Origin of the sequence: Providencia sp. PROV236 (assembly GCF_033676985.1) — a bacterium.
GTDB classification, from domain to species: Bacteria; Pseudomonadota; Gammaproteobacteria; order Enterobacterales; family Enterobacteriaceae; genus Providencia; species Providencia manganoxydans.
This window is the reverse complement of sequence record NZ_CP096297.1, coordinates 4,148,303-4,263,645: the sequence shown is the minus strand read 5'-3', so window position 1 is coordinate 4,263,645 and position 115,343 is coordinate 4,148,303. Positions and strand designations below refer to the sequence as shown.

At 41.8% G+C, this 115,343-nt stretch carries 100 protein-coding genes, 10 tRNA genes and 3 rRNA genes (2 of these 113 running past the window's edge); 82 read left to right on the top strand and 31 right to left on the bottom strand.

Going from position 1 to position 115,343, the window contains the following annotated elements:
- From secY to M1E96_RS19760, 9 genes are all read left to right on the top strand, one after another.
- Positions 1–550, top strand: the 3' portion of a protein-coding gene (secY, locus tag M1E96_RS19800) for a preprotein translocase subunit SecY (protein ID WP_070928787.1). Its footprint begins 776 nt before the window's first position; only the last 550 of its 1,326 coding nucleotides appear in the window; its start codon lies beyond the left edge, outside the window; the stop codon is at positions 548–550.
- Between the two features lie 47 nt (positions 551–597).
- The gene (gene rpmJ, locus M1E96_RS19795; RefSeq protein WP_004265484.1) at positions 598–714 is read left to right on the top strand and encodes a 50S ribosomal protein L36; all 117 of its coding nucleotides are present in this window, start codon (positions 598–600) and stop codon (positions 712–714) included.
- Between the two features lie 145 nt (positions 715–859).
- On the top strand, positions 860–1,216 hold the full coding sequence (gene rpsM / locus M1E96_RS19790; protein WP_004907144.1) for a 30S ribosomal protein S13: 357 nt from the start codon (positions 860–862) through the stop codon (positions 1,214–1,216).
- A 16-nt stretch (positions 1,217–1,232) separates the two neighbouring features.
- Entirely contained in the window at positions 1,233–1,622 is a 390-nt protein-coding gene (gene rpsK, locus M1E96_RS19785; RefSeq protein ID WP_002919257.1) for a 30S ribosomal protein S11, read from the top strand.
- A gap of 37 nt (positions 1,623–1,659) precedes the next feature.
- Positions 1,660–2,280, top strand: a complete 621-nt coding sequence (gene rpsD / locus M1E96_RS19780) for a 30S ribosomal protein S4 (protein ID WP_004265487.1) — start codon at positions 1,660–1,662, stop codon at positions 2,278–2,280.
- 25 nt (positions 2,281–2,305) lie between these two features.
- A complete protein-coding gene (gene rpoA, locus M1E96_RS19775) occupies positions 2,306–3,295 on the top strand; it encodes a DNA-directed RNA polymerase subunit alpha (RefSeq protein ID WP_004926425.1) in 990 nt (329 codons plus the stop codon).
- A 37-nt stretch (positions 3,296–3,332) separates the two neighbouring features.
- A complete protein-coding gene (gene rplQ, locus M1E96_RS19770; protein ID WP_004907152.1) occupies positions 3,333–3,719 on the top strand; it encodes a 50S ribosomal protein L17 in 387 nt (128 codons plus the stop codon).
- Positions 3,720–3,859: 140 nt separating this feature from the next.
- Positions 3,860–4,276, top strand: a complete 417-nt coding sequence (gene zntR, locus M1E96_RS19765; RefSeq protein ID WP_070928797.1) for a Zn(2+)-responsive transcriptional regulator — start codon at positions 3,860–3,862, stop codon at positions 4,274–4,276.
- Positions 4,277–4,293: 17 nt separating this feature from the next.
- Positions 4,294–4,494, top strand: a complete 201-nt coding sequence (locus tag M1E96_RS19760; RefSeq protein WP_070928785.1) for an alternative ribosome-rescue factor A — start codon at positions 4,294–4,296, stop codon at positions 4,492–4,494.
- 3 nt (positions 4,495–4,497) lie between these two features.
- Here the strand turns inward: M1E96_RS19760 and mscL are convergent, their stop codons facing one another.
- The 5 genes from mscL to def all read right to left on the bottom strand — a co-directional run bounded on the left by mscL (position 4,498) and on the right by def (position 9,283).
- A complete protein-coding gene (gene mscL / locus M1E96_RS19755; protein ID WP_070928784.1) occupies positions 4,498–4,908 on the bottom strand; it encodes a large-conductance mechanosensitive channel protein MscL in 411 nt (136 codons plus the stop codon).
- 109 nt (positions 4,909–5,017) lie between these two features.
- Positions 5,018–6,394 (bottom strand): Trk system potassium transporter TrkA, encoded by a 1,377-nt coding sequence (gene trkA / locus M1E96_RS19750; RefSeq protein ID WP_070928783.1) that lies wholly within the window; start codon positions 6,392–6,394, stop codon positions 5,018–5,020.
- Between the two features lie 33 nt (positions 6,395–6,427).
- Positions 6,428–7,714: a 16S rRNA (cytosine(967)-C(5))-methyltransferase RsmB gene (gene rsmB, locus M1E96_RS19745; protein WP_283126825.1), complete on the bottom strand. Its 1,287-nt coding sequence runs from the start codon at positions 7,712–7,714 to the stop codon at positions 6,428–6,430.
- A gap of 72 nt (positions 7,715–7,786) precedes the next feature.
- On the bottom strand, positions 7,787–8,734 hold the full coding sequence (gene fmt, locus M1E96_RS19740; protein WP_272581379.1) for a methionyl-tRNA formyltransferase: 948 nt from the start codon (positions 8,732–8,734) through the stop codon (positions 7,787–7,789).
- 24 nt (positions 8,735–8,758) lie between these two features.
- Positions 8,759–9,283 carry a peptide deformylase gene (gene def / locus M1E96_RS19735; RefSeq protein WP_070928780.1) on the bottom strand — a complete coding sequence of 175 codons (525 nt, stop codon included), beginning with the start codon at positions 9,281–9,283 and terminating at the stop codon, positions 8,759–8,761.
- A 132-nt stretch (positions 9,284–9,415) separates the two neighbouring features.
- Between def and dprA the strand changes: the two genes are divergently transcribed.
- From dprA to M1E96_RS19710, 5 genes are read left to right on the top strand one after another with little or no spacing between them, the layout of a single operon-like run.
- Positions 9,416–10,495 (top strand): DNA-processing protein DprA, encoded by a 1,080-nt coding sequence (dprA, locus tag M1E96_RS19730; RefSeq protein WP_070928779.1) that lies wholly within the window; start codon positions 9,416–9,418, stop codon positions 10,493–10,495.
- 17 nt (positions 10,496–10,512) lie between these two features.
- Positions 10,513–11,052: a type I DNA topoisomerase gene (locus M1E96_RS19725; protein ID WP_272581378.1), complete on the top strand. Its 540-nt coding sequence runs from the start codon at positions 10,513–10,515 to the stop codon at positions 11,050–11,052.
- A gap of 15 nt (positions 11,053–11,067) precedes the next feature.
- Positions 11,068–11,637 carry an L-threonylcarbamoyladenylate synthase type 1 TsaC gene (gene tsaC / locus M1E96_RS19720; protein WP_272581377.1) on the top strand — a complete coding sequence of 190 codons (570 nt, stop codon included), beginning with the start codon at positions 11,068–11,070 and terminating at the stop codon, positions 11,635–11,637.
- 8 nt (positions 11,638–11,645) lie between these two features.
- Positions 11,646–12,464 carry a shikimate dehydrogenase gene (gene aroE, locus M1E96_RS19715; RefSeq protein ID WP_272581376.1) on the top strand — a complete coding sequence of 273 codons (819 nt, stop codon included), beginning with the start codon at positions 11,646–11,648 and terminating at the stop codon, positions 12,462–12,464.
- The gene (locus M1E96_RS19710; RefSeq protein ID WP_272581375.1) at positions 12,461–12,718 is read left to right on the top strand and encodes a DUF1488 domain-containing protein; all 258 of its coding nucleotides are present in this window, start codon (positions 12,461–12,463) and stop codon (positions 12,716–12,718) included. Before aroE ends, M1E96_RS19710 begins: the two co-directional genes overlap by 4 nt.
- On the opposite strand, the gene M1E96_RS19705 is transcribed toward M1E96_RS19710, so the two are convergent.
- Positions 12,694–13,239: a gamma carbonic anhydrase family protein gene (locus M1E96_RS19705; RefSeq protein WP_272581374.1), complete on the bottom strand. Its 546-nt coding sequence runs from the start codon at positions 13,237–13,239 to the stop codon at positions 12,694–12,696. The genes M1E96_RS19710 and M1E96_RS19705 overlap by 25 nt on opposite strands.
- Before the next feature lie 581 nt (positions 13,240–13,820).
- Here M1E96_RS19705 and M1E96_RS19700 point away from each other — a divergent pair.
- The 6 genes from M1E96_RS19700 (at position 13,821) to M1E96_RS19675 (ending at position 19,140) form a co-directional block, all read left to right on the top strand.
- A 16S ribosomal RNA gene (locus M1E96_RS19700) occupies positions 13,821–15,360 on the top strand.
- Positions 15,361–15,445: 85 nt separating this feature from the next.
- A tRNA-Glu gene (locus M1E96_RS19695) sits at positions 15,446–15,521 on the top strand.
- 242 nt (positions 15,522–15,763) lie between these two features.
- Positions 15,764–18,668: ribosomal RNA gene (locus M1E96_RS19690) — 23S ribosomal RNA — on the top strand.
- A gap of 139 nt (positions 18,669–18,807) precedes the next feature.
- Positions 18,808–18,923: ribosomal RNA gene (rrf, locus tag M1E96_RS19685) — 5S ribosomal RNA — on the top strand.
- The 16S, 23S and 5S rRNA genes sit together here with 3 tRNA genes alongside, the layout of an rRNA operon.
- Before the next feature lie 56 nt (positions 18,924–18,979).
- Positions 18,980–19,056, top strand: a tRNA-Asp gene (locus M1E96_RS19680).
- Between the two features lie 8 nt (positions 19,057–19,064).
- A tRNA-Trp gene (locus tag M1E96_RS19675) sits at positions 19,065–19,140 on the top strand.
- 280 nt (positions 19,141–19,420) lie between these two features.
- Here the strand turns inward: M1E96_RS19675 and hdfR are convergent.
- The gene (gene hdfR / locus M1E96_RS19670; RefSeq protein ID WP_319068957.1) at positions 19,421–20,266 is read right to left on the bottom strand and encodes an HTH-type transcriptional regulator HdfR; all 846 of its coding nucleotides are present in this window, start codon (positions 20,264–20,266) and stop codon (positions 19,421–19,423) included.
- Positions 20,267–20,377: 111 nt separating this feature from the next.
- On the opposite strand from hdfR, the gene M1E96_RS19665 reads away from it, so the two are divergent.
- Positions 20,378–20,716 (top strand): DUF413 domain-containing protein, encoded by a 339-nt coding sequence (locus M1E96_RS19665; RefSeq protein WP_070928533.1) that lies wholly within the window; start codon positions 20,378–20,380, stop codon positions 20,714–20,716.
- A gap of 233 nt (positions 20,717–20,949) precedes the next feature.
- Here the strand turns inward: M1E96_RS19665 and M1E96_RS19660 are convergent, their stop codons facing one another.
- Positions 20,950–22,476, bottom strand: coding sequence for a YifB family Mg chelatase-like AAA ATPase (locus M1E96_RS19660; protein WP_319068959.1), 1,527 nt, complete (start codon positions 22,474–22,476; stop codon positions 20,950–20,952).
- Positions 22,477–22,957: 481 nt separating this feature from the next.
- Between M1E96_RS19660 and ilvL the strand changes: the two genes are divergently transcribed.
- The 6 genes from ilvL to ilvA all read left to right on the top strand — a co-directional run bounded on the left by ilvL (position 22,958) and on the right by ilvA (position 29,537).
- Positions 22,958–23,059 carry an ilv operon leader peptide gene (ilvL, locus tag M1E96_RS19655; protein WP_081335957.1) on the top strand — a complete coding sequence of 34 codons (102 nt, stop codon included), beginning with the start codon at positions 22,958–22,960 and terminating at the stop codon, positions 23,057–23,059.
- Between the two features lie 132 nt (positions 23,060–23,191).
- Complete coding sequence (gene ilvG, locus M1E96_RS19650; protein WP_070928537.1) at positions 23,192–24,838, top strand: acetolactate synthase 2 catalytic subunit; 1,647 nt, start codon at positions 23,192–23,194, stop codon at positions 24,836–24,838.
- Positions 24,835–25,104 (top strand): acetolactate synthase 2 small subunit, encoded by a 270-nt coding sequence (ilvM, locus tag M1E96_RS19645; protein ID WP_319068966.1) that lies wholly within the window; start codon positions 24,835–24,837, stop codon positions 25,102–25,104. Before ilvG ends, ilvM begins: the two co-directional genes overlap by 4 nt.
- 11 nt (positions 25,105–25,115) lie before the next feature.
- Positions 25,116–26,045 (top strand): branched-chain amino acid transaminase, encoded by a 930-nt coding sequence (locus M1E96_RS19640; protein WP_070928541.1) that lies wholly within the window; start codon positions 25,116–25,118, stop codon positions 26,043–26,045.
- 64 nt (positions 26,046–26,109) lie between these two features.
- Positions 26,110–27,960 (top strand): dihydroxy-acid dehydratase, encoded by a 1,851-nt coding sequence (ilvD, locus tag M1E96_RS19635; protein WP_070928543.1) that lies wholly within the window; start codon positions 26,110–26,112, stop codon positions 27,958–27,960.
- A 2-nt stretch (positions 27,961–27,962) separates the two neighbouring features.
- Entirely contained in the window at positions 27,963–29,537 is a 1,575-nt protein-coding gene (gene ilvA, locus M1E96_RS19630) for a threonine ammonia-lyase, biosynthetic (RefSeq protein ID WP_318707225.1), read from the top strand.
- On the opposite strand, the gene ilvY is transcribed toward ilvA, so the two are convergent.
- Entirely contained in the window at positions 29,534–30,430 is an 897-nt protein-coding gene (gene ilvY / locus M1E96_RS19625) for an HTH-type transcriptional activator IlvY (protein ID WP_070928545.1), read from the bottom strand. The genes ilvA and ilvY overlap by 4 nt on opposite strands.
- A 182-nt stretch (positions 30,431–30,612) precedes the next feature.
- On the opposite strand from ilvY, the gene ilvC reads away from it, so the two are divergent.
- Together ilvC and rep are read left to right on the top strand one after the other, a co-directional pair.
- Positions 30,613–32,088, top strand: a complete 1,476-nt coding sequence (ilvC, locus tag M1E96_RS19620; RefSeq protein WP_319068969.1) for a ketol-acid reductoisomerase — start codon at positions 30,613–30,615, stop codon at positions 32,086–32,088.
- Positions 32,089–32,549: 461 nt separating this feature from the next.
- A complete protein-coding gene (gene rep, locus M1E96_RS19615; protein WP_070928549.1) occupies positions 32,550–34,571 on the top strand; it encodes a DNA helicase Rep in 2,022 nt (673 codons plus the stop codon).
- A gap of 177 nt (positions 34,572–34,748) precedes the next feature.
- On the opposite strand, the gene gppA is transcribed toward rep, so the two are convergent.
- Both gppA and rhlB read right to left on the bottom strand, forming a co-directional pair.
- Complete coding sequence (gppA, locus tag M1E96_RS19610) at positions 34,749–36,254, bottom strand: guanosine-5'-triphosphate,3'-diphosphate diphosphatase (RefSeq protein WP_070928551.1); 1,506 nt, start codon at positions 36,252–36,254, stop codon at positions 34,749–34,751.
- A gap of 11 nt (positions 36,255–36,265) precedes the next feature.
- Positions 36,266–37,552 (bottom strand): ATP-dependent RNA helicase RhlB, encoded by a 1,287-nt coding sequence (gene rhlB / locus M1E96_RS19605; protein WP_070928553.1) that lies wholly within the window; start codon positions 37,550–37,552, stop codon positions 36,266–36,268.
- Between the two features lie 117 nt (positions 37,553–37,669).
- Between rhlB and trxA the strand changes: the two genes are divergently transcribed.
- From trxA to M1E96_RS19510, 19 genes are all read left to right on the top strand, one after another.
- Positions 37,670–37,996, top strand: coding sequence for a thioredoxin TrxA (gene trxA, locus M1E96_RS19600; protein WP_070928555.1), 327 nt, complete (start codon positions 37,670–37,672; stop codon positions 37,994–37,996).
- Positions 37,997–38,799: 803 nt separating this feature from the next.
- The gene (rho, locus tag M1E96_RS19595) at positions 38,800–40,059 is read left to right on the top strand and encodes a transcription termination factor Rho (protein ID WP_140182136.1); all 1,260 of its coding nucleotides are present in this window, start codon (positions 38,800–38,802) and stop codon (positions 40,057–40,059) included.
- Positions 40,060–41,557: 1,498 nt separating this feature from the next.
- Positions 41,558–42,643: a UDP-N-acetylglucosamine--undecaprenyl-phosphate N-acetylglucosaminephosphotransferase gene (wecA, locus tag M1E96_RS19590; protein ID WP_070928557.1), complete on the top strand. Its 1,086-nt coding sequence runs from the start codon at positions 41,558–41,560 to the stop codon at positions 42,641–42,643.
- Between the two features lie 31 nt (positions 42,644–42,674).
- Complete coding sequence (gene wzzE, locus M1E96_RS19585) at positions 42,675–43,733, top strand: ECA polysaccharide chain length modulation protein (RefSeq protein ID WP_319068972.1); 1,059 nt, start codon at positions 42,675–42,677, stop codon at positions 43,731–43,733.
- A 96-nt stretch (positions 43,734–43,829) separates the two neighbouring features.
- Positions 43,830–44,960: a non-hydrolyzing UDP-N-acetylglucosamine 2-epimerase gene (gene wecB, locus M1E96_RS19580; protein WP_070928559.1), complete on the top strand. Its 1,131-nt coding sequence runs from the start codon at positions 43,830–43,832 to the stop codon at positions 44,958–44,960.
- Positions 44,957–46,219: a UDP-N-acetyl-D-mannosamine dehydrogenase gene (gene wecC, locus M1E96_RS19575; protein ID WP_140182133.1), complete on the top strand. Its 1,263-nt coding sequence runs from the start codon at positions 44,957–44,959 to the stop codon at positions 46,217–46,219. The genes wecB and wecC overlap by 4 nt, the downstream gene beginning before the upstream one ends.
- Positions 46,216–47,283, top strand: coding sequence for a dTDP-glucose 4,6-dehydratase (gene rffG / locus M1E96_RS19570; RefSeq protein ID WP_369095990.1), 1,068 nt, complete (start codon positions 46,216–46,218; stop codon positions 47,281–47,283). The genes wecC and rffG overlap by 4 nt, the downstream gene beginning before the upstream one ends.
- 9 nt (positions 47,284–47,292) lie before the next feature.
- On the top strand, positions 47,293–48,174 hold the full coding sequence (gene rfbA / locus M1E96_RS19565; protein ID WP_070928568.1) for a glucose-1-phosphate thymidylyltransferase RfbA: 882 nt from the start codon (positions 47,293–47,295) through the stop codon (positions 48,172–48,174).
- Entirely contained in the window at positions 48,152–48,892 is a 741-nt protein-coding gene (rffC, locus tag M1E96_RS19560) for a dTDP-4-amino-4,6-dideoxy-D-galactose acyltransferase (RefSeq protein WP_319068977.1), read from the top strand. The genes rfbA and rffC overlap by 23 nt, the downstream gene beginning before the upstream one ends.
- Positions 48,879–50,009, top strand: coding sequence for a dTDP-4-amino-4,6-dideoxygalactose transaminase (gene rffA / locus M1E96_RS19555; RefSeq protein WP_140182127.1), 1,131 nt, complete (start codon positions 48,879–48,881; stop codon positions 50,007–50,009). Before rffC ends, rffA begins: the two co-directional genes overlap by 14 nt.
- Entirely contained in the window at positions 50,009–51,259 is a 1,251-nt protein-coding gene (wzxE, locus tag M1E96_RS19550; protein ID WP_369427292.1) for a lipid III flippase WzxE, read from the top strand. Before rffA ends, wzxE begins: the two co-directional genes overlap by 1 nt.
- Positions 51,256–52,338 (top strand): TDP-N-acetylfucosamine:lipid II N-acetylfucosaminyltransferase, encoded by a 1,083-nt coding sequence (locus tag M1E96_RS19545; RefSeq protein ID WP_319068981.1) that lies wholly within the window; start codon positions 51,256–51,258, stop codon positions 52,336–52,338. Before wzxE ends, M1E96_RS19545 begins: the two co-directional genes overlap by 4 nt.
- Positions 52,335–53,690, top strand: coding sequence for an ECA oligosaccharide polymerase (gene wzyE / locus M1E96_RS19540; RefSeq protein WP_319068982.1), 1,356 nt, complete (start codon positions 52,335–52,337; stop codon positions 53,688–53,690). The genes M1E96_RS19545 and wzyE overlap by 4 nt, the downstream gene beginning before the upstream one ends.
- A gap of 9 nt (positions 53,691–53,699) precedes the next feature.
- Positions 53,700–54,437: a lipopolysaccharide N-acetylmannosaminouronosyltransferase gene (gene wecG / locus M1E96_RS19535; RefSeq protein WP_319068984.1), complete on the top strand. Its 738-nt coding sequence runs from the start codon at positions 53,700–53,702 to the stop codon at positions 54,435–54,437.
- A gap of 378 nt (positions 54,438–54,815) precedes the next feature.
- On the top strand, positions 54,816–56,207 hold the full coding sequence (locus tag M1E96_RS19530; protein WP_319068986.1) for an amino acid permease: 1,392 nt from the start codon (positions 54,816–54,818) through the stop codon (positions 56,205–56,207).
- A gap of 153 nt (positions 56,208–56,360) precedes the next feature.
- Positions 56,361–56,437 (top strand) — tRNA-Arg (locus tag M1E96_RS19525).
- An 81-nt stretch (positions 56,438–56,518) separates the two neighbouring features.
- Positions 56,519–56,594, top strand: a tRNA-His gene (locus M1E96_RS19520).
- A gap of 15 nt (positions 56,595–56,609) precedes the next feature.
- Positions 56,610–56,695: transfer RNA gene (locus M1E96_RS19515), tRNA-Leu, on the top strand.
- Positions 56,696–56,735: 40 nt separating this feature from the next.
- A tRNA-Pro gene (locus M1E96_RS19510) sits at positions 56,736–56,812 on the top strand.
- A gap of 1,598 nt (positions 56,813–58,410) precedes the next feature.
- On the opposite strand, the gene hemY is transcribed toward M1E96_RS19510, so the two are convergent.
- From hemY to hemC, 4 genes are read right to left on the bottom strand one after another with little or no spacing between them, the layout of a single operon-like run.
- Positions 58,411–59,604: a protoheme IX biogenesis protein HemY gene (gene hemY, locus M1E96_RS19505; protein WP_319068987.1), complete on the bottom strand. Its 1,194-nt coding sequence runs from the start codon at positions 59,602–59,604 to the stop codon at positions 58,411–58,413.
- A gap of 2 nt (positions 59,605–59,606) precedes the next feature.
- A complete protein-coding gene (gene hemX, locus M1E96_RS19500) occupies positions 59,607–60,833 on the bottom strand; it encodes a uroporphyrinogen-III C-methyltransferase (RefSeq protein ID WP_369427291.1) in 1,227 nt (408 codons plus the stop codon).
- 2 nt (positions 60,834–60,835) lie between these two features.
- Positions 60,836–61,591, bottom strand: coding sequence for a uroporphyrinogen-III synthase (locus tag M1E96_RS19495; RefSeq protein WP_319068992.1), 756 nt, complete (start codon positions 61,589–61,591; stop codon positions 60,836–60,838).
- Positions 61,588–62,532: a hydroxymethylbilane synthase gene (hemC, locus tag M1E96_RS19490; protein ID WP_319068995.1), complete on the bottom strand. Its 945-nt coding sequence runs from the start codon at positions 62,530–62,532 to the stop codon at positions 61,588–61,590. Before hemC ends, M1E96_RS19495 begins: the two co-directional genes overlap by 4 nt.
- 602 nt (positions 62,533–63,134) lie before the next feature.
- On the opposite strand from hemC, the gene M1E96_RS19485 reads away from it, so the two are divergent.
- Positions 63,135–65,711 carry a class I adenylate cyclase gene (locus tag M1E96_RS19485; protein ID WP_319068997.1) on the top strand — a complete coding sequence of 859 codons (2,577 nt, stop codon included), beginning with the start codon at positions 63,135–63,137 and terminating at the stop codon, positions 65,709–65,711.
- A gap of 3 nt (positions 65,712–65,714) precedes the next feature.
- Here M1E96_RS19485 and cyaY read toward each other — a convergent pair whose 3' ends face one another.
- Complete coding sequence (gene cyaY / locus M1E96_RS19480) at positions 65,715–66,032, bottom strand: iron donor protein CyaY (protein WP_070927845.1); 318 nt, start codon at positions 66,030–66,032, stop codon at positions 65,715–65,717.
- 296 nt (positions 66,033–66,328) lie between these two features.
- On the opposite strand from cyaY, the gene M1E96_RS19475 reads away from it, so the two are divergent.
- From M1E96_RS19475 to M1E96_RS19435, 9 genes are all read left to right on the top strand, one after another.
- Positions 66,329–66,517 carry a lipoprotein gene (locus M1E96_RS19475; protein WP_070927843.1) on the top strand — a complete coding sequence of 63 codons (189 nt, stop codon included), beginning with the start codon at positions 66,329–66,331 and terminating at the stop codon, positions 66,515–66,517.
- A gap of 21 nt (positions 66,518–66,538) precedes the next feature.
- Positions 66,539–67,363 carry a diaminopimelate epimerase gene (gene dapF, locus M1E96_RS19470; protein ID WP_070927841.1) on the top strand — a complete coding sequence of 275 codons (825 nt, stop codon included), beginning with the start codon at positions 66,539–66,541 and terminating at the stop codon, positions 67,361–67,363.
- Positions 67,364–67,379: 16 nt separating this feature from the next.
- Entirely contained in the window at positions 67,380–68,084 is a 705-nt protein-coding gene (locus M1E96_RS19465; protein ID WP_070927840.1) for a DUF484 domain-containing protein, read from the top strand.
- Positions 68,066–68,995, top strand: coding sequence for a tyrosine recombinase XerC (gene xerC / locus M1E96_RS19460; RefSeq protein ID WP_319068999.1), 930 nt, complete (start codon positions 68,066–68,068; stop codon positions 68,993–68,995). The genes M1E96_RS19465 and xerC overlap by 19 nt, the downstream gene beginning before the upstream one ends.
- Positions 68,995–69,711, top strand: coding sequence for a 5-amino-6-(5-phospho-D-ribitylamino)uracil phosphatase YigB (gene yigB, locus M1E96_RS19455; RefSeq protein WP_140182107.1), 717 nt, complete (start codon positions 68,995–68,997; stop codon positions 69,709–69,711). The genes xerC and yigB overlap by 1 nt, the downstream gene beginning before the upstream one ends.
- Before the next feature lie 68 nt (positions 69,712–69,779).
- A complete protein-coding gene (uvrD, locus tag M1E96_RS19450; protein ID WP_140182105.1) occupies positions 69,780–71,942 on the top strand; it encodes a DNA helicase II in 2,163 nt (720 codons plus the stop codon).
- 438 nt (positions 71,943–72,380) lie between these two features.
- Positions 72,381–73,307: a hypothetical protein gene (locus tag M1E96_RS19445; RefSeq protein ID WP_319069002.1), complete on the top strand. Its 927-nt coding sequence runs from the start codon at positions 72,381–72,383 to the stop codon at positions 73,305–73,307.
- 186 nt (positions 73,308–73,493) lie between these two features.
- Positions 73,494–74,081, top strand: a complete 588-nt coding sequence (locus M1E96_RS19440) for a 2OG-Fe(II) oxygenase (RefSeq protein WP_319069004.1) — start codon at positions 73,494–73,496, stop codon at positions 74,079–74,081.
- 226 nt (positions 74,082–74,307) lie between these two features.
- Complete coding sequence (locus M1E96_RS19435) at positions 74,308–75,204, top strand: hypothetical protein (RefSeq protein ID WP_319069007.1); 897 nt, start codon at positions 74,308–74,310, stop codon at positions 75,202–75,204.
- A 210-nt stretch (positions 75,205–75,414) separates the two neighbouring features.
- Here M1E96_RS19435 and prfH read toward each other — a convergent pair whose 3' ends face one another.
- From prfH to M1E96_RS19405, 6 genes are all read right to left on the bottom strand, one after another.
- On the bottom strand, positions 75,415–76,026 hold the full coding sequence (gene prfH, locus M1E96_RS19430; RefSeq protein WP_319069009.1) for a peptide chain release factor H: 612 nt from the start codon (positions 76,024–76,026) through the stop codon (positions 75,415–75,417).
- Positions 76,026–77,162: an RNA ligase RtcB family protein gene (locus M1E96_RS19425; protein WP_319069011.1), complete on the bottom strand. Its 1,137-nt coding sequence runs from the start codon at positions 77,160–77,162 to the stop codon at positions 76,026–76,028. The genes prfH and M1E96_RS19425 overlap by 1 nt, the downstream gene beginning before the upstream one ends.
- 289 nt (positions 77,163–77,451) lie before the next feature.
- The gene (locus tag M1E96_RS19420; RefSeq protein WP_070927825.1) at positions 77,452–79,173 is read right to left on the bottom strand and encodes an amidohydrolase; all 1,722 of its coding nucleotides are present in this window, start codon (positions 79,171–79,173) and stop codon (positions 77,452–77,454) included.
- Positions 79,174–79,310: 137 nt separating this feature from the next.
- Positions 79,311–80,663: an APC family permease gene (locus tag M1E96_RS19415; RefSeq protein WP_140182095.1), complete on the bottom strand. Its 1,353-nt coding sequence runs from the start codon at positions 80,661–80,663 to the stop codon at positions 79,311–79,313.
- A 1,026-nt stretch (positions 80,664–81,689) separates the two neighbouring features.
- Entirely contained in the window at positions 81,690–82,586 is an 897-nt protein-coding gene (gene rarD / locus M1E96_RS19410; RefSeq protein ID WP_140187570.1) for an EamA family transporter RarD, read from the bottom strand.
- Positions 82,587–82,889: 303 nt separating this feature from the next.
- Positions 82,890–83,360: a thioesterase family protein gene (locus tag M1E96_RS19405; protein WP_070927821.1), complete on the bottom strand. Its 471-nt coding sequence runs from the start codon at positions 83,358–83,360 to the stop codon at positions 82,890–82,892.
- A gap of 244 nt (positions 83,361–83,604) precedes the next feature.
- Here M1E96_RS19405 and pldA point away from each other — a divergent pair, with 244 nt between their 5' ends.
- The 4 genes from pldA (at position 83,605) to yigL (ending at position 88,374) form a co-directional block, all read left to right on the top strand.
- Positions 83,605–84,498 carry a phospholipase A gene (pldA, locus tag M1E96_RS19400; RefSeq protein ID WP_070927819.1) on the top strand — a complete coding sequence of 298 codons (894 nt, stop codon included), beginning with the start codon at positions 83,605–83,607 and terminating at the stop codon, positions 84,496–84,498.
- Positions 84,499–84,710: 212 nt separating this feature from the next.
- A complete protein-coding gene (gene recQ, locus M1E96_RS19395; RefSeq protein ID WP_319069015.1) occupies positions 84,711–86,537 on the top strand; it encodes an ATP-dependent DNA helicase RecQ in 1,827 nt (608 codons plus the stop codon).
- 18 nt (positions 86,538–86,555) lie between these two features.
- A complete protein-coding gene (gene pldB / locus M1E96_RS19390) occupies positions 86,556–87,551 on the top strand; it encodes a lysophospholipase L2 (RefSeq protein WP_070927815.1) in 996 nt (331 codons plus the stop codon).
- A gap of 13 nt (positions 87,552–87,564) precedes the next feature.
- The gene (gene yigL / locus M1E96_RS19385; RefSeq protein ID WP_070927814.1) at positions 87,565–88,374 is read left to right on the top strand and encodes a sugar/pyridoxal phosphate phosphatase YigL; all 810 of its coding nucleotides are present in this window, start codon (positions 87,565–87,567) and stop codon (positions 88,372–88,374) included.
- 103 nt (positions 88,375–88,477) lie between these two features.
- Here the strand turns inward: yigL and M1E96_RS19380 are convergent, their stop codons facing one another.
- The gene (locus M1E96_RS19380; RefSeq protein WP_369427535.1) at positions 88,478–88,687 is read right to left on the bottom strand and encodes a helix-turn-helix domain-containing protein; all 210 of its coding nucleotides are present in this window, start codon (positions 88,685–88,687) and stop codon (positions 88,478–88,480) included.
- Between the two features lie 429 nt (positions 88,688–89,116).
- Here M1E96_RS19380 and M1E96_RS19375 point away from each other — a divergent pair, with 429 nt between their 5' ends.
- The 4 genes from M1E96_RS19375 (at position 89,117) to M1E96_RS19360 (ending at position 93,094) form a co-directional block, all read left to right on the top strand.
- A complete protein-coding gene (locus M1E96_RS19375) occupies positions 89,117–89,893 on the top strand; it encodes a hypothetical protein (protein WP_319069018.1) in 777 nt (258 codons plus the stop codon).
- Positions 89,894–90,102: 209 nt separating this feature from the next.
- Entirely contained in the window at positions 90,103–91,266 is a 1,164-nt protein-coding gene (locus M1E96_RS19370) for an MFS transporter (RefSeq protein WP_369427290.1), read from the top strand.
- 13 nt (positions 91,267–91,279) lie between these two features.
- Complete coding sequence (locus tag M1E96_RS19365; protein ID WP_319069023.1) at positions 91,280–92,056, top strand: hypothetical protein; 777 nt, start codon at positions 91,280–91,282, stop codon at positions 92,054–92,056.
- Positions 92,057–92,302: 246 nt separating this feature from the next.
- Positions 92,303–93,094: a tetratricopeptide repeat protein gene (locus M1E96_RS19360; RefSeq protein WP_070927804.1), complete on the top strand. Its 792-nt coding sequence runs from the start codon at positions 92,303–92,305 to the stop codon at positions 93,092–93,094.
- 13 nt (positions 93,095–93,107) lie between these two features.
- Here the strand turns inward: M1E96_RS19360 and M1E96_RS19355 are convergent, their stop codons facing one another.
- From M1E96_RS19355 to rsgA, 4 genes are all read right to left on the bottom strand, one after another.
- Positions 93,108–93,437, bottom strand: coding sequence for a hypothetical protein (locus M1E96_RS19355; RefSeq protein ID WP_369427289.1), 330 nt, complete (start codon positions 93,435–93,437; stop codon positions 93,108–93,110).
- Positions 93,434–96,775 carry a miniconductance mechanosensitive channel MscM gene (mscM, locus tag M1E96_RS19350; protein WP_337979633.1) on the bottom strand — a complete coding sequence of 1,114 codons (3,342 nt, stop codon included), beginning with the start codon at positions 96,773–96,775 and terminating at the stop codon, positions 93,434–93,436. The genes M1E96_RS19355 and mscM overlap by 4 nt, the downstream gene beginning before the upstream one ends.
- 33 nt (positions 96,776–96,808) lie before the next feature.
- Positions 96,809–97,720, bottom strand: a complete 912-nt coding sequence (asd, locus tag M1E96_RS19345; RefSeq protein WP_070927797.1) for an archaetidylserine decarboxylase — start codon at positions 97,718–97,720, stop codon at positions 96,809–96,811.
- Between the two features lie 256 nt (positions 97,721–97,976).
- Positions 97,977–99,029: a small ribosomal subunit biogenesis GTPase RsgA gene (rsgA, locus tag M1E96_RS19340; protein WP_319069030.1), complete on the bottom strand. Its 1,053-nt coding sequence runs from the start codon at positions 99,027–99,029 to the stop codon at positions 97,977–97,979.
- 111 nt (positions 99,030–99,140) lie between these two features.
- Between rsgA and orn the strand changes: the two genes are divergently transcribed.
- The 7 genes from orn to M1E96_RS19305 all read left to right on the top strand — a co-directional run bounded on the left by orn (position 99,141) and on the right by M1E96_RS19305 (position 101,507).
- A complete protein-coding gene (gene orn / locus M1E96_RS19335; RefSeq protein ID WP_319069031.1) occupies positions 99,141–99,683 on the top strand; it encodes an oligoribonuclease in 543 nt (180 codons plus the stop codon).
- Positions 99,684–99,800: 117 nt separating this feature from the next.
- Complete coding sequence (locus M1E96_RS19330; protein ID WP_140187679.1) at positions 99,801–100,058, top strand: type II toxin-antitoxin system HicA family toxin; 258 nt, start codon at positions 99,801–99,803, stop codon at positions 100,056–100,058.
- Positions 100,052–100,405 carry a type II toxin-antitoxin system HicB family antitoxin gene (locus M1E96_RS19325; RefSeq protein ID WP_319069033.1) on the top strand — a complete coding sequence of 118 codons (354 nt, stop codon included), beginning with the start codon at positions 100,052–100,054 and terminating at the stop codon, positions 100,403–100,405. Before M1E96_RS19330 ends, M1E96_RS19325 begins: the two co-directional genes overlap by 7 nt.
- 248 nt (positions 100,406–100,653) lie before the next feature.
- Positions 100,654–100,866, top strand: coding sequence for a DUF1471 domain-containing protein (locus tag M1E96_RS19320; protein WP_070927787.1), 213 nt, complete (start codon positions 100,654–100,656; stop codon positions 100,864–100,866).
- 336 nt (positions 100,867–101,202) lie between these two features.
- A tRNA-Gly gene (locus M1E96_RS19315) sits at positions 101,203–101,278 on the top strand.
- Between the two features lie 40 nt (positions 101,279–101,318).
- A tRNA-Gly gene (locus M1E96_RS19310) sits at positions 101,319–101,394 on the top strand.
- Positions 101,395–101,431: 37 nt separating this feature from the next.
- A tRNA-Gly gene (locus tag M1E96_RS19305) sits at positions 101,432–101,507 on the top strand.
- A 129-nt stretch (positions 101,508–101,636) separates the two neighbouring features.
- Here M1E96_RS19305 and M1E96_RS19300 read toward each other — a convergent pair.
- Together M1E96_RS19300 and queG are read right to left on the bottom strand one after the other, a co-directional pair.
- On the bottom strand, positions 101,637–102,296 hold the full coding sequence (locus M1E96_RS19300; protein ID WP_319067361.1) for a JAB domain-containing protein: 660 nt from the start codon (positions 102,294–102,296) through the stop codon (positions 101,637–101,639).
- Between the two features lie 851 nt (positions 102,297–103,147).
- Positions 103,148–104,305 carry a tRNA epoxyqueuosine(34) reductase QueG gene (gene queG / locus M1E96_RS19295; RefSeq protein ID WP_369427288.1) on the bottom strand — a complete coding sequence of 386 codons (1,158 nt, stop codon included), beginning with the start codon at positions 104,303–104,305 and terminating at the stop codon, positions 103,148–103,150.
- Positions 104,306–104,621: 316 nt separating this feature from the next.
- Here queG and tsaE point away from each other — a divergent pair, with 316 nt between their 5' ends.
- The 8 genes from tsaE to hflC all read left to right on the top strand — a co-directional run bounded on the left by tsaE (position 104,622) and on the right by hflC (position 113,579).
- Positions 104,622–105,086, top strand: a complete 465-nt coding sequence (gene tsaE / locus M1E96_RS19290; RefSeq protein ID WP_319067359.1) for a tRNA (adenosine(37)-N6)-threonylcarbamoyltransferase complex ATPase subunit type 1 TsaE — start codon at positions 104,622–104,624, stop codon at positions 105,084–105,086.
- A gap of 14 nt (positions 105,087–105,100) precedes the next feature.
- The gene (gene amiB / locus M1E96_RS19285) at positions 105,101–106,387 is read left to right on the top strand and encodes an N-acetylmuramoyl-L-alanine amidase AmiB (protein WP_070925665.1); all 1,287 of its coding nucleotides are present in this window, start codon (positions 105,101–105,103) and stop codon (positions 106,385–106,387) included.
- A gap of 11 nt (positions 106,388–106,398) precedes the next feature.
- Positions 106,399–108,327 (top strand): DNA mismatch repair endonuclease MutL, encoded by a 1,929-nt coding sequence (gene mutL, locus M1E96_RS19280; protein ID WP_319067358.1) that lies wholly within the window; start codon positions 106,399–106,401, stop codon positions 108,325–108,327.
- On the top strand, positions 108,320–109,258 hold the full coding sequence (gene miaA / locus M1E96_RS19275; protein ID WP_070925663.1) for a tRNA (adenosine(37)-N6)-dimethylallyltransferase MiaA: 939 nt from the start codon (positions 108,320–108,322) through the stop codon (positions 109,256–109,258). Before mutL ends, miaA begins: the two co-directional genes overlap by 8 nt.
- A 349-nt stretch (positions 109,259–109,607) precedes the next feature.
- Positions 109,608–109,904, top strand: a complete 297-nt coding sequence (gene hfq, locus M1E96_RS19270) for an RNA chaperone Hfq (protein WP_070925661.1) — start codon at positions 109,608–109,610, stop codon at positions 109,902–109,904.
- Between the two features lie 101 nt (positions 109,905–110,005).
- Positions 110,006–111,286 carry a ribosome rescue GTPase HflX gene (gene hflX, locus M1E96_RS19265; protein ID WP_070925659.1) on the top strand — a complete coding sequence of 427 codons (1,281 nt, stop codon included), beginning with the start codon at positions 110,006–110,008 and terminating at the stop codon, positions 111,284–111,286.
- 86 nt (positions 111,287–111,372) lie between these two features.
- Positions 111,373–112,575 (top strand): FtsH protease activity modulator HflK, encoded by a 1,203-nt coding sequence (hflK, locus tag M1E96_RS19260; RefSeq protein WP_070925657.1) that lies wholly within the window; start codon positions 111,373–111,375, stop codon positions 112,573–112,575.
- A gap of 2 nt (positions 112,576–112,577) precedes the next feature.
- Positions 112,578–113,579 carry a protease modulator HflC gene (gene hflC / locus M1E96_RS19255; protein ID WP_140181090.1) on the top strand — a complete coding sequence of 334 codons (1,002 nt, stop codon included), beginning with the start codon at positions 112,578–112,580 and terminating at the stop codon, positions 113,577–113,579.
- A 46-nt stretch (positions 113,580–113,625) separates the two neighbouring features.
- Here the strand turns inward: hflC and M1E96_RS19250 are convergent, their stop codons facing one another.
- Positions 113,626–113,763, bottom strand: a complete 138-nt coding sequence (locus M1E96_RS19250) for a hypothetical protein (protein ID WP_319067355.1) — start codon at positions 113,761–113,763, stop codon at positions 113,626–113,628.
- A gap of 104 nt (positions 113,764–113,867) precedes the next feature.
- Between M1E96_RS19250 and M1E96_RS19245 the strand changes: the two genes are divergently transcribed.
- Positions 113,868–115,166, top strand: a complete 1,299-nt coding sequence (locus M1E96_RS19245) for an adenylosuccinate synthase (protein WP_070925653.1) — start codon at positions 113,868–113,870, stop codon at positions 115,164–115,166.
- Between the two features lie 92 nt (positions 115,167–115,258).
- Here M1E96_RS19245 and M1E96_RS19240 read toward each other — a convergent pair whose 3' ends face one another.
- A protein-coding gene (locus M1E96_RS19240; protein WP_319067353.1) for a mechanosensitive ion channel family protein crosses the window boundary here: on the bottom strand, positions 115,259–115,343 show its 3' end. Its footprint extends 1,118 nt past the window's final position; 85 of the gene's 1,203 nt are visible here — the last part of the coding sequence; its start codon lies beyond the right edge, outside the window — the gene reads right to left on this strand; its stop codon occupies positions 115,259–115,261.

The window sequence follows — 115,343 nt, the reverse complement described above, 5'->3', positions numbered from 1 at the left end:
GGCACAAAGCACACATTTACCACTAAAAGTGAATATGGCGGGTGTAATTCCTGCAATTTTTGCTTCCAGTATCATACTGTTCCCGGGTACAATAGCGTCTTGGTTCGGTGATGGAACTGGCTGGGACTGGCTGACAACTATTTCTATGTATTTGCAGCCTGGTCAACCATTGTATGTGTTGCTTTATGCTTCTGCGATCATCTTCTTCTGTTTCTTCTATACGGCGTTGGTTTTCAACCCAAGAGAAACAGCAGATAACCTGAAGAAGTCCGGTGCATTTGTACCAGGAATTCGTCCGGGAGAGCAAACGGCCAAGTACATTGATAAGGTAATGACTCGCTTAACTTTAGTTGGTGCATTATACATTACCTTCATCTGCCTAATCCCGGAGTTCATGCGTGACGCAATGAAAGTACCTTTCTACTTTGGTGGTACTTCCCTCTTAATCGTGGTTGTCGTTATCATGGACTTTATGGCTCAAGTGCAAACTCTGATGATGTCAAGTCAGTATGAGTCTGCATTGAAGAAAGCAAATCTCAAAGGTAAGTAATCACTCTGTGTGATTATGGTTTGCTTAAGAAGTTACGGAGAGTAAAAATGAAAGTTCGTGCTTCCGTCAAGAAATTATGCCGTAACTGTAAAATTATCCGTCGCAATGGTAGCGTTCGTGTAATTTGCAGTGTTGAACCAAGACATAAACAACGTCAAGGTTAAGAAAAAGCATTTTTTTCTTGCAAAGTTGGGTTGAGCTGGCTAAATTAGCCAGCCAATCTTTTTTATCGAAGATACATTATTGTTTGAGTATCCTGAAAACGGGCTTTTCAGCACAGTAATGTATATTTTAACTTAGGAGTGCATAGTGGCCCGTATAGCAGGCATTAACATTCCTGATCATAAACATACCGTAATCGCTTTAACATCGATTTTCGGAATCGGCAAAACACGTTCACAGGCTATCTGTGAAGCAACTGGTATTGCTGAAAATGTTAAGATCAGTGAGCTGTCTGAAGAACAAATCGACAAGCTGCGTGACGAAGTTGCCAAGTATGTGGTAGAAGGTGACCTACGTCGTGAAATTACCCTGAGCATCAAGCGTCTGATGGACCTTGGATGTTACCGTGGTTTACGTCATCGTCGTGGTCTTCCTGTGCGCGGACAGCGTACTAAGACTAACGCTCGTACCCGCAAGGGTCCGCGTAAGCCGATCAAGAAATAAGTCGGGGTACTGAATAATGGCAAAGGCACCAATTCGTGCACGTAAGCGTGTAAGAAAACAAGTCTCAGACGGTGTGGCTCATATCCATGCTTCTTTCAACAACACAATCGTTACTATTACTGATCGTCAGGGTAACGCATTAGGTTGGGCAACTGCCGGTGGTTCCGGTTTCCGTGGTTCTCGCAAATCCACTCCGTTTGCAGCTCAGGTTGCAGCAGAGCGTTGCGCAGAAGCCGTGAAAGAATACGGTATCAAGAACCTAGAAGTTATGGTTAAGGGACCGGGTCCAGGTCGCGAATCAACAATTCGTGCTCTGAACGCCGCAGGTTTCCGCATCACTAATATTACTGATGTGACTCCTATCCCTCATAACGGTTGTCGCCCACCGAAAAAACGCCGCGTTTAATACGTTTCGTTTTTTTTAGGACTGTTGGAGAAAGAAAATGGCTAGATATTTGGGTCCTAAGCTCAAGCTGAGCCGTCGCGAAGGAACAGACCTCTTCCTGAAGTCTGGTGTTCGCGCGATTGACACCAAGTGTAAATTAGAACAGGCACCTGGCCAGCACGGAGCGCGTAAACCGCGTCTGTCTGACTACGGTGTTCAGTTACGTGAGAAACAAAAAGTTCGTCGTATTTACGGTGTTCTGGAACGTCAATTCCGTAACTATTACAAAGAAGCAACACGTCTGAAAGGCAACACAGGTGAAAACCTGCTGACTTTGCTGGAAGGCCGTCTTGATAACGTCGTTTATCGTATGGGCTTTGGCGCAACTCGCGCAGAAGCACGTCAAATGGTTAGCCATAAAGCTATCATGGTAAATGGCCGTGTAGTTAACATCGCTTCTTATCAGGTTTCCCCGAATGACGTTATCAGCGTTCGTGAGAAAGCGAAAAAACAGTCTCGTATCAAGGCTGCTTTAGAGCTGGCTGAACAGCGTGAGAAGCCAACTTGGCTGGAAGTTGATGCTGCTAAGATGGAAGGTGTGTTCAAACGTATTCCTGAACGTACTGACCTGTCTGCGGACATTAACGAACACCTGATCGTCGAGCTTTACTCTAAGTAAAGCTTAGCACCAAAGAGAGGACACAATGCAGGGTTCTGTGACAGAGTTTCTAAAACCGCGCCTGGTAGATATCGAGCAAGTGAGTTCGACGCACGCCAAGGTGACCCTTGAGCCTTTAGAGCGTGGCTTCGGTCATACTCTTGGTAACGCACTGCGCCGTATTCTGCTTTCGTCTATGCCGGGTTGTGCGGTGACAGAGGTTGAGATTGATGGTGTACTGCACGAGTACAGCACCAAAGAAGGTGTACAGGAAGATATCCTGGAGATTCTCCTCAACCTGAAAGGGCTGGCGGTAAAAGTTCAGGGTAAAGATGAAGTTATTCTAACCTTGAATAAATCTGGCATTGGCCCTGTGACCGCAGCCGACATCGTCCATGATGGCGATGTCGAAATCGTCAAGCCGCAGCACGTTATCTGCCACCTGACTGACGAAAGCGCATCAATTAATATGCGTATCAAAGTTCAGCGTGGTCGTGGTTATGTGCCGGCTTCTGCCCGAGTACATTCGGAAGAAGATGAGCGCCCAATCGGTCGTTTGCTGGTCGATGCTTGCTATAGCCCTGTAGAGCGTATTGCCTATAATGTTGAAGCAGCTCGTGTTGAGCAACGTACGGACTTGGATAAGTTAGTTATCGAAATGGAAACTAACGGTACAATCGATCCTGAAGAGGCGATTCGCCGTGCAGCGACTATTCTGGCTGAACAGCTTGAAGCTTTTGTTGACTTACGTGATGTTCGTCAGCCAGAAGTTAAAGAAGAGAAACCAGAGTTCGATCCTATCTTACTGCGCCCAGTTGACGATCTGGAATTGACTGTCCGCTCTGCTAACTGCCTTAAAGCAGAAGCTATCCACTACATCGGTGATCTGGTACAGCGTACTGAAGTTGAGTTGCTTAAAACGCCTAACCTTGGTAAGAAATCTCTTACTGAAATTAAGGACGTCTTGGCATCTCGTGGTCTTTCTCTGGGCATGCGCTTAGAAAATTGGCCACCAGCAAGTATTGCTGATGATTAGGATCACAGGTTAAGGTTTTACTGAGAAGGATAAGGTCATGCGCCATCGTAAGAGTGGTCGTCAATTGAACCGCAACAGCAGCCACCGCCAAGCTATGTTCCGTAACATGGCAGGTTCTTTAGTTCGTCATGAAATCATCAAGACGACTCTGCCTAAAGCGAAAGAACTGCGTCGCGTCGTTGAGCCGCTGATTACTCTTGCCAAGACCGACAGCGTAGCTAATCGTCGTCTGGCATTCGCCCGTACTCGTGATAACGAGATCGTGGCAAAATTGTTTAATGAACTGGGACCTCGCTTTGCAGCTCGTGCGGGCGGTTACACTCGTATTCTTAAGTGTGGCTACCGTACAGGTGACAATGCTCCGATGGCTTACATCGAGCTTGTTGACCGTGCTGTTGAGTCTCAAGAAGCAGCAGCAGAGTAATTTGCCTGCTTTCAAGAAAACCGGGTATATTTGCCCGGTTTTTTTGTACCTGCTATTCTATCCTTGATTATATTCCCCTTAACTTGAATTTTTTCATTTAAACCCTATTTACTCTATGAGTGGAGTATGACTTTATGAATATGTATAAAATAGGCCAAATAGCACGCCTTGCTGATGTGACCCCGGATACAATTCGTTTTTATGAAAAACAAGGATTGATGGGGCATAAAGTAAGAACAGAAGGTGGTTATAGATTGTTTACTGACCAAGATTTACAGCGTCTCAGGTTTATTCGTTATGCGAAGCAGTTGGGATTTACTTTAGAGGCAATAACCGAGCTGTTGTCTATAAGAGTCGATCCTGAACACCATACTTGCCAAGAGTCGAAACAAATTGTTGATCTACGATTAGCAGAGGTAGAAAGGAGGATCCAAGAACTGATTATTATGCGTGATTCATTAAAAATGTTGAGTTCGGCTTGCTGTGGTGAAGAGCATACATCGACATATTGTTCTATAATGGAAATCCTTGAAAAAGGTGCATCAAAAGTTTATTAACTTATAAAGGGTATATTATGAGCCAGTATCAACACAAACGTGGAAAAATTAAAGATAATGCGATTGAAGCATTATTGCATGATCCATTATTTAGGCAGAGAGTTGAAAAAAATAAAAAAGGTAAGGGAAGCTATAACAGAAAAGAAAAACATAATAAAGGTGGTAACTGGGAGGCCAGTGGTAAGCAGTTTTTTAACTTATTACCACTGGCTTTTTAGTTATTACTTTTTATTTTGTTCTTTCAATAAATCACGAATTTCAGAGAGCAATACTTCTTCTTTAGTTGGAGCAGGTGGAGCTTCTGGCGCAGCTTCTTTTTCGCGACGAACTTTATTCATAACTTTAATTGCCATAAAAATAGCAAAAGCGACAATTACAAAGTCAAATACAGTTTGTATAAACATACCATAATTAAGGACAACTGCCGGTATATCACCTTCTGCGGCCCTTAATATGACACTAAATTGTTTAAAGTCGACCCCACCAATTAATAAACCAAGTGGTGGCATAATAATATCTGCAACTAATGATGAGACGATTTTACCGAATGCCGCACCAATAATGATACCGACAGCCATATCGACAACATTGCCCTTCATTGCAAATTCACGAAACTCTTTTAAAAAACTCATTTGACCCCCCTAAGTAAAAATACTTTGCTAAAAAATAAATATTTAGTTAATAAATTATAGTATCTAGATCAATTAAGCTACAAATAGAACATGCTTTTTATTTTGTAATTTATAAAAAGAAAGGACTTGGCTGAAATAGTTTTTCTACATCAGGAACGTATTTTTTATCAGTGATAAACATGATTACATGATCACCTTGTTCAATAATATGGTAGTCACTAGCAATAATAACTTCATCTTCCCGAACTAATGCTCCAATAATAGTTCCTGGAGGGAGTTTTATTTCGGAAATTTTCTTTCCAACAACTTTAGATGTATTTTCGTCACCGTGAGCAATAGCTTCGATGGCTTCTGCTACACCTCTTCTTAATGAAGACACACTGACAATATCAGCTTTGCGAACGTGTCCTAAAAGGGCGGATATTGTTGCTTGTTGTGGTGAAACCGCAATATCAATAACACCACCTTGTACCAACTCAACGTAAGCAGTGCGTTGAATGAGCACCATTGCTTTTTTGGCTCCCATTTTTTTTGCTAGCATAGCTGACATAATGTTAGCTTCATCATCATTGGTCAACGCGATAAACACATCCATCTGTTCAATGTGTTCTTCAGTTAGCAATTCTTGGTCTGATGCATCACCATAAAAAACAATAGTATCGTGTAGCAGTTCGGCGAGCTCTGTAGCTCTTTGCTGGTTTCGTTCGATTAATTTCACGCTATAATCTTTTTCAAGCCGTTTGGCTAAACCAGCGCCAACATTTCCTCCACCTACAATCATAAGCCGTTTATAGGGTTTTTCTAGTCGTTGCAGCTCACTCATGACCGCTCGAATATGTTGTGTAGATGCAACGAAAAATACTTCATCGCCTGCTTCTATGATAGTGGAACCTTGAGGGCGGATTGGGCGATCTTGGCGAAATATAGCAACTACTCTGGCATCAATATGTGGCATATGCTCACGTAAACTAGAGAGCGCGTTACCCACTAATGAGCCACCATAATAGGCTTTAACAGCAACGATGCTTACCTTACCTTCAGCAAAATTAACAACCTGTAACGCACCAGGGTACTGAATAAGTTTATAGATATAATCAATGACTAATTGTTCAGGGGATATCAAATAATCAATAGGGATCTGTTCTGGTAAAAACAGTTTATCCGCTTCACGAATATATTCGGTAGCCCTGATCCGTGCGATTTTATTGGGGGTATTGAAAAGGCTGTATGCTATTTGGCATGCGATCATGTTAGTTTCGTCAGAGTTAGTAACGGCAACTAACATATCTGCATCTTCCGCACCTGCATCACGAAGTACGCGAGGGTGGGAACCATGCCCATTAACGACGCGTAGATCAAATTGATCTTGTAATTGGCGTAAACGATCGGCATTGGTGTCAACGACAGTAATATCATTGTTTTCATCGACTAGATTTTCAGCAAGCGTACCGCCAACTTGTCCAGCACCTAAGATAATGATTTTCATTGATTATTCCTATCTCAGACAAAGTTCATATAGTTAAATGGCTTGTTTTACTAAACGTGCATAAAAAAAGCCATCACCGCCTGCTGCACTTGGTAGTATTTGTAAACCTGCTTCGGTTCCATCGTTGAGTATAGCTTCAGGATGTTTTGCTAAAAAGTTTTTTACTTGAAGGCTATTTTCTTCTGGCATCACTGAGCATGTTGCATAAACAAGTGTTCCACCAACTTTTAAGTAAGGCCAAATTGATTCAAGTATTTGAGACTGAAGCGTAGTTAATTCGTTAATATCAGAATCACGCCTTAGCCATTTGATATCAGGGTGGCGGCGTATTACACCTGTCGCTGAACACGGTGCATCAAGCAGAATGCGATCAAACAGTTGTGCATCTGCCCATTGCTCAGGTTTCGTACCATCGCCTTGGACTACAGCTGCTTGCTGTTTGAGTCGTAACAGATTTTCTTTTACCCGTTTAAGACGATGTTCATCAATGTCGACTGCTAGTACATGGGCTTTAGGGGCGAGCTCTAATATATGTGTTGTTTTACCGCCGGGTGCTGCACATAGATCAAGAATAGAATCACCATTTTGGGGGTCAAGTAATTCAGCGCAGCCTTGGGCTGAAACGTCTTGTACTGTTGACCAACCATCTTCAAAGCCAGGTAACTTTGTTACTGATATGGGTTCAGCTAATCTTATTGCAGAAGGATGTAATGGGTGTAGCTCAGCATTAATTCCTTCATTCGCTAATAATTCTTGGTATTGCTTAGCATTATGATGTTGTGAGTTAACTCTTAACCACATAGGAGGACGCAAATTATTTGCTTCCACAATAGATTGCCAGTCTTGTGGGTATGCGCTTTGTAGACGTTTTAATAGCCAACTAGGATGAAGATATTGGCTAGCATTGCCTGTACTACGTTCTTCGAGTTGAGCTTGTTGTCTTTGAAATGATCTGAGTACCCCGTTGACTAAGCCTTTTAATTGGGGACGTTTGAGTGCAACAGCGCCATTCACCGTTTCTGCTAGTGCTGCGTGAGCAGGGATACGAGTATAGAGTAGTTGATAGATCCCAACCATAATCAGGTAATGCAATGTTCTTTGTTTACCTGTTAATGGTTTTTCCATTAGTTGACTGACGAACCATTCCAACTTAGGTAAATAGCGTAGTACACCAAAGCAAATCTCTTGTAATAGAGGTTTATCTTTATCATTTATATTTTTTTGTAATTCAGGTAATACCGCGCTAAGAGATTGTCCACCATCGATGACTTGGCCGATGGCTACCGCTGCGATACTACGCAAGTTATATGTATTTTTCATAAGTGAGGATGAATTCATTAGTCACTAAAATAAATTTGCCTAATTATAGTATCAGGCAAATTTATTGGTGTTTTAATTAATTTGCTGGCCCGGTACGAACCATTCACGGCGAGAGTTGAGCAAATCTTGGGCGCTCATTGCTTTTTTACCTGGAGGCTGCAATTGAGTGATATTTAGCAGCCCATTGGCAGTCGCTATGCATATGCCATTTTTATCAGCGCTAATGATGGTACCTGGTTTTTCATTATGCTCTCTAGCAATGACTTCAGCGTTCCAAACTTTGATCAGTTGTTCTTGGATCGTAAAATAGCTCATTGGCCAGGGGTTAAAGGCTCTAATACAACGCTCAATTTGTTCTGCTGATAATTTCCAGTCAATTTTAGCTTCTTCTTTCGACAGTTTTTCTGCGTAATTTGCCAGTGAGTCGTCTTGTTTTTCTGGTGCACATTGATGTTTAGAAATAAGATCTAAAGTAGCTATCAATGCTTCAGGGCCGATAACAGCCAATTTGTCATAAAGTGTTGCACTAGTATCTTCAGGCATAATTGGACATTTTGCTTTATAAAGCATGTCACCTGTATCTAGCCCTTCATCCATTTGCATAATGGTTACGCCACTTTCTGCATCACCAGCCCAAATGGAACGTTGAATTGGTGCCGCACCTCGCCAACGAGGGAGTAAAGAGCCGTGAACATTCAGGCAGCCGAGGCGAGGAATGTCTAACACCGCTTTTGGTAAAATAAAACCATAAGCGACAACAATCATCAAATCAGCATCATGCTCTTTAATCCATTGATGATTTTCTTCCTTTTTCAATGTGGTTGGCTGAAAAACGGGTATTTGATGTTCTTCCGCTAATATTTTTACTGGGCTAGGCGTCAATTTTTTTCCTCGCCCCGCAGGCTTATCTGGGGGAGTTAGAACGCCGACAACTTGATGATGAGTTTTAAGTAAAGCAGCCAAATGGCCAGCAGCAAATTCAGGCGTGCCTGCAAAGATAATTTTTAGCGATTCTGACACTGTTATTTCCCTGTATGAAATCTGTTAGTTAGCCGTTTTTGCTTCTTTTGCTCTCATTCTATCCAGCTTTTCAACCTTTTGGCGAATACGCTGACGTTTTAATGGAGATAGATAATCAACAAACAATTTACCAACAAGATGATCCATTTCATGTTGAATACAAATTGCGAGTAAGCCATCTGCTTCAAGTTCAAATACTTCTCCGTTATAGTCAAGAGCACGTACTTTAACGTTTTCTGCTCGTGGAACGAAGCCGTGTTGTTCTGGTATAGAGAGGCAACCTTCTTCAATACCTGTTTCACCTGATTTATCTAATAATTCAGGGTTAATAAGTACGAGGCGCTGATCGCGAGTCTCAGAAACATCAATAACGATAATACGCTGGTGGATGTTTACTTGGGTCGCAGCAAGACCAATACCTTCTTCTTCGTACATCGTTTCGAACATATCATCGATAATACGTTGAATTTCGGCATTAACTATTTCTACTGGCTTAGCGATTGTGCGTAAGCGTTCGTCTGGATAATGTAATACATTTAATACTGACATAAGTTTTTCGAGCAGCGTCCAAAAAGTGAATAGGAATTAATGCCTATTCTAGACATTTCTTGGCCATATTGACAGTATTGGTTATGAATTGTTCACTGATGAACATATTTGCCATAAAGTCAGGGAGATACCATGGAAACCCAAGAAATTTGGTTAAGGATGTCTCAGGTCAGTCGGCTTTCGCCGAGTAGTGCATCAAAAATTATTAATGAACTCATACTATTGGGTAATATAAATATAGCTACCTTGCAGCGGTGTGGGTTGAGTGAGCTGCAAAGTCTACAGTTCATACATTTCCCATCAGTAAAGATAACTCAAGCACGAAAGTGGTTAGAGAAAGAAGAAAATCAATTGATTACTTTTAGTAGTGGCTTATATCCATTTCTTCTAGCCCAAATCGCGAGCCCGCCGTTAGTGCTTTTTACAATTGGGCGCTGTGAATTGATGACGTTAGCCCAAATAGCAATAGTTGGTAGCCGACAAACAAGTGAGTACGGGCGCAAATGGGCTGAGAAGTTTGCAAGTGCATTTGTTAGTTACAAATTGGCGATTACCAGTGGACTTGCTTTTGGTATTGATGCTATTAGTCACCGAGCTGCTCTTGATTCAAATGGCAATACGCTAGCGGTTTTAGGTAGTGGACTAGCGAATATTTATCCTAAACAGCATACTGCTCTAGCTGAACAAATAAAGGAAAATGGGGTTTTAATCTCAGAATATTTTCCTGATGCGCCGCCATTAGCCAAGCAATTTCCGCGGCGAAATCGTATTATTAGTGGCTTATGTAAAGCAACAGTTGTTATCGAAGCTGGGTTGAAAAGCGGTTCTCTCATTACAGCACGTTACGCCATTGAGCAAAATAGAGATCTTTTTACGATACCAGCTCCGTTAGGCCATCCTGCTTTTAGTGGTAATCATTGGCTATTACAGCAAGGAGCATATCCATTAACTGCTCCTGAAGATATTAAACATCACATTGATATTGGTTTAAATTGGTTACCATTAGAGCCATTATCTGAAGAAAAAATGAGTGTTAAGTTTAATCAAGTAGAATGCGAGGTATTAAGCGTACTTGAATATCAACCGACATCTATAGATGTGGTTGCGGAGCGTATGCAAAAATCAATCGCAGAGGTTGCTTCTATTTTGACTGAATTAGAAATAGAAGGTGTAATTGCTTCTGTCGCTGGTGGATATATCAAATTGAGTTAGTTGTCTAAGAGAGAGTCATGTCGAATCAATTGCCTTTTGCAACAGAAAAAAATGAAGTTTGTCCTGAGTGCGGTGCACCGCTCGTGATCCGTAATGGCACACATGGGCCTTTTTTTGCCTGTTCCACATATCCTCAGTGCCATTATATTAAACCTATGCGTCCTTCCACAGAAAACCCTATTATCAAGGTTTTAGAAGGACAGGCGTGTCCTCAATGTGGGCACGATTTGGTTTTGAAGCAAGGCCGATTTGGTATGTTTATTGGCTGTAGTAATTACCCTGAATGTGAGCATATAGAACTTATTGATAAACCTGACGAAACAAAAGTATCTTGCCCTCAGTGCAATACAGGGCACCTTTTACAACGTAAGTCTAGGTTTGGAAAGACTTTTTATGCATGTGACAGCTATCCGACTTGCCAGTTTATTATTAACAATAAACCTATCGCTGGTGAGTGTGAATTTTGTCATTATCCATTACTTATGGAAAAAAAGGGGACTCAAGGAGTAAGATTGTGTTGTGCAAGTAAACGTTGTGGTAAACCACAAAAAGAATAATGATGAGTTAAAAATATGCAAACTAAAGCTACACCTGCAATTGAAAATATTATCGCTTTCCTTAATCAAGAAGAAGTGATTGCTTATCCAACTGAAGCGGTTTTTGGGCTAGGTTGTGATCCTGATAGTGAAAAAGCAGTTAATAAACTACTTGAGTTAAAACAACGCTCTTGGGAAAAAGGGTTGATCCTCATCGCAGATAGTTATGAACAACTAAAAAACTATGTTGATGATAGCCAACTGACAGATAAACAAAAACAAGTCATGCTTGATAGCTGGCCAGGGCCCGTTACATGGGTGATCCCCGCAAAAGAATCAACGCCAAAATGGTTAACAGGACGTTTTGATACATTAGCGGTAAGGGTTACAGATCATAATTTAGTTAAATTACTTTGTCAGCAATATGGTAAGCCGCTAGTATCGACGAGTGCTAATTTAAGTGGGCAAGAGCCTTGTAGAACAACTAGTGAAGTTATTGAACAGTTTCAAGGAAGTATTCCTGTACTTGATGGCGTAGTTGGCGGGCGCTTAAATCCTTCAGAAATTCGGGATGCTAAAACTGGGCAATTATATCGTAAAGGATAATGTATTTTATGGGGTTATATGCGGTTTTTGGTCATCCAATAGAACACAGTAAATCACCAATTATTCACCAAATGTTTGCGGAACAGGTAGGGATCCCGCTGAAATATGAGCGAGTATTGGCGCCATTAACGGGTTTTGAGCAGGCACTGTCTGATTTTTTTTCAATGGGAGGAAAAGGGGCTAATGTAACGCTTCCTTTCAAAGAAAGAGCTTACCAAATGGTTTCGGAATTGACGGATAGAGCGCAATCATGTGGTGCTGTAAATACAGTAATGAAACTCGATGGTGATCGGCTATTAGGCGATAATACCGATGGTGTTGGATTACTATTAGATTTGGAACGACTCAATTTTATTAGTCGCAATAGCCGCATATTGATCATAGGGGCTGGTGGTGCAACAAGAGGGGCTCTATTACCTCTTTTGGAATATGGCTGTCAAATTACGCTAACAAATCGAACTTTTTCTAAGGTAGAAGAATTAGTTAAACAATTTATAAGTTTTGGCAGCATAAAAGGAGTGCAGATCGATCAGATCAGATCTGCTGATTTTGATCTGATCATCAATGCGACCTCTTCGGGTGTCAATGGTGACATCCCTGCGGTTCATCCAAGTGTATTTTCAACACATGTTGCTTGCTATGACCTGTTCTATCAGCGCTCGCTAACACCATTTTTAGCTTTTGCAAGTGCACATCAAGTAAATAGGCTGGCTGATGGTTTGGGCATGTTAGTTGGGCAGGCCGCTTTTGCTTTTAAATTATGGCACGGTATCCTTCCCGAAATAGAGCCAGTCCTTTTAGCATTACAAAAGGAACAAAGAAAGTGAATCAGGCAATACAGTTTCCAGATCGAGAGGAATGGGATGATACAGCTAAGGTTGTACGTTTTCCTGTAATGGTTAATGGGATGCTAGCTGAATGTGTGATATCTGATGCGCTGCTGTATCGCCGTTATGGGCACAATGCTCAACCGATAAGTTTGTTTCAAAATAACCGTTGGGATATAGAAGAAGAGTTTGAAGCCTTGATTGCTCAAGGCCATGGAGTTGATAGCGTTTATTCGCTACCAGAAGAAAGATAATCATTCTTCCACTGAACATAATTATTAGCTGAGTAGCGTAAATGTTCTAATTCATCCTTTGTGAGTTTACGTGCCGCTTTTGCTGGGCTGCCTACATATAGGTAGCCACTTTCTAGAGTTTTACCTTGAGTGACTAAACTATTAGCACCTATAACAACATCACTTCCAATAGTTGCGCCATCTAAGATAATCGAGCCCATACCAATTAACACACGATCGCCTATAGTGCAGCCATGTAGCATAACTTTATGGCCAACAGTGACATCTTCACCAATAATGAGTGGATTTCCTTCGGGGTTATTTTGTGATTTATGCGTAACATGAAGGACTGAGCCATCTTGTATATTGGTTCTGGCACCGATTTGAATATAGTTTACATCACCGCGTAATACCGATAATGGCCAAATGCTAACGTCATCAGAGATCCGTACATCCCCGATGACTACAGAAGAAGGGTCGATAAACACACTAGAACCCGTTGTTGGGTAAATACCTAGATAAGATCTCAAATGTTTGTTCATAGTAATGCCATTGTTTTTAATGAAGTGGACAGATCGTACCACGTATTTGTTAAATAAAGGTGTAGGATCACTCAATGTGAGAAATATTGAAGATACTTTTTATTAGCTTGTTTTGTACTCATTATGCTAGAAAAAAAAGCATAATGATGATTTTATCTTCAAACAGTTATTTTTTTCAAAAAAAGGGTTGCCAGAATTTTCTGACTCCCTATAATGCGCATCCGTTGTCACGACAAACCGCTCCGGTGGTAAGGTTAGAAAAGAAACCTAGTGATGACAGAGGTGAAAAAGAAAGAAAAAGTTAAAAATAATTACTTGACTTTCTGATAGAAAAACGTAGTATACGACACCTCGCGACAACAACCTAAACGGTTAATATCGAAAGATAAAGTCGCAACGCTCTTTAACAATTTATCAGACAATCTGTGTGGGCACTCACAAGACACTATCAAAAAAATATTTGATTTTAAAGTCTTGAAGAGTGACTAACACGTTAATTCATATACATATGAACTAATAGGTAATCTGGTTTCTTCGGAAATCAGGCGACAGTAAAACATTCTTTGAGCATCAAACACTTTTAATTGAAGAGTTTGATCATGGCTCAGATTGAACGCTGGCGGCAGGCCTAACACATGCAAGTCGAGCGGTAACAGGAGAAGCTTGCTTCTCGCTGACGAGCGGCGGACGGGTGAGTAATGTATGGGGATCTGCCCGATAGAGGGGGATAACTACTGGAAACGGTGGCTAATACCGCATAATCTCTTAGGAGCAAAGCAGGGGAACTTCGGTCCTTGCGCTATCGGATGAACCCATATGGGATTAGCTAGTAGGTGGGGTAATGGCTCACCTAGGCGACGATCCCTAGCTGGTCTGAGAGGATGATCAGCCACACTGGGACTGAGACACGGCCCAGACTCCTACGGGAGGCAGCAGTGGGGAATATTGCACAATGGGCGCAAGCCTGATGCAGCCATGCCGCGTGTATGAAGAAGGCCCTAGGGTTGTAAAGTACTTTCAGTCGGGAGGAAGGCGTTGATGCTAATATCATCAACGATTGACGTTACCGACAGAAGAAGCACCGGCTAACTCCGTGCCAGCAGCCGCGGTAATACGGAGGGTGCAAGCGTTAATCGGAATTACTGGGCGTAAAGCGCACGCAGGCGGTTGATTAAGTTAGATGTGAAATCCCCGGGCTTAACCTGGGAATGGCATCTAAGACTGGTCAGCTAGAGTCTTGTAGAGGGGGGTAGAATTCCATGTGTAGCGGTGAAATGCGTAGAGATGTGGAGGAATACCGGTGGCGAAGGCGGCCCCCTGGACAAAGACTGACGCTCAGGTGCGAAAGCGTGGGGAGCAAACAGGATTAGATACCCTGGTAGTCCACGCTGTAAACGATGTCGATTTGGAGGTTGTGCCCTTGAGGCGTGGCTTCCGGAGCTAACGCGTTAAATCGACCGCCTGGGGAGTACGGCCGCAAGGTTAAAACTCAAATGAATTGACGGGGGCCCGCACAAGCGGTGGAGCATGTGGTTTAATTCGATGCAACGCGAAGAACCTTACCTACTCTTGACATCCAGAGAACTTAGCAGAGATGCTTTGGTGCCTTCGGGAACTCTGAGACAGGTGCTGCATGGCTGTCGTCAGCTCGTGTTGTGAAATGTTGGGTTAAGTCCCGCAACGAGCGCAACCCTTATCCTTTGTTGCCAGCGATTCGGTCGGGAACTCAAAGGAGACTGCCGGTGATAAACCGGAGGAAGGTGGGGATGACGTCAAGTCATCATGGCCCTTACGAGTAGGGCTACACACGTGCTACAATGGCGTATACAAAGAGAAGCGACCTCGCGAGAGCAAGCGGAACTCATAAAGTACGTCGTAGTCCGGATTGGAGTCTGCAACTCGACTCCATGAAGTCGGAATCGCTAGTAATCGTAGATCAGAATGCTACGGTGAATACGTTCCCGGGCCTTGTACACACCGCCCGTCACACCATGGGAGTGGGTTGCAAAAGAAGTAGGTAGCTTAACCTTCGGGAGGGCGCTTACCACTTTGTGATTCATGACTGGGGTGAAGTCGTAACAAGGTAACCGTAGGGGAACCTGCGGTTGGATCACCTCCTTACCATTGAAGTGTTTTTGTGAAGTGCTCACACAGATTGTCTGATAGAAAGTAGAGCAGCAAGCGCGTCTGCGAAGCAGAGACTGATGTCCCCTTCGTCTAGAGGCCTAGGACACCGCCCTTTCACGGCGGTAACAGGGGTTCGAATCCCCTAGGGGACGCCAATGCGCCGGTCATCGAGTGAAAGGCGATACCCCAATAATGATTAAGCCCATTACAGTGTAGTGGGTTTAACAATTATGCTCTTTAACAATCTGGAACAAGCTGAAAATTGAAAACAACGCACATTGTTTATCGCTTAAACAATGTGAGAGTCTCTCAAAAATCTCAACTTGAAGATGTCGTCAACAGACAGAAACCGTCGGGTTTCGTGTCGACTGACAAAAAAGACACCTTCGGGTTGTGAGGTTAAGCGACTAAGCGTACACGGTGGATGCCTAGGCAATCAGAGGCGATGAAGGACGTGCTAATCTGCGATAAGCGTCGGTAAGGTGATATGAACCGTTATACCCGACGATTTCCGAATGGGGAAACCCAGTGCAATTCGTTGCACTATCGTTTGATGAATACATAGTCAAACGAAGCGAACCGGGGGAACTGAAACATCTCAGTACCCCGAGGAAAAGAAATCAACCGAGATTCCCCTAGTAGCGGCGAGCGAACGGGGAGCAGCCCAGAGTCTTAATCAGCATCAGCATCAGGAGAACGGTCTGGAAAGTCCGGCAGTAAAGGGTGATAGCCCCGTATCCGAAGGTGTTGGTGTTGTGAACTCGACGAGTAGGGCGGGACACGTGTTATCCTGTCTGAATATGGGGGGACCATCCTCCAAGGCTAAATACTCCTGATTGACCGATAGTGAACCAGTACCGTGAGGGAAAGGCGAAAAGAACCCCGGCGAGGGGAGTGAAATAGAACCTGAAACCGTGTACGTACAAGCAGTGGGAGCACCTTCGGGTGTGACTGCGTACCTTTTGTATAATGGGTCAGCGACTTATATTCTGTAGCAAGGTTAACCGTATAGGGGAGCCGTAGGGAAACCGAGTCTTAACTGGGCGAATGAGTTGCAGGGTATAGACCCGAAACCCGGTGATCTAGCCATGGGCAGGTTGAAGGTTGGGTAACACTAACTGGAGGACCGAACCGACTAATGTTGAAAAATTAGCGGATGACTTGTGGCTGGGGGTGAAAGGCCAATCAAACCGGGAGATAGCTGGTTCTCCCCGAAAGCTATTTAGGTAGCGCCTCGTGAACTCATCTTCGGGGGTAGAGCACTGTTTCGACTAGGGGGTCATCCCGACTTACCAACTCGATGCAAACTACGAATACCGAAGAATGTTATCACGGGAGACACACGGCGGGTGCTAACGTTCGTCGTGAAGAGGGAAACAACCCAGACCGCCAGCTAAGGTCCCAAAGTCATGGTTAAGTGGGAAACGAAGTGGGAAGGCTCAGACAGCCAGGATGTTGGCTTAGAAGCAGCCATCATTTAAAGAAAGCGTAATAGCTCACTGGTCGAGTCGGCCTGCGCGGAAGATGTAACGGGGCTAAACCATGCACCGAAGCTGCGGCAGCGACATTTAGATGTTGTTGGGTAGGGGAGCGTTCTGTAAGCCTGCGAAGGTGTGCTGTGAGGCATGCTGGAGGTATCAGAAGTGCGAATGCTGACATAAGTAACGATAATGCGGGTGAAAAACCCGCACGCCGGAAGACCAAGGGTTCCTGTCCAACGTTAATCGGGGCAGGGTGAGTCGACCCCTAAGGCGAGGCAGAAATGCGTAGTCGATGGGAAACAGGTTAATATTCCTGTACTGGTGATAATTGCGATGGGGGGACGGAGAAGGCTAGGCTATCCGGGCGACGGTTGTCCCGGTTTAAGGATGTAGGCAGGTGAATTAGGCAAATCCGGTTCACTCCATGCTGAGGTCTGATGACGAGTCACTACGGTGATGAAGTAGCTCATGCCCCGCTTCCAGGAAAAGCCTCTAAGCTCTAGATTATCATTAATCGTACCCCAAACCGACACAGGTGGTCAGGTAGAGAATACTCAGGCGCTTGAGAGAACTCGGGTGAAGGAACTAGGCAAAATGGTGCCGTAACTTCGGGAGAAGGCACGCTGGCGCTAGGTGAAGTGGTTTACCCATGGAGCTGAAGCCAGTCGCAGATACCAGCTGGCTGCAACTGTTTATTAAAAACACAGCACTGTGCAAACACGAAAGTGGACGTATACGGTGTGACGCCTGCCCGGTGCTGGAAGGTTAATTGATGGGGTTATCCGTAAGGAGAAGCTCTTGATCGAAGCCCCAGTAAACGGCGGCCGTAACTATAACGGTCCTAAGGTAGCGAAATTCCTTGTCGGGTAAGTTCCGACCTGCACGAATGGCGTAATGATGGCCAGGCTGTCTCCACCCGAGACTCAGTGAAATTGAACTCGCTGTGAAGATGCAGTGTACCCGCGGCAAGACGGAAAGACCCCGTGAACCTTTACTATAGCTTGACACTGAACATTGAGCCTTGATGTGTAGGATAGGTGGGAGGCTTTGAAGTGTGGACGCCAGTCTGCATGGAGCCAACCTTGAAATACCACCCTTTAATGTTTGATGTTCTAACGTTGCCCCGTGATCCGGGGTGCGGACAGTGTCTGGTGGGTAGTTTGACTGGGGCGGTCTCCTCCCAAAGAGTAACGGAGGAGCACGAAGGTTGGCTAAGCATGGTCGGACATCATGCGGTTAGTGCAAAGGCATAAGCCAGCTTGACTGCGAGAGTGACGGCTCGAGCAGGTACGAAAGTAGGTCTTAGTGATCCGGTGGTTCTGAATGGAAGGGCCATCGCTCAACGGATAAAAGGTACTCCGGGGATAACAGGCTGATACCGCCCAAGAGTTCATATCGACGGCGGTGTTTGGCACCTCGATGTCGGCTCATCACATCCTGGGGCTGAAGTAGGTCCCAAGGGTATGGCTGTTCGCCATTTAAAGTGGTACGCGAGCTGGGTTTAGAACGTCGTGAGACAGTTCGGTCCCTATCTGCCGTGGGCGTTGGAAGATTGAAAGGGGCTGCTCCTAGTACGAGAGGACCGGAGTGGACGCACCACTGGTGTTCGGGTTGTCATGCCAATGGCATTGCCCGGTAGCTAAGTGCGGAAGAGATAACCGCTGAAAGCATCTAAGCGGGAAACTTGCCTTGAGATGAGTCTTCCCTGACTCTTTAAGGGTCCTAAAGGAACGTTTAAGACTAAGACGTTGATAGGCTGGGTGTGTAAGCGTAGCGATACGTTGAGCTAACCAGTACTAATGAACCGTGAGGCTTAACCTGACAACACCGAAGGTGTTTTAGAGAGATTGAGTTGTTTTTGCGTAGTGAGAAGCCGAAAGGTGAAGGACACGCAGCTTGTTTGAGATTGAGGTTCTGGTTTGCGTTGAGATAACTGCAAACGGGAACGAAACAGAATTTGTCTGGCGGCAATAGCGCGGTGGTCCCACCTGACCCCATGCCGAACTCAGCAGTGAAACGCCGTAGCGCCGATGGTAGTGTGGGGTCTCCCCATGTGAGAGTAGGGAACTGCCAGACATTAAATTAAAGACTTATTGCAATGTGATAAGCAGCCGAAAGGCAAAAGAATAAGTGGAGCGGTAGTTCAGTTGGTTAGAATACCTGCCTGTCACGCAGGGGGTCGCGGGTTCGAGTCCCGTCCGTTCCGCCACTTAATTTAGGGGCGTAGTTCAATTGGTAGAGCACCGGTCTCCAAAACCGGGTGTTGGGAGTTCGAGCCTCTCCGCCCCTGCCAGTTACCAATTAAGTAAAAATAAAAGAAGTATCTTATTGATAACCCGATTATTTTAATCGGGTTTTTCTTTTTTTGGCTAGTTTTCTGTTAGTTTTTCTATTTCTTTCCTTCCTATTTTCCCAATTCTAGTATTGCTCCAATCAGTAATTATTCACTGATCGCTTCATGGGCATTTCAAATGAGTTAGTTGTACCTTTAAAATTATTTATTACACATAGAACTGATAAATAAAAACGCTCAATAGGATTTATTGAGCGTTCAAGTTCAGCGAACGGATATTTTAAATGGGGGCGCTGAGTTGAGCATTTTGAATAGGCGTTTTTATTAATTGGTTAATTAGTGCCTGCTGATCATTTCTTTGTAGCCATACCGCGTAAATGGGCTTTGTAATAACGGCCTCTGAGAGCGTTTTTAGTCCAGGGTATTGGGTACTCCAATGTGCGGGTAAAAACGCGGCAGAAAGTGATACAGACAGTAATTGGCGGGCAATATGTGCAGATGTCGTTATCATAACAGGCGTATCATCAGGAGTAAGCATAGGCTCATTTTTGGGATGAAAGTCCGCACTCCATTCAAGTTTAATAAAATTATAATTTGTTAACGCAATATTCTTTTGAGAAGCCATGAGTTGTAGTTCTATTGAGCCAATAATTGTGCTTTCAAATTCATCCATTTTTGGTGGTTCAGTAGCTATTAATAAATCTAATTCTCTAGAGTGTAGCTGCTTTACTAAGGATTGGCGGGTTGAAACTCTAGCTTCAAGGCGAAGTTCATCATGTTGCTCATATAAAGATTGCATCCAATCTGTTAAATAGCCTTCCCACAATGACGAGGTGGCGCCTATTGATAGCTCTGTATGTTGGGATGCGTGCGATATTTCTTTTTTCGCCTGTAGCCATGTGTTCATTAAAGACTCAGCATAAGGAACTAAACGCTCTCCAGCGGCGGTGAGTCGAATATTATTACGGTGTCGAGTAAATAGATTAGTACCAAGCTGCGTCTCTAGCTGTCTTATGCGAAAGCTAACAGCAGATTGTGTTAAATAGAGTGATTCTGCGGCTCGGCCGAAGTGTCTGGTTCTACTGACTTCCAAAAAAGTTTTCAATAACTCAGTATCCACATACATCTCCAATAATTTTTGTCGTGATGATTTAAATGTTTTGTTTTACAGATTGTCAATGCTGTCTAATACTCCGCGCCATAACGAGTTGACAGTAATAAGTTAGGAGTGTGTCAGATGGCAGAAAGCTTCATCACGACTAATCGTTTTTTTGATAATAAACATTACCCACGTGGCTTTTCTCGTCATGGTGATTTCACCATCAAGGAAGCTCAATTGCTCGAACGCTATGGACAAGCTTTTAATGAGCTTGATTCAGGTAAGCGCGCTGCACAAACTGACGAAGAAAAGCTTTTCGTCGCTGTTTGTCGCGGTGAACGTGAACCAGCAACTCCCGAAGAAAAAGTGTGGGCGAAATATTCTAGCCGTATAAATCGTCCTAAACGCTTTCATACTCTTTCTGGCGGTAAACCTCAGATTGACCCCTCAGAAGACTATACAGACACGGATGATTAATATCATCAACATATTTAGAGGGGCTGCGGCCCCTTAATTTATAGTTGCCATATTTTAAATTTAAGTGTTATTGGCAATGATCGTTCGTGTTAGTAGTATATACTTATGTGTTTTAAGTGCGTTATCTTGACAGATTGCTAATACGCTATCTTAGCTACAAAGGCTCTGATGGCATTTTATGTCAGGTTTTATCCATTGTTAGTAACACCACTATTTTGTCACTTCTGCTGTGCTCAGCTTACTTGTTTTTGTAAATGAAGCAATAACTTATCCATTGCTCGGTAGCTTAGTGCCTCAAGAAGATGCTGTTTATCTATCTGTGGTGTATTTTGCATATCTGCAAGAGTTTGTGCGACCCTCAATACTCTGTGCCACGCTCGTATTGATAGCCCCAGTTTATTTAGTGCACTTTCTAAAAAAAGGGCATCTTTAGGGGAGAGTTGGCAGAGCTTTGTTGTTTCTCTGCCTGTTAATTGGCTATTGAGCTTTCCGCTTCTTTCTAGTTGCCTATTTCTTGCGCTAATGACACGTGCTCGTATGAGTTCACTGTTTTCACTTTGATATTTTTGGCTACTAAGTGAGCCTAGTGGCAGTAAGGGAATATCAATCGAAAGATCAAATCGGTCAAGGAAAGGGCCTGAAATACGGGAAAGATAACGTAATATTTTCGCGGGTGAGCTACGGCTGTTCTCTCCTTGATAGTGGCCGGTTGGGCTTGGATTCAATGCTGCTACAAGTTGAAAATTTGCTGGGAAACAAACCTTGGCTTTAGCTCTAGAAATCACGATTTGCCTTGCTTCAAGGGGTTCACGTAATGCGTCGAGTACAGAGCGGCTAAACTCAGGTAATTCATCAAGAAATAAAATACCATTGTGGGCGAGCGATATTTCTCCCGGCTTTGGCAGACTACCTCCACCGATTAAAGCGACCATTGAAGCACTATGGTGTGGTGTTCTAAATGGCCTTTCAGGCCACACCTGATTGTGATTTGATAAATGACATAAACTACGTAGCGCAGCCACTTCTAAGGCTTCTTGTGGTGTTAGAGAGGGTAACAGAGTTTGCAATCGACTCGCTAGCATGGTTTTACCTGTCCCCGGTGGGCCTAAAAGTAATAAGTTGTGTCCTCCACTTGCACTAATTTCTAGTGCTCTTTTCCCTTGTTCTTGACCAATAATATCATTGATATTGTGTTCATAATCAGGTGCTGTTGGTGCACCTGTTGGATAAATATTACTGGGTAATGTCCCTTTTTCATGCAAAAAATGGCAAAGTTCTAATAACGTTTGGGTTAGTTTTACACTATTGTCGGGTAATAAATTGAGTTCATGTTGGCTTTCTAGTGAAAGTATTAATTGTCTTTTTTGCTTTAATGCTGCTAGGGCAGCGGGAATGGCTCCATTGGCATATCTAATATAGCCAGATAGGGCAAGCTCCCCAATAAATTCAAAGTAATGAATTGTTTTTGTTGGTATTTGTCCAGAAGACGCTAATATTGCGATCGCAATAGCGAGATCATATCGGCCACCTTCTTTGGGTAAATCTGCAGGTGCTAAGTTTATGGTTATCTTTTTTGCGGGATACTCGAAGCCGCTATTTATTAAAGCACTACGAACCCTGTCTCTTGCTTCTTTGACGGCAATTTCGGGTAAACCGACAAGTGTCAAACCGGGAAGCCCATTACTGATATGTGCTTCAACGGTAACAAGTGGTGCATCCATACCAATTGATGCTCTCGTATAAACAATCGCTAATGTCATATTCCCTCCCTTTACATAAACAGACTAATATTCTGTTCTTAGGGAAGAAGCTACAACTGAACTTTTGAAGTGTACGAAAACGCTCGAAAACTAATATGTAAGGCAGCTTGTTTGCATCTGTTTTTTGCGATGTCGCACGTAACTTAATGTTTAATCTTAATATTAAAATTTTGTTAGAGACAAGAACTTGATATGAATATTGCAAACAGCGGTAACTGAATAACGTGGGAATTATAATTATTATCAGCAATATTATTTTTTTTAGGTGGAGTATTGGGCTAATTATTCGGCCATTTATAATTGTATTTACTGTTTTTTTAGCAAAACCGCAGTGGATTACTCTGTTTTTATTCTATCTGCATGATTTATAATGAAATATATATTTTGATAATAAAAAAACAAAATAAAAGTTGTCAAAATAATTTTAAAATGATAACTCTTAAATATAGACAATGAACAATAATAGTGAAAATAGATATTCATGAACACATTCTTCCGAGTGATTAGCCTAATTATTATTAGCGTGGTGGTGATTATTATCCCACCGTGCGGGGCTGCACTTGGACGACGAAGGCTAAATTAGTAGCCAGATCTTACGAGAACCCCGCACCGAAAGGCGCGGGGTTTTTTTTGACACTAAGTTTGCCAACATCATTAAATCTAAAAAAACAGAATAAATACAAATAGATAACTAAGTTAAGGACAGGAGAGCGACATGAATGGGGCACAATGGTTAGTTCAAGCATTGCGAACGCAGGGAGTTGATACTGTTTTTGGTTACCCTGGTGGGGCGATCATGCCAGTTTATGATGCGTTGTATGACGGTGGTGTTGAGCATTTGTTATGTCGTCATGAGCAAGGTGCGGTCATTGCTGCGATTGGTTATGCGCGGTCAACATCAAAAACTGGGGTGTGTATCGCCACCTCTGGTCCGGGCGCAACAAACTTGATCACGGGTTTAGCTGATGCCTTGTTAGATTCTGTACCTGTTGTGGCTATTACGGGACAAGTGAGTTCTGAGTTTATTGGCACTGATGCTTTCCAAGAAATAGATGTATTGGGATTGTCGCTTGCTTGTACCAAACATAGCTTTTTAGTGGAGAGTATTGACGATTTACCTCGCATTGTTGCTGAAGCTTTCGCAATCGCAAATAGTGGTCGTCCGGGACCTGTACTGATTGATATTCCGAAAGATATTCAGCTACAGAAAGCAGATTTAGCCCCTTTTTTCATGCCTGTAGAATCTGATTTACCAATACAGAGAGATGCGATTAATCAAGCTAGAGAGTTGCTAACGTTGTCTCATAAACCAATGTTATACATTGGTGGTGGTGTGGGAATGTCAGGGGCTGTTGATGAGCTAAGGCATTTTATCGCGCAGACTGGCATACCTTCTGTCGTGACGCTTAAAGGGCTTGGTGCAGTTGAGCCATCAGAACCTCATTATCTTGGAATGTTAGGTATGCATGGTACTAAAGCTGCAAACCTAGCAGTACAGCGTTGTGATTTATTGATCGCTGTTGGTGCTCGTTTTGATGATCGTGTGACGGGTAAGTTGAACACATTCGCCCCTAACGCAAAAGTTATCCATATTGATATTGACCATGTCGAACTGGATAAACTACGCCAAGCTCATGTGGGGCTATTAGGCGATGCGAAAGTGTTGTTACCCGCATTGATGATGGAAAAAGATATTTCATCATGGCAGCAAGAAATACAGCAGCTAAAGCATGATTTTAACTGGCGATATGATCATCCAGGTGAAGCAATTTATGCTCCTTTGTTATTAAAACAATTATCTGATCGTATTGATGCTAACACGGTTGTGACTACCGATGTTGGTCAGCATCAAATGTGGTCAGCTCAACATATCTCGGTGGCATCACCAGAAAATTTTATAACGTCGAGTGGCTTGGGAACGATGGGTTTTGGTATTCCAGCCGCCATAGGTGCTCAAGTTGCACGCCCTGAGGATACAGTCATTTGTGTTTCTGGTGATGGTTCCTTCATGATGAATGTGCAAGAACTTGGCACAATCAAGCGTAAAAAATTACCAGTTAAAATTTTACTGTTAGATAACCAACGCTTAGGTATGGTTCGCCAATGGCAAGAGCTATTTTTTGAGCAACGTTATAGTGAAACTATTTTGACTGATAACCCTGATTTTGTTGCTTTGGCACGAGCATTTGACATTCCTGGGCGCCGTATTACCACCAAATCTGAGGTTGATTCTGCATTAGATGAGTTACTCAATAGCGAAGGTGCTTTCATCTTGCAGGTATCAATAAACGAATTAGAAAACGTCTGGCCGTTGGTTCCTCCAGGGGCGAGCAATGAAAAAATGATGGAGAAACCGTTATGATGCAACATCAAATTGCCATACAAGCCCGTTTCCGCCCTGAGGTTTTAGAGCGTATATTGCGTGTCACCCGTCATCGTGGATTCCAAATTAGTTCAATGACTATGGATCACATGCTAGATGGTGATAATGTAAATATAGCGATGACTGTAAATAGCCAGCGGCCGTTAGCGCAGCTTTATGCTCAGTTAACTAAACTGCCTGATATTTCAGAAGTTGAGATAAAAGAAATAGAATCACGACTATTACGCACACAAAGTGCAATGTAAGGAATTATAAAATGACTAAGAAAGCTGACTATATTTGGTTTAACGGTGAAATGACGCCATGGGCTGATGCAAAAGTTCATGTTATGTCTCATGCTTTGCATTACGGAACCTCCGTATTTGAGGGTGTCCGTTGCTATGATTCACATAAAGGGCCTGTTGTTTTTCGCCATCGCGAGCATATGCAGCGCCTGCGTGATTCTGCAAAAATTTACCGTATGCCAGTCAGCTACAGTGTTGAAGAGTTAATGGAAGCTTGTCGTGCAACGCTGCGTAAAAATAACTTAGTCAGCGCATATATTCGCCCACTTGTTTTCATTGGTGATGTTGGTATGGGGGTTAACCCGCCTGATGGTTATAACACGGATGTTATTATGGCCGCTTTTCCTTGGGGTGCATACCTAGGGGAAGAAGCTTTAGATCAAGGTATCGATGCGATGGTTTCTTCTTGGAATCGTGTTGCGGCAAATACTATTCCTACGGGCGCGAAAGCAGGTGGTAACTATCTGTCATCTCTACTGGTTGGTAGTGAAGCTCGCCGTCATGGTTATCAGGAAGGTATTGCGTTAGATGTTCATGGTTACCTATCTGAAGGTGCTGGCGAAAATATTTTTGAAGTTAAGGATGGTATTTTATTTACCCCTCCGTTTACTTCTTCTGCGCTTCCAGGGATCACTCGCGATGCAATTTTGACCTTAGCTAAAGATATGGGTATTGAAGTGCGTGAACAAACATTGTCACGTGAGTCATTGTATCTTGCTGATGAAGTCTTTATGACTGGAACAGCCGCAGAAATTACCCCAGTGCGTAGTGTAGATGGTATCGAAATTGGTATTGGCCGCTGTGGTCCTGTGACTAAAAAGATCCAGCAAGCATTCTTTGGCCTGTTTGATGGAACAACAGAAGACAAATGGGGTTGGTTGGATCCAGTTAACCCTCAATAATAAATACAGCTTGATTTACAGGCGGTCGTTCCCCGCCTGTTTTTAAAAACACGGGAGTAAAGATATGCCTAAGTACCGTTCAGCAACAACCACTCATGGTCGTAATATGGCAGGAGCTCGCGCATTATGGCGCGCTACGGGGATGACTGACGCTGATTTTGGAAAACCGATTATTGCGGTTGTTAACTCATTTACCCAATTTGTACCTGGTCACGTTCATTTGCGCGACTTGGGTAAACTCGTTGCCGAACAAATTGAAGCTGCGGGTGGTGTCGCAAAAGAGTTTAATACGATTGCTGTTGATGATGGTATTGCGATGGGGCATGGTGGAATGCTGTACTCCTTACCTTCTCGTGAGTTAATTGCAGATTCTGTTGAATACATGGTAAATGCACATTGCGCAGATGCAATGGTCTGTATTTCTAACTGCGATAAAATTACTCCAGGTATGCTAATGGCTGCCTTGCGCCTAAACATTCCAGTTATTTTTGTGTCAGGTGGCCCAATGGAAGCGGGTAAAACCAAGCTTTCAGATCAAATCATTAAATTAGATTTAGTTGATGCGATGATCCAAGGTGCTAACCCGAACGTGAGTGATGCTGATAGCGAGCAAATTGAGCGTTCAGCTTGCCCTACATGTGGCTCTTGCTCCGGTATGTTTACTGCAAACTCAATGAACTGCTTAACAGAAGCTTTGGGTTTATCGCAGCCGGGTAATGGCTCTCTTTTAGCGACTCATGCTGACCGTAAAGAGCTGTTTATCAACGCAGGTAAGCGAATTGTTGAGCTGACTAAGCGTTATTATGAACAAGACGATGAGAGTGCATTACCACGTAATATCGCTAACAAAGCGGCATTTGAAAATGCGATGACATTAGATATCGCGATGGGTGGTTCAACGAATACAGTTCTGCACTTATTAGCGGCGGCTCAAGAAGCTGATGTTGATTTTACCATGACCGATATTGATCGTCTGTCACGTAAAGTTCCACATTTATGTAAGGTTGCTCCAAGTACACAAAAATACCATATGGAAGATGTCCACCGTGCTGGTGGTGTTATCGGTATTTTAGGTGAGTTAAGTCGCGCAGGTTTGTTACAAGAAGATGTTAAAAATATCCTTGGACTGACTTTTAAGCAGACTCTCGAACAGTACGATGTGATGCTAACAAAAGATGAAGCTGTGAAATCGATGTTTTCAGCAGGGCCTGCGGGGATCCGTACTACTCAAGCATTTTCTCAAAGTTGCCGTTGGCCATCGCTAGATACTGACCGTGAAAATGGTTGTATCCGCAATATTGAGCATGCTTATAGCTTAGATGGTGGATTGGCCGTTCTAGCCGGTAATATCGCAGAAGATGGATGTATCGTAAAAACAGCTGGTGTCGATGAAGGTAGCTTAACATTCCGTGGTCCAGCAAAAGTTTTCGAGAGTCAAGACGATGCGGTAGAAGCAATTCTAGGCGGTAAAGTCGTTGAAGGTGATGTAGTGGTTATCCGCTATGAAGGACCGAAAGGTGGTCCTGGAATGCAGGAAATGTTGTATCCAACCTCCTATCTAAAATCCATGGGATTGGGTAAGAGCTGCGCTTTGATCACCGATGGGCGTTTTTCTGGTGGTAGTTCAGGGCTTTCAATTGGTCATATTTCCCCTGAAGCGGCGAGTGGTGGTTTGTTAGCGCTGGTACAAGATGGTGACATTATTGACATCGATATTCCTAAGCGAACGATGGTACTTGATGTCAATGAAAGCGAATTGAACAAGCGCCGTGATGCGGAATTGGCACGTGGTGATAAAGCCTATACTCCACGTAACCGTCAACGAGAAGTGTCTTATGCGCTTCGTGCTTATGCCTCGCTTGCGACCAGTGCAGATAAGGGCGCTGTACGCGACAAATCTAAACTGGGAGGCTAATTGTGGCCGCTGCAAAACCATTACCCTCAGCGCCTTCTGGTGCTGATTACCTAAAAGCGGCGCTAAGTGCGCCGGTTTATGAAGTCGCCCAAGTTACCCCTTTGCAAGCAATGAGTAAGATTTCTGCTCGGGTAGGCAATACGGTATTAGTTAAACGTGAAGATAGGCAGCCTGTTCATAGTTTTAAACTACGTGGCGCTTACGCCATGATTGCCAGTTTAAGTGATGAACAAAAAGCCAAAGGGGTAGTAACGGCTTCTGCTGGTAATCATGCCCAAGGGGTTGCTTTATCTGCAAGCCGCGTTGGGGTGAAAGCAAAAATTGTGATGCCTATAGCAACCGCTGATATCAAGGTTGATGCGGTACGCGGTTTTGGTGGTGAAGCCATCCTATTCGGTGCAAATTTTGATGAGGCAAAAGCAAAAGCGATTGAAATGGCGGCACAAGAGGGCTACACCTTTGTTCCCCCGTTTGACCATCCATCAGTGATTGCGGGCCAAGCAACTATCGCATTGGAGCTATTACAGCAAGATGCTCATCTTGATCGCATTTTCATTCCAGTTGGTGGTGGTGGTTTAATTGCGGGCGTTGCTGTTTTAATCAAGCAACTAATGCCTGAAATCAAAATCATTGGGGTTGAAGCGGAAGAGGCTGCTTGTTTAAAAGCGGCGTTGGCGGCTGGGCATCCAGTTGATTTAACACGTGTCGGTTTATTTGCTGAAGGTGTCGCAGTAAAACGTATTGGTGATGAGACATTCAGGCTGTGCCAACAATACGTTGATGATGTGATCACCGTCGATAGTGATGAAATTTGTGCGGCATTGAAAGATATTTTTGAGGACGTACGAGCAATAGCCGAGCCTTCAGGGGCTTTAGCATTAGCAGGGCTAAAAAAATATGTTCAGCAACATAACATTAAAGGCGAACGTTTAGCTCATGTGTTATCTGGTGCGAACATGAATTTTCATGGTTTGCGTTATGTTTCTGAGCGCTGTGAAATCGGTGAGAAACGAGAGGCTTTACTCGCGGTCACAATTCCTGAGCAAAAAGGCAGCTTTTTGCGATTCTGTCAATTATTAGGCCAACGCTCAGTGACTGAATTTAACTATCGTTATACGGATGCTGATCCTGAGCGCGCATGTATTTTTGTTGGCGTAAGGCTAAACGGTGGCGAAAACGAACGGGTTGAAATTGTTCAAGAGTTGAAACAACATGGCTATGAAGTGGCTGATCTTTCTGATGATGAGATGGCAAAGCTGCATGTTCGTTATATGATAGGGGGCCGCCCATCTAAGCCATTGAATGAACGCCTATATAGCTTTGAATTCCCTGAGTCACCAGGTGCGTTATTGAAGTTTTTAGAAACGTTAGGTACCTATTGGAATATCACGCTATTTCATTATCGTAGCCATGGCACGGATTATGGTCGTGTATTGGCCGCTTTTGAGCTTTCTGGCCCTGAAGTTCGTTTTGATAGGCATCTTGAAGCGCTTGGTTATGAATATCATGACGAAACTGGAAATCCATCGTTCCGTTTCTTTTTAGCGCCTCAAGATACACCACAGACATTAGATTAGATTAGATTTTCAGGTAGCAACTGCCAAAACGATTTAATCAATGGCTCATTTAGGCGTTTGCTAAGTAAGCAGACGCCTAACTCGAATGGCTCAACTAGCGAAACATTATCAAGCTGTAAGATACGGCTACGGACAGGCTCAGGGCTGTTATCAACAACCACACTGGGTATCAGCGCAATACCACAACCTAGTGCCACCATTGAGACGATTGCTTCATGGCCAGAAACGGTTGCATAAATAACAGGGTTGTTAATATTGTAACGACGAAACCATAACTCGATACGTTTTCTGGAAGGACCATGTTCAGGCAAGATAAAGGGAATAGAAGACCAATCAGGATGTTCTTCTGTTGCCATGCTACGAACAGCACAAGGTAGCGCTGGCGCTATTAGGACTAAGGGGATTTCACCGATTTTGGTAAATCTGACATTATCAGGTAGCCGCTCTGGTTTACCGGCTATCCCGAGGTCTGCCTCCTTAGTTTCGACTTTATCGACGGCATCGGCAGCATCGCCAGTGGTGAGTTTTATTTCTACGAGTGGGTGTAATGCTCTAAATTTATCGAGTACCTGCGGTAAATGGCTATAGGCTGCGGTAACGGAACAAAAAAGACGTAGTTCCCCAGTTAAAGATGGACTTTGTTGGTTTAGCACATGTTGTAATTGCTGATATTGCAATAGTGTTTGCTGAGCAAATTGTTTTAAATGTTCACCTGCTTGAGTGAGTTTTACCGAGCGATTATCTCTAATAAATAATGGATGCCCTAATTGTTCTTCTAAGCGTTGTATTTGTCGAGATAGCGTAGATGGGCTGACATACATAGCTTTAGATGTTCTACCAAAATGGCAGCTTTCTGCTAAGTGTAGAAATAGTTTTAAATCTCGGATATCCATTTAGTGGCTCCACTGGGTGGCATAAAAAATAGTGTTGCATAAACTGCAACATTGTATTGTTAATATATCAATTTAAGCAATGCAAATCATCGCATATAGTAAAACCATAATCGCTTGAGAAAAGCGGCAGGCAACATTGATTGCTTGAAATAACGAACACAACAGAACAATGGAGTAAGACAATGACGAATTATTTTAATACTTTGAATCTGCGTCAGCAGTTAGAGCAGTTAGGCAAGTGTCGTTTCATGAAACGTGAAGAATTTGCTGATGAAGCAGGGTACCTGAAAGGTAAAAAAATCGTCATCGTCGGTTGTGGTGCTCAAGGTCTAAACCAAGGCTTGAATATGCGTGATTCAGGTTTAGATATTGCTTATGCATTGCGTGCAGAAGCTATCGCTGAGAAACGTGCATCATGGCGTAAAGCGACTGAGAATGGCTTTAAAGTGGGTACCTATGAAGAATTGATCCCTCACGCAGATTTAGTGATTAACTTAACGCCAGACAAACAGCACTCAGCAGTTGTTCGTGCGGTTCAGCCAATGATGAAGCAAGGCGCTGCATTAGGTTATTCGCATGGTTTTAACATTGTTGAAGTTGGTGAAGAAATTCGTAAAGACATTACTGTTGTGATGGTTGCTCCAAAATGCCCAGGTACTGAAGTTCGCGAAGAGTATAAGCGTGGTTTCGGTGTTCCAACATTGATCGCAGTTCATCCTGAAAATGACCCGAAAGGTGAGGGAATGGCAATTGCGAAAGCTTGGGCTGCTGCAACAGGTGGTCACCGCGCGGGTGTTCTGGAATCATCATTCGTTGCTGAAGTTAAATCAGACCTGATGGGTGAACAAACTATTCTGTGTGGTATGTTGCAAGCAGGTGCTTTGCTAAGCTACGACAAAATGGTCGCTGATGGCGTTGAGCCGGGCTACGCAGGTAAGTTGATTCAGTTTGGTTGGGAAACGATCACCGAGGCACTGAAACAAGGTGGTATCACATTGATGATGGATCGCCTGTCTAACCCTGCCAAACTGCGTGCATTTGCACTGTCTGAGCAGCTGAAGACGATTATGGCGCCATTGTTCCAAAAACATATGGATGACATCATTTCAGGTGAGTTCTCTAGAACAATGATGGCTGACTGGGCAAATGATGATAAAAACTTACTGACTTGGCGTGAAGAAACCGGTAAGACTCCATTTGAGAATTACCCTGAGTACTCAGGTAAAATCGCAGAGCAAGAGTATTTTGACCATGGTGTTCTGTTGGTTGCAATGGTTAAAGCAGGGGTTGAGTTGGCATTTGATACCATGCTGGAAGCCGGTATTCTTGAAGAATCAGCTTATTATGAATCTCTGCATGAATTACCGCTGATTGCGAATACTATTGCGCGTAAACGTCTGTATGAAATGAACGTGGTTATTTCAGATACAGCGGAGTATGGTAACTATCTGTTCTCATTTGCAGTTGTTCCGATGCTGAAAGACTTTATGACTAAGTTACAAGCGGGCGATTTAGCGAAACCTGTTGCAGACAACGGTACTGATAATGCGCAATTACGTGATGTTAATGAAGCTATCCGTAATCATCCTATCGAGAAAATCGGTAAGACTCTGCGTGGGTATATGACGGATATGAAGAAGATTTCTAGTGCACAATAATTTTTCGTCACTCTTCGCGTGATAGGTGCGTTGGCTTCACTCGGTTACCCAAGTCACATACTAATGTATGCTCCTTGGGATAACCTAATTTTTCGTCACTCTTCGCGTGATAGGTGCGTTGGCTTCACTCGGTTACCCAAGTCACATACTAATGTATGCTCCTTGGGATAACCTAATTTTTCGTCACTCTTCGCGTGATAGGTGCGTTGGCTTCACTCGGTTACCCAAGTCACATACTTAATGTATGCTCCTTGGGATAACCTCCTTTGCCGCCTTCCTCTAACGCGAATAGTTTAGAAAAATGTATTGATGTTATAAAAGAAAAAGAACAAAACCACATCGTTCTAATGAATGATGTGGTTTTTTGCTTTTATAAAGGATCGTTGCTCAAGAGTTGGCTAGGTTTCTGCTACAATCCGTAGTGAGTTCCATTTTGAATAACTAAGCGATGTAGAGAAACCATGCGATTAAATCCAAGCCAACAGCAGGCTGTTGAATTTGTGGATGGCCCATGCCTTGTACTGGCGGGTGCCGGTTCGGGAAAAACCCGTGTTATTACCAACAAAATAGCGCATTTGATCCGCCATTGTGGCTATCAACCTCGTCAAATTGCAGCGGTAACTTTTACCAATAAAGCCGCGCGTGAGATGAAAGAGCGTGTCGCTCAGACGCTAGGTAAAAAAGAAGCACGTGGATTGATTATCTCGACATTCCATACGCTTGGCTTGGAGATCATCAAGCGTGAATATAAAGCGCTAGGTATCAAGGCTAATTTTTCTTTGTTTGATGATCAGGACCAAATGGCTCTATTAAAAGAGCTTACCTTTGATTTGCTGGAAGAAGATAAAGACCTGCTACAGCAACTTATCTCCTCGATCTCGAATTGGAAAAATGATCTATTATCGCCAGAGCAGGTCATTGGGCGTGCGAGAAGCGAAAAGGAACATCATTTTGCAGAATGTTATCGTCGTTACGAGTTACATTTAAAAAGCTGTAACGTACTGGATTTTGATGATCTGATCAGCAAGCCCACAATACTATTATCTCAAAATGAGGAAGTTCGTGAGCGTTGGCAGCACAAGATCCGTTATTTGCTGGTGGATGAATATCAAGATACTAATACGAGCCAATACCAATTGGTTAAACTACTTGTCGGTCAGCGGGCGCGTTTTACCGTTGTCGGTGATGATGACCAATCTATTTATTCGTGGCGCGGAGCTAGGCCGCAAAATTTAGTATTGTTAAGTGAAGATTTCCCAAAACTGAATGTGATTAAGTTAGAACAGAATTACCGTTCATCTGAGCGAATCTTAAAAGCAGCAAATATCTTGATTGCCAATAATCCACATGTATTTGAAAAGCAATTATTTTCAACCTTGGGTTATGGTGCTCCGTTAAAAGTGATCACCGCAAATAATGAAGATCATGAAGCGGAAAGAGTGATCGGGGAATTAATTGCACATCACTTTATCAATAAAACGCAATATAAAGATTATGCGATCTTATATCGAGGGAATCATCAGTCACGTATTTTTGAAAAAATGCTGATGCAAAACCGAATTCCTTATCGAATTTCGGGAGGCACTTCATTCTTTTCACGTCCTGAGATTAAAGATCTATTAGCTTATTTGCGCGTACTGACTAACCCAGAAGATGACAGTGCTTTTTTACGTATTGTAAATACTCCTCGCCGTGAAATTGGCCCTAAAACAATCCAAAAACTTGGGGAATGGGCAAATCAACGTGGTAAAAGCCTTTATCAGGCTAGCTTTGATTTAGGTTTAGAGCAAACTCTTACAGGTAAAGGGTTAACTGCATTACAACAATTTACCCATTGGATGGATAAAATTGTACAGCAGTCAGAACGTGAACCGCTATTAGCTGTTCGTGATTTGTTACGGGAAATGGACTACGAAAGCTGGCTCTACGAAACATCGGCGAGTACTAAAGCTGCTGAGATGCGGATGAAAAACGTCAATCAATTATTTACGTGGATGAGCGAAATGGTTGAGGGGGATGAATTGAATGAGCCAATGTCATTAAGCCAAGTGGTGACCCGTTTTACTTTGCGCGACATGATGGAGCGTGGGGAAGATGACGAAGGATCCGATCAAGTGCAATTAATGACATTGCACGCATCAAAAGGATTAGAGTTTCCGTATGTCTTCCTCGTGGGTATGGAAGAAGGTTTATTACCTCATCAAAGCAGTATTGATGAAGATAATATTGATGAAGAGCGTCGCTTGGCCTATGTCGGGATCACCCGTGCCCAAAAAGAATTATTTTTCACACATTGTCGTGAACGTCGGCAATATGGAGAGTTAATTCGCCCTGAGCTAAGTCGTTTTTTATTAGAATTGCCGCAAGATGATTTAGAGTGGGAGCAGCAACGCAAGGTTGTGACTGCGGAAGAACGAATGCAAAAAGGGCAATCTGCACTTGCTGATATCAAGGCCCGTTTAGGGCTAAATAAGAAAGGATAGGCAAATATATACTCTAAATGATCCGAGGTGCAGCTAGGCGGCAAGTGAACGAATCACTAGGCGCAGAGAAAACACTGTGACTGGTATGAGTGTATCTTAATGAAAAGCGTTGCAATTTGAAATATGACGAGTATCGTTATTCCCCACACTGATGTGGTAAGTGTGGGGAATAATTGTTTAACTATTAGAGCTATTACGCTCTTCAAGAGTGATAGGCCAATTTACATAACCTTGCCACTGTACTTCCTGTTGCAAATTTTCTGAGCGTAGCGGATGCTCCGCTAGCCAGCGGTATGGCAACATAATCGTCAGAGATGTTGATTCTGCATGGAGCCTCAATGCAGGCAAGGTATCATCACGTCGACGGCTAGCAAAAATAATCGCTAATCGTAACAGACGACATAAATAATAAGCTTGTTGTATTGGCAATGCATTTTGTTGGCTAAGAGTAGCAAGGTCAACAGGGCCTTGCTGATTACGTAATAATGCAGCAAGCAAGCGTTTTTGTGCAGGGGTGAAACCGGGTAAATCAAGATTTGTAATTAAGTATCCCGCATGTTCTGGCCCTTTGCGAAAATCAACGCTTAAACCAATTTCGTGCAGCATACAGGCAGCTATTAATAAATCACGACACCGAGAATCTAAGTTCCAGTCTTTGGAGACCTGCAAAAAGAAATGCTCTGCGAGTTGGCTCACTCGCGAGGCTTGTTCAATATCAACCTGAAAGCGTCGTTGGATGTTACGTAGTGTGCGTGCGCGAATATCTTGCTCAATAGGTAGTTCAAGCATGCCATAAACTAACCCTTCACGTAACGCGCCACCTGCCAATGTCATATTATCAATAGACAGCGCTTCAAAAATAGCAATTAGGATTGATAAGCCACTTGGGAATACCAAGGCTCTTTCAAAAGTCAGCCCTTCAATTTCGAGCTCTTCAAGTTTATGGCACTGAATGGCTTTATATTTGAGCTGTTGGAGCTTATCGAGGGTAATCAGCTCATCCATCCCTTGTGCGATCATGATCTCTTGAATGGCTTGAACGGTACCGGATGCGCCAACGCAAATTTTCCAATCGTGCTGTTTTAAAGCATCAGCGATTGGGGCAACGACTGCGTGAGCGGCTTTTTCTGCTTGAGCAAAATTTTCTTCAGTTAGAGAGCGATCACTGAAATATCTTTCAAGCCAAGTCACACAGCCCATTTCTAGGCTAAACAATTGTTCTGCTTTTGCTCCAGTACCTGTGACGAGTTCTGTACTGCCCCCACCAATATCAACGACTAGGCGTTGATCTGGGCCGCCAGTTGTGTGGGCAACACCTTGGTAGATCAATCGAGCTTCTTCTTCCCCCTGAATAACCTTGACGGTATTGCCGAGGATCTCACTGGCTTTTTGCACGAAAATATCCGCATTTTTAGCCAGACGCAGCGTTGCAGTAGCAACTACTCGTATCTGATTATTTGGTATATCTTGTAAGTGTTCTGAGAAGAGACGTAGACATTGCCATCCACGCTCCATTGCTTGCTCTGACAGCATGTTATTGCTATCTAAACCCGCAGCAAGGCGCACTTTACGTTTCACTCTAGAAATAATCTGAATGCTACCAGCAACCTCACGCACGACCAACATATGAAAGCTGTTCGAGCCTAAATCAATTGCTGCATAGAGAGAAGAGGATTTCAGCATATCGTTATCACTCAGCCTGAACGTTTATGGTTATTACGTGGGCCATTATGGCGACGTGGCGAATTTGAATTACGACGAGGCCCTCCAGGGCGCGGACGATGGCGACGTTTTGGCGCAGGGAGATCAGTTAGCAGTGCTTCGCTATTATATTTACTGACAGGAATAGAATGTTGAATGTATTCCTCAATAGCAGGTAAATTCAATGCATACTCTTCACAAGCGAGACTGATTGAATTACCACTTTCACCTGCTCGTCCAGTACGGCCGATACGGTGCACATAGTCTTCACAATCATCAGGTAAGTCATAGTTAAACACATGCGTTACTGATGGGATATGTAACCCACGAGCCGCGACATCGGTTGCAACTAAAATATCAAGATTACCTTGAGTGAATTCCTCTAAAATGCGTAAACGTTTCTTTTGTGCAACATCACCTGTTAATAATCCGACACGATGCCCATCGGCAGCGAGGTGCGCCCAAATATCATCACAACGATGTTTGGTATTAGCGAAAATAATGCAGCGTTCAGGCCACTCTTCTTCGAGTAATGTTTGCAATAAACGCATCTTTTCTTCATTTGATGGGTAAAACAGCTCCTCTTTAATACGATGACCTGTTCTCTGCAAAGGCTCTACTTCGATATATTCAGGGTTATTCATTTGCTCAAATGCCAGCTCTCTTACACGATAAGAAAGTGTTGCGGAGAAGAGTAGGTTTAGTCTCTCAGTGACCGCAGGCATACGGCGGAATAACCAGCGAATATCTTTAATAAAGCCAAGATCATACATGCGATCAGCTTCATCAAGTACGACAACTTGGATAGCGCCGAGATCAACATGACCTTGTTTCGCATAGTCAATTAAACGGCCAGTTGTACCGATAAGGATATCAACGCCATTTTGCAGTACTTTTAATTGCTCATCATAGCCATCGCCACCATAAGCAAGCCCCATTTTTAAGCCAGTATACTCAGCCAGCTCTTTTGCATCAGAGTAGATTTGCACGGCAAGTTCACGTGTTGGAGCCATGAGCAATGCGCGTGGTTGATTGGCTTTTTTCCCTTCAATAGCGGGATGTGTTAGTAAGTAATGGAATGTCGACGTTAAAAAAGCTAACGTTTTACCTGTACCAGTTTGCGCTTGCCCCGCAACATCTTTGCCTTCGACAGTGAAAGGCAAGGTTGACGCCTGGATTGGCGTACAAAAATTGAAGCCTTTTTTATTAAGTGCTTCAATGACTTTTGGGTGCAAGGCGAAGTCGGAAAACTTCTTTTCTGTCAAGTGTGCTTTACTCATAGTATGGTAGAATATCAGTTAACGGTTGGTTTACGAAAGTGTATCTTTTGAAATAAAGCATACTGATGCCAATTAATGTTACACTAAGACGGTAAAAATGATCCATTGGAGTACAACATGAGCGACAAAATTATACATATAACTGATGCAAGCTTTGAGACCGCAGTACTAAAAGCAAGTTCACCTGTTCTCGTCGATTTCTGGGCTGCATGGTGTGGTCCTTGTAAAATGATCGCGCCAATTCTTGATGAAGTTTCTGAAGAATATACAGGCAAACTGACCATCGCAAAACTGAATATTGATGATAACCCAGCAACGGCACCAAAATATGGTATTCGTGGTATCCCAACGCTTCTACTATTCAAAAATGGTGAAGTAGCGGCAACAAAAGTGGGTGCATTATCTAAATCTCAGTTAAAAGATTTTCTAGACGAAAATCTGTAAGTTATAGCTGATATTTAAGTCAAAACGTTTAGCGGTATATCTATTTTATATAGAGGACCGCTAGACGTCCTCTCTGAAGCATGATAAGTTATCTGCATCCTCGTATAGTATCCGTATGGCTTGCTTTATAATCCGTTGTTCTTATCATAAATATCTGGTTTATCAGTTCAGTTGTGGTTCATTTATTGTGATCTAGGGCTGATAGTGTATTGATTTCAAAAAATTATTAATTTGAATACTGATTGCTCGCGCTTGCAATATTCAGTCATCTCATTTGTGATATTTTGTTATATCAATTTAAGATAGTTATGTTGAAGTATGTTGTTGGTGCTAATTCAAGTCACAGTTGCGTAATGAGTCTTTAATTTGTGTTTTAGTGCTTTGAATGCGGCAAATTTGCTATATTGGGATCAATGTTGTCTTAAATGCACAAAAAAACTATTGCTAATATTGTTTGTGTTTCTAATAATAGGTCGCGCATCATTCTGATGATTCGACGCTAAATGTTAGTGCAGTCTTAGCAGTAACAAGCGCAAGAATTTTTACGCATTGTTAATCTTGTAGTTTGTAGTTATTAACAGGGCGTTATAAAGTTAAACTGACACTATGTATACTCTAATAATTCGAGAGTACAGCTAGGTGGCGAGTGAGCGAGTTGATAGTTGCATAGAAATCTATGTCTCTAATACCCGTGAACATAACCAACAATGCGGTGGCTTGGAATAGGCGAGTATAATATATATAGTTGTCTTCAATTTACGTTCATAGTTCGAGAAATACCCCGAGTTAAAGAACCCACCATTATGAATCTTACCGAATTAAAAAATACGCCAGTATCAGAACTGATTACGTTAGGCGAAAACATGGGGCTAGAAAATTTAGCCCGTATGAGAAAACAGGATATTATCTTCTCGATTTTGAAGCAGCATGCTAAAAGCGGGGAAGATATCTTCGGCGATGGCGTACTGGAGATATTGCAGGATGGGTTTGGTTTCCTCCGTTCCGCAGACAGTTCTTACCTCGCAGGTCCCGATGATATCTACGTTTCTCCTAGCCAAATCCGCCGCTTCAACCTTCGCACTGGCGATACCATTTCAGGAAAAATTCGTCCTCCTAAAGAAGGTGAACGCTATTTTGCGTTATTAAAAGTTAATGAAGTTAACTTTGATAAACCTGAAAACGCCCGCAGCAAAATCCTCTTTGAAAACTTAACCCCATTACATGCAAATAATCGCCTTCGTATGGAACGTGGTAACGGTTCAACTGAAGATTTGACCGCGCGCGTATTGGATCTGGCAGCGCCAATTGGTCGTGGTCAACGTGGTCTGATTGTCGCTCCGCCAAAAGCAGGTAAAACAATGTTGCTGCAAAATATCGCGGCGAATATTGCTCACAATTATCCAGACTGCGTTTTGATGGTTCTGCTGATTGATGAACGTCCTGAAGAAGTGACAGAGATGCAACGTTTGGTTAAAGGGGAAGTAATTGCTTCAACTTTTGATGAGCCTGCTGCGCGTCACGTTCAGGTTGCTGAAATGGTTATCGAAAAAGCAAAACGCCTTGTTGAGCATAAAAAAGACGTTATTATTTTACTTGATTCGATTACACGTCTTGCGCGTGCATACAACACCGTTGTACCTTCATCAGGTAAAGTTTTAACGGGTGGTGTGGATGCAAACGCATTACATCGTCCTAAGCGTTTCTTTGGTGCTGCACGTAACGTTGAAGAAGGTGGTAGTTTAACCATTATTGCGACTGCTCTTGTAGATACTGGTTCTAAAATGGACGAAGTTATTTACGAAGAGTTTAAAGGTACAGGTAATATGGAATTACACCTGTCTCGTAAGATCGCAGAAAAACGTGTCTTCCCAGCTATCGACTATAACCGTTCAGGTACACGTAAAGAAGAGCTGCTCACTTCGCAAGAAGAATTACAGAAAATGTGGATCCTCCGTAAGATTATTCACCCGATGGGCGAAATTGATGCGATGGAATTCCTTATCAGTAAATTAGCAATGACGAAAACTAACGAAGAGTTTTTCGATTTTATGAAACGTTCATAGTCGATAAGCTTTCAGTATTGCTGGTTCGCATAAGCGCTGTTGATAACAGCGCTTTTTTTATATCAGTTTATTGCTTATTTTTCGATTGTGCATACAGGTGATATTGATTTATAAAATCGTATAAGGCCTATCAGGACTAGGAGTGTTCTACTATGGTATATCAATAGTTAAAACAAATTTGAAAGAAAGAAGTATGTAACGTTTGTAAAATATTCGATTTATTTATTTATTGATTTTGCGTGTTAAATGACATTTTAAACTATGGGATCTATACGAGTTTCAATTTTATCCTTCTAAAATAAAATATCGATGATTAAATATCATGTTTACCACGAGTACCCAAACTAAAATGTATTTTGTAAAAACGCCAATAATAATCGCTTAAAATTAGTGAGTTTTGATACGAAACACAAATATATTTCCTGTTAGCAGGATTATTTGTTGTTAAGTATATTGAAGTGAATAATTTCATCAGCTTTATTCTAATGTAATGGTCATAAATGGCTCAGATGATTTATTATCATACAAAATCAATAAGTACACGCTTAGCTCGTGTGAAAGTGTATAACATTATCTATTAACAGTATTTTTCTTGTGTATTATATGAATGATTTGAGATACTACTTTAATCTTTCTGTTTGTTTAAATTAGTTTTGTGAAAGACAGGGGCATTTTTATGTAGGGATACTAAAATCCATGTTTAACACTGCGAATGAAGGCGAGCAACGGAAAGTTGAGAACTGAAAAGTAAGGAAAACATCATACAAGCGTATAGACATGATGGTTATCAATAAAATAATAATTATTGTATTGGATTTTTTCTATCATAAAACGGAGAATCGATTTGTTAAGTAAAATAATTTTTGTTTTATTTGTATGCTGATTAATTGTATATGATACATGCTATTGGTGTATTTATTAACAGAGAATATCATTTGCGCATTGTCTTTTTTTGATTTATCAAAAAAGGTGCAATAATTAAACAAAAAAAAGCCTAAAATTATAATGCTAAAGAGTGACTGGTTTTTATGGCATGTATATTGCTTTATTTGGCATAAGATACATAAATAGGATGTTGTCGTATCCTTGTTATCTACAAAATAGTTTGAAGTGCAGCTGGGTAGCAATAATATCAATCATTGGGTGGGTAAGCCTGTATGATGAGTGTGATTGAAAGTGATGCTGCTATTTGAAGTATAATAGGGATACGGTAATAACCTTATGGGACTAATTTTTAATATATACTCGTCATCTTTCAAGTTGTAGGAGCGTTGACTACGTTCAGCTAGCCGAGTCATAGAGTTTATCTATGCTCCCCGTCTATCTTCGCTTGTCGCCTACCTACAACTCGAATTACTTAGAGTATAGTTATTAAAGACTCGTCTTATAGCGCTTATCTATTTTGAGATGATAATGCATGTGCTGTCGCCCGTGGCTTTGTATGGGAACAAATATTTTAGTTTTAGGTTAGTTAGATAAAAAGATAAGAGAGTGACTCGTGGACACCGCACAATTTTTTGCTAGTCTGTTTTACGTTTTTTTGTTCACGTTAGTATTTATTTTTATCGCTCGTGTTGTAGCAACCAAAATCGGGCTGGTAGATAAACCTAACTTTAGAAAAAAACACGTAGGATTGGTCCCTTTAGTTGGGGGGATAACGGTCTTTTTTGGTATCTGTTTTGCGTTTGTCATTACTGAGGAATATATTCCTCATAAATGGTTATACCTTGTTTGTGCCGGCTTGCTGGTATTTATCGGTGCTTTAGATGATCGATTCGATATTAGCGTTAAATTAAGGGCGGGCGTGCAGGCAATGGTTGCTGTTGCCATGATGATGATTGCTGATCTTAAATTAGAATCGTTAGGTCATGCATTTGGACCATGGGAGTTAGTCCTTGGGCCATTCGGTTATATTGTCACTCTATTTGCTGTCTGGGCTGCGATCAATGCCTTTAATATGGTTGATGGTATTGATGGGCTTTTAGGTGGGCTATCTTGTGTTTCGTTTGGGGCGCTAGGCTTTTTGTTATATCAAAGTGGTAACTACGCGTTAGCATTTTGGTGTTTTGCCTTTATTGCAGCTATTCTTCCTTATATCTTCTTAAACTTAGGCATATTGGGCCGCCGCTTTAAAGTATTTATGGGGGATGCGGGAAGTACCTTGATCGGTTTTACCATTATTTGGATCCTTGTGGAATCGACCCAAGAAACGATACATCCAATTAACCCTGTCACTGCGTTATGGATTATTGCAATTCCACTAATGGACATGGTAGCGATTATGTATCGTCGTATTCGCAAAGGTATGAGCCCATTTTCACCTGACCGCCAACATATTCACCATTTGATTATGCGTTCAGGTTTTACCCCAAGAGGCGCTTTTGTGCTGATCACATTGTCGGCCGCGTTTTTAGCATGCGTAGGAATTATTGGTGAACGTCTAACATTTATACCTGAATGGGTAATGTTGGCACTCTTTTTGCTTGTCTTCTTTATGTATGGTTACTGCATCAAACGAGCGTGGAAAGTGGCTCGTTTTATTAAACGCGTCAGACGTCGTATGCGTAGAGGTGCAGTACGGTAACGACAAACGGAAATAATAGAGGTTCTGTGCAGTGAAAAACTCAGAAACACAACCTAATCAGTATCAGCCGCCGATAGAACCGGAATTGGATATCCGTGGTTTGTGCCGTTCTTTATGGCAAGGTAAAATTTGGATCGTGGCAGTTGCTGTGTTATTCGCAGCAATTGCATTGGGAGCCTCCTATTTTATGCAGCAGAAATGGAGCTCAACGGCGATCACTGACTTGCCAACCGTGAATAATTTGGGTAGTTACTATTCGCAACAACAGTTTTTACGTAATCTGGATTCTCGAATCAATTCGACGGGTCAAGAAGGTCAACTACCCACGATTGCCAATGAAGCATACCAAGAGTTTATTAAGCAGGTAGGTGCTTATGATACTCGACGTCAATTTTGGTTAACAACGGATTATTATAAGCAGCGCTTAGAGAATGATCAGAAGGCAGATGCCGCACTTTTGGATGAGTTGATCGACAATATTCAATTTACGCCATCCGATAAACTTAAAAATACCAATGACAGCATTAAGTTAATTGCTGAAACCTCGAAAGATGCTAACCAGTTATTACGTGAATATGTTCAGTTTGCTAATCAACGCGCAACGGCAAATCTGAATGATGAAATCAAAGGGACTTGGGCGACTAAATTGCAGTCTATGAAAGCGTTAGTAAAACGTGAAGATATGGTTGCTGAATCCGCTTATGAAAGACGTTTAAATGTTCTTCAGCAAGCACTGAAAGTCGCAGAAAAACAAGGTATTTCACGTAATCAAAGTACTGCACCAGTTGATGAAATCCCAGATTCAAAAATGTTTATGCTAGGGGTTCCACTACTGGAAGCTCAGATTGAAACGCTGAAAGCGACAGGGCCTGATCATGATACTGATTATGATCAAAACATCGCAATGTTATCGACATTGAGTGTAGGGCCAACTCTCCAAGACCATTTTCAGGCTTACCGTTACCTACGGACACCTGAAGATCCCGTCAAACGTGATAGTCCACGCAGAGCCTTTATGATGGTTCTATGGGGTGCTATTGGTGCGTTGGTTGGTGCAGGCGTTGTGCTTGCTCGCCGTCGTCCATCCTGATTTGTATAAGTGGCTGGCATCAGGTCAGCCACTGCATTAAGTCATTATAATTAAATAAAAGCAGCTAACTGCATAGATAAATATAAGAGAGTCACTGTGAAAGTATTGACTGTATTCGGCACTCGACCGGAAGCCATTAAGATGGCCCCACTGGTGCATGCACTTGCTAATGATACGGCTTTTGAAGCTAAAGTATGTGTAACGGCCCAGCACCGAGAAATGCTCGATCAGGTACTGAAGCTATTTGAGATCACACCTGATTATGATCTCAATATTATGAAGCCGGGGCAAGATTTAACCGATATTACCTGTCGTATCCTAGAAGGGCTAAAAAGCGTATTTGCTGATTTTCAGCCTGATGTTGTGTTAGTGCATGGTGATACCGCAACCACGATGGCTACTAGCCTCGCTGCATTTTATCATCGCATTCCTGTTGGGCATGTAGAAGCAGGGCTGCGTACCGGCAACCTGTATTCCCCTTGGCCGGAAGAAGCAAACCGCAAAATTGCGGGGCATTTGGCAATGTACCATTTCGCACCAACGGAAAATTCTCGCCAAAATCTACTGAAAGAGTCACTCCCAGATAACCATATTTTTGTAACGGGCAATACGGTTATTGATGCGCTGTTGTGGGTGCGTGATAAGGTGATGAGTGACCAATATATGGTCGAAAAATTGGCTGCAAATTACCCATTCATAGATGCAAACAAAAAAATGGTTTTAGTGACGGGTCATCGTCGAGAAAGTTTTGGCGGTGGTTTCGAACGTATTTGCCATGCATTGGCTGAAATTGCCCAAAGCCACCCTGATGTTCAGGTAGTTTATCCTGTGCATTTGAATCCAAATGTCAGTGAGCCTGTCAAACGTATTTTGCATGGTATTGATAATATTATTCTTATTAGCCCTCAAGAGTATTTGCCTTTTGTCTATTTGATGAATCATTCTTACTTGATTTTGACGGATTCAGGTGGGATCCAAGAAGAAGCGCCATCACTAGGCAAGCCAGTTTTAGTCATGAGGGACACAACTGAACGCCCAGAAGCTGTCGATGCAGGCACCGTACGCCTTGTTGGTACAGACACACAAAAAATTGTTGCAGAAGTTAACCGGTTACTGACAGATGAAGCGGAATATCATGCAATGAGCCGCGCTCATAACCCATATGGGGATGGTCATGCTTGTCAGCGTATTCTTGAAGCACTAAAAAGCAATCAGGTGAAATTATGAGTTTTGAAACTATTTCTGTTATCGGCCTTGGTTATATTGGTTTACCAACAGCAGCCGCATTTGCCTCGCGCAAAAAGCAAGTTGTTGGCGTTGATGTCAACCAACATGCGGTTGATACCATTAATCAGGGTAAAATCCATATTGTTGAGCCAGAACTCGACAACGTCGTTAAAGCGGCTGTTGAAGCAGGTCATCTGAAAGCCTTTACTAAGCCGCAACCGGCAGATGCATACTTGATCGCGGTTCCAACGCCATTTAAAGGGGAACATGAGCCTGACCTGACTTATGTGAAGGCAGCTGCCGAGTCGATTGCGCCTGTGTTGAAAAAGGGTGATTTGGTGATTTTAGAATCCACCTCGCCTGTTGGTACCACTGAGCAAATGTCAGAGTGGATGGCACAAGCGCGTCCTGACTTAACGTTCCCACACCAAACTGGTGAGCAAGCCGATATTGATGTGGCGTACTGCCCTGAGCGTGTATTACCGGGTCAGGTGATGGTCGAGTTGATTAAAAATGACCGTGTTGTTGGGGGTATGAACCCGAAATCGTCATTACGTGCGAGTGAGCTATATAATATTTTCCTTGAAGGTGAATGTGTTATCACTAACTCAAGAACCGCAGAAATGTGTAAGCTGACTGAAAATAGCTTCCGTGATGTGAACATTGCCTTCGCTAACGAATTATCCCTGATCTGTGCCGAACAAAATATTAATGTTTGGGAGCTGATCAGCTTGGCAAACCGCCATCCTCGCGTCAATATCTTGCAACCAGGTCCAGGTGTTGGTGGACACTGTATTGCCGTTGACCCATGGTTTATTGTGGCACAAAATCCACAACAATCACGTTTGATCCACACTGCACGCTTAGTCAATGATGGCAAACCAATTTGGGTGGTTGATCAAGTTAAAGCGGCAGTTGCAGATTGCTTAGCTGAAACAGGTAAAACTGCCAGCGAAGTAACAATTGCTTGCTTCGGCTTGTCATTTAAACCAAACATTGATGACCTACGTGAAAGTCCAGCGATGCATATCACTAAGATGATCGCTAACTGGAACAAAGGTAAAACCTATGCGGTTGAGCCTCACATTCATGAATTGCCAACATCATTAAAAGGTATCGTTGAGCTCGCTTCAATTGAAGATGCGGTGACAGATGCAGACATCATTTTAATGCTTGTTGATCATAACCAATTCAAAGCGATTCAAGGTTCATTAATTAAACAAAAATGGGTTGTTGATACCAAAGGAGTTTGGCGTTGAAACGCATTTTAATTACAGGCGGAGCCGGTTTTATCGGCTCTGCGGTCGTTCGTCATATTATTGAAAACACCAGCGATAGCGCAATTGTTGTGGATTGTTTGACCTATGCAGGTAACTTAGAGTCATTAAGCGAAGTTTCAGGCAGTGAGCGCTATGCTTTTGAGCAAGTCAATATTTGCGACCGTGCGGAGTTAGACCGCGTCTTTACTAAATATCAACCTGATGTAGTGATGCACTTGGCAGCAGAAAGCCATGTTGACCGCTCTATTGATGGGCCAGCTGCCTTTATTGAAACGAATATTGTTGGTACTTACACCTTGTTAGAGGCTGCTCGCAGTTATTGGATGACGCTAGACGAATCGAAAAAAGGCCAGTTTCGTTTCCACCATATTTCAACTGATGAAGTGTATGGTGATTTGGAAGGGCCAGATGGATTCTTTACTGAAACAACGCCATATGCGCCAAGCAGCCCTTATTCGGCCTCTAAAGCATCCAGTGACCATTTAGTGCGAGCGTGGCAGCGTACCTATGGTTTGCCAACTATGATCACCAACTGTTCAAATAATTATGGTCCTTATCATTTTCCTGAGAAACTGATCCCGCTGATTATTTTGAATGCGCTAGCAGGCAAGCCTCTTCCTGTTTATGGCAAAGGCGAGCAGATCCGCGATTGGTTATTTGTTGAAGATCATGCACGTGCGTTGCACTTGGTAGCTACAACAGCACTACCGGGTAGTACCTATAATATTGGTGGTCATAATGAGCGCCGTAATATTGATGTCGTTGAAACGATTTGTGGATTGCTTGAAGAGCTATGTCCACAAAAGCCACAAGGTGTTGCACATTATCGTGATTTGATTACTTATGTGACTGACAGACCTGGTCATGATATGCGCTATGCTATTGATGCAGATAAGATTGCCAATGAATTAGGATGGACACCACAGGAAACATTTGAGTCCGGTATTCGTAAAACGGTGTTGTGGTATTTGAATAATGAAACATGGTGGCGTCGTGTTCAAGATGGTTCCTATTCGGGGGAACGTCTAGGTCTGAACCGTTAAGGAGGGATCATGAAAGGTATAATACTTGCTGGTGGGTCGGGAACGCGTTTGCATCCGATTACACGAGGTATCTCGAAGCAGTTGTTACCCATCTATGATAAGCCGATGATCTATTATCCGCTATCAGTACTCATGCTTGCGGGTATCCGCGAAATTTTAATCATTTCTACACCTGATGATTTACCTATGTTTAAGCGGTTGTTAGGTGATGGTCATGAGTTTGGTATTGAATTGAACTACGCAGAACAAGCTTCTCCTGATGGCCTCGCACAAGCCTTTATTATTGGTGAAGAATTTATCGGTAATGACGCGTGTTGCTTAGTATTGGGCGATAATATCTTTTTCGGTCATTCATTTAGCCCGAAACTGAAATCGGTTGCAGCGAGAACCAAAGGCGCCACTGTGTTTGGCTATCAAGTGATGGATCCTGAGCGTTTTGGTGTGGTTGAGTTTGACGATGACTTTAAAGTACTGTCCATCGAAGAAAAACCAAAGAAACCGCTATCAAATTGGGCGGTAACAGGTCTGTATTTCTATGACAATCAAGTGGTTGAATTTGCCAAGCAAGTTAAACCATCAGAACGTGGCGAACTCGAAATCACCTCAATCAATCAAATGTATTTAGAGCGTGGTGAATTGAATGTTGAGCTGTTAGGTCGTGGTTTTGCTTGGTTGGATACAGGGACTCACGATAGCTTGATTGAAGCCGGCACTTTTGTTCAAACCGTTGAAAAACGCCAAGGTTTTAAGGTTGCTTGTTTAGAAGAGATTGCATGGCGTAATGGCTGGTTGACCGATGAACAGGTCCAGAAGTCAGCGAAGCAACTCAGTAAAACAGGTTATGGCCAGTATTTAGAGGATTTACTTCGTGTCCGTCCGCGCCAATATTGATCACCTGCAATGGGAGTCTGATTTTTTCGGACGTTCTACTGCCAAGTTGGACTTCACAGCACAACAAACTGAGATTATCCTTGAAAGTCAATTAGATGACTATGCTATTACTCAGGCAAAAATCTCAGCGGGTGATATTGAACGACTTGATGGGTTATCTCAACTTGGTTTTTCCTTAGTTGAAGGTGAAGTGGATTTTGCTCTGACTATTGGCACAGAAAATGCTTATTTGAACAGTGGCTTATTGGTAACAGAGCGAGTCGATATTGCTGTTGCCGATGAAATCCCTGCATTGCGTCAGGCGGCTGAACAGGTGTTTAGTCAAAGCCGTTTTCGTGCCCCTTGGTACTGTAACGGTGACAGTGGGCGTTTTTATGCATTATGGATAGAAAAAGCGGTTTTAGGCACTTTTGACCACACATGTTTGTTAGTTAAAGAGGCATCAGGGGCGATTTTAGGCTTTGTGAGTTTAAGGCACCTTGATGATGACACTGCACGTATTGGCCTTCTGGCTGTGATGCCTGGAGCGAACGGGCGAGGGATTGGCCGTAAATTGATGTCAGCAGCGTGGGTATGGTGTAAGCAACACCAAAAAAGACAGCTAAATGTTGCCACGCAAATCAGCAATATTGCTGCATTGAATCTTTATTCACGTAGCGGTGCTGCGGTTGCTAGCACTGCGTATTGGTTATATAGGGGACAACATGATTCCATTTAATAAGCCACCCGTTGTAGGAACTGAATTAGCGTATATGAAGCAAGCCATGGATAGCGGCAAGCTGTGTGGTGATGGTGGTTTTACCAAACGCTGTGAAGAGTGGATGGAAAAGCGCTTTGATTGCCCTAAAGTCCAATTAACGCCTTCTTGTACCGCATCATTAGAAATGGCGGCGATCCTCATTAACATTAAGCCAGGCGATGAAGTGATCATGCCTAGCTTTACCTTTGTTTCAACATCCAATGCGTTTGTGCTCAGAGGCGCGACCATTGTATTTGTGGATATCCGTCCTGATACCATGAACATTGATGAAACAAAAATCGAAGCGGCGATCACAGAGCGCACTCGTGCGATTGTCCCGGTTCATTACGCAGGCGTCGCTTGTGAAATGGACACGATTATGGCAATTGCTGAAAAGCATAATCTGTTTGTCATTGAAGATGCGGCACAAGGGGTAATGTCCACCTATAAAGGCCGAGCTTTGGGAACGATTGGTCATATTGGTGCATACAGTTTTCACGAAACCAAAAACTACTCTTCAGGTGGTGAAGGTGGCGCAACATTGGTCAATGATAAGTCACTGATTAATCGTGCTGAAGTGATCCGTGAAAAAGGCACCAATCGCAGTCAATTCTTCCGTGGCCAAGTTGATAAGTACACATGGCGTGACATTGGTTCAAGTTATTTGATGTCTGACCTACAAGCCGCTTATCTATGGGCGCAGCTAGAAGAAGCGGAAAAAATTAATGAACGCCGTTTGCTATTGTGGCAGCGCTATTACGATGCATTAACGCCTTTAGCGCAAGCGGGTAAACTTGCATTGCCTATCGTGCCGGAAGGTTTAAAACACAATGCACACATGTTCTACATTAAGTTAAAAGATGTCGAACAACGCACTGAGTTTAATGACTACATGAAATCCCACGGTATTTTGACAGTGTTCCACTATGTTGCACTGCACACTAGCCCTGCGGGTGAAGAGTTCGGTCGTTTTGACGGTGAAGATCGCTACACGACTAGTGAAAGTGACCGTTTAGTCCGTTTGCCGATGTTCTACAATATGACTGATGAAGAACAGCAAACCGTTATTGATACGATTAAAGCGTTTTTTGCCTAATGTCATTAGCAAGAGCTTCTATTTGGACAGCTGGGTCTACCCTGATAAAAATTGGGGCGGGCCTACTGATTGTAAAACTATTAGCGGTCTCTTTTGGCCCTAGTGGTGTCGGGTTGGCGGGAAACTTTCGCCAGCTCATCACTGTTCTTGGTGTGCTATCAGGGGCAGGGATTTTTAATGGAGTCACTAAATATGTTGCTGAACACCATGAAAATCCTGAAAAGCTACGCGCCGTATTAGGAACGTCATCCACTCTGATCCTAGCATTTTCGACACTACTCGCGTTGATTTTCTTACTATTTAGTGGCTCGATTAGTGAAGGACTGTTTGACAGTAAAGATTACCAGCGAGTTATCCAAGCGGTGGCTTTCATTCAGATGGGGATTGCGTATGCCAATTACTTTTTAGCAATCTTAAAAGGCTATCGAGACGCGTCTGGCAATGCTCAGTCTATTATTTTCGGTAGTATAATTGGCGTTGTTGCTTATTATTTATGCTATACCATAGGTGGCTATGATGGCGCCTTAGCAGGATTAGCATTGGTACCGGCACTTGTCGTGCTACCAGCGGCTTTGATGATTGTACGCCGTAAGCGATTTGCATTATCCATGTTAAAACCCGCTTGGGATAAAGCGATCGCGACAAATTTAGGTAAGTTTACCGTCATGGCGTTAATTACGTCGGTGACGTTACCTGTCGCATACATCATGATGCGAAATCTATTAGCTGCAAAATACAGTTGGGATGATGTAGGCCTATGGACAGGGGTGAGCACCATTTCTGATGCTTATCTGCAATTTATTACGGCAACATTTTCTGTGTATTTGCTACCTACGTTGTCTCGGCTACAACATAAACATGAAATCTCAGCAGAGATCATTAAAACCTTAAAATTTGTCTTGCCCGCCGTTGCTGTCGCCAGCTTTATGGTGTGGTTACTGCGTGATTTTGCGATTTGGTTACTGTTTTCCGATAAATTTTATGGCATGCGTGATTTGTTTGCATGGCAATTAGTGGGTGATGTTTTGAAAGTTGGAGCCTATGTCTTTGGCTATTTGGTCATTGCAAAGGCAGCTTTACGTTTTTATATTTTGACTGAGGTGAGTCAGTTTATCCTCTTGATGGGCTTTTCCCATTGGCTGATACCTGCACACGGTGCTGTAGGGGCAACGCAGGCTTATATGGCGACCTATATCGTGTATTTTCTCCTCTGTTGTTGTGTATTTTTGATCTACCGTAGGCGAGTATGACAACCTTAATACATGTACTGGGATCTGACCTCCCCCACCATAATCAAACGGTGCTGACATTCTTTAATAATGTGATCTGCAAAGAAAATGCAGAGTCACCAAAGCCGCATTTTATGGTGGTTAGCCTTGATACACAGTTGGCGGATGCCTATCCACAGTTGGATATTGAGGTCTTCGAAAGTAAAAAATTGATTGCTGATGCCGTGATCCGTCGTGCAACGGCTGACCGTCGGGAGCGTTTTTTCTTCCATGGGCAATTTAATGCGCCTATTTGGTTGGCGCTGCTATTTGGTAAAATTAAGTCACATCAATTTTGGTGGCACATTTGGGGGGCAGATCTGTATGAAGACTCCACTTCCCTAAAATTTAAATTGTTTTATATCTTACGCCGATTGGCACAAAAGAAAGTGGGACATGTTTGCGCGACACGGGGGGATTTGTGCTATTTCCAGCAATCAAACCCACGAGTCCCTGCATCAGTCCTGTATTTTCCTACACGTATGGATCCAAGCTTGACCGTTAATACGCCTCCAGTGCGTCAGGGCGAGAGTTTAACTATCTTACTGGGTAACTCAGGTGACCGTTCAAATCGCCACATAGAGGCGCTGGGGGCGATTAAACAGCAGTTTGGTGAACAGGTTAACGTGATTGTGCCTATGGGCTACCCAGCTAATAACCAAACGTACATCCAGCAGGTTGAACAAACTGCGCAATCACTGTTTACATCGGGTCAAGTCAACATCCTGAAAGAACGCATGGAATTTAGTGATTATCTGAATTTACTGAAAACCTGTGATCTCGGTTATTTTATTTTTAATCGTCAGCAGGGCGTGGGAACAGTGTGTTTGCTGATCCAGTTCGGTATTCCTTTTGTTATCAGCCGCCAAAATACATTTTGGCAGGATCTGACTGCGCAAAATGTTCCGGTGTTCTTCTATGGTGATGAACTCTCTGTGGGTTTGGTTGAAGAAGCACAACGCCAAATGGCGCTATTAGATAAGCAGCACATTGATTTCTTCGCACCGAATTTTACTGATGGCTGGCATGCAATCTTAGCCGTTGCGGAGGATCAAGCATGACCTTAGCCGAGTTGGGAGGCTTATCGCTTGTTTATCTGATCTCCATTATTTTTATGGGAACGTTGCTGTATAAAGAGTTCCGACGCGTACGTTTCAATTTTAATATCTTTTTTTCATTACTGTATTTACTAACGTTTTACTTTGGTTTCCCGCTGACTTGTGCACTGGTCTTTCAATTTGATGTGGCCATTGTACCTGCGGAATACTTGCTATATGCCCAACTCGCGGCAACCAGTTTTTACGCCATTTATTATGTTACGTACAAAACACGGCTAACCAAAGCGCCTACTGTGGCAAAGCGTCCGCTATTTACCATGAATAAAGTAGAAACTAACCTCACTTGTTTATTGCTGATTGCGGTGGCTGTGGTGACTGTTGGGATCTTCTTCCTGCAAAATGGTTTTTTGCTATTTAAGCTAAAAACTTACAGCCAAATATTTTCCAGCCAAGTTTCAGGGGTGGCGTTAAAACGCTTTTTCTATTTTTTCATCCCTGCGATGCTGATCGTTTACTTTTTACGACCAACGCAAAAGCGCTGGATTTTATTCCTGGTGAGTACGGTCGCTTTTGGTTTTCTAACCTATGTTATCGTCGGTGGTACACGAGCAAATATTATTATTGCATTCGCACTCTTTTTGTTTATTGGTATCGTCAGAGGCTGGATCACATTATGGATGTTGGCTGCGGCGGGGGTTGCAAGCATTGTCGGGATGTTCTGGCTCGCGCTTAAACGCTATGGATTAGACGTGAGTGGGGCAGAAGCATTCTATACGTTCTTGTATTTGACTCGCGATACCTTTTCACCGTGGGAGAACCTTGCGTTACTGTTAAGCAACTACGATAAGATAGAGTTCCAAGGACTGGCGCCGATTGCGCGTGATTTCTATGTCTTTATCCCATCGTGGTTGTGGCCTGATAGACCGGATACGGTCTTAAACTCAGCTAATTACTTCACATGGGAAGTGCTTAACAACCATTCAGGTTTAGCGATATCACCTACCTTAATTGGCTCATTAGTGGTCATGGGAGGCGTGATATTTATCCCGCTTGGTGCCATCGTTGTCGGTTTGATTATCAAATGGTTCGATTGGATCTATGGTATGAGTTTAAAAGAATCAAATCGTTATAAAGCAGCGATCATGCAAGCATTCTGCTTTGGCGCCATTTTTAACATGATAGTGCTAGCCCGCGAAGGGGTGGATTCTTTCGTGTCACGTGTCGTCTTTTTCTGCCTAATTTTTGGGTTTTGTTTGATTTTGGCGAAATTACTGTACTGGTTATTTGAAAGTGCGGGGCTTATTCGTGATAGAGCCGTTTTTTATTTAAAAAACCAACATCGCGACGACCGCTAGAGGAGTTTTATGGAACAGCAATCTATTCCACAATATAGCATCAGAGGTCACCAAATCTGGGGCTTCAGAGATATGGCGCATTTTTTGGATCATCTGTTTGCTGATGGCGAAACCCAGTCTGGCACACTTGTGGCAATTAATGCAGAAAAAGTGATGACCGCAGAAAATGACGAGGCATTAAATACATTACTTGGACAAGCCGAGTACCTCTATGCAGATGGTATCAGTATTGTGCGCGCGATCCGCCGTAAATACCCACAAGCACAAGTTTCGCGTGTTGCAGGAGCCGATTTGTGGGAAGCACTCATGGAACGGGCAGGGAAAGAGGGCACCCCCGTCTTTTTAGTGGGTGGTAAGCCTGAAATTCTCGAACAAACCGAGAACAAGCTACGTGCCCAATGGAATGTGAATATTGTTGGTTCACAAAACGGTTATTTCACAGCGGAAGATCGTGAGGCACTGTTTGAACGTATTCGTGAGAGCGGTGCTAAAATTGTTACAGTTGCGATGGGTTCACCAAAGCAAGAGATTTTGATGCGTGATTGCCGTAAAGTACACCCTGATGCGCTGTATATGGGCGTTGGCGGTACTTATGATGTCTTTACAGGCCACGTGAAACGTGCGCCGAAAGTTTGGCAAAATTTAGGCTTAGAATGGTTGTATCGTTTGTTATCGCAGCCTACTCGTATTAAAAGGCAATTCAAACTACTTAAGTTTTTAGGCTACTACTATAGCGGCAAACTGTAATTTTTATCGTGATATGTCACGGCGTCTGTATTTTGCAACGCCGTGACAATAAAACCTCTTCATTTCTGGCCTCCTACCTCAATTATTTCTATAATCCTTCAAAATTATATGCAAGATATGTGCTTTTGGCTCAAACTCAGGCTTATGGCATTTTTTTCGACTAGTATAATAGTCATTATATGAATGGTTATCATGCTTATTACTACAAATATACCCGAAATCTTTCAAGTTGCAGTGTTGTTGACTACGTTCAGCTAGCCGAGTCACATAGTTTATCTATGCTCCCCGACTATCTTCACTTGTCGCCTAACTGCAACTCGAATTATTTGGAGTATATATAAGTCATAATTGATTTTTAAAGTAACGACAGGGGAATTTATGGAGAGTTCTAAACAAGGACTTCAGCGTGGGCTAGAGGCTCGTCATATTGAGCTGATCGCTCTTGGTGGAACGATTGGCGTTGGTCTATTTATGGGCTCAGCGAGTACATTAAAATGGGCAGGGCCGTCGGTTTTATTGGCTTATATTATTGCTGGGATCTTTGTATTTTTTATTATGCGCTCAATGGGCGAAATGCTTTATGTTGAGCCGGTTACAGGCTCCTTTGCTTCGTTTGGCTATAAATATTTAAGTCCTTTTTGGGGCTGCTTAACCGCATGGGGCTATTGGTTTATGTGGGTTGCCGTGGGGATTTCGGAGATCACTGCCATCGGCGTCTATGCAGAATATTGGTTCCCTGATGTGCCACAATGGGTATTTGCTTTGATAGCAGTGGCTTCTGTCGCTTTAGCGAATCTTGCTGCGGTAAGGCTATATGGCGAACTTGAGTTTTGGTTTGCGATGATCAAAGTCACCACGATTGTGGTGATGATTTTGATTGGATTGAGCCTGATTTTCTTTGGTATCGGTAATAACTTTGAACCGATTGGCCTTGGAAATCTCACCGAGCACGGTGGTTTCTTCGCTGGTGGCTGGAAGGGCTTTTTATTTGCTTTGTGTATCGTCGTTGCATCCTATCAAGGTGTTGAGCTAGTCGGTATCACAGCTGGCGAGGCGAAAAATCCACAGGTGACATTAAAAAAAGCCATTAATAATATTTTATGGCGAATATTGATTTTCTACGTCGGGGCAATTTTTATTGTGGTGACGTTGTTTCCGTGGACGGAAGTGGGTCAACAAGGTAGCCCATTTGTACTGACCTTTGCAAAAGTCGGTATTGTCTCTGCGGCTGCGGTGATTAACTTTGTGGTATTGACTGCTGCACTGTCGGGCTGTAATAGCGGAATGTATAGCGGAGGGCGCATGCTATACGCTTTAGCACATAATAAGCAGTTGCCTCAATCATTATTAAAACTGACGCGTAGTGGCGTTCCTGCACGCTGTGTTGGCTTTACTATTCTCTGTCTATTGGCAGGTTCGAGTCTGAATTATCTTATCCCGAATCCTGAGAAAGTGTTTGTTTATGTCTATAGCGCTAGCGTGTTACCCGGTATGGTGCCTTGGATCGTGATTTTGACGAGTCAATTACGTTTTCGTCAGCAGAACAAAGACAAGCTTGCTGAGCACCCATTCAAATCAATCCTATTTCCTTGGGTGAATTATGCGACTTTGCTGTTTTTAGCTTGTGTGATTATCGGGATGGCAATTAACCCCGATACGCGTTTATCTTTGATTGTCGGTGCGATATTTTTATTGGCGGTTTCTGCACTTTATTTTCTGATCCGCGCTATTAACCGTGGTGGAAGTCAAAGTATAAACCACGCTAAATAAGGTTAGTTATTTAACATTTTCGTGATAAAGAGAGGAAATATGCTCTCTTTATCGACGAAATGAACAAAAGGCAAGCAATCGATATTTTTATTTAAAAAAGGACTAGACAGAGAGTGATTAAATCCGTACTATCCACACCCGCAACGGCGTTAAGCGCCCGTAGCTCAGCTGGATAGAGCGCTGCCCTCCGGAGGCAGAGGTCTCAGGTTCGAATCCTGTCGGGCGCGCCATTTAATTAGCGTGCTGCTACGGTTGGCAAAACAAAGTTGTATGTAGTATGATAGCAACACTTTGAATAAAGTGAAGTTATGGTGGCTATAGCTCAGTTGGTAGAGCCCTGGATTGTGATTCCAGTTGTCGTGGGTTCGAGTCCCATTAGCCACCCCATTTTTTTGTGACATTGCGAGGGTGGCGGAATTGGTAGACGCGCTAGCTTCAGGTGTTAGTGTCCTCAGGACGTGGGGGTTCAAGTCCCCCCTTTCGCACCACGAAAAGATGCAGTCAGTAAGAGTAAAGTAGTGACAATTTCGGCGAGTAGCGCAGCTTGGTAGCGCAACTGGTTTGGGACCAGTGGGTCGGAGGTTCGAATCCTCTCTCGCCGACCAAATTTAAAGAAGCCCGTCTTAACAGACGGGCTTTTTGCTATCCCCGCTTTGCTCATCACACTTCGATCCGTAGCACTTTTCATTAAGTATGGTGGCTGCCTCTGCTACCCAAATCACATACTTATGTATGCTCATCGAGATATCTTCGCCTTGCCGCCTAGCTACAACTCGACTTGTTTAGAGTATAGCCAGTGTTGTTTCTTCAGTTAAAACCCTTTTACAATAATCAAATCAAATCAAATCAAATCAAATTAACTAACCCAACCTGCATAACCTGCCTTATCGGGTGGTGATAAATGATGATCCTAAGGGGGAGGGGAAGGCGGCTTTAGGGATACTCAATTTATAATGAGAAGCTATTAATTACTTGTTTTTATTTATAATTTGGCGAAGTGATTGGTTTGTGTCGTAAAATAGATACAAATTACTATATTGGTGTCTCTAAATGGAGACATTTTACTGTATGATTTATAAGAATAATTTTTTAAGTTATTTTTGATGTCTCTTAATTGAGACAGCTTTGCTAAAGAAAATTAGGGTGATCAGAAATCATCTCACATATAGCAAAGATGTGGTGGTAAAAAACGATGTGAACAGCGCGAGAGACGTGTATTTTCAGAGTAACTGTGGGTAGATAAAGCGGAATAGTACTTTTAAAAAAGTTGGCACGCATCCTGCATTATTTATTGTGTAGATGCTCATTCCACTTCTTATGATAGCAATGCTTCATAAACCAAGGAATGACGCAAGCCGATTACTGGTGCCTATTGTCCAATTTAGATGAACAAGAGCTAATCCTCTTCTCATCAACCCATGGACGTAACGTTGAGTGAGGCACCATCTGTCTGTAGACCTGATTGTATATTTACACACCTGCTAGTATTGGCAGGTGTTTTTTTTCGTCTGTATACTCGTCATACTTCAAGTTGCAGCGCTTTTCGTTAAGGTATGGTGACTAATCATTCGCGCCAGTCACATACTTTTGTATGCTCTTAGCGACAGCTCGCAATATTTAACTCTTTAATCAAACCTCTTCAATAGTGCATGAAGAGGTTTCCTATTCATTAACGGTTTCTACTACAAAACCATTTGCTGAACCAACGAGTGATGTAGGCGTAGCAAAGAATAATGAATGTAATGATGAAAACGTCTTTATTTAGGTCAACAGTGTCAAAACCTATAATGCTGATAAAAACAAAGGGAGAGCAAATCAACAGTAGCAGATCGAAAAATACTTGCAGGCGATTTGGTGTGGAAATTATCCAACGCCAAATAGTTTTAATTACATTCATATAGAAATCCTGATCCTAGTTAATGCATATATTATTATTTATACACTATGTGAATATTATATTACAGAGTTAGAGCGGTTTTGTTTGAAGCTAGACAACAAAGTATTGTTATTAAAAATAAACAGGTAAAATCATTATTGAGTTAATTATTCTTTTTTTGAATTATTAATGGCAGTAATTGTTATTTTTTATAATTCAAAAAGTGAGTCATTTAGTCGTATTGATAACGATAAATGATAAGCGAAAAAAAACTCCACGATTAAAATGGAGTTTTCAATATAACAAAATCAATTTTTATTGGTTGAGTTAAGAGCGATCTTGCTTCAACGAATGCAATAACGCCTCTTGGCGGATTTTGGCAGCATCTTCTGCCTTATGAAGCTTGTCTAATGCATCCGCTAACCAAGCTGCATCATGGGCATCGAAACGTTGAGCCAGCGCCGCTTTAAAATACGCTTCCGCAGACTCCCATTGCGCATGTTGTAGCGCTATTTGCCCCATCGTACTGTTTAATAGAGGTGTAGCACCTGATTGTTTAATCAGGTGTTTTAATACCTTCTCTAGTGATTCAGGTTTATCAGTACGTAGTCTTGGTGCCAAGAGCAGTAGACGTTCATCATATTGTTGTTTCAAGCCATCAATAATGATTTTTTCGGCGCTTGCCATATCGTCACATTCAATCAGATGTTCAGCTAAGAAAGACTGTAAAGCAGTTTCATGGCGAACTTTGCGTGGTTGCATCTTCCACCAATTTTTTAACCCATCACTGCCATTCTCTGCGATACATTGATTCATTAATCCTTTGTAGGCTTTGAGTTTTAAGGCTTCTAGTTCATCTTCATTGTGCAGTTGCACCTTGGCCATTACAGGCAATAACTCAATCAGTGCTTGATAGGCACCTGAGCGTAGATAAGCTTGTTCTGCAAGGCGTAAAACTTCAGGGTGTCTAGGTGCTTGATCAAGTAGCTTATCAATACCTGTGCGTGCCGCATACACCTCATCTTCTGCTAATTGGATACGAACACGAGTGATATCAACAGGAAGTTGATCGCTTCCTGCAACTTCTGCGGCTCTATTGAGGTATTGATGGGTACGATGCTCATCGCCACGTTGTTGCGCAGCTTCAGCAGCCAGCAGGTAGTTGATCACAGGTTGCTGGGAGAAGTCAGCATGTTTACTCATCAGCTTTTCAACCTGATCGAAGTCACCTTCAGCCAGTTTGAGAAAGGCTTTTTGTGTTTGTGAATGTGCTTTGTGGTATTTACGACCACTGACCCAGCCTTTAGTTCTTGAGGTTGTGCTCATAAAACGGCGATAGCACCAGCCAAGGAACAGCAAAACAAATTGCAGTAAAATAAAGCACAATACTAGGCTAGTCACACTCGTGGTAATGTCGTAATTATCTGTACGAATAAAAACATAACCTTGGTGTCCAGCTAATAGTGGCCCTAAAATAACGCCAGCAATGAGAACGATAAACAGTATGAGTATCTTAATCATAGTTACCCCTTCTGCTCATTGGTTGTTGTTTCCGCGGGTTGAGCTTCTGGTTTAGCTTCAGGCTCGGCGGGCGGCGTTTCATTTTCAGTCGCTTGAGCGGGTGCTTCAGCGACAGGCATTGATGTATTTTCATCAGACTGTGATAGTAAGTTACGCACCCGTGCTTGCATCACCTTTTCCAATTTCGGTTGGCTTTCCAACGCGTCAGGCATTTCTGCATCAATTGGCTGGTTTATCAGCTCGTCAACTTCGGTTAAGAAGGCTTTGGTGGCCGGTGCATTCACATCAAAATAGGCGCGAACCCATGTTGAAACTTGCTCCAGAGATTGTTTATAGGTCTCTTCTTGATAGCGCGGTACTGCTTGTGCGGCGATCAGTAGCTGTGAGCGAATATTTTCACGTAGGTAGATATCTTGATTCGGTGCGAGTAGCGGAGCCTCTGAACCATCACGGGCACGGACTGTAATAAAGTCGTTGGTAAAACTTTTCCAACTGCGGGCTAAATTGTCTTTCCAATCGGCGATATCACTAGAAACTTCCTCATCATCAACCTTAGCGTCACCACTATTGATATCATCTAGGCGTAAATTGTCGACTTCATTACTGAGTTGATTTAAACGTAAAATAATACCGTCGTAGTCGACTTGATTGATTGCTGCTAGGCTCGCGATGTCATTACCGATCGCTTTACGAATGTCGAGTAGACTTGGATCGTTCATTTCAGCGAGGCTGGAATCTGCGCTTTTCAGTAAAACAGCCGCAGTAACAGGATCGTGATCATTCCACAGTTTTCTACCTGCCATTTTGACCATGAAGTCTGCTTGAGCTAATAACCAATTTTTGACATCAGAGCTGGACAGGGCATTGACATGTGCTTGCAGCTCTTGCATACGGCGATTAAGCTGAGCTTCATATTCAGTAGCGCGTGATTTAATTTCTGACTGTGAGGCAATCAATGAGTCCAAACGCTGCCTATCTGCTTTTTGTTGTTCAGCTAAATCACTTAACTGTTGCTTCAATTCATTGTTTTCATTAACAAGTTGAGCATTGCTTTGTTGAGTGAAGTAATAGATACCACCACCAATAGCGATGATAATAGCGATAGCGATAGCACTACCGATGAGACCTGAACGTTTTTTTTCCGAAGACGGCGTTGTTTGGCGGTTTTTTGGTGTATCCGCTACCGTTTCATGATTAACCGCCTCGGTGGATTTATCTTGTTCCGTCATAATTAGCATCCCATGTCGGTTGAAATTAATGCTTCCAATAAAGCATTATTATCTGCGCTATTTGCCACACAGACCTTTTGCCAGCCATCTTGGCGAGCTTGGTCTGCAATCCGTTCGCTGACAACCAATAAGCGGCGCTTAAACCACCACTCTTTTGTATTCTCAGCAATTAATTCATTAAGTAAGGCTAACATTTGACCGCTACTAATCACAATATCGGTAATGTCGGCGTTAACCCATTTTTGATTAAACTCTGCTTTATCGTATTTCACAGGGTATCTGGTATAACATTCACAATACTCAACTTGTGCGCCGCGAGACCTTAGTGTCGAAGCAAGTAGCTCTCTTCCGCCATTGCCTCGTAATAATAGGGCTCGTTTACCTTCAAGAAACTGTAATTCAGGAAGGCTGAGCAGTGCTTCGCTCGTTTCGCCATGTTCAGGCCAACGGATAGTCGATCCTGTGATTTCTTCAAAATATTGGCCAGTTGAACGGCCAATACCATAATAGGATAACTTATCTGACCAGTTGAGTCCCGTGTGCTTAAGGGTTAAATCTGCATACCAGACCGCATTTTTAGATAAAAGAAACACTAAATCATTTTCATCGAGCTGATGAAGCCTTGATCCTAATACATCAAGCTCAGCCCCCGGTCCAATTTCAATGAGGGGGGCAGCAAAGGCTTCGCCCCCTTTTGCATGAATGGCGGCGATCAGTTCTGCGCCTGATGGCTCGGGCCGAGTGATGAGTACTCTCATTCAGGTGCATTTCCTGCATACACTTTGGCTAGAATTTCACGAGCGCCTTTATCGAGCAGCTCTTCGGCAAGTGAAATACCTGCCTGCGTTGCTTGTTCAGGGGCAATTAAACGTTCTCCTCGAACAACTTGGCTACCATCTGGGGCACCGACGAGAGCACGTAACCAAATTTGATCTGTTTGCCAAATCGCGTAGCTACCGATAGGAACTTGGCAGCCCCCTTCAAGACGCATATTCATCGCACGTTCAGCAAGAACACATACTGAAGTGTTCTGGTGATTGAGTTTTTCCAACAGGCTACGAGTGTATTGGTCATCTAAACGGCACTCAATACCGACTGCTCCTTGGCCAACGGCAGGTAGTGATTGTTCAGGTGTAAGAGCAGTACGAATTCTGTCTTCTAAACCTAAGCGCTTTAAACCTGCAACAGCCAATATGATGGCATCATATTCGCCGTTATCTAATTTTGAAAGACGTGTTCCAACGTTGCCACGCAGATCACGAATAATCAGATCAGGGCGTAACTCTCTGATTTGACATTGACGGCGTAGACTGGAAGTCCCGACGATACTCCCAGCAGGGAGTGCGTCAAGGTTAGCAAAGTGGTTTGAAACAAATGCATCACGGGGATCTTCACGTTCACAAATGGTGACTAATCCAAGCCCTTCAGGGAACTCAACCGGGACATCTTTCATTGAGTGCACCGCAATATCTGCACGTTTTTCAAGTAATGCTAATTCGAGCTCTTTAACGAAAAGGCCTTTACCGCCGACTTTTGCTAACGGAGTGTCTAAAATGATATCGCCTTTAGTCACCATAGGCACCAGTTCAACCTGTAAACCTGGATGGAGTTGCTCTAGCTTTTCTTTGACAAAGTGAGCTTGCCACATGGCTAAAGGGCTTTTACGTGTCGCAATACGGACGATATTCGTTGCTGTCATTTCGCTGCTTTCTCAGGCATTCAATGCCATAGATTAACCATACAATTATTCCTAGTTTTAACATTTTAGCGCCTAGTTTTCCAGTTAACACCGTTAAAGCTTGCTAATCATTGAGACGATTATTGATAGATAGCATCTTTTTATGAGGAATGAATGAGAGATAAAATCATCAAAAACAGAGTAGGTCGCTAAAATTAATTTAGCTAATCGTGCTATTATGTGAGTGAAAAAAGATCATGTTATGACCGTTTTATGGTGAAGCGTGCAAGCTTAGGTGCAATGCGAATTACGTCTATAATGAGTGCAATAAGCGCCTTTTTGAGTCTGGAAGTAATTTGTTATTATTCCATTGATAAACAAGGGATATTTTCAGGGTATAAAAAATAAAAAGTCTTTTTATACAATATGTTGAAAATTAATTTGTATCAAAAATACACAGAGAAAATTATGTGATCTACTTTACCCTTTTGCGCCAAGGTGTTAAATTGATCACGTTTCCAACAATTCATTTGAAAAAAAATTTAAATATATCTCTATCTATTGCTAGTGGGTGCTGGGGTTTCCCAGATGTGTCGTTTAGTCATTCAAGCCAGGCGTATCCCTTGTATCTCTATATTGAAACTTTAAAACAGAGACTTGATGCGATAAACCAACTTCGGTTAGATCGCGCAACAGCGTCAATGAGTGAAACCTTTTGTAAGGTTTATAGCCTGCTGCCTGTCTTGTTTCATTATCATCACCCAATGATACCTGGTTATATAGAAGGTAATGTTCCTCACGGCGTTTGTTTCTTTACCCCTGATAATGACCAGCAAGTTTGGTTATCTCAATTTGAAAAATATCTTTCACAAGCAGATAAAGCGAATGGTGAATTACCTATTACAGGTATTTACTCGATGGGAAGTACTTCCTCAGTAGGGCAAAGCCAATGCTCAGATATTGATATTTGGGTCTGCCACCCTGCATGGCTGGATCATGAAGAAAAACGCTTGTTACAGAAAAAGTGCACCCTAATAGAACAGTGGGCGGCTTCATTAGGCATTGATGTCACTGTCTTTTTAATTGATGAAAATCGTTTTCGTCATCATGCCAGTGGTCATATTGGCGGCGAAGATTGCGGTTCAACGCAGCACATCTTATTACTTGATGAATTTTACCGTACCGCGGTACGTATGGCAGGTAAAAGATTGCTGTGGGCCATGGTACCAGTTGAAGAAGAGCAACACTATGATGAATATGTCATGGCACTTTATGCTCAGGGTGTATTAACACCTAATGAGTGGCTCGACCTTGGTGGCTTGGGCGAACTCTCCGCAGCAGAATATTTCGGGGCGAGTTTATGGCAACTGTATAAAAGTGTCGACTCACCGTATAAAGCCGTTTTGAAAAGCTTATTGCTCGAATCTTATTCATGGGATTATCCGAAAGGTAAGTTGTTGGCTTTAGAATTTAAGCGCCATTTACATGCAGGTGAGATCGTCTGTTACGGTTTAGATTCCTATTGTTTAATGTTAGAGCGCGTTACCCGTTATTTAATTGAAATCAATGATACCACCCGCCTAGATTTAATTCGTCGCTGTTTTTATCTTAAAGTCTGTGAAAAACTCTCTGAAGATGATGATGTAAACACCTGCTCGGGTTGGCGTCGTGATGTACTTTCTCAATTAGTAGAATCATGGGGCTGGGGAGCAGAACGCTTAGCAATGCTGGATTCACGTAACCAATGGAAGATTGAGCGAGTTCGTGAAGCGCATAATGAGTTACTCGATACGATGATGCAAAGTTATCGTAATTTAATTCGTTTTGCTCGTCGTAATAATTTAAGTGTCAGCGCTAGCCCACAAGATATTGGGGTGTTGACCCGTAAGTTATATGCTGCATTTGAGGCCTTACCGGGTAAAGTAACCTTAGTGAATCCCCAAATAACACCGGATCTGAGCGAGCAACATCTTACCTTTATTTATGTGCCAGCCGGTCGTGCTAATCGTAGCGGTTGGTATCTTTATAACCAAGCACCGCATATCGAAACGATTATTGGTCATCAGCCGTTAGAATATAATCGCTACTTAAACAAATTGGTTGCTTGGGCATATTTTAATGGGCTGTTAACTGAAAATACCCAAGTGTATATGCATCATGGCAAATCTCAATGTGATGAGAAAAAATTGCTTGAGTTGATGCATGATGTATCAGGGCACTTCCCGATCCGTTTACCTGCACCAACGCCAAAAGCCTTATATAGCCCTTGTGAAATTCGTCATTTGGCGATCATTGTTAATTTAGAGAATGATCCAACCCAAATCTATTCTGATCAAGTTGTCCATTTTGACTTCAGAAAGTTGGACGTCTTTAGTTTTGGTGAAGACCAACGTTGCTTAATTGGCAGTATCGATCTCTTGTATCGTAATTCATGGAATGAAGTGAGAACGCTGCATTTTAGTGGCGAGCAATGCATGTTGGAGGCATTAAAAACCATTCTAGGTAAGATGCATCAGGACGCCGCGCCACCCGATGCGGTTGAAGTATTTTGTTATAGCGAGCACTTACGTGGCTTAGTCAGAACTCGGGTACAACAATTGGTTTCCGAATGTATTGAGTTACGTTTATCCAGTAATCGTCACGATCCTGGGCGCTTTAAGGCATTACGCATTGCAGGGCAAACATGGGGTCTGTTCTTTGAGCGTTTAAACGTCTCGGTACAGAAATTAGAAAATGCGGTTGAGTTTTATGGGGCGATTTCTCATAACAAACTGCATGGCTGGCCTGTGAAACTGAATGCAAAAGAAGAGCACCACTTACCTGCTGTCGTTGATGGTTATGCAAGTGAGGGAATCGTACAGTTTTTCTTTGAAAATACAGCGGATAACACAGGGTTCAATATTTATGTGTTAGATGAAGCGAATCGCGTTGAAATATATTCACATTGCGAAGGTTCAAAAGAAGAGCTGGTGCGTGATGTTAGCCGTTTTTACTCATCGTCTCATGACCGCTTTACTTATGGCGCTAATTTTATCAACTTTAACTTGCCTCAGTTCTACCAAATTGTGAACCAGCAAGGCAAAAACCAAGTGATACCCTTTTCAGGGGGAACTTGGCCTTTTGATATCGAAAAGGATGATGACTTAGTGGATGTAAAATCGATTGAGCCATCACCTCAACATCAAGCGCACTACTATTAATAATTAAAAGGTGAACGGTTCACCGCTTTGAAAGGCGATGGCTTGCGCTAACATGTCCGTAAATAGCCCTCCTGAACGGTCACAGACCCAATTATTATCTTTATAATCATAATGGTAACCACCTTGCTTGGTCGCTAGCCATATTTGATGGAAAGGTTCTTGTCTGTTGATAATGATTTTACTGCCATCTTCGAAACTGAGCGTCATTACACCGCCATTTGTCTCGCAATCAATATCAGCGTCGCCATCATAGTTATCCAAATGCTCTTCAATGGATGCCATCATTGTGTCTGCAAGTTGGTGAAATTCACTGTCATTCACGGTTAAATTCCTATTTGCTCAAATAATTTGCTACATATACTCTAAATAATTCGAGGTGCAGCTAGGCGACAAGTGAACGTAGTCAACAACGCTGCAATTTGAAGTATGACGAGTATAGAAATTATAGAGGCGAATGTGGATAAGGGTCAATCAACCCGTTTTCAGGTGGTTATCATATTGTGGATAGGGAAGAAAATCGCATTTCAATTGATTAACAATAGTGATTTGCACAAGCACACCTGTTAATCTGTTAGCTATATTCAGACGTCAAAAGTTAGTGTTACAGGCGAAACATCATGAAAAAAAGTTTAGTTGGGCTATCTGCATTGATTATTTTATTGTCACTTTCAGGCTGCGGTTTAAAAGGGCCTCTTTATTTTCCACCTGAAGAACAGGCGACTCCTGCAAAAGCATCAGATGTAGAGCCTAAAGCAGCGGACAGTACGGCGGCACAATCGCCTACATCAGTATCAAATCCCCAATAAGCTGCTGCGATGGAGCGGAATATGCAATTTTCTAAAATGCATGGCTTAGGTAATGATTTTATGGTGGTAGATGGCGTTACACAAAACGTCTATTTTTCGCCTGAATTAATCAGCCGTCTCGCGGATAGGCATACAGGTGTTGGTTTCGACCAATTGTTATTGGTTGAAGCGCCTTATGATCCCGACTTAGATTTCCATTATCGTATCTTTAATGCAGATGGTAGCGAAGTTGCTCAATGTGGCAATGGTGCTCGTTGTTTTGCTCGTTTTGTACGTCTTAAAGGGCTCACCAATAAACAAAAAATTAAAGTGAGTACTCAAGCGGGCCGTATGGTTCTTACTGTGAATGATAACGATGACGTGTGTGTCAACATGGGAGAACCTGAATTTGAGCCACAGAAAGTGCCATTTCGTGCCATTAAAGCGGAAAAAACTTATATTATTCGTGCGCTAGAACGTACAGTGTTATGTGGTGTTGTTTCAATGGGAAATCCCCACTGTGTGATCCAAGTTGAAAGTGTGCACACCGCAGAAGTCGAAATATTAGGGCCGGTATTGGAAAGCCATGAGCGCTTCCCTGAGCGGGTCAATGTTGGTTTTATGGAAGTAGTGAGTGCGAACCACATCCGTTTACGTGTTTATGAACGTGGCGCCGGTGAAACGCAGGCATGTGGTAGTGGCGCTTGTGCCGCGGTTGCGATTGGTATTCAGCAAGGGGTGTTGGCAAGTCGGGTTAAAGTTGATTTACCGGGGGGCTCACTCGATATCAGTTGGGAAGGACCGGGTACACCGTTGTATATGACTGGGCCAACTAGCCATGTCTATGATGGAGTTTTACAGCTTTAGTTATTAAGAGGTTATGATGGATAAAACGAAAATTGCATCAGAAAGCTGTCATCAATTAGATGAGCGCCAAGTGGTGCAGTACTTACAGGAACAACCTGATTTTTTTATCCGTAATGCTTCGCTCGTTGAACACCTTTTGATCCCACATGCTATACAGGGGGCGATTTCGCTCCCTGAAGCGGTAATGAACCGCCAACGTTTAAAAATCAAACAACTGGAACAAGATATACGTTTTATGGTCGAACAGGCACATGAAAATGGCCAGTTATTTGATGAGCTTTTATACTTAGTGATTGAAATGTCGATGGCTGAAAGCCTTAATGGGATGCTCACAGCGCTCAATCGTTGGGCGAAAAGGTTAGGCTTATCGGGGGCTTCAGTGCGTTTATTTAGTGAATGCTGGCGGCTTTCTGCCCCTTTGGATGCACAGGCACTGGTAGTATCACGCAGCGCATTCGAATCTATTCGTATTCAACGTTTTGGTGATAGAACCAATTACTTAGGCCGTTTAAATGGTCCAGAAATACAACTTTTGTTACCTGATGCGCTAAATGTTGGTTCAGTCGCTGTCTCTCTGTTTGGGCATCATGGCGAGTCAGGCATGGTTATTTTTACTAGCCGCGATCGTGACCATTACCAGTCAGGCATGGGCACAGTGATGTTAGAGAAAGTCGCACAAATCTTGCCGAGGTTACTATGTCGATGGATAGAACGCCTCTAACTGCTCAGCCACAGGGGCTGATGATCCAAGTCGAATCCTTTCTACGCTATTTACATGTTGAGCGTCGGCTAAGCCCTGTCACTATTACTAATTATCGCCGCCAATTAACTACCGTTGTTGAGATGCTTAATGACATGAAAATGGCGCAGTGGCAGCAATTAGATACGGTGAAGGCGCGTAATGTTGCAGCCAAAAGCCGTCGAGCAGGGTTACAGGCGGCAAGTATGGCGTTACGTTTATCTGCTTTGCGTAGTTTTTGCGATTGGATGGTTCAACAAGGGGAGCTCCCTGCTAATCCAGTTAAGTCTGTACATGCCCCCAAAGCTAAAAAACGGCTACCAAAGAATATGGATGTCGATGAAGTGTCACAGCTTCTGAATATGGAAAGTGGTGATCCGTTGGTCGTTCGTGACCGCACAATGCTTGAGGTGATGTATGGTGCAGGGTTGCGCTTATCTGAACTGGTAGGTCTAGATGTTCGTCATTTGGATCTGGCTACCGGTGAAGTGCGAGTGATTGGTAAAGGTAGCAAAGAGCGTAAGATCCCAATGGGCAAAACCGCAGTCCGCTGGCTAGAACGTTGGCTGGAAATGCGTGAACTGTATGATCCAGAAGATGATGCAGTCTTTATCTCTACACAAAGCGGTAAACGTATTTCGAATCGTAATGTACAAAAGCGTTTTGAACAGTGGGGCATCAAACAAGGGGTGAATAGCCATATCAACCCCCATAAGTTGCGACACTCGTTTGCAACACATATTCTTGAATCAAGTGGTAATTTACGCGGTGTGCAAGAGCTACTCGGTCATGCAAATTTATCCACAACACAAATCTATACACACCTTGATTTTCAGCATCTGGCAAACGTTTATGATGTAGCTCATCCCAGAGCAAAAAGGGAGAAACCCTAATGCATTTTTACCGACCGTTATCACCGATCCAAGCGATGACTTTTGACTTGGATGATACTTTATATGATAACCATCCAGTCATTGATAAAACGGAAGAAGAGGTATTACGTTTTGTCCGCGAATATGATCTGCGATTTAATCATTTTACCAATGATGACTTATATACATTCCGTAATATTGTTGCCGATCAAGAGCCTGAGATTTGCCATGATATAACGCGCTGGCGTTGGTTATCATCGAAAATGATGTTTTGCCATTATGGCTATAGCCGTGAAGATGCTCAAAAAGGGGCTGATGACATCATGGCGCATTTTACTTATTGGCGAAACCAAATCGACGTTCCTCTGGAAACTCACCAAATATTGACGCAGCTAGCTGAAAAATTACCGCTGGTAGCGATCACCAATGGTAATGCAGAGCCAGATGCATGCGGGCTAGGACAATATTTCCAATTTGTCTTAAAGGCTGGTCCCGATGGTCGTTCGAAACCTTATTGTGACATGTATCGGTTGGCAGCACAAAAGTTAGAGTTAGAGCCGCACGCTATCCTTCATGTTGGTGATAATTTACTGACAGATGTTGAAGGGGCTATTCGCAGCGGTATGCAAGCTTGCTGGATCAACAGTGACAATAGAACATTGATGGAAGAAAAAGATGTGCGTTTATTGCCACATGTTGAAATTTGTCGGTTGGCTTCTTTATTGTCACTGGTATAATCATTTTTCTGTATATAAACACAGTGGTGGTATAAATATACCACCACTGTCTTGCTTTGATGGTAATTATGGACGTCTCTAATCTGCTCGAAGGTCTTAATGATAAACAGCGTGAAGCGGTTGCAGCTCCACGTACTAATCTCTTGGTTCTTGCAGGTGCAGGGAGCGGAAAAACACGTGTGCTAGTTCACCGAATTGCTTGGTTGATGGCCGTTGAACATGCATCGCCGTTCTCTATCATGGCGGTTACCTTTACCAACAAAGCTGCGGCAGAAATGCGCCATCGTATCAATCAATTGATTGGTTCAAGCGAAGGTGGCATGTGGATTGGCACTTTCCACGGGCTGGCGCATCGTTTATTACGTCAACATTATTTAGATGCGGGGCTACCACAGGATTTTCAAATTTTAGATAGCGATGACCAATACCGCTTAATTCGTCGTTTGCTTAAAGCGATGAATCTCGATGAAAAGCAATGGCCTCCACGTCAAGGCATGTGGTACATCAACGGTAAAAAAGATGAGGGGTTACGTCCTCAACATATTGAAAGCTATGGTAATCCAGTTGAAAGCACATGGCTGAAGGTCTATCAAGCCTATCAAGAAGCGTGTGATCGTGCTGGGCTGGTGGATTTTGCTGAATTACTCTTACGAGCTCATGAATTGTGGTTAAATAAACCGCATGTCTTACAACATTATCGCGAACGTTTTACCAATATCTTAGTGGATGAGTTTCAGGATACCAACAGTATTCAGTATGCGTGGATCCGCGTTTTGGCTGGTGAAACAGGCAAAGTGATGATCGTTGGTGATGATGATCAGTCAATTTATGGTTGGCGTGGCGCACAAGTTGAAAATATTCAGCGCTTTTTAAACGATTTCCCTGGAGCAGAAACCATTCGTCTTGAGCAAAATTATCGCTCAACCAATAATATCTTGAAGGCGGCTAACGCCTTGATTGCTAATAACAGCGATCGGTTAGGTAAAAATTTATGGACAGAAGGCGGCGATGGCGAGCCAATTTCTCTCTACTGTGCCTTCAATGAATTAGATGAAGCACGCTACGTAGTGAGCCGTATTAAACAGTGGCAAGAAAATGGTGGTGCATTGCAAGATTGTGCCATGTTATATCGTAGTAACGCACAGTCACGGGTATTGGAAGAAGCGCTTATTCAGAGTGCGATGCCATACCGTATTTATGGCGGGCAACGCTTCTTCGAACGCCAAGAGATCAAAGATGCTTTATCGTATTTAAGACTCATTGCTAACCGTAATGATGATGCTTCTTTTGAGCGCGTCGTCAACACACCAACGCGTGGTATCGGCGATCGCACCTTAGATACCGTGCGCCAAACCGCCCGAGATCAGCAACTGACCCTATGGGAAAGTTGTGAATACTTATTGCGTGAGCAAGTTCTGGGCGGACGTGCAGCAGCAGCGATTGAGCGCTTTTTAGAGCTAGTTGATGCTTTAGCCAAAGAAACGCAAGAAATGCCATTGCATGTACAAGCGGATAGGGTAATTAATGACTCTGGTTTGCGCGCAATGTATGAACAAGAAAAAGGTGAGAAAGCACAGGCACGTATCGAAAACTTGGAAGAGCTTGTCAACGCAACGCGTGACTTTAGCTATCAAGACGAAGATCAAGATTTAATGCCATTACAGGCATTTCTTTCTCATGCGGCCTTGGAATCAGGTGATGGTCAGGCTGATGTGCATCAAGATGCCGTTCAGCTAATGACACTGCACTCAGCAAAAGGTCTGGAATTCCCAATCGTATTTATTGTTGGCATGGAAGAAGGCATGTTCCCAAGCCAAATGTCGATGGATGAAAGTGGTCGTTTAGAAGAAGAGCGCCGCTTAGCTTATGTGGGGATTACGCGGGCGATGCAGAAACTCACGATCACATACGCTGAAAGCCGCCGTTTATATGGCAAAGAAGTTTACCACCGGCCATCTCGTTTTATTGCTGAGCTACCCACAGAGTGTGTGGAAGAAGTCCGTTTACGTGCAACCGTTTCACGTCCTGTTAATCATCAGCGCCTTGGTACACCAATCACTCAGAATGACTCAGGTTATGCATTAGGTCAACGTGTCGTTCATCCTAAATTTGGTGAAGGTACAATTATAAACTTGGAAGGAAGTGGCGAACATTGTCGTTTGCAGATAGCCTTCCAAGGGCAAGGTATTAAGTGGCTGGTGGCATCTTATGCACGGCTAGAGAATGTCTAACTCATGATTTAGTGGTATTTCATTCAATTATTTTACTGAGTGAAATACCATTAATTAAGGATATAAAATCATTTTTTTTAAATATTTTTGTTGTTATTCAATAATGATTAAAACTAATCATGTTATAAAATAATTATTAATGATAATTAATTTATAAATTTGTTTTTTAATTGAATTTTTTATTCAGAATGATATGTAATAAAAATTTGTATCTAACAAAAAGTTAGATTAGCATTCATTACTGCATTATTTATATAACATAGATATACTCGTCATACTTCAAGATACAGGGGGGTTGACTGCGCTCAGCTAGCCGAGTTACATAGTTCATCTATGCTTCCCGTCTATCTTCGCTTGTCGTCTACCTGCATCTCGAATTATTTAGAGTATATACCTATTATAGTTTATATTAATTAAGTTTAAAAAGGAGTTAATAAAGTGAATACATGGAATGTAAAAAATAGATTAAGTGATACAATTGATTTTAATAGAAATTTAAGCATTACAAATCTTAAAACTGATACAGATGAATTAGCAAAAGAACAATATAATCAAATGGAAGGGTTATGTTCAGAGATATCCGTTACAGTCAGAAAGGCTGAAAGAGATGTTCGTATTTTAAATCGTCGAATGGCAAAAGTAGATAAATCCTCGCCAAAATATAAAAGCTATGAATCTCGTCTTAATAAAGTTAAATCACTCTTAACTGAGTTGAAAACTACGGCTGAGGAAATGAACGCTGCCACTTTTAACCAAATGGTTACAGTTCATTATTTCAGAAACACGATGGATAAAGCAGAAAAAAATATGCATAACATCATTACCGACTACTCTAAAGGGAATTTTAGTTTAGATGAAATGCAGGTGAAATTAAATAATCTGAAAAATAATACTATGAATCATATGGAAAAGTTACTGCCATACAAAAAAGTTAATGAACTAATTGGCGGGAAGGTTGCTTCTGGACTTGAGTTGTTTAATGAACATAGTAAAAAAATAAGTTTAATTTATAAAGATTCTATGGCATCACTTTGTAAGCGTATTGATACGATTACAGAAATTGTAAAATTTTATGAGGAGCAATCTGACATAGTAGTACCAGAAGCTCAGCTCACTGGAACAGAAGTTTTTTTAGAGCAGATGGATGTAGAAGGAAATGTACCATTGGAATTAGAGCTTACGCAGGTGGAAGGAAATCATTCACGCTTATCTACTGAACTTGCATCAGCTGATGTTTTAAATCAACAAATGTCTGAGTTTGAAAATGGTCATAATGGCACAAGTGTATTTACTGGCAAGCAAGTGGATCAATCTATAACTCGACAGCAATATAGCTGTGTTGGGATTTGTAGGGTAATGCATTAATTATTCAATAAGATAGAGCCATTTAAAATTAAGATGCTCATTCATTTCATGAGCATCTTTTATCGTAATTTTTATAGTTGGTTACTTTGATTTAAGAGTCTAATCATCAAGATTTAAGTTTTTAATTTTGATTTTTCCATACAGTGAAGTATAAAATCACACCGAAAAACCTTTCTCGTATTTATCATGTCATTAAATAACTTAATTGATTCTCTCGCCACCAATGGTTGGTATGTATGGGATGACTTTGTGACTCCTGAACAACGTCAGGCAATCAAGGATTGCATCCCAGATATTGCTTTGAAAGATGCGCGTATTGGCAATAAAGCATCATTACAAGGCAATAAAACCATTCGCGGTGATCAAACGGTATGGCTAGAACCTGAAATGGGTGTGCCTATTACACAATATATGGATAAAATGGATGCTATCCGTGAAGAGTTAAATCGTCAGTGTTATATGGGGCTGCGTGATTTTGAAACCCATTTTTGTCGTTACCCTAACGGTGCATTTTACAAAAAACATATTGATAACTTCCAAGGACAAGGCATTCGTAAAGTCACCACTGTGATTTATTTAAATGAAGAATGGCAATCAGGTGATGGTGGGGAGTTGGTCGTGTATGATTTACAAGATCAAGAACTATTTCGATTAGAGCCATTGGCTGGACGGATGATTGTGTTTATGTCCGAAAACTTTCCTCATGAAGTTTTGCCTACCCAAAAAAAGCGTGAAAGTATTGCTGGTTGGTTTTTAACTGAAAAAATACTTTGACCCTTATTCCATTAAGCCGCCCCGAATAGGGGTGGGCTGTTTTAATATTCATATTATAAATATTATTAGGAATAGTAGATAAAATCTTAGTTTGTTATTTTCTTTACTCTATATTAGCTTGAATTAGAGGCTAATGACTTTGTTGTTCTTGATAACTTTTAGCTTAATAATAGTGTTTTTATATATTATGAATTAATTTTTTATAAACAATAAGGATGTTAATGCTATGAACAATAATAAAGAAACGAAATCAATATTAGATTATGAAATAAATCAGTTTTTCGATAAAAAGATTAATGGCATCCCCGCAGAGAAAATAATGGAACAAGTCTGGCACGGGGTCGATATTCTCGATGAGTATATCATAAATATAAGTGGTATTCATCAGGAGTGGCTTGAGTTAGCCAACCAACTATTAAGTAAAACTAATAATAACCTATATATTGAAAATTATTTGTCTACACTTAATGATATGTTTAATGATGCAGCTCAGAGTTATAATGAAATATATGATTCTATGAGTTCTGTTATGTTTTCGTATAATGACATATTAAGGTCAATAATCTCTGATTCTGAAGATATTAGATGCGATATATCTATATTAGAAAAACGATTGTTAGCAGAAACACCAAAATTTTATGAGCCTATAGAAAATCATAGTGATATGGGGCCATTGTTCCATCAATTAACCAAAAAAACTAACGAATTACTTTCAGCTTTTCGTGATGCTAAAGATATCGCACATAAGGTAGTTCCTAAAATTCTCTCTTTATATAAATACCATGTAAAACCAAAATTACTTAATGATGCTAATTCTTTAATTAATGATCTGGTCACTGGTGATGTTATTTCCATTGCAACGATGCTGACACATAGAGTAGAAAATACGTTAGAAGATATGCGATATTGGTCTGAGTCAGCGCCTATTTTAAAAACTAATCAACAATCAGTTGGCACAGAAATAATTTCTAGCATAGAAAACCGCATGATTGATGCAGTATCATGTTTTGGAGCAGGTGTGGATAGTAGTGGAATTAACATGGATAACCTAATTATAAATGACAAAGGGCTTAATCTGTTATCAATGACAGCCCCACGCCGTGAAATAGTATCGATTGTATAATGGGGTAATTGAGATTGATGAGTATATACTCGTCATACTGCAAAACACAGGGATGCCCGCATTACGCTCACCGAGTCAGCGAGTTTATTAATGCTTCCTGTCTATCTTGGCTTGTTGTTGACTTGTATCTCGAATTATCCAAAGTATATATAACCACCTGCTAATGCAGGTGGTTATGGTTTAATGATGACGATGACAATATATTAAAATTTAAGTCAATATAGGCTTAAACTCTTTTCCACTAAATATCTTTTTTGCATTACCTCGTTCAATTTGATAATGCGAAACATGTCTCTGCTTATCGAGTGCCGAAACTTGTTGTGTTTGGTATTCATGCAATCGCCAAAAAATAAGTTGTTTCGCTAATTTTTTATTCGCATGTTGACTGCGTTCTGACTGTACTTTCACGCTGATATTCGTCGCGATATGTTTTGCTCTCACGGCTGAGCAAGTTTTATTGACATGCTGCCCTCCTGGTCCTTGAGATTTGATAAACTCAAATACAATTTCACTGTCTTCAATAGCTTGCAAAGGTGAAAAACGTATTACACTGAGAAACCAATTTTTTCTCTTATGTTTAGGCCGTATAGGGCTTTGACATTGCCACTGAATAGTACCAGACCACATATTCGCTAACGTTTCAGTATCGCTACCTTCTAGTGAAACTAAAGCAGACTTTAAACCTTGCTGCGATGGTAAAGACTCTAATATATCAACAATAACATCATATTGTTTTGCTTCATTTAAAAAGTAAGCTAATGCTTTTTCAACAGCGATACAGCATTCTTCAGGGCCTTGAGCAGAGGAGAATTGTAATAACATTATGCACACTCTCCACTGGTTTTATAGGTTATCACTGGCCGTAAGCGTGCAATAACATCAATCAGTCCAGCTGCAACCATACTTTCAATCACAGTATCAATAGATTTATATGATTGTGGGGCTTCTTCGTAGATCAATTGCTTGTTAGCACAAATGACTCGGCTACCTAATGATGTGCGTGATAATTGTAATGGCGTATATTTATGCGATAAGCGGCCTTTACATTCGGTACGCATCCATTTGCGGCCAGCGCCATGCGCTAATGAATTCAGGCTGATATCATTGTTGTTTGGCATCACCAGATAACTATAATCACCGCGTGAACCGGGGATCACCACCATACCTCGATCAGAAGGAGTCGCGCCTTTACGATGTAACCAGCCTTCAACGCCGCGAAAAGTGTAGGGTTCAACAAGATTATGGTTGATATCCAGACGCATTTCACCGGTGGCTTTAACTTGCTGAAGCATACGTAAGCCTATTAATTGGCGGTTAGTTTCTGCAAATTGCAATGCATCTTGATGTGCAAGTAGATAAGCGCTAGCTTCATCCGTATTTTCAAGCAGACCACTATGGTTGTGCTGCTCAACGTGTTGGCGTAAAACCGATTGACCTAACCCACGAGAGCCACTGTGAACCAGTAGTAGCGCTTGTTTCTTATTAAAACCATGTTGCTCGAAACGTTCGTTATCAATAATTTTATCAATGTGCTGGAATTCGGCAAAGTGGTTGCCGCCCCCAATGGAACCTAATGATGCGATAAAATCATGTGACTTCATTTGCTCTGGCGCATTCGCCTCCAGCCACTCCATTGAGGCAATGTCTGATAGGGTTGATAATTGCTTTTCAAATTTATCTAAATTTAACTTAGCAATTTTGATATCTGTTTGAAATAAACTCATCCCACAGCCAATGTCATTACCTACCAATGCAGGGTAAAAACGCTGTGTTGAGAAAAATGCGGCACCAATAGGATAGCCACGACCTGGATGTAAATCAGGCATGCCAACGACAGCAACCATGTCAGGCAGATTAGCCGTAATTTGTAATTGTTGGATCGCTTTACTTTCAATCCATGTATTTTCTGTTGCGATATAACTGACGTTATCGCCGACAGAATGAAGGGTATTGCCCATAAGCTATTAACTCATTTCTAAGAAAAAATAAGGTGATTTAGCGGGCAGTAACGAGAGAGATAGAAAAAACTATTTCTGAGTAGACCCGCAAAGAGTTTGATGAATTGTTGTCATGATGTACCTCCTTGCTGTGGGTTAAATAAGTGGTATTAGGGAATAAAAATCGAGCGGATGATAACGAGGTGAATTGGCTATTGCAAGGAAATTTTTAATTAATCCGCTTCTTTAGGATTGATAGAAAAAATAAGGCACAAGTTTGTGCCTTATGGATAAATCTAAAAATTAGCCTTTATGAAGCAATATGCACCGTTTTACCACCAATAATGGTACGTAATACTTTTACATTTTCGATATCGTCCGCAGGGATCTCAAACACATTACGATCAAGCACGATCATATCAGCAAATTTACCTGCTTCGAGTGATCCAATGACGTCTTCACGATGTTGGGCAAATGCAGAATCAATAGTCGCTGAGCGTAAGACTTCGATCACGGTCAGATCACGGTCATTATCCAAGCGCGGCGCTGGTTGACCATTAATATCACGGCCACGACGCGTCGCAGCGACTTTTAAGTCGTACCATTCGTCAAAATCATCAATAGGCCAATCGCTACCAAATGCGACAACAGCACCAGCATCAATAAATTTAGCGATCGGCTCTAGTTGTTCAAAGCGTTCTTCACCTAACATATTGCACTCAAAAGCCGCTAGCTCAGGTGTTGGAGCTGCCCATTGAAACGATAAGCAGGCAATTGTTTTTAAGCGAGCAAAACGCTCATAGTCCTTTGGATGTACTAATTCGTTATGCGCTAAACCTGGACGGATATCTTTTTCTGGATGCGCCGCCCGCATTTTTTCAATCGCATCAAGAACAATGGATACAGCACCTTCACCAACGGTATGTAAATGTGGGTCATAGCCAGCCGCTGCAATTTTTTCCATTAATTCATCAAGGATCTCTGCGGTGAAGTAGAGATCACCGTAGTTATCTGTTTCAACCCAGTTTGGCGCACTGTCAGTGCCTTGATTGATTCGATAGGGTTGTAGCAATGAAGCCGTCATGGTTGGGTACTGTAAAACACCATCAACAAACATTTTTATGTTACGCAGGCCGATGCCTGGCTTGGGTGTCCAATCTGCTTGGTGCCATTTTTTTGCAAAAGCAACCGCTTTATCAACAGCAGCAGCGACAGCAGCCACATTTGGTGTATCGTCAGGGGTGATTTCACGCGCGGCTTGGAAACGCAGTGTGAGTTCGTCACGACGTTGTAATTCCGCGAAAGCTTCAAGCTGCTGCTCTGAGACTCGTGCATCCATAACTGTGGTAACGCCCTGTTGGTTAAGCACTTTTTGCACCAGTTCTGCGACTTCAACGGCTTGGTCATCACGGATTGAAGGAATGCTGTCAGCTGCACGCATTGCAGGAGCATCTTCTAAAATACCATTCAGTTCACCATTATCGTATTTACCAATTTTGCCATCAGGTGGCTCAGGTGTCTCTTTAGTGATCCCAAACAGCTCTAACGCACGGCTGTTAGCAAGAAGTGTATGACAGTCATTAGAAAACAGTACCACAGGGCGGTTAGTTTTCAATTTATCCATGTCTTCGCGGTACATATCAATACCCGCAGGTAACATGCCTTGACGCAGCCATGCAGTAACTTTTAGCCAGTCATTTTCTCCTGTACGGGGATCTTTATCTAAATGGTCTTGGACGCGCTGCAAGATTTGATCAATAGTGAGGGACTCATAGTTGAGGTGGCAACCAAATAACTGAATGCCTCCCCAAAATGGGTGCATATGGCCATCAATGATGCCAGGCATCATCATTTTGCCTTCTAAATCGATACTTTCGGTTTCTGGCCCAACATACTGGTGCAACGCTTCTGAAGTACCACTCGCGATAATATAGCCATCTTGTACGGCAATGGCATCTACAACGCTATCTTGTTGATCGGCGGTGTAAATATAACCGTTGAAGTAAATGACATCAGCAACTTTATTATTCATTTCTATCACAGTCTTTATCAAGGGGCTCAACCTGTATGGAGCCAAAATAGCAAAGGGGATACTCGTCATACTTCAAGTTGCAGCGTTGTTGGCTAAGCCCAGCTGCAACTCGAATTATTTAGAGTAACGCCATGAGTTTAATTAATGATCATATTCGTCTCATCATCCGAAATTGCTGGAGGGCGACGTTTGAAACCATGAGTCAATAAGGTTAAATAAATAGCACCGGCTGCCAACCAACATAGGCCGACGGTAAAGGCTTCTTTATCTAAACTTGTCCATAGCCATAAAGTCAGTATGACACCAATTGACGGCATAATCAGGCAAGTAATTAATTTTTTACCATCTAAGGCTTCTTTGCGGTCAATGTAGAAATGCTTAATGACTGACAAATTCACAAAGGTAAAGGCGATTAATGCGCCGAAGCTAATCATGGATGCCACCATGCTCAATGACAAAACCAAAGACAGCAGTGAAGCGATGGCGACAAAAATAATGGAATACACAGGCGTATTCAGCCTTGGATGTAAGTAAGCAAAGATAGAGCGCGGTAGCACACCATCACGTCCCATCGCATAGAAAATACGCACGATACTGGCTTGTGAGGTCATTGCAGAAGCAAATACACCAATCACATAAGCGGTAATAAAACTCGATGCCATCATTGCACCGCCCACTTGTTTCATGACAGCAAGGCTCGCTACATCGGTATTTGGGATGAAATCTTGCCACATTGGATAGCTTAAATGTGCGCTATAAGAGATAACCACAAACAGTGTACCAGCAATAAATACGGTATAGATAATGGCTTTTGGTAGCGCACTACGTGCATCTTTGGTTTCTTCTGCCATGGTTGAAATGGCATCAAAGCCTAAAAACGCTAGGCAGAGTACCGCAGCACCTGCAAATAACCCAGACATTTGGTCTGAAGCTAACGTTATAGGCGCTAATAACGCATCAGTATCGAGTACGAAGTTAGTCTTAAAACTCAGGTATAAAAATACGGCAATAAAGATGAGTTGCATCGCGATGATCAGCATATTCATCGAAGAAACCAATTTGATCCCTAAGATATTCATCAGGCTGACAACGACAATAGTACTACAGATAATTACTGGCATCGGGATATTGGGGAAAGCTTCGTGAACGAAGATCCCGATCGCGATATAGTTGATAATCGGTAGAAATAAGTAGTCAAGCAATTGTGCCCAACCGACTAAGAAACCCAGTGTGCCGCCAAACGTTTTTTGTACGTATGAATAGGCGGAGCCTGCAAGTGGCAGTGCACTTGTCATACGGCAATAACTCATGGCAGTAAATAGAACAGCGGCTAATGTAACAAGGTAAGCAATAGGTAAATGACCTTCACTTAACACTGTAACTTGCCCATAGGTGGTGAAAATTCCGAGAGGCACCATATAGGCCAACCCGAAAAAAACTAACGCAGGCGTGGTCAGTACACGTTTCATTTGAACGGTATTCTGTTGCATGTTTAAGCCCTTCCCAAAAGCCTTTAACAACCATCAACTCTTATACTCGTCATACTTCCAGTTGCAGGACTTTCGTTGAAATATAAGTGACTACGCTCAGCTCGCCGAGTCACATAGTTTATCTATGCTTCCCGCCTATCTTCACTTGTCGCCTACCTGCATCTTGAATGCTTTAGAGTATATCCAAGAGTGAACCTTGCATGTAGCTGACCCGTTATATACTCGTCATACTTCAAGTGGCAGGGGGGATATCGCTCACTTGCGCCAGTCACATAGTTTTCTATGCTTCTCGCGACTCATTCGCTTGTCGCCTACCTGAACCTCAAATTATTTAGAGTATATTTTGAATCACAGTATTATTATTTTACTGTATCCAAAATAACGAAGGGCCTATAACATCGGTCATAGTGCTACATTATTGTATTAAATTAAATTTTAGAACCGACCTGTATCCAATTTCAGAAAACCTCGCACCAGGACACTAATTAATATATGTCATCGTGCGCACTTTAATGAAACGTCAGTGATGAATCGGACCATCACCATCCGCTGGGGTGAATACAAGCGGCGTACAATATAGTGATGATGCGCTTATTACGCAATCATTTATTTTGAAAAATAAAAATATTATGCTAATTCAACGGGTTGATTTTATTTCTGATATTAATCAGAAGCGGATTTTAGATAAAACTCATCATAACCAATTTTTTGATTAAATCAATACTTATAGATCATCATTAACAAATTGATAAATAAAGGATTATTGTTTTTTTGTTCGGTGGGAACTAAAATAGGGGTTAATCACAGAAGATTATTTCTCTCAGGGAAATGATAATGATTTATTTTAATCAGAAATAAGTTATTTAAAATGAATTTAGTTTAAAGTTGTTATTTTAATTAACACTAATAGTTTATGCATTCATAAAATAGATAAAATAAACTAATAACTTCTGTTCCATAAAATGAAACATGGCACTTATCGTTATTAAAACAATAAGTGCCATGTTGGTTAATCAACGAGATTTATTAGGCAGTTCTTCTTAGCTTTTGTTGAGTGTAAAGTGCATCTAAGGTAAACAAAATTAATGCAACCCAAATAAAGCCAAATGTTACCAATAGCTCGGATGTCATTTGTTCGCCATAGATAAATACGGCAAGCAAGAACATAATGGTTGGACCGAGGTATTGGAAGAAACCCAGTGTTGATAATCGCAAGTGGTTCGCCGCTTCTGTGAATAACAAAAGAGGGACAGTTGTGATAATCCCTGCGAGGATCAGTAAAAGATTTAAATGCCAATCATTCATCATCATATTGCTTGTCGGACTATCAGCAAAGAATAGTAAGAAAATGATCCCTACAGGAAGTAACCATAATGTTTCGAAGGTCATCCCAATTTGTGCGTCAACACCTAATTTTTTACGTAACAGGCCATAGGTGGCAAAAGTGACGGCTAAACTTAATCCGATCACGGGCACAGAGCCGAATTGCCATAACTGGATCAAAACACCAGTCAGTGCTAATCCTACAGCAATCCACTGCATACGACGGAATCGCTCTTGCAAAAATAGCATGCCAAACAGCACGTTAACCAATGGGTTAATAAAATAACCTAAACTGGCCTGTAACATGTGCCCATTGTTAACGGCCCAAATATAAATTAGCCAGTTGGAAGCAATGGTGACCGCTGTTGCACCCAGTATGAGTATTTTTTTGGGGTGCTTTAACACTTGGCGCATGTAGCTCCAGTGTTTTGTGGCAGTTAATAAAACCAACATAAAGAAAAATGACCAAATAATACGGTGAGTCAGGATTTCTTCTGCCGGCACTTGTTGGATCGTTTTAAAATAAATGGGGGCGACTCCCCAAATCAAATAGGCTCCCAAGGCACATAGTACGCCTTTGGTGGTATTTTGCTGGCTCATTATTGACTCTGAATTTGAATTTAAAGAAATAGCTAAAAATAATTTGGTTCTTATACCCTAAATAATTCGAGGTGCAGCAAGGCGACAAGTGAATGAGCCGCTAGGAGCATTCGGAAGTATGTGACTAATGCAGGTGAGCGTAGCTACTATACTTTCACGAAAAGCGCTGCAACTTGAAATATGACGAGTATAAATCGAGCATGAATATAAATAGGCTCGATTTATGACTCGATAATGTGACATTGTGCGGGTTTTTTTACAAGTTATTAGTTTACCGAGCAACTAAATTTTTACTTTTTATTTTCATCCAATCAGATAAGTCGCTGTCGCAGTAGCAATATGTTGGTTACGTTCATTGTGCAATTCACAGCGAGTGACGGCAATTTTATTACCATCTCGCAATAAACTGGCACTTGCCGTAAAGGTTTCACCGCGACCGGGGCGCAAATAATCGACTCGTAGATCAATCGTGCCCATTTTAGACATTTTATCTGCAATGTCTTGATGCACTAGAGGGGTGATGCGTTGAAGGATCCGATTAATACAAACCATTCCACCAGCAACATCGAGAATAGACGCAATCACGCCACCATGTAGGATATTTTGGGTAAAATTACCAATCAGCTCCGGTCGATTATTAATGGTTAATTGAACAAAATCATCGGTCATATGGGCCAATTTGATCCCCAAAAGGTGATTAAAAGGCATTTTATAGATAAACGCATCACTCATGAGCTTGGTTGCTTCTTCTAATGTGTAAGTACGGTCATTCATCTTTAATCCTATTCATCCTTTAAAAATGTAAATAATAAGTTAACACTATGTATAAAATATGTCTCTAGTAAAGCAATGAATAATCTTTCAGCAACCCTAAGATTTTGCGTGTAGAATGAGACAAACTTTACCTTTAAGTCTATACCCGTCATCCTTCAATTTGCAGAGGTGTTGACTACGCTTAGCTAGTCGCCTACCTGCAACTCGAATGATCTAGGGTATACTTCAGAATAGGAATGATAGGATGCGCGTTCTTTACAAATTACTTGGAGCTGTACTCTGTTGTTGGTCTGTTTCATTGATGGCGGCCGAAAATACGGATATGGCATCACCCACAGAAGCCAACCATAACTCTCCTGTCAGAGGAAGTATCATTTCAGGGTTACTACAAAATTACGATAACCCTTTTGTCCTCTACCCTTATGAATCAAACTACATTATTTACACTTATACCTCCTCAATGAATAAAGATGCGATCAAAAGTTATGATTGGGGTAAAGATGCATTACGTGATGAAGTAAAATTTCAATTGAGCTTAGCCTTTCCTTTATGGCGGGGGATTGCTGGGGATAACTCAGTGCTAGCTGCATCCTATACTCAACGTTCTTGGTGGCAATTAAGTAATAAAAAAGAATCTTCGCCATTTCGTGAAACTAACTATGAGCCGCAAATCTTCATTGGTTGGGCGACGGATTATCAGCTAGGTGGCTGGACACTACGTGAGTTTGAAACAGGTTTTAACCATGAATCAAATGGGCGTTCAGATCCCACATCGCGTAGCTGGAACCGTATTTATGCACGAGCAATGGCACAAAATGGTAATTGGCAGGTTGACTTAAAACCGTGGTATCGCCTTCCTGAAAGTGACAGCAGTGATGACAATAAACACATTACTAAATATATGGGCTATTACCGCTTAAAAGTGGGTTATGCACTCGGTGATAGTGTGATCAGTGCAACTGGTCGTTATAACTGGAATAGTGGTTATGGTGCCGCAGAGCTTGGCTGGAGCTATCCAATTACTAAGCATGTGAGGTTTTATACCCAATTATTTAGTGGCTATGGCGAATCCATGATTGATTACGATTACAGACAAACACGCTTTGGTATTGGTGTAATGTTGAATGATATGCTTTAGTCGTTAGCGGTTATTTGCTAGCATACAACTGCTTTGCTTCAAGTATAAGTTTTAAATAGAGTTGAATGCTTGAAAAGTGCTACCCTAAATCTTTCAAGGTGCAGTTCTTATTTCTTAACGGAAGGTGCTGCAACTTGAAGTATAACGGGTAGAACCCGCTACTATTTTGCTGCTCGATTGGGCAGCTATCTGTTTGTAATTTGAGGATCCGCGTGTCTACTGCTGAAGTGATCTCCCAATTGTCACTTGCTGAAAGCATACTCAACAGTACTTTCGGTTATCAGTCTTTCCGCCCTGGGCAGGAAGCAGTGATCCATGCCATTTTAGATAACCGTGATTGTTTGGTTTTAATGCCAACAGGTGGCGGGAAATCTTTGTGCTATCAAGTGCCTGCACTGGTTAAAGAAGGTGTGACTTTAGTTGTGTCCCCGTTGATCTCATTAATGAAAGATCAGGTTGACCAATTGTGTTTGCATGGCATTAATGCAGCTTGCTTGAATTCCTCTCAGACGGCTCAAGAGCAGCGGGAAGTGATGGAGGCATGTGCACGGGGTGAACTTAAATTACTGTATGTCGCGCCAGAGCGGTTATTAACGGATTATTTTCTCAGTCAGCTAGCCAGCTGGAAAATCGGTTTATTAGCGGTTGATGAGGCGCATTGTATTTCACAATGGGGTCATGATTTTCGTCCTGAATATCGTGCATTAGGTCAGTTAAGGCAACATTTTCCAAATGTTCCTGTCATGGCGCTAACCGCAACCGCCGATGAAACCACTCGTGCCGATATTGTTCGTTTATTGGATCTTCATGACCCACTGATTCAAGTTAGCAGCTTTGATCGACCAAATATTCGTTACACTTTAGTTGAAAAATATAAGCCACTTGACCAGCTATGGTTTTTTATTAAAGGGCAAAAAGGCAAGGCAGGTATCGTTTACTGCAATAGCCGTAGTAAGGTGGAAGATACCGCAGAGCGCTTGCAAAAACGCGGTTTGAGCGTTGCTGCTTATCATGCGGGGCTTGATAATCAACAACGTGAGTGGGTACAAGACGCCTTTTTGAAAGATAATTTACAAATCGTCGTGGCAACGGTTGCGTTTGGTATGGGGATTAACAAATCCAATGTGCGTTTTGTTGCCCATTTTGATATTCCGCGCAATATTGAAGCCTATTATCAAGAAACAGGGCGAGCAGGGCGGGATGGTGTCGAAGCCGAGGCGGTGCTGTTTTACGATCCTGCTGATATGGCATGGTTGCGTCGTTGCCTAGAAGAAAAACCTGCGGGTATGCAACAGGATATTGAGCGACATAAACTGAATGCGATTGCAGCATTTGCAGAAGCACAAACTTGCCGTCGCCTCGTGTTACTGAATTATTTCGGCGAAAATCGACAGACGCCATGTGGTAACTGTGATATCTGTTTAGATCCACCAAAACAATACGATGGGCTGGTGGATGCGCAAAAAGCCCTTTCCTGTATTTATCGTGTTGGTCAGCGTTTCGGTATTGGCTATATTGTTGAAGTATTACGTGGCGCAAATAATCAGCGTATTCGTGATTTAGGCCATGATAAATTACCCGTGTATGGTATAGGCAAAGATCAAAGTAATGAACATTGGGTGAGCGTGATCCGCCAATTAATCCATCTTGGCATGATCACACAGAATATCGCGCATTTTTCTGCTCTACAGCTGACAGAAGCTGCGAGGCCAATATTACGGGGTGAAACGACATTATTGCTTGCTGTTCCACGTGTATTAGTGACAAAAAGCCGTAATCAGCAAAACAAAGTTTATCGAGGCAACTATGATAAGAAATTATTTGCTAAGTTGCGCAAACTACGTAAATCTATTGCTGATGAAGACAATATTCCGCCATTTGTTGTATTTAATGATGCGACATTGATTGAAATGGCAGAACATTGCCCAACTTCTCCTGTGGAATTGTTATTAATTAATGGTGTCGGAGAGAAGAAGCTTGAACGTTTTGGAGATGCTTTTATGGCATTAATCCGAGATCATCTTGAAGGTTATGAATGACGAAAGGATAACCACATAATGACCCCTGAAAAGCTAAAAGAGAGTTGGTTAAATCGAGAAACGCAATTTTCTGCATTTACCAACGGGCCTCTTTTAGATTTTTGGCAGCAGCGAGAAGAAGCTGAGTTTTTAGGGGTTGATGACTTACCGATCCGCTATGTGCGTTTTACTCGAGCGCAACATGATAAAGCCATTGTTATCTCTCCTGGACGTAGCGAAAGTTATGTTAAATACCCTGAAATTGCTTATGATTTCTATCACCTAGGTTTTGATGTATTCATTGTTGATCATCGTGGCCAAGGGCGATCGGGCCGCATGTTAGATGATCCCCAAAAAGGCCATGTCGAAAAGTTCACTGACTATATTGATGATTTTGCCAAGTTTGTTGAACTTGAAGTGCAATGTCGGCATTATCTCAAATGTTATGCTTTAGCTCACTCAATGGGTAGTGCTATACTTGCGGGTTATTTATTGCGAGATAAGGTCACATTTGATGCAGCGGCATTGTGTGCACCCATGATTGGCATTAATTTGCCAATACCGCATTGGCTGGCAAGTTTTATTGTCGAAAGGGCAGAATCGCATCCTAGTGTACGTACGGATTATGCCGTTTCGACAGGCAAATGGCAGCCATTACCTTATTTAATTAATGTCCTGACACACAGTCAAGAACGTTATCGGCGTTATTTACGCTATTACGCCGATTACCCTGAATTACGCCTTGGTGGTCCCACTTACCATTGGCTAAAAGAAAGTTTTGCAATTGGCGATGAGCTAATTGCTAAAGCGGGAGAAATTGATGTGCCACTGATGCTGTTAGAAGCCAGCGAAGACAAAGTGGTCAGCAATCGAGAGCTACAGGCTTTTTGTCAAAGTCGGCAAAAAGCGCAGACAGGAAGAGAAGAAAAATTACCTCTCGTTATCGAAGGGGCACACCATGAAATCCTGTTTGAAGTGGATGCACTTAGAGCTATGGCTCTGAATGCTATCTGTGATTTTTTTGAGCAGTATTAGTTAGGAATTAAGTATGAAATATCCTGTTGTTGCCTCTGATTTGGACGGTACACTTTTATCTCCCAATCATGATTTAACCGCATTCACCAAGGAAACATTGAAACAACTTGTTGATACACAAGATATCCACTTTGTATTTGCCACTGGTCGTCACCATGTTGATGTGGCACAAATTAGAGATAGTCTTGGTATTGATGCTTACATGATCACATCTAATGGTGCGCGAGTGCATAACACTAAAGGTGAACTGATTTTTAAGCATAATGTTGATCCTGATATCGCTCATGAGCTGTGTTTAATGGAATTTGATCATCCCGATCTTGTCACCAATTACTATGGTGGTGATGACTGGTTTATTAACCGTGAAAGCCCAGAGCAGAAAGAGTTTTTCAAAGAGTCTGTTTTTCAATATAACCTATTTGATCGTAATAACTTTGATACTTCGGATGTTTGTAAAGTGTATTACACTAGTGAAGATCACGATATGTTGGTGGATCTACAAAACCGTATTCGTGAACGCTGGCAAGATCGCGTTAATGTCACCTTTTCACTACGCAGCTGTCTTGAAGTCATGGCAGGTGTTGTATCTAAAGGCGAGGCGTTGCAGCAAGTTGCGGCACTTCAAGGCTATCAAGTCCATGATTGTATCGCGTTTGGTGATGGTATGAATGATAAAGAGATGCTGACTCTATCAGGCAAAGGCTGCATCATGGCTAATGCACACCAAATGTTAAAAGATGAATTACCGCAACTGGAAATTATTGGTTCTAATGCTGATGATGCGGTTGCCCATTATTTAAGAAATAAATATTTAAATGGCTAGTTATTACTATTAACTTTCCTTAAAAAATCGAGATAATTATGAAGGTTATCTCGATTTCGTATAAATTCAAGAAACATAAAATATCTTTTCATGTGTTATTAAATCATTGAACAATACTTATTCCGTTATCATTTTTCTCCTTGTAACGAGAAGGCCAAATTTCCTCGGGCTTCATCTCTAAATACTCAGCAATGATCCGCTCTCCTTTTGGCCATCGGCGTACTAAAGTATTATTAAGTGTCGAAGAACTTAAGCCAGCTAAAGGTGATATTTGCGATAATGTTGATCCTCTTTTACGAACAGCCGCAATGATATCTGCTGGATGCTAATCTTTTTCCATAACTTCTCCAATAAAAATATGAATAATGTAAGATTTAATATGATAGTTATTGATATATCTTTCTACGTTAATAAATTAAGGGGTGTTTATTTATAAATTAATTCTAAATATTATTCTGTACAATTATTGTTACATTAATTTATTTCAATTTTCTTTGAATATAAAAAATATTTTACATTTATTTTTTATGATAATAGTCTATGGTTTTCTTAATTAGTTACTTATTGAGGCTATGAGAAAATTATTTGACAATCGAAAATATAATGCCCTATTTTTAAGATGGTGGAGTTTAAATTAAACTGTAGACGTTTTTAATTGGCTTTTTATTTATTATGTTATTAATTACGGTTTTATTATTAAGGTGATTATTTGTTTGTTAATTATTTAAAATAAGGAGAGTTTATGAATGTAAAAAGTGATTTTCTTGAGAGTGCTTGTCGGCAATTTACAAATAAAATAGAATGTTTTTTTGACTTAAAGGTGACAGATGTTTCTTTAATTCGTATTGATTTGGAGAGGGAAAAAATTAATGGTATTTCTAGCCACTATGATTGGTTACTAATGAATTGGGATGATGACTTAGATTTGCTAGTAAGTGAACGAATATCTTCAGGTATACAATTTTGGAGTAATTACTCCTCTGCATACGCAAATACTTTTTCTAGGATAAAAAATAATAAAATGAAAGTGGATATTTGCCATAAGACAGGATCTGTATATGAAATTATTTCAATAAATACTAAAAAAGATATTGGAGTAAAAGATATATTAAACTTATTTAAAATGCGTCCAGTGCTCTCTGATTTTACTCATAAAATTTGGCAACAAAAAGACAATATAGATTTGCCTCTAAGAGAAAAGATTGTTCCATCTGAAACGACAGTGGTTGCTGCTGATGGACAGACAAGTGACTTATTCAATATTCATAATCATATGCGGTTTGGCAATATTCGTTTAACGCAAAAAGAGATGCTAACAATTCGTATGTTACTATCACAATGTAGAACAAAAGAAATTAGTTATATTCAAGGTTGTTCTATTATGACAGAGCATAAACGTATACAAACTATCAAAGAAAAACTGGGTTGCCCCAATGCATCATCAAGTGGATTATTTAAAGCTCTCAATGAGCATGGGATCACAACTGCATGTTTAGATTTGTTCTTCACTAAACAATAGAAGCCCTAATGAATGATAATGGGATGAATATTTTATCTAGTTTAGGTCGTATTTATATTCATAGAATGATTATCGACATATACCCAAAATTCTTCAAGTTACAGTATTTTGGGCTAGGCTCAGCTAGTCGCCTAACTGTAAATCGAATTATTTGAAATATAACAATATGGAGGTTAATTTTGAAATGGAAATATCGCTTCGGTGCTGTAATGGGAAATGCACTAGAATCTTATGAAATTGCCATCTTTGCAGCAATTTCACCTTATTTAAGTGCTGAATTAAATCGATTAGGCTATGAACAAGCGACTGAAATGGTGTGGGGAATATTTGCATTACGTTTTTTATCAAGGCCAATAGGCGGTTATATTATTGGTCTATATGCAGAGAAAGTGGGTAAGAAATCAGCTCTTATATTGATGAGTTTTATTACGGGACTAGCCACATTATCTATGGCATTTTTACCCATTGAATTACTCGGAGCATATACACCAATAGCCATACTTATTATTCAATTAGCATTATCTTTTAGCTTTGCAGGTGAATACCCATCATTGGTTACATATTTATTTAAAGATTCAAGCCTAAATGAACGTGCAAAAATTTCAGCTATGATTGCTTGTAGTGGTTTATTAGGATTTGCTATTTGTTTAGGTATGGTATTTGTACTCGATAAGGTGTTACCTCAAGAAACAATGCAAACTATTGGTTGGCGTATACCATTATTTCTTGGGTTAATTAATGTTATTATTAGTTTTTGGTTTAGAGCTAAATTACCAGAGCAACCAATAAATAACTTAAAGAATAAATTGAGTATAAAAAGTGTTATTGCTGTTATTTTTATTGCTATACCTGGTGCTGTTATTTTTTATATGCAGAGTATATCTTCGATAATAATTATTTCCCATTTAAATCTTGGTGATTTTAAAAGTTTATTCATGATTGTGTCTACATGTATTTTAATCTCACTGATTATCACAATTGGTTGGTGGACCGATAAATACTGTTCACCAGAAAAAATTTTTAGTGTTGGAGTTTGGGGCGGAATGTTACTTTCAATACCGCTCTACTATTTATTAGAAGGCACTAATGTTACATTTGTTTTCATTGCACAGTTTTTATTACTCATATTCTCATCATTGATTTTAAGTGCAACAAGCTCTGTATTGTTCTCTGGCTCATTAGGTAATGTGGTGGTATTGGCATTAGGCAATAATATTGCACAAACCTGTATTGGTGGTTTAACTCCATTAACGGTTAATTACCTAAAAAACTATGGCATTGCATATATAGGGTTATTTATTTCATTGATTTGTTTGGCATATATTATGTATGGTTATTTAACTAAAAATTATCATATAAAGCAATCTATTTAAATAAGGATATATTATGGATATTAAAAGTGATTTTTTAGAAAATGCATGTTGCAATTTTAAAAGAAAGTTTAATAATGTGTTTTATTTTACTGACTATGATGTGGCGTTTATTAGAATTGATCTCGATAATAAAAAAATTAATAGCGTCAATAGTAATTATGATTGGATACTAATGAATTGGGCTGATGATTTAGATCTCATGATAAGTGAACGAATATCATCAGATATACAATTTTGGAGTAATTATTCCCCTGCATATATGAATACTTTTTCTAGAATAAAAAATAATAAAATGAAAGTGGATATTTGCCATAGAATTGGAAATGTCTATGAATTAATCTCTTTGAATAGCAAACATGATTTGACGGCGAAAGATATTTTAAATTTATTTAAAATACGTCCGATGATCTCTGATTTCACACATAAAATTTGGCAACAAAAAGACAATATAGATTTGCCTCTAAGAGAAAAGATTGTTCCATCTGAAACGACAGTAGTTGCTGCTGATGGACAGCCAAGTGACTTATCCAATATTCATAATCATATGCGGTTTGGCAATATTCGTTTAACGCAAAAAGAGATGCTAACAATTCGTATGTTGCTATCACAATGTAGAACAAAAGAAATTAGTTATATTCAAGGTTGTTCTATTATGACGGAACATCAGCGCATACAAACTATCAAAGAAAAACTGGGTTGCCCCAATGCATCATCAAGTGGATTATTTAAAGCACTGAATGAGCATGGGATCACAACTGCATGTTTAGATTTATTCTTCACTAAACAATAGAAGCGCTAATGGGTGAGGGTAGGTGAACATTTTCCTACCTAACCCATATCATATTCACTGTTACATCAACGAAAAATGCTTTTTTTAAGATTACGCTACTTTTCCTATTCTTTCTGGGTAAAAGTGGCATTAAACTATTAGCTAGTTGTCTACAAAGCCCCCTATTGCATAGTCGTGGCTTGTCGATAACAAAGGATCACACTGTTTTCTCAGTCGGTTTTTTTGCACTGTTGAGGGTTGTTTAGGATGAAAAAAGTCGCGTTAGCATTATTGTTAGGTTCTGTTTGTTATAGTTCACTATTACTTGCCACCACCTCGAATACCTCCACTCCGACTCAACAGACAATCGAGCAGATCACACAGCTAGCACAGAAAGGTGATGCAGATGCTCAATACTTACTTGGCCAACGCTATTTTAAAGGTGAAGGCGTATCACAAGATTCCAAAATAGCCGCACAGTGGTTTATCAAAGCTGGAGATCGAGGCAATTCAGATGCGCAGTTCCAATTAGGTACGATGTATGTGAATGGTTTCGGTGTACGCCGTGATTATGATAAAGCAATGCTGTGGTATGAAGAAGCGGCAAAGAATAATGACGCCCGAGCTGAAACTAACATGGCGATGATGTACGCTCAGGGCCTTGGTGTTGCTCAAGATCTCGATAAAGCCGCGTATTGGTTTAGAAAAGCGGCACAGGGTGGTAATGCTATCGCTCAATTTCAGATTGGGCAGATGTATACGATAGGTAGTGGCGTTGAAGTGGATAATGAAAAAGCGGTTTTTTGGTTCCGCAAAGCCGCTAAACAGCGAGATGCAAAAGCGCAAGATCGCCTTGGGGTGATGTATTCTGAAGGTAAAGGTGTGAAAAAAAACCTTCAACAGTCTTATGCATGGTTAGCCACCGCGGTATACAGCGGTAATAAAGAAAGTCATCGCTTACAAGAAAAAATTGCGTCACAGCTTAATGACAATGAGTTAAAACAAGCGCAAAAATTAGCGGATAATTATATTCAAACCTATGGATTTAAAGCAGGCTAAAGAGCAAATTCGATTAGTGGGATATTACTTGGTATCCCACCATGATAATTGCAGATAATACCAGATACGCCCAACTCATTCGGTAAAAGCGGTTATATCCCCGACCCCTACGTACACTCAACTGTAACGGTTGATTAGATAATTTACTCACCAATATGCGATAGCTAACAATATAGAGTAGAGTTAACAACTGCCATAAATACAATATATTGACAGCAAAAGATTTACCAACAACGAGTAATATCACCAATGGGATAAGAAAAAATAGAATTGAGCCAACTTTCTCAAATTGGCTGACTCGTAACAGAGTCAGCTCATCTTCTGGTGTTATCGCCGTTTTCATAACTCACCAGACTTACGTGTAGGATTACGGCTCGAAAGGTTATTGGTGGCACTTTGTAGTGCATTATCACGAACATCCACTCGTGCTTGGAATGGTGGGAACGGCAGAGGAATGCCTTGTTCGGCAAATGCAGCCAATATATTTTGATGGATTTCGTGACGAGCGGGCAGTCGATGTCCCATTTCAGCGGCATAGACGCGCAACTCGAAAATTTGAATACCCTGCTGGAGATCCACTAAATAGACTTCAGGATTGGGGTTTTCTAATATCATTGTTGAGCGTTCCGCTGCATTGAGTATGGTTGATGTCACCAGTTTGCTGTCTGCATCAGCAGGTGCTGGAATTGTCATGACAATACGTGTGATAGTGTCACTCAAAGACCAGTTAATAAACTGCTCAGTAATAAAGGCTTTATTTGGCACAATGATCTCTTTTCTATCCCAATCTGTCAGCGTTGTTGCTCGGGTATTAATTTTTGTAATACTCCCCGTCAGATTGCGGATAGTCACCGTATCACCAATACGAATCGGTTTTTCGAATAAAATCATCAGACCTGAAATAATATTGGCAAAAATCTCTTGTAAACCAAACCCTAAACCGACCCCCATTGCAGCGATTAACCATTGCAATTTAGACCAATCAATCCCCAACATTGAGAAACCAACAATGGTACCGATGATAGTCAGTGAATATTTGGTTAATGTGCTGATAGCATAGCCAGTACCCGGTGTTAAATCTAAATGTTGTAATACCGCAAGCTCAAGCAATGCGGGTAAATTACGAACTAACTGCGTAGTAACAATAATGATCAATATGGCAATGAAAATTGACCCCATCGTGATTGGCTGGACGGTATCCACACCATTAACGGTTGAGGTAACATCCCATAGACGAATATTTTCGAGAAATGAAAACGCGCTATGTAGCTCGGACCATAGCCAAATGAGGGAAACTAAGGCAATCATCGTTAGGATCGAACGTACCAACCCGACGGATTGTGCGCTAATTGCATCGAGGTCAATCACTTGCTCATCAATGTCAATCGCACCTTCGCCACTTGCATTTGGTAGTGGAGAATCTTCTTCTCCCTTTGCCCGTTGCGCTAAGATATCAGCACGACGTTGTTTAGCACGTTCAAAAGCTAACTTACGACGTTGTATTGACATCCAACGACGAATTGCATGATAAACAATTAACAAGACAAACCAAATTGCGACCGAGGTTTCTAAACGGCCTAATAAGGCTTGAGATGTTGAAAAATAGCCTAATAAAGAGAAAAAGGCAGCGACAACAGGGGCAATCAACAACATCCACCATAGCGCTTTATTGATCAGATTCTCACCTGAGCCATGTCGGTCTAAATAAAGCGGAACATGGGTACGACGTAAATTGTTGGTCATTAAGCTTAAAGCAACACACAACAATAAGAAGCAGAAACGGCCAATAGTGGCGGCGAATTCCCTATCGCTGTAATACTCAAAGGTGATCAGCGCCATCATTAACGGGACGATCACGAAAATTGCGAGGCGATAGTAGCGCATTGCCCGTTTGACCGCGTCTTTATCCCACCCAAAGTGAGCAATAAATAAACCGGTAGGGCGTGAAAAAGTCTCACTGATCATAAATAGCCATAGTACAGGCGTGGTGGCACTGACACCGTATCCAATCGCCGCGGCCATTGGATATTGCCAAGCGCTTTGCAGCCCATAACCAATGGCTGACCACATCATCGGCAGAGGTAATGCAACGATGATTGACCAAAAAATCGTTCGTATTGTCAGATAAAAGTGATCTTGAGTGACTTTACCAATTCGTAGGCTTGCACGATCGAGAAAGTCTTGATAGTGGCGGCGCGTACTGATGCTGAAAATGACTAAAATAATCGACCCAAGCAGATATAAGAAAGTATCTTGGGTTGTTAACATCACCTCTAAAGCCCCTGTTAGCTGTGACAAGGTATCTAAGGAAAGCAGTTGGGTAATATCGGTGATCAAAAGTACCGGATAATGCAGCGTCACTGGTGGGGCATCCGCAATCCAAAACAGATAACGGTGTGATGCGTCTTTAACTTCTTTTAAGGCATCAGTGAGCTGGCTGGTGGCAACATTAAGTTTTGTGAGCTCCAGCATCTCGGTATCAAAACCAGAAATCAGAGCGGTCAATAATTCTTTACGCGTTTTTATTAATGAGGTGTATACCTGCGCTTGTGCGGCGTTTAAATTATTTTCAGTTTCTTGACTAGAAATATCTAATTTAGATAAGCGCTCTAGCGTATCTTCATAATTTAATCGTTGTACACGTAAATCAGCCATATCGCGATTAAGCTGCTGACTTTTCGGTATTTCAGGTAGGCGCGATAGTTGAGTACGTAATGCTTCACCTAAAGTACTGGAACCGTTTAGCCACTGAGCTTGTTCGCGGATTGTTGTCAACGCTTGACGTGCATCTTGTATACCCGCAGAAATTTCGGTTTGGCTGACGCTAATACTATTCATACGAACGGCTTGGTCAGTCAGTGCTTGTGATAACTTACGGTTAATATCGATTTGCTCTTTAAGAAAAGGGGTTAATTCACCCTGTTCGGCAAGCATCTCGGTGTGCTCTAAGGCTAATACCGCTTTTTGTTGGCGCAAGGTGCTTTGAACTTCACGTAATTTTTGGAGTTCTAGCTCTAGGCGATTGTAGCGTTTTTTATTCAGTTCTAATGTGACTCGGGAAATTTCTTGGCGATTATTGGCTGATAACTGCGCCATTTCGAGTTCATTAACTTCTGATTTGCGAGCACTTACTTCGGCTTGAGCAAGTATAGCTTGGGCTTCTGCAAGTGGAGTCGCTGGTGTGCTTAACGACTGTAAGCGAAAGGAAGCTTCAGAGAGTAAGCGTCGTGCTTCAGATAATTGCTGAGGCAATGCACCAAGTGATTCGCTGATTTCGCGGCCTTTATCTTGCTCTTGCTGGGTTTTACGGCCTTGTTCCAGTAGTTGGCTGCTCACTTGAACAATTTGTTGTTCAAGTTCAGAGAGGCCAATATTTGAAGGAATAGGATTAGGTTCATCGCTCTCATTGAGCAAATCTTGCCTCAATCCTTTAATAATTTGAGGGAACTTATCAATAGCTTCTTGATAAGACTTTGCTTTTGCATCAGAGTCATTGGCTTCATTGATCCAATTGAGTGCCCCTTGCAATGCTTGAGCAATTTCAGCATCTTTGGGGTTTTTGCTTGGATCAAGTTGCGCTAGCTCCTGCTTAATCTGTGCTTCATTCTGCGTGGTGTTAGAAGCCCCAGCCGCAGAGAAGGCGATTAGCAGGCTGAAAAAAAAACTGATAATCAAACGCACAGTCAGGAGCTCCTTCAAGCAATTAATAAGATCTTACTGAGTTTCAACCGAACTATTAATAGAGTCAGTGTCAGTTTCATCAACGATCACTTCCGCTAATAATTCTCCCATACGTGTTGCATAACCAGGGATCAGCGAAGGATTAAAACGTATGGTATTAGGTTCGAAGAGGTTGATCACTGTCGAGCCTAATTTAAAGCGGCCCATTTCTTCGCCTTTTTTCAAAAATACTGCATTTTCAGCGAGTTGTTCAGGGTAGGTCCAGCGTTTGATTACGCCTTCACGCTGATTATTCACACACCCACTCCAAACTGTTTCAATACTACCTACAATGGTGGCACCCACTAAAATTTGTACCATAGTGCCCATTTCAGTTTTGAAAACACAAATAAGGCGCTCATTACGGGCAAACAAATTAGGCACATTGGCCGCAGTCAGTGGGTTTACCGAAAACAGATCACCTGGGACATAAATCATTTCAGTCAATAAACCATCACATGGCATATGGACGCGATGGTAATCACTTGGTGACAGGTAAGTGGTGATAAAGTCACCATTACGGAATTTATCCGCTAATTGGTAATTACCTGCTAGCAGGGCTTCCACAGTATAATTATGGCCTTTGGCTTGGAAGATTTGGTCATCTTGGATAAGGCCTAATTGACTCACCGCACCATCAGCAGGTTGCGCTAATTGGTGATTACCAGAAACCAACGGGCGCGCTTCTTCTTTTAGTGGTCTAACAAAGAAATCGTTAAACGTTGCATATGCGGAGAATTCACTTTTCTGTGCTTCACTCATATTCACCTTATATGCTTTTGCAAATAGTTTTATTGCCCATTGAGTAACAAAGCCAACATTTCGGCTAGCAAACCAGCCAGCAAATTGAGTAAGGCCTTGCTTAGGCAGCATATATTGCAAACGTATTTTAATTTTCTCTAGCACGTTAACCTCAAATTCGTAAACGCTAATTAGCCTATAACAGCCATTGAAATTGTTGGTGGAGAAGGTTGCCTTCCATTAATTTCACAACTTCTGTTGGCTGCCAAATACACTCTATTTTTCGCAAGCCGGCATTGTACCTTTGCCTATCTAAATAGTATATTTTGTTTCGACGAACTGAAAAATCTTTACCATCAAGTGAGGACTTTTCAATATATAATGTAAGTGCTCACTTACTATATTTGCTCTGCAAAAAGTATTATTTCTCTTTACCTGTAAAATTACCGCGTGGTTTAACTTGTTCCATGCTTTCTAAAATACGGTGATAATTTTCAAAGCGTGATTCAGCAATGTCCCCTCGCTCGGTGGCTTCGCGTATTAAACAGCCCGGATCATCTAAATGTTTACAATCACGGAATTTGCAACCCCCTAGGTACTCTTTAAATTCGACAAAACCTTTCGTCACTTGTTCCGTAGAAAGATGCCATAAGCCAAATTCACGTACACCTGGTGAGTCAATCACATCACCCCCTAGCGGGAAGTGATAGAGCCTTGAGGTCGTGGTCGTGTGTTGGCCTAATCCTGAATTATCGGATACCTGATTCACTAAAATGGCTTGTTCATTATGGGGCAACAGCGTATTCAGTAAACTGGATTTACCCACACCAGATTGGCCGACAAATACCGATATTTTGCCTTCTAGCGTGTTAGTAAGTGCTTCCATTCCTTCATTGGTATGACTGGAAACTTCGAGGACTTGATAGCCAATATCGCTATAAATAGTCATCAAATCACTCACCCATTCACGGTTTTCTTCATCTAATAGATCAATTTTATTTAAAACGATGATGGGTTTGATGCCTAATGTTTCGCAAGCCACTAAATAGCGGTCAATAATATTCAGTGAAAGCTCGGGTAAAATTGCCGAAACAACGACAATTTGGTCAATATTTGCGGCAATTGGTTTCAATCCATCATAATAATCAGGGCGAGTCAGCACTGAGTGGCGCTCGTGTACAGCTTCGACAATGCCATTGATTTTAATGTCAGTTTGCGTATTGAGCGCAGGGCGCCAAACAACACGATCGCCAGTCACAAGGGATGAGATGGTTCGGCGTAAGTTACAACGCTGTATAGTGCCATCATTTGCTTCAATATCCGCATGTTGACCGAATCGGCTGATCACCAGCCCCTCTTGGGCTTCGCCGAGTTGACTATCATCAATTTCTACAGCATGTTGCTTTTTCAATCGTTTCTGATGATTTGCTTGTACGCGGCGCTGCTGGCCTTTCGACAGTTTTTGCTTAGCCACCTGACCTCTCTTGATAATGTTGGCTGAGTTTTGTTTATTTGAGTCGTTCGCACCGATATCTCAAACGCGCTATTATAGCATGAACTTTAGTGGATCAAATTAGGGCATATGATGCAAAAGAATGAGAATAATTTAATCTGGATCGATTTAGAGATGACAGGACTCGATCCTGAACGTGACCGTATCATCGAGATTGCGACGATTGTGACGGACAGTCAACTTAATATTTTAGCACAAGGCCCCGTAATAGCGGTTCATCAAACACAAGCTCAGCTCGATTTGATGGATGATTGGAACGTGAATACACACACCAATAGCGGTTTAGTTGAACGTGTCAAAAGTAGCCAATTTAGTGAGCGCGATGCTGAATTAGCTACGATTGAATTTTTAGAGCAGTGGGTGCCGAAAGGCGTATCACCGATTTGTGGCAATAGTGTTGGCCAAGATCGCCGTTTTTTGTTCCGCTACATGCCTGAGTTAGAAAGTTATTTTCATTATCGTTACCTTGATGTGAGCACACTAAAAGAGCTTGCACGTCGCTGGAAACCAGAGATCTTAGATGGTTTCACCAAAAAAGGCACTCACCAAGCACTGGATGATATTCGTGAATCTATTGCGGAATTAGCCTACTACCGCGAAACCTTTATTAAATAGTGGTTACCTAATCAAATGATTAAAGCAATTGGCTGCGAGTGGGCAGCCAATTTTTTTGATATAAGCAGATAAGCTTTAGTTGTTTTAAATGGTATTAAATAATGATACCATTTTAGTATGAATAAACGACATCTAAAGACACTTTCAGATGTGTTTGCTCGCCCTGTTAATGGGTCAATAAAGTGGTCAGAGATAGAGGTTCTGTTTATTGCTCTTGGAGCTGAAATACATGAAAGGGAAGGATCAAGGATTGCGGTTTTATTGAAAGGCGAAAAGCGTATTTTTCACAGACCTCATCCAAGGCCAACGACTGACAAAGGGGCGGTTAATTCTATTCGTAACTGGCTGGATAGCCTAGGGATTAAACCATGTTAAAAAATACAATGACAATTGATGGATGCGTGGCGGTTATCACATTTGATCCTGAAATTGAAATGTTTAGAGGTGAATTTATTGGTTTGAATGGTGGTGCTGATTTCTACGCATATAGCGTTGATGAATTGAAGAAAGAAGGCGCTATATCCCTCGCTATATTTTTAGATGAATGCCAGAAAGAAGGGATCGCACCTTATAAAAATTATAGTGGTAAAATTTCAGCTAGATTGAAATCTGAAGATCACCATGCATTGACGATAGTCTCACAGGCTTCAGGCTTGTCTATTAATGAGCTATTAAACGAAGGTGTAAAATTAGTATTAGCAAAGCATGAATCATGTTCATAGTGTTTGTGTGGCTAATCATTGGCTGCCTGCGGGTGGCTAATTTTTCTTTTCCTATGGTTTTGCTATTAAAAGTATTACTGTAATTTTCCTCTCTGTGATCTAAATCTCAAAAAGTTCCTTCAAATTTTTTGTCTAACAAAGGCAAATTTAGTTACTTTCATTAGTGGGTGATAGGAGATAGATTAACTCCATCGCAGATAATATCGGTTATCTACTCAGTCTAAAAAAATAAATGAAGGATAAAAATTATGAACATGATTAAAACACTAACAACAGCCTCTCTGTTATCTTTACTGGCTTTTGGTGCTTCTGCTCAAACGATTACTGCAACAGGCGATACACTTTCTTCTACTGAAGCAATCATTGCTCAGAAAGCAAAAGATGCGGGTGCAGACAATTACACCATCACAAGTGCACGTGTCGGTAACTTTGTGACTATGAGTGCAGATCTTAACAAATAAGTTTTGCTATCCCGCCGAGTTAACGGAATGCCTATTTAGGCACTCCGTTGCTTGTTTATGCCAACCAGCCATCAGCGATATATCAATTTAGAATGTCTTCAATATTTATACTCTTCTGTTCAATATCGATAAAAGTGAAAAATGTTAATCGATTGAAATCAAAAGTTTACTTATGATGCTGATAAAACCATCATAATGTCGAATTTATCAGCAAACGAACAAAAAAATAAAAAATTTGCGTCAAGGGGCTTGCCTGACGTGCAATTTTTCGTATAATGCGCTCCCCGTACCGATGAAGATTTTCGTTAGTACGGCAAAGCAAAAAGAGTGTATTTTGCGGGAATAGCTCAGTTGGTAGAGCACGACCTTGCCAAGGTCGGGGTCGCGAGTTCGAGTCTCGTTTCCCGCTCCAAACTCTCTTAATGTTTTAGCTAAAACACTATTTTCGGTCTGCGGGAATAGCTCAGTTGGTAGAGCACGACCTTGCCAAGGTCGGGGTCGCGAGTTCGAGTCTCGTTTCCCGCTCCAATCTCTCTTAGTGTTTTAGTGCAGTAACCCACCAAATGCGGGAATAGCTCAGTTGGTAGAGCACGACCTTGCCAAGGTCGGGGTCGCGAGTTCGAGTCTCGTTTCCCGCTCCAAAAATTTTATAAAATTCAAAAAAATCCCATCTTTAAATATCTAAAATTTACAATGCTTATATTACTGGCTGGCAGCTATTTGAAATTTTGTATCGTAAAAACACAAGTGGGTAATAGATTGATGTGAGATTAATCAGATGAAATTATCTTTTTGACTTCAGTCATGCTAATAGAAAGAATATTCGCAATTTCTTCAATACTCATTTCTTTATTAAGCAGTGTATTTACTAAAATTTTAGATTGATTTTGAGCCGTTTTCTCTGCATGTTTGGCGGAGTTAACCTTATTTTTGGCAATTTCCTGCTCTTCCTTACGCACTTTCTCCACCGCTTGATATGTTGGTACATACTTCAAACTGTTCTCCAATTCATCCATTAGTCCCAGCGCGCGAAAGCTTTGATAGTCTTCTGTACTAATAATTAAATGGTCAATCAGTTGGATATTTAAAATACGACCTACTTGGATCAAGCGATCGGTAATATCTTTATCTTGCTCAGAGGGAACCAGTCGCTTTGAAGGATGGTTGTGGATGGCGATAACACGTGTGGCATTTTTCATGACTGCAACACGAAATACATTCATTGGTTCGATAGGTACAGATCGCACCGTACCCAGTGCAATTAATTCAATATACAGAATAAAGCCAGCTTCGTTCATCCCTATGATCCAGAAATGTTCCTTTTCCTGATCTATCTTATTTTCACGCTGTAAAATTTTCGACATGACCCCGAATACATCATCAGTGCCTTCTATATAGCGTTTGTCGTTTTTTCCAAGCTGAATGTCCATAACTTTCCTGTCGTTAGATAGCCGTACAAAAAAATATAGCATAATTTAGCGCTGACAATAATCAATCATAGTGTTTTATGTGATTGTGTTAATCCAAGCGGTAGATATCACATTGAAGTAGATTACTCTGCGTAGACCTAATTGCTAGGTGGGCGTGCTAGCCACTCTATTTAACGTTTTATCACTCTTCAACTTTTTCTTTTCTATGTGTTCTTTTGATGTGAATAAATTATGCGTTATGGATATTTGCCATTTATAGATTTGTCATCTATAAATATTAGAACAAAAAATAGACACATGAGGATCATCACATTTCTTACGATCTTTTTTCGATCTTGTGGTTTTTTCTGCTTGCATTCATCGGGTTGTCGCCATAGAATAGCCTCCCCTTAGCGATAGGGGCTATCAATAAGTATCCTGATTGTTATAATTTCGTTTGTAACAATAAGCAAAAAGCCTATTTTTGGCTATTTCAGTTAATTTCTTGTTTCAATCTAAAGTTTTTATAACTTTACTTGCTCTGTGAGTAGTTAAAAAGTCAATTTATTTATTTTCCCATTGTTATCGAGTTATCCACAATCTATTCGCGAAATCATATCGCCTATAAGGCTCTGTAATACTTTATTACACAGAGTTATCCACAGGGTGATGGGCTAGGTATTTTTATGTGCCCATAAAAATACTTGCGTTATGTTATTAGTTATATAATTGAATTTAAAAATAAAATATTTTTATTTAAAATGTGGGTAGCACAACTTGCAAATTCTTTAGCTATTGTCTATTAAGCAGTTTTTTATTTTATGCACACAAGATTGACTTTTATTGAATTGGGTTATATAGGCGTATTATTTTTAAGCGTCTCTTGGTAAACCTTTAGATATGGCTCGTACAAGGCGTTTTTGTTGTGAAGTTTGAATTGTTACTTGGTTTTCTTCCCTGCGTTTTAATTGCTGTTGTATTGCCCATGTAAGGTGCTCATCCAACATATCATTTAATTGCAAACGAGCACGTAGTGCAGTCACGATAGTGTCTTGATAGGGGGCATTACCTAATGCCACACTAATATTTCTCAGCCATTTCAAATAGCCAATACGGCGGATGGCAGAGCCTTCAGTGACTTTTAAAAATGTTTCTTCACTCCAACTAAATAGCTCAAGCAGCTCTGGTGTATGTAATACGCGCCTTGGACTAAAATCTTCTTCGTCTGTTAATTGAGAAAAACGGTTCCAAGGACAAATGAGCTGGCAATCATCGCAGCCATAGATACGATTGCCCATTAATGGGCGAAACTCTTCTGGAATAGGGCCATCAAGTTCGATGGTCAGATAGGAAATACAACGTCTTGCGTCAACGACATAAGGCTCGACAATCGCGCCAGTTGGGCAGGTTGTCATACAGGCTACACAGCGGCCGCACTGCTCTTCAATTGGTTGATCGACGGGAAGAGGTAAATTAACCAGTAACTCACCAAGAAAAAACCAAGATCCAGCCTCACGATTGAGGATCAGGGAATGTTTACCTGTCCAGCCTAAACCCGCTTTAACCGCAAGTGGCCGCTCTAAAATAGGCGCGGAATCAACGAAGGGGCGAAAATTAAGATCATCAGAACAAAGGTGCTCGCGGCAGTATGCTAAAATGCGATCACTGAGTAGTTTTAACCGCTTCTTGAGTAATTTATGATAGTCTCTACCTAAAGCATAGCGGCTGATATAGCCAAGTTTGGGGTTATTGAGTGTGCTAGCAAAGGCCGCTTTTGCAGGCAAATAGTTCATTCGAACACTGATGACGCGAAGTGTTCCGGGGTGTAATTCATGTGGTCTTGCGCGCATCATGCCATGGCGTGCCATCCACTCCATATCGCCATGATATTGCTTATCCAGCCATGCTTGTAGCTTAGGCTCTTCTAATGATAAGTCAGTATCGCAAATACCGACTTGCTGAAACCCTAATTCAAGGCCCCATTGTTTGATATTTTGTGCGAGAAGATTGAGATCGAGAAGTGTTGCCATGTGATTTTATCAGGGTATTAAACTCAGTATAATTGCAGCGGCACTTTATCACGCTAACGCTGTTTCACAAAGTATCTCCGTTGCAAAAAGATTGGCCTTAATAAGGATCAAGCGGTTATCTGATATCCATAATTTGAATATTTCTGTAATGTTATATTTCAAGTTGCAGCACTTTTTGTTGAGATAGAGTGGCTCTATTTACTGGCTGCCTAGCGATACTCCGAATTATTTAGAGTATTTTTAAGGAAAATAAAGTGGCTTGAGTTAATATAGTCACTAAATTGATCTATTTTTTATAAAGCTGATTAAACCATTCATGAAAGAACGCATTTTACAACTTGCTAACGAAGAACAGACCGTAGCACTAGGGCGTGCTGTCGCAGCCGCTTGTAAACAAGGGGCCGTGATCAATTTATATGGCGATCTTGGTGCAGGCAAAACGACATTTAGCCGTGGTTTTTTACAAGCGTTAGGGCATCAAGGGCATGTGAAAAGCCCTACTTATACACTTGTAGAACCCTATGATCTTCCTGGTAAGCAAGTTTTTCATTTTGATCTTTACCGTTTGGCTGATCCAGAAGAACTGGAATTTATGGGGATCCGTGATTATTTCTCCCCTGAGTCGATCTGTTTGGTGGAATGGCCTCAACAAGGCAAAGGTTTTTTACCTGAAGCTGACCTTGAGCTGCATTTAACTTATCAAGGTGAAGGTCGTCAGGCTCACTTTATTGCTTTTTCTGCAAATGGGGAGTCGTTGTTAGAAGCATTACAAGCACTCTAAGGGATATATTGCTCATGACGAATGCATTGCCAATAAAAATAACAAAAAGGAGCTTCTTCTCCTTCTTATTATTGTTGACTATTTTTGCGTTATTGTTGGTTGCTCGCCCTATACAAGCAGCCACCTTATCGAATATTCAGGTAAACAACAGTCCATCAAATGCAGAGGTGACCTTAACATTTGCAGATGGCAGCCCTGATTACAAATTTTTCCCTTTGCATTCGCCAGAGCGGCTGGTTATTGATCTGAAACAAAGCGGTGAAATCATCGGATTACCTATGAAATTGCCCGCGGGTGATCTAGTCAAAGTGATCCGCGCTAGTCAGCCACCGACAAGTCAACATAAACGTATTGTTTTAGAATTAGCGGCAGCAGCAAAAGCTCAAGCATCACTTAAACAAGTGGCTGGTCAGTATCAAGTCGTCTTTACGCTTTCTACAGGCAAAGGAAATTCGGCCACTACATTTAATAATAGCGCCCAATCTGCCCAAAGCAGAAGTAATGCTGTCCCAGATAAACAGCTAAAAATGAATTCGCCGTCGGCTGCGGTACCTGTGCCTGTGAAGACAAATAAAACGATGCCCAAAGGTTCTAAACAAGTTGTGATTGCAATCGATGCAGGCCATGGAGGCAAAGATCCTGGCGCCATCGGTAAAAATGGTTACCGTGAAAAAGATGTTACTTTAAGTGTGGCACGTAAGTTATATGCGAAATTAGATGCAGACCCCATGTTTAAACCCGCAATGACCCGTGATGGTGATTATTTTATCTCGGTAAGTGGTCGTTCGGATGTCGCTCGTAAAAAAAATGCCAATATGCTTGTGTCTATTCACGCTGACTCTGCGCCAAATAGTCGAGCTCGTGGTGCATCGGTATGGGTACTTTCTAACCGCCGAGCAAATAGCGAATTAGGTAGTTGGTTAGAGCAACGTGAAAAACAATCTGAATTGCTTGGTGGTGCGGGAGATGCTCTGAATGGGGCTGATCCTTATTTAAGCCAAGCGGTACTTGATTTGCAATTCGGCCACTCACAGCGCGTTGGCTATGATGTTGCTGTGCATGTGATACGTCAGTTACGAAAAGTGGGTAATATCCATAAAAGTAGTCCGGAACACGCAAGTTTAGGTGTGCTACGTTCGCCTGATATTCCATCGATTCTTGTTGAAACCGGTTTCATCAGTAACAGTGCGGAAGAGCAGTTACTAAAATCGGATGCTTATCAGGAACAAGTCGCAGAAGCTATTCATCAAGGTTTACGTCAATACTTTTTAGCAAACCCTCTGCAAGCTGCACCTAAATAAGGAGATATGGCATGGCGATACAGATCCTTTCTCCCCAACTTGCCAACCAAATTGCTGCGGGTGAGGTTGTTGAGCGTCCCGCCTCTGTTGTCAAAGAACTGGTTGAAAATAGCCTAGATGCGGGGGCAACACGTATTGATATTGATATTGAGCGTGGTGGAGAAAAGTTGATCCGTATTCGTGATAATGGCTGTGGTATCAGTAAGGATGAACTGATCCTTGCATTAGCTCGCCATGCTACGAGTAAAATTGCGACATTGGATGATCTTGAGGCGATTGTGAGTATGGGGTTTCGTGGTGAAGCCTTAGCGAGTATTAGCTCAGTGTCGCGTTTAACTCTAACATCAAAACCCGTGCAGCAGAGCGAAGCTTGGCAATCATATGCAGAAGGGCGTGATATGGCGGTGACTGTCAAGCCTGCGGCTCACCCTAATGGAACAACGGTTGAAGTATTAGATCTTTTCTATAATACGCCAGCAAGACGCAAATTCATGCGTACGGAAAAAACGGAATTTGGTCATATTGATGAAATTGTACGGCGTATTGCGCTTTCTCGTCCTGATGTCGCCATTAATTTGAATCATAACGGTAAGTTAGTTAAGCAATATCGTGCTGCACAAGATGACACGCAGCAAGAGCGTCGTTTAGCCGCGGTGTGTGGTACCGGTTTTATGCAAGGTGCATTGGCTATTGCATGGGATCACGGTGACCTTGGTATTAAAGGTTGGATCGTGTCGCCCTCTGCTGGGTCTGTTAGCGATATTCAATATTGTTATGTGAATGGACGAATGATGCGGGACAGGTTGATTAACCATGCTATTCGCCAGGCCTATGAAGGGCATCTAGATGAAAATCAGCAACCAGCCTATGTGCTTTACTTAACGGTTGATCCTCAACAGGTTGATGTTAATGTGCATCCAGCTAAACATGAAGTGCGTTTTCATCAAGCGCGGTTAGTGCATGATTTTATTTATCAAGGGGTGCGGACTGCGCTATTAAATGCACATCAAGCGGATGAATTACCGGGAATAGAACCTGTTACTCATGAAGTGGTGAACAGAACCGCAGCGGGTGATAATTATTTTGCCCCATCAGCAGTGCCTCTGACAATAAAGCCTGAGCGAGAGGCTCTTTCTGAAACAGAGCATTTGTACAGTGAAAAACCACGTTCATCATCATCGGAGCCAATCGGCCATGTAAACCGAGCAAAGGGTGGGTTTGAACACACAGCACCAACATACGATCGTAAAGCAGGTCAACTGTATCAGGCATTAATGTCAGTTCCTGTTGCTGAAGATGATAAAAAACCATTATTCCCAACTCGCCCTCCATTAGATGGCTCGGTTATTTCTTCTCAGTCTGTTGCAGAAAATGCCAATAGCTATACTTTTGGTAAAGTATTGACAATTTACGCAAAAAACTTTGCATTAATTGAGTCTTCATTAGGGTTAATCCTGTTATCCTTAACCGAAGCAAATTACTTGTTGAAGTTGGCGCAATTATCTCCAACAGGAGAAGCGTTAAAACCTCAGCCGCTGTTGATCCCGCTAAAATTGACACTTAGTCATGATGAAATTGCGATTTTTCAGCGTAATAAGGAACAATTGACATTATTTGGTATTGAAGCCACGATATCTCATGGAAAAGTTACTATTCATGCGGTATCGTTACCGTTAAGAACGCAAAATTTATCACAGCTTTTTGCCAATTTACTGGCGTTTTTGTCGTCAAAAGAGCATTTATCACATCAAGATATTGCACAGTGGCTTGCAAAAACAGTTTCACAAGAAAAAATGCAAGAAAGCTGGAGCTTAGCACAAGCAGTACAGTTACTCGCTGATGTTGAGCGGCTTTGCCCGCAGCAGGTTAAAAAGCCGTCACCAACATTATTACAATTAATTAATTTACAACCCGTGGTAGCTACGCTAACAAATGAGTGAATTGGTAACTCAAAACAAACCGAATGCAATATTCCTGATGGGGCCTACGGCCTCAGGTAAGACCGCGTTGGCGATTGCTTTGCGTCAACACTTGCCTGTAGAGATAATCAGTGTCGATTCGGCGCTGATCTACCGTGGTATGGATATCGGCACAGCGAAGCCAAATGCAGAGGAACTGAGTCAAGCACCTCATCGTCTGATCGATATTCTCGATCCTTCTTTACCTTATTCCGCTGCCGATTTCCGGCGAGACGCACTAAATGTAATGGATGAAATTACCGCTCAAGGTAAAATTCCATTATTAGTGGGCGGCACAATGTTGTATTTTAAGGCTTTGCTTGAAGGTCTTTCGCCATTACCTTCAGCAGATCCTGTTGTGCGTGCAGAAATTGAACAAATAGCACAATTACAAGGGTGGACTGAAATACATCGCCGTTTAGCTGAGGTTGATCCTGTTGCGGCAGCTAGGATTCATCCGAATGATCCACAAAGATTATCCCGAGCTTTAGAGGTATATCTCATTTCAGGGCAAACTTTGACTGAAATGACACAAACAGCAGGTGAAGAATTACCTTATAATGTGTTTCAGTTTGCTATTGCGCCCCAAGATCGTAAAATTTTACATGAGCGCATTGAACAACGTTTTCATCAGATGTTAGCCGCTGGTTTTGAAGAGGAAGTTCGTGCTCTTTATAAACGAGGTGATTTACATGTTGATTTACCTTCAATCCGTTGTGTGGGTTATCGACAAATGTGGTCATATCTGGAAGGCGAAATAAATTATGATGAAATGGTTTATCGGGGAATTTGTGCAACACGCCAATTGGCAAAACGCCAGATTACCTGGTTGAGAAGCTGGGAAAATGTTCATTGGTTAGATAGTGAACAACCACAGCAGGCGCTTAAGGCAGTTATGCAGGTCATACGCTAATTAATTTGAGGTGTATACTCTAATAATTTTAGGTGCAGCGAGGCGACAAGCGAGCGCACCGCTAGAAGCATGAAAATTATGTGACTAGTGTGAGTGAACGTAGTCAACCATGTCGTAGCTTGAGGTATGACGAGTATAGTTAGGTAACAAGTCACTGAGCCGTTAGATACGTAAATGACTATGTAACGGGTACAAATGAATGTTGCCAACAACCCTGTAACTTGAAGTATATACGTGCATAGAGCCATTGTTTGTGTACAATTAGAACGGTTAAGCGCAATTTTTGAGTAGTTACTTTTTGGAGCCGTAAGGTTCTCATTTAAAAACAACAAAATAAGGAAAACATAGAATGGCTAAGGGGCAATCTTTGCAAGATCCGTTCCTGAACGCATTACGTCGTGAAAGGGTTCCGGTCTCAATTTATTTAGTTAACGGCATCAAATTGCAGGGGCAGATTGAATCTTTTGACCAGTTTGTCATTTTACTGAAAAATACAGTAAGTCAGATGGTTTATAAGCATGCTATCTCTACTGTTGTCCCTGCTCGTCCTGTTTCTCATCATAGCGGTAGCGCTGCTGGTGGTGCAGGCAATGGTAATTATCACGCTGGGGCTCCTGCTCAACAGGATGGCGAAGCTGCTGAGTAATACCAGTTGCACGTTAAAATTCAAGGAAAACATAGGTAGGGAGACTTTACCTGTGTTTTTCCTTTGTCTTTATAGTGATTAAGCCTAAGAGGTTATAGCCCTTGTTTGATAGGTATGAAGGCGGTGAGCTGGCTGTATTGGTACATGTCTTTTTTTCTCAAGAAAAAGACACTGAAAATCTGGCGGAATTTGAGTCACTCGTGACATCTGCGGGGGTTAAACCCGTACAGATAGTAACAGGCAGTCGAAAGTCCCCTCATCCTAAATACTATGTCGGGGAAGGGAAAGCGGAAGAAATCGCTGATGCAGTAAAGGAAAGTGGTGCAGATGTGGTGTTATTTAACCATACTCTTAGCCCTGCTCAGGAACGTAACCTTGAACGGCTATGCGAATGTAAGGTTGTTGACCGTACAGGCGTGATTTTAGATATATTTGCGCAAAGGGCGCGGACGCACGAAGGGAAACTGCAAGTTGAACTCGCGCAATTACGTCACTTGTCCACTCGCCTTGTGAGAGGATGGACGCACCTTGAGCGCCAAAAAGGTGGAATCGGTCTACGTGGTCCTGGTGAAACTCAGCTTGAAACTGACCGTCGGTTATTAAGGGGAAAAATCAGTCAGATTTTATCCCGCCTTAGTCGAGTCGAAAAGCAGCGAGAACAAGGCCGGCAAGCACGTAATAAAGCAGATATCCCAACGATATCGTTAGTGGGTTATACCAATGCGGGTAAATCAAGTTTATTTAACCGAATGACATCGTCAGAGGTTTATGCAGCTGATCAGCTGTTTGCAACACTTGATCCAACATTGAGGCGTATTGACGTTGATGATGTTGGGACGGTTGTGCTTGCAGATACAGTTGGGTTTATTCGTCACTTACCACATGATTTAGTTGCGGCTTTTAAAGCAACGTTGCAGGAAACACGTGAAGCAACTTTATTGTTACACGTTATTGATGCAGCGGATAACCGTTTGGATGAAAACATTCATGCGGTCGAAAGTGTTTTGGAAGAAATTGAAGCTGATGAGATCCCGACACTATTAGTTATGAACAAAGTGGATATGCTGGAGGATTTTGTCCCGCGTATCGACAGAAATGAGGATAACAAGCCGGTTCGTGTCTGGGTTTCAGCGCAAACGGGTGAAGGTATCCCCTTGTTGCTACAAGCACTGACGGAACGCCTTTCAGGTGAAATCGCACACGTTGAAATGCGTTTGCCACCAAGTGCAGGTCGTCTACGTAGCCGTTTTTATCAGCTCCAAGCTATTGAGCGTGAATGGCAAGAGGAAGACGGCTCAATTGGCCTTGAGGTGCGTATGCCAATGGTTGATTGGCTGCGTTTGTGCAAACAGGAACAACAATTGCCTAGCTATGTGATTTAATATGTCGCTAGGAGATGGAATTGATATTAAGAGTAATGCTTTGCTCTTAACCCGAAAAATCAATCATAAAGATATGGAGCTAAAACATGGCGTGGAATCAGCCCGGTAATGACGGACAAGACCGCGATCCGTGGGGAAGCGGCAATAAAGGCGGCAACTCTGGCGGGAATAAAGGTGGTCGAAAACGTGGGGCTTCTGATCTCGACGATCTCTTTCGTAAGCTGAGCAGTAAGCTTGGTGGTAAAAAAGGCGGCAATGGTGATGGTGACAATAAGCAACCATCACAAATCAGTGGCCGTCTTGGTATGTTGGCTCTGGCTGCGGTAGTCGTTGTATGGGCCGGTTCAGGTTTTTATACCATTAAAGAAAGTGACCGAGGCGTTGTGCTACGCTTTGGCGAATATAGCGGTATTGTAGGGCCTGGTTTGAACTGGAAACCAACGTTTATTGATAGAGTGATCCCAGTTAACGTTGAAACAGTCCGCGAACAAGCAACTAACGGCATGATGCTGACATCAGATGAAAACGTGATCCGCGTTGAAATGAACGTACAGTATCGTGTGACCGATCCTGCTGAATACCTGTTCAGTGTGACTAACCCTGATAACAGCTTACGCCAAGCTTTAGACAGTGCGGTACGTGGTGTTATTGGTCAGTCAGCGATGGAACAAGTCTTGACGACAAATCGTGCATTTATTCGTGATGTAACGCAAAAAGAGCTCGAAGCGACTATTGCCCCATACAAAATGGGTATCACATTGCTCGACGTCAACTTCCAAGCAGCTCGTCCACCTGAAGATGTTAAAGCAGCATTTGATGATGTGATCGCGGCAAGGGAAGAAGAGCAAAAAACGATTCGTGAAGCGCATGCTTACCGTAACGAAGTTCTGCCAATGGCAAAAGGTAACGCGCAGAAGCTGATCGAAGAAGCTGAAGCTTATAAGGCCAGTGTGGTGTTTAAAGCAGAGGGTGAGGTGGCTAGCTTTGCCAAAATGTTGCCTGAGTATCGTGCAGCACCTGAAATCACTCGTGAGCGTCTCTACATTGACACCATGGAGCGTGTGTTAAGTAATACACGTAAAATTATTGCTAATGATAAGAGCAACAGCATGTTAGTTCTACCACTGGATCAATTAATGCGTGGTAGTGACAACAGTGCGGCACCAAAATCAAGCTTAGCACCTAAAGTGATGAATCCAAACACTAACAGTTCATCATCTTATGGTTCGGCACCAGCACAGCCAAGCAGTGGCGTTCGTGGTGATGCTGTTAGAGTAGGGAGACAATAATCATGCGTAAATCGCTAATTGTTATCGTTATTGCCATTTTGGCAGTCGCTTACGCATCAATCTTTATTGTTCCTCAAACTGATCGTGGCATTGTGTTGCGTTTTGGTAAGGTATTGCGTGACTCTGAAAACAAACCGATCATTTATGAGCCGGGTCTGCACTTTAAAGTTCCGTTTATTGAAACGGTGAAAATGCTAGATGCACGTATTCAGACATTAGAAATTCAAGCAGACCGTTACTTAACTAGCGAAAACAAAGACTTGATGGTGGATTCGTACCTGAAATGGCGCGTCACTGACTTTAGCCGCTATTATGTGGCAACGGGTGGTGGTAACCCTTATCAAGCGGAAACACTGTTAAAACGTAAGTTTAGTGACCGTTTACGCTCTGAGTTTGGTCGTTTAAGCGTAAAAGATATCATCACAGACTCTCGTGGTCGTTTAACCATTGATGTACGTGATGCGTTGAATAAAGGCACTGCGATTGATGGAACAGCAGAAGAGGCTGATGCTGCTATCGCTTCTGCTGCGGCACGTGTAGAACAAGAAACTAACTTGAAGCCACTGGTTGTTAACGCAAACAGTATGGCTGCGTTAGGTATCGAAGTGGTTGACGTTCGAATCAAACGTATTGAACTGCCAAACGAAGTTTCTGAGGCTATCTATGCACGTATGCGTGCAGAACGTGAAGCCGTTGCACGTCAACATCGTTCGCAAGGTCAGGAAGAAGCGACGAAGATCCGTGCGGTTGCTGATAAAACGGTAACTGAAACTTTAGCCGAAGCTGAGCGTACAGCATTGACGCTGCGCGGTGAAGGTGATGCGATGGCAACAAAACTGTTTGCTGATGCCTTCAATCAGGATCCTGAGTTCTATGCCTTTATCCGTAGCTTACGTGCTTACGAGCAGAGCTTCAAAAATGGTGATGATGTTATGGTGCTTAGCCCAGATACTGACTTCTTCCGTTTTATGAAAGCACCAACTAAGTTACGTGCGACTGATTAAGTTACATGTAATCGCTTAAGTTACGTGCAACAGTTGAAAATAACTGTTAATCTAGTAAAGAAAAGCCTGCTTCGCGGGCTTTTTTTTCGCCTGTCATTTTAAGTTTCGGATTTTTCAGGGAAAATTCATGCTGCTCAAGCAGATTACGGTCAGTTTGGGTTATGACAGAAATAAAAAATGCCATCTTTTTGGCTTTCCAGCAAAAAAATTTTTACTGTGCTAAAAATCACTGGAACAGATTATTTTAGATGGTAGAATTCATTTTTAAGCAACCGAGTGTATTTCGAAATGGGTAAGAACGTTGTCGTACTGGGCACCCAATGGGGTGACGAAGGGAAGGGCAAGATTGTAGACTTGCTGACAGAGCGCGCTAAATACGTAGTTCGCTATCAGGGCGGCCATAATGCTGGCCATACTCTTGTTGTAAACGGTGAAAAAACCGTTCTCCACTTAATTCCATCCGGTATTCTTCGTGAAAATGTCATCAGTATTATTGCTAACGGTGTGGTACTTGCGCCTGATGCATTGATGAAAGAGATGAAGCAATTAGAAGAACGCGGTGTGCCTGTTCGTGAACGTTTGTATATTTCTGAAGCATGCCCACTGATCCTGCCTTATCACGTTGCGTTAGATAATGCGCGCGAAAAAGCACGTGGTGCGAAAGCGATCGGTACAACAGGTCGTGGTATCGGCCCTGCTTATGAAGATAAAGTTGCTCGTCGTGGACTACGTGTTGGCGATTTGTTTGATAAAGCAGCTTTTGCCGAGAAGTTAAAAGAAATCGTTGAGTACCATAACTTCCAGCTGGTGAATTACTATAAAGAGCCAGCGGTTGATTATCAAAAAACGCTCGACGATATCATGGCAGTTGCTGATATCTTAACCGGTATGGTAATTGATGTTTCTGATCTGCTCTATAAAGCACATCAGAAGAATGAATTAGTCATGTTTGAAGGTGCACAAGGTACATTACTGGATATCGATCACGGTACTTACCCATATGTAACCTCTTCAAATACCACTGCGGGTGGTGTAGCAACAGGTTCAGGCTTAGGCCCACGTTATGTTAGCTATGTATTAGGTATTATTAAAGCTTACTCAACGCGTGTTGGTGCGGGTCCATTCCCAACTGAGCTGTTTGACGAAACGGGTGAGTTTTTGCGTGAAAAAGGCCAAGAGTTTGGCGCAACTACTGGTCGTAAACGTCGTACAGGTTGGTTAGACATTGTTGCTATTAACCGTGCGGTTCAGATCAACTCATTGTCTGGTTTCTGTATGACGAAGCTGGACGTTTTAGATGGTCTAAAAGAAGTTAAAATCTGTGTAGGCTACCGCCGTCCAGATGGTCAAGTTCTTGAAACCACACCGTTAGCAGCTGACGAGTGGGAAGGTTTAGAACCAGTTTATGAAGTCATGCCTGGTTGGAATGAAACAACATTTGGTGTTAAAGACAGAGCGCTATTACCTCAAGCCGCTTTGAATTACATCAAGCGCGTTGAAGAACTAACCGGTATCCCAGTTGATATTATTTCAACAGGTCCTGATCGCTCAGAGACTATGATCCTACGTGACCCGTTTGACGTATAGTCTACAGATAGCGACTTGCTAGAAGCATGCATTAAAAAGTGCTGATAAGCAGATGAAAAAACACCGATTTATTCGGTGTTTTTTGTTATTTGTTACCGATATTTTAAACCCGCTAAGTCACTTCCGGATGGGTGTTGATAGATCCGTAGTTTAAAGTAGTTTGCAGACGCATTAACA

Bases quoted from the DNA above. Each gene is read 5' to 3' on its own strand.
- rfbA (WP_070928568.1), top strand. From the start codon at position 47,293: ATGAAAGGTATAATACTTGCTGGTGGGTCGGGAACGCGTTTGCATCCG.
- M1E96_RS19660 (WP_319068959.1), bottom strand. From the start codon at position 22,476: ATGACATTAGCGATTGTTTATACGAGAGCATCAATTGGTATGGATGCA.
- aroE (WP_272581376.1), top strand. From the start codon at position 11,646: ATGGGGTTATATGCGGTTTTTGGTCATCCAATAGAACACAGTAAATCA.
- rep (WP_070928549.1), top strand. From the start codon at position 32,550: ATGCGATTAAATCCAAGCCAACAGCAGGCTGTTGAATTTGTGGATGGC.
- prfH (WP_319069009.1), bottom strand. From the start codon at position 76,026: ATGTTATTACAATTCTCCTCTGCTCAAGGCCCTGAAGAATGCTGTATC.
- trxA (WP_070928555.1), top strand. From the start codon at position 37,670: ATGAGCGACAAAATTATACATATAACTGATGCAAGCTTTGAGACCGCA.
- rsmB (WP_283126825.1), bottom strand. From the start codon at position 7,714: ATGAAAAATACATATAACTTGCGTAGTATCGCAGCGGTAGCCATCGGC.
- wecG (WP_319068984.1), top strand. From the start codon at position 53,700: ATGGAACAGCAATCTATTCCACAATATAGCATCAGAGGTCACCAAATC.
- hflK (WP_070925657.1), top strand. From the start codon at position 111,373: ATGGCGTGGAATCAGCCCGGTAATGACGGACAAGACCGCGATCCGTGG.
- M1E96_RS19330 (WP_140187679.1), top strand. From the start codon at position 99,801: ATGAATAAACGACATCTAAAGACACTTTCAGATGTGTTTGCTCGCCCT.
- M1E96_RS19420 (WP_070927825.1), bottom strand. From the start codon at position 79,173: ATGAATAATAAAGTTGCTGATGTCATTTACTTCAACGGTTATATTTAC.
- M1E96_RS19705 (WP_272581374.1), bottom strand. From the start codon at position 13,239: ATGAACAAACATTTGAGATCTTATCTAGGTATTTACCCAACAACGGGT.
- ilvL (WP_081335957.1), top strand. From the start codon at position 22,958: ATGAACACATTCTTCCGAGTGATTAGCCTAATTATTATTAGCGTGGTG.
- M1E96_RS19425 (WP_319069011.1), bottom strand. From the start codon at position 77,162: ATGGGCAATACCCTTCATTCTGTCGGCGATAACGTCAGTTATATCGCA.
- rffA (WP_140182127.1), top strand. From the start codon at position 48,879: ATGATTCCATTTAATAAGCCACCCGTTGTAGGAACTGAATTAGCGTAT.
- M1E96_RS19325 (WP_319069033.1), top strand. From the start codon at position 100,052: ATGTTAAAAAATACAATGACAATTGATGGATGCGTGGCGGTTATCACA.
- rarD (WP_140187570.1), bottom strand. From the start codon at position 82,586: ATGAGCCAGCAAAATACCACCAAAGGCGTACTATGTGCCTTGGGAGCC.
- M1E96_RS19415 (WP_140182095.1), bottom strand. From the start codon at position 80,663: ATGCAACAGAATACCGTTCAAATGAAACGTGTACTGACCACGCCTGCG.
- hdfR (WP_319068957.1), bottom strand. From the start codon at position 20,266: ATGTATGTGGATACTGAGTTATTGAAAACTTTTTTGGAAGTCAGTAGA.
- M1E96_RS19495 (WP_319068992.1), bottom strand. From the start codon at position 61,591: ATGAGAGTACTCATCACTCGGCCCGAGCCATCAGGCGCAGAACTGATC.
- M1E96_RS19440 (WP_319069004.1), top strand. From the start codon at position 73,494: ATGTCATTAAATAACTTAATTGATTCTCTCGCCACCAATGGTTGGTAT.
- hemX (WP_369427291.1), bottom strand. From the start codon at position 60,833: ATGACGGAACAAGATAAATCCACCGAGGCGGTTAATCATGAAACGGTA.
- dapF (WP_070927841.1), top strand. From the start codon at position 66,539: ATGCAATTTTCTAAAATGCATGGCTTAGGTAATGATTTTATGGTGGTA.
- hfq (WP_070925661.1), top strand. From the start codon at position 109,608: ATGGCTAAGGGGCAATCTTTGCAAGATCCGTTCCTGAACGCATTACGT.
- M1E96_RS19300 (WP_319067361.1), bottom strand. From the start codon at position 102,296: ATGGACATTCAGCTTGGAAAAAACGACAAACGCTATATAGAAGGCACT.
- M1E96_RS19375 (WP_319069018.1), top strand. From the start codon at position 89,117: ATGAATGTAAAAAGTGATTTTCTTGAGAGTGCTTGTCGGCAATTTACA.
- M1E96_RS19760 (WP_070928785.1), top strand. From the start codon at position 4,294: ATGAGCCAGTATCAACACAAACGTGGAAAAATTAAAGATAATGCGATT.
- tsaE (WP_319067359.1), top strand. From the start codon at position 104,622: ATGAAAGAACGCATTTTACAACTTGCTAACGAAGAACAGACCGTAGCA.
- trkA (WP_070928783.1), bottom strand. From the start codon at position 6,394: ATGAAAATCATTATCTTAGGTGCTGGACAAGTTGGCGGTACGCTTGCT.
- mscL (WP_070928784.1), bottom strand. From the start codon at position 4,908: ATGAGTTTTTTAAAAGAGTTTCGTGAATTTGCAATGAAGGGCAATGTT.
- hemC (WP_319068995.1), bottom strand. From the start codon at position 62,532: ATGACAGCAACGAATATCGTCCGTATTGCGACACGTAAAAGCCCTTTA.
- M1E96_RS19545 (WP_319068981.1), top strand. From the start codon at position 51,256: ATGACAACCTTAATACATGTACTGGGATCTGACCTCCCCCACCATAAT.
- hemY (WP_319068987.1), bottom strand. From the start codon at position 59,604: ATGATTAAGATACTCATACTGTTTATCGTTCTCATTGCTGGCGTTATT.
- wecC (WP_140182133.1), top strand. From the start codon at position 44,957: ATGAGTTTTGAAACTATTTCTGTTATCGGCCTTGGTTATATTGGTTTA.
- M1E96_RS19250 (WP_319067355.1), bottom strand. From the start codon at position 113,763: ATGGCATTTTTTATTTCTGTCATAACCCAAACTGACCGTAATCTGCTT.
- yigB (WP_140182107.1), top strand. From the start codon at position 68,995: ATGCATTTTTACCGACCGTTATCACCGATCCAAGCGATGACTTTTGAC.
- M1E96_RS19245 (WP_070925653.1), top strand. From the start codon at position 113,868: ATGGGTAAGAACGTTGTCGTACTGGGCACCCAATGGGGTGACGAAGGG.
- queG (WP_369427288.1), bottom strand. From the start codon at position 104,305: ATGGCAACACTTCTCGATCTCAATCTTCTCGCACAAAATATCAAACAA.
- M1E96_RS19320 (WP_070927787.1), top strand. From the start codon at position 100,654: ATGAACATGATTAAAACACTAACAACAGCCTCTCTGTTATCTTTACTG.
- M1E96_RS19640 (WP_070928541.1), top strand. From the start codon at position 25,116: ATGACTAAGAAAGCTGACTATATTTGGTTTAACGGTGAAATGACGCCA.
- gppA (WP_070928551.1), bottom strand. From the start codon at position 36,254: ATGCTGAAATCCTCTTCTCTCTATGCAGCAATTGATTTAGGCTCGAAC.
- M1E96_RS19465 (WP_070927840.1), top strand. From the start codon at position 67,380: ATGGATAAAACGAAAATTGCATCAGAAAGCTGTCATCAATTAGATGAG.
- M1E96_RS19725 (WP_272581378.1), top strand. From the start codon at position 10,513: ATGTCGAATCAATTGCCTTTTGCAACAGAAAAAAATGAAGTTTGTCCT.
- mutL (WP_319067358.1), top strand. From the start codon at position 106,399: ATGGCGATACAGATCCTTTCTCCCCAACTTGCCAACCAAATTGCTGCG.
- M1E96_RS19405 (WP_070927821.1), bottom strand. From the start codon at position 83,360: ATGAATGACCGTACTTACACATTAGAAGAAGCAACCAAGCTCATGAGT.
- rpmJ (WP_004265484.1), top strand. From the start codon at position 598: ATGAAAGTTCGTGCTTCCGTCAAGAAATTATGCCGTAACTGTAAAATT.
- amiB (WP_070925665.1), top strand. From the start codon at position 105,101: ATGACGAATGCATTGCCAATAAAAATAACAAAAAGGAGCTTCTTCTCC.
- M1E96_RS19355 (WP_369427289.1), bottom strand. From the start codon at position 93,437: ATGAAAACGGCGATAACACCAGAAGATGAGCTGACTCTGTTACGAGTC.
- rpsD (WP_004265487.1), top strand. From the start codon at position 1,660: ATGGCTAGATATTTGGGTCCTAAGCTCAAGCTGAGCCGTCGCGAAGGA.
- M1E96_RS19370 (WP_369427290.1), top strand. From the start codon at position 90,103: ATGGGAAATGCACTAGAATCTTATGAAATTGCCATCTTTGCAGCAATT.
- ilvC (WP_319068969.1), top strand. From the start codon at position 30,613: ATGACGAATTATTTTAATACTTTGAATCTGCGTCAGCAGTTAGAGCAG.
- M1E96_RS19365 (WP_319069023.1), top strand. From the start codon at position 91,280: ATGGATATTAAAAGTGATTTTTTAGAAAATGCATGTTGCAATTTTAAA.
- pldB (WP_070927815.1), top strand. From the start codon at position 86,556: ATGACCCCTGAAAAGCTAAAAGAGAGTTGGTTAAATCGAGAAACGCAA.
- M1E96_RS19360 (WP_070927804.1), top strand. From the start codon at position 92,303: ATGAAAAAAGTCGCGTTAGCATTATTGTTAGGTTCTGTTTGTTATAGT.
- dprA (WP_070928779.1), top strand. From the start codon at position 9,416: ATGGAAACCCAAGAAATTTGGTTAAGGATGTCTCAGGTCAGTCGGCTT.
- pldA (WP_070927819.1), top strand. From the start codon at position 83,605: ATGCGCGTTCTTTACAAATTACTTGGAGCTGTACTCTGTTGTTGGTCT.
- rpoA (WP_004926425.1), top strand. From the start codon at position 2,306: ATGCAGGGTTCTGTGACAGAGTTTCTAAAACCGCGCCTGGTAGATATC.
- orn (WP_319069031.1), top strand. From the start codon at position 99,141: ATGCAAAAGAATGAGAATAATTTAATCTGGATCGATTTAGAGATGACA.
- M1E96_RS19475 (WP_070927843.1), top strand. From the start codon at position 66,329: ATGAAAAAAAGTTTAGTTGGGCTATCTGCATTGATTATTTTATTGTCA.
- rplQ (WP_004907152.1), top strand. From the start codon at position 3,333: ATGCGCCATCGTAAGAGTGGTCGTCAATTGAACCGCAACAGCAGCCAC.
- rho (WP_140182136.1), top strand. From the start codon at position 38,800: ATGAATCTTACCGAATTAAAAAATACGCCAGTATCAGAACTGATTACG.
- M1E96_RS19530 (WP_319068986.1), top strand. From the start codon at position 54,816: ATGGAGAGTTCTAAACAAGGACTTCAGCGTGGGCTAGAGGCTCGTCAT.
- tsaC (WP_272581377.1), top strand. From the start codon at position 11,068: ATGCAAACTAAAGCTACACCTGCAATTGAAAATATTATCGCTTTCCTT.
- rpsK (WP_002919257.1), top strand. From the start codon at position 1,233: ATGGCAAAGGCACCAATTCGTGCACGTAAGCGTGTAAGAAAACAAGTC.
- uvrD (WP_140182105.1), top strand. From the start codon at position 69,780: ATGGACGTCTCTAATCTGCTCGAAGGTCTTAATGATAAACAGCGTGAA.
- hflC (WP_140181090.1), top strand. From the start codon at position 112,578: ATGCGTAAATCGCTAATTGTTATCGTTATTGCCATTTTGGCAGTCGCT.
- miaA (WP_070925663.1), top strand. From the start codon at position 108,320: ATGAGTGAATTGGTAACTCAAAACAAACCGAATGCAATATTCCTGATG.
- ilvG (WP_070928537.1), top strand. From the start codon at position 23,192: ATGAATGGGGCACAATGGTTAGTTCAAGCATTGCGAACGCAGGGAGTT.
- M1E96_RS19435 (WP_319069007.1), top strand. From the start codon at position 74,308: ATGAACAATAATAAAGAAACGAAATCAATATTAGATTATGAAATAAAT.
- ilvM (WP_319068966.1), top strand. From the start codon at position 24,835: ATGATGCAACATCAAATTGCCATACAAGCCCGTTTCCGCCCTGAGGTT.
- wzyE (WP_319068982.1), top strand. From the start codon at position 52,335: ATGACCTTAGCCGAGTTGGGAGGCTTATCGCTTGTTTATCTGATCTCC.
- rhlB (WP_070928553.1), bottom strand. From the start codon at position 37,552: ATGAGTAAAGCACACTTGACAGAAAAGAAGTTTTCCGACTTCGCCTTG.
- zntR (WP_070928797.1), top strand. From the start codon at position 3,860: ATGTATAAAATAGGCCAAATAGCACGCCTTGCTGATGTGACCCCGGAT.
- M1E96_RS19665 (WP_070928533.1), top strand. From the start codon at position 20,378: ATGGCAGAAAGCTTCATCACGACTAATCGTTTTTTTGATAATAAACAT.
- def (WP_070928780.1), bottom strand. From the start codon at position 9,283: ATGTCAGTATTAAATGTATTACATTATCCAGACGAACGCTTACGCACA.
- ilvD (WP_070928543.1), top strand. From the start codon at position 26,110: ATGCCTAAGTACCGTTCAGCAACAACCACTCATGGTCGTAATATGGCA.
- yigL (WP_070927814.1), top strand. From the start codon at position 87,565: ATGAAATATCCTGTTGTTGCCTCTGATTTGGACGGTACACTTTTATCT.
- xerC (WP_319068999.1), top strand. From the start codon at position 68,066: ATGGATAGAACGCCTCTAACTGCTCAGCCACAGGGGCTGATGATCCAA.
- ilvY (WP_070928545.1), bottom strand. From the start codon at position 30,430: ATGGATATCCGAGATTTAAAACTATTTCTACACTTAGCAGAAAGCTGC.
- wzxE (WP_369427292.1), top strand. From the start codon at position 50,009: ATGTCATTAGCAAGAGCTTCTATTTGGACAGCTGGGTCTACCCTGATA.